The sequence below is a fragment of the Vreelandella populi genome (genome assembly GCF_003989825.1).
Classification (GTDB): domain Bacteria; phylum Pseudomonadota; class Gammaproteobacteria; order Pseudomonadales; family Halomonadaceae; genus Vreelandella; species Vreelandella populi.
Map to the genome: position 1 here is coordinate 115,343 of NZ_RZHE01000012.1, position 113,658 is coordinate 229,000.

The 113,658-nt window shown below is 54.2% G+C and carries 101 protein-coding genes, 2 tRNA genes, 1 other RNA gene and 2 pseudogenes (2 of these 106 only partly in view); 41 read left to right on the plus strand and 65 right to left on the minus strand.

The genetic code is table 11. The features are described 5' to 3' along the window. The 12 genes from fdnG to ELY25_RS12830 form a co-directional block, all read right to left on the minus strand. Positions 1 to 1,566 carry the 5' portion of a formate dehydrogenase-N subunit alpha gene (gene fdnG / locus ELY25_RS12775; protein ID WP_221885503.1) on the minus strand. The gene continues 897 nt to the left of window position 1, outside the view, so 1,566 of the gene's 2,463 nt are visible here — the first part of the coding sequence; its start codon is at positions 1,564 to 1,566; the stop codon falls past the left edge of the window. Between the two features lie 12 nt (positions 1,567 to 1,578). After that, positions 1,579 to 2,172 carry a molybdopterin-dependent oxidoreductase gene (locus ELY25_RS18220; RefSeq protein WP_126951659.1) on the minus strand — a complete coding sequence of 198 codons (594 nt, stop codon included), beginning with the start codon at positions 2,170 to 2,172 and terminating at the stop codon, positions 1,579 to 1,581. A gap of 148 nt (positions 2,173 to 2,320) precedes the next feature. Then, positions 2,321 to 2,722: a hypothetical protein gene (locus ELY25_RS12785; RefSeq protein ID WP_236995734.1), complete on the minus strand. Its 402-nt coding sequence runs from the start codon at positions 2,720 to 2,722 to the stop codon at positions 2,321 to 2,323. Positions 2,723 to 2,927: 205 nt separating this feature from the next. Then, positions 2,928 to 4,838 (minus strand): DNA topoisomerase III, encoded by a 1,911-nt coding sequence (locus ELY25_RS12790; RefSeq protein ID WP_126951660.1) that lies wholly within the window; start codon positions 4,836 to 4,838, stop codon positions 2,928 to 2,930. 84 nt (positions 4,839 to 4,922) lie between these two features. Continuing rightward, a complete protein-coding gene (locus tag ELY25_RS12795; RefSeq protein WP_126951661.1) occupies positions 4,923 to 5,963 on the minus strand; it encodes a porin in 1,041 nt (346 codons plus the stop codon). Between the two features lie 109 nt (positions 5,964 to 6,072). Beyond that, positions 6,073 to 7,479 carry a histidine-type phosphatase gene (locus tag ELY25_RS12800; RefSeq protein WP_126951662.1) on the minus strand — a complete coding sequence of 469 codons (1,407 nt, stop codon included), beginning with the start codon at positions 7,477 to 7,479 and terminating at the stop codon, positions 6,073 to 6,075. A gap of 121 nt (positions 7,480 to 7,600) precedes the next feature. Further along, the gene (locus ELY25_RS12805; protein WP_126951663.1) at positions 7,601 to 8,602 is read right to left on the minus strand and encodes a LacI family DNA-binding transcriptional regulator; all 1,002 of its coding nucleotides are present in this window, start codon (positions 8,600 to 8,602) and stop codon (positions 7,601 to 7,603) included. Then, on the minus strand, positions 8,577 to 9,197 hold the full coding sequence (locus tag ELY25_RS12810; protein ID WP_126951664.1) for a dual specificity protein phosphatase family protein: 621 nt from the start codon (positions 9,195 to 9,197) through the stop codon (positions 8,577 to 8,579). The genes ELY25_RS12805 and ELY25_RS12810 overlap by 26 nt, the downstream gene beginning before the upstream one ends. After that, positions 9,194 to 10,003: an inositol monophosphatase family protein gene (locus ELY25_RS12815; RefSeq protein ID WP_126951665.1), complete on the minus strand. Its 810-nt coding sequence runs from the start codon at positions 10,001 to 10,003 to the stop codon at positions 9,194 to 9,196. The genes ELY25_RS12810 and ELY25_RS12815 overlap by 4 nt, the downstream gene beginning before the upstream one ends. Before the next feature lie 67 nt (positions 10,004 to 10,070). Continuing rightward, on the minus strand, positions 10,071 to 11,174 hold the full coding sequence (locus tag ELY25_RS12820; protein ID WP_126951666.1) for an ABC transporter substrate-binding protein: 1,104 nt from the start codon (positions 11,172 to 11,174) through the stop codon (positions 10,071 to 10,073). A gap of 11 nt (positions 11,175 to 11,185) precedes the next feature. Beyond that, the gene (locus tag ELY25_RS12825) at positions 11,186 to 12,298 is read right to left on the minus strand and encodes an ABC transporter ATP-binding protein (protein ID WP_126951667.1); all 1,113 of its coding nucleotides are present in this window, start codon (positions 12,296 to 12,298) and stop codon (positions 11,186 to 11,188) included. A gap of 2 nt (positions 12,299 to 12,300) precedes the next feature. After that, a complete protein-coding gene (locus tag ELY25_RS12830; protein WP_126951668.1) occupies positions 12,301 to 14,106 on the minus strand; it encodes an ABC transporter permease in 1,806 nt (601 codons plus the stop codon). 324 nt (positions 14,107 to 14,430) lie between these two features. Between ELY25_RS12830 and ELY25_RS12835 the strand changes: the two genes are divergently transcribed. After that, positions 14,431 to 15,675 carry an ABC1 kinase family protein gene (locus ELY25_RS12835; RefSeq protein ID WP_126951669.1) on the plus strand — a complete coding sequence of 415 codons (1,245 nt, stop codon included), beginning with the start codon at positions 14,431 to 14,433 and terminating at the stop codon, positions 15,673 to 15,675. Positions 15,676 to 15,759: 84 nt separating this feature from the next. Beyond that, on the plus strand, positions 15,760 to 17,577 hold the full coding sequence (locus ELY25_RS12840; protein ID WP_126951670.1) for an SEC-C domain-containing protein: 1,818 nt from the start codon (positions 15,760 to 15,762) through the stop codon (positions 17,575 to 17,577). Between the two features lie 28 nt (positions 17,578 to 17,605). On the opposite strand, the gene ELY25_RS12845 is transcribed toward ELY25_RS12840, so the two are convergent. Beyond that, entirely contained in the window at positions 17,606 to 18,967 is a 1,362-nt protein-coding gene (locus ELY25_RS12845; protein ID WP_126951671.1) for an AmpG family muropeptide MFS transporter, read from the minus strand. A 94-nt stretch (positions 18,968 to 19,061) separates the two neighbouring features. Between ELY25_RS12845 and ELY25_RS12850 the strand changes: the two genes are divergently transcribed. Continuing rightward, a complete protein-coding gene (locus ELY25_RS12850) occupies positions 19,062 to 19,580 on the plus strand; it encodes an FKBP-type peptidyl-prolyl cis-trans isomerase (protein WP_126951672.1) in 519 nt (172 codons plus the stop codon). A 603-nt stretch (positions 19,581 to 20,183) separates the two neighbouring features. On the opposite strand, the gene ELY25_RS12855 is transcribed toward ELY25_RS12850, so the two are convergent. Next, entirely contained in the window at positions 20,184 to 21,920 is a 1,737-nt protein-coding gene (locus ELY25_RS12855) for a proline--tRNA ligase (RefSeq protein ID WP_126951673.1), read from the minus strand. 226 nt (positions 21,921 to 22,146) lie between these two features. On the opposite strand from ELY25_RS12855, the gene ELY25_RS12860 reads away from it, so the two are divergent. Further along, the gene (locus ELY25_RS12860) at positions 22,147 to 22,581 is read left to right on the plus strand and encodes a hypothetical protein (protein WP_126951674.1); all 435 of its coding nucleotides are present in this window, start codon (positions 22,147 to 22,149) and stop codon (positions 22,579 to 22,581) included. Between the two features lie 104 nt (positions 22,582 to 22,685). Here ELY25_RS12860 and ELY25_RS12865 read toward each other — a convergent pair whose 3' ends face one another. After that, positions 22,686 to 23,906, minus strand: coding sequence for a benzoate/H(+) symporter BenE family transporter (locus ELY25_RS12865; protein ID WP_126951675.1), 1,221 nt, complete (start codon positions 23,904 to 23,906; stop codon positions 22,686 to 22,688). A gap of 232 nt (positions 23,907 to 24,138) precedes the next feature. Here ELY25_RS12865 and ELY25_RS12870 point away from each other — a divergent pair, with 232 nt between their 5' ends. Further along, positions 24,139 to 24,726, plus strand: coding sequence for a helix-turn-helix domain-containing protein (locus tag ELY25_RS12870; RefSeq protein ID WP_126951676.1), 588 nt, complete (start codon positions 24,139 to 24,141; stop codon positions 24,724 to 24,726). Here the strand turns inward: ELY25_RS12870 and nfo are convergent. Beyond that, positions 24,696 to 25,556: a deoxyribonuclease IV gene (gene nfo, locus ELY25_RS12875; RefSeq protein ID WP_126951677.1), complete on the minus strand. Its 861-nt coding sequence runs from the start codon at positions 25,554 to 25,556 to the stop codon at positions 24,696 to 24,698. The genes ELY25_RS12870 and nfo overlap by 31 nt on opposite strands. Positions 25,557 to 25,564: 8 nt before the next feature. Continuing rightward, positions 25,565 to 26,335 carry a glycerophosphoryl diester phosphodiesterase gene (locus ELY25_RS12880; protein WP_126951678.1) on the minus strand — a complete coding sequence of 257 codons (771 nt, stop codon included), beginning with the start codon at positions 26,333 to 26,335 and terminating at the stop codon, positions 25,565 to 25,567. A gap of 168 nt (positions 26,336 to 26,503) precedes the next feature. On the opposite strand from ELY25_RS12880, the gene ELY25_RS12885 reads away from it, so the two are divergent. The 4 genes from ELY25_RS12885 to ELY25_RS12900 all read left to right on the plus strand — a co-directional run bounded on the left by ELY25_RS12885 (position 26,504) and on the right by ELY25_RS12900 (position 31,226). Then, the gene (locus tag ELY25_RS12885) at positions 26,504 to 27,481 is read left to right on the plus strand and encodes an NADPH:quinone reductase (protein WP_126951679.1); all 978 of its coding nucleotides are present in this window, start codon (positions 26,504 to 26,506) and stop codon (positions 27,479 to 27,481) included. 306 nt (positions 27,482 to 27,787) lie between these two features. Continuing rightward, positions 27,788 to 29,650 (plus strand): SLC13 family permease, encoded by a 1,863-nt coding sequence (locus ELY25_RS12890; RefSeq protein WP_126951680.1) that lies wholly within the window; start codon positions 27,788 to 27,790, stop codon positions 29,648 to 29,650. 102 nt (positions 29,651 to 29,752) lie between these two features. Beyond that, positions 29,753 to 30,511 carry a DeoR/GlpR family transcriptional regulator gene (locus ELY25_RS12895; RefSeq protein WP_126951681.1) on the plus strand — a complete coding sequence of 253 codons (759 nt, stop codon included), beginning with the start codon at positions 29,753 to 29,755 and terminating at the stop codon, positions 30,509 to 30,511. 490 nt (positions 30,512 to 31,001) lie between these two features. Further along, positions 31,002 to 31,226, plus strand: a complete 225-nt coding sequence (locus ELY25_RS12900) for a hypothetical protein (protein ID WP_126951682.1) — start codon at positions 31,002 to 31,004, stop codon at positions 31,224 to 31,226. A gap of 51 nt (positions 31,227 to 31,277) precedes the next feature. Here ELY25_RS12900 and ELY25_RS12905 read toward each other — a convergent pair whose 3' ends face one another. The 11 genes from ELY25_RS12905 to betI all read right to left on the minus strand — a co-directional run bounded on the left by ELY25_RS12905 (position 31,278) and on the right by betI (position 46,159). After that, a complete protein-coding gene (locus ELY25_RS12905; RefSeq protein WP_126951683.1) occupies positions 31,278 to 32,918 on the minus strand; it encodes a glycerol-3-phosphate dehydrogenase/oxidase in 1,641 nt (546 codons plus the stop codon). 235 nt (positions 32,919 to 33,153) lie between these two features. Beyond that, positions 33,154 to 34,905, minus strand: a complete 1,752-nt coding sequence (locus tag ELY25_RS12910) for an ABC transporter substrate-binding protein (protein WP_126951684.1) — start codon at positions 34,903 to 34,905, stop codon at positions 33,154 to 33,156. A 69-nt stretch (positions 34,906 to 34,974) separates the two neighbouring features. After that, entirely contained in the window at positions 34,975 to 35,247 is a 273-nt protein-coding gene (locus ELY25_RS12915; protein ID WP_126951685.1) for a DUF2160 domain-containing protein, read from the minus strand. A gap of 11 nt (positions 35,248 to 35,258) precedes the next feature. After that, positions 35,259 to 36,155, minus strand: a complete 897-nt coding sequence (locus ELY25_RS12920) for a carbohydrate ABC transporter permease (RefSeq protein WP_126951686.1) — start codon at positions 36,153 to 36,155, stop codon at positions 35,259 to 35,261. Position 36,156: 1 nt separating this feature from the next. After that, entirely contained in the window at positions 36,157 to 37,044 is an 888-nt protein-coding gene (locus ELY25_RS12925; protein WP_126951687.1) for a carbohydrate ABC transporter permease, read from the minus strand. Further along, the gene (locus ELY25_RS12930) at positions 37,037 to 38,137 is read right to left on the minus strand and encodes an ABC transporter ATP-binding protein (RefSeq protein WP_126951688.1); all 1,101 of its coding nucleotides are present in this window, start codon (positions 38,135 to 38,137) and stop codon (positions 37,037 to 37,039) included. Before ELY25_RS12930 ends, ELY25_RS12925 begins: the two co-directional genes overlap by 8 nt. Further along, complete coding sequence (locus ELY25_RS12935) at positions 38,130 to 39,227, minus strand: ABC transporter ATP-binding protein (RefSeq protein ID WP_126951689.1); 1,098 nt, start codon at positions 39,225 to 39,227, stop codon at positions 38,130 to 38,132. The genes ELY25_RS12930 and ELY25_RS12935 overlap by 8 nt, the downstream gene beginning before the upstream one ends. Before the next feature lie 242 nt (positions 39,228 to 39,469). Further along, entirely contained in the window at positions 39,470 to 41,959 is a 2,490-nt protein-coding gene (locus tag ELY25_RS12940; protein ID WP_126951690.1) for an acyl-CoA dehydrogenase, read from the minus strand. 318 nt (positions 41,960 to 42,277) lie between these two features. After that, entirely contained in the window at positions 42,278 to 43,966 is a 1,689-nt protein-coding gene (gene betA, locus ELY25_RS12945) for a choline dehydrogenase (RefSeq protein WP_126951691.1), read from the minus strand. Positions 43,967 to 44,061: 95 nt separating this feature from the next. Next, a complete protein-coding gene (gene betB, locus ELY25_RS12950; RefSeq protein WP_126951692.1) occupies positions 44,062 to 45,531 on the minus strand; it encodes a betaine-aldehyde dehydrogenase in 1,470 nt (489 codons plus the stop codon). 13 nt (positions 45,532 to 45,544) lie between these two features. Beyond that, positions 45,545 to 46,159, minus strand: a complete 615-nt coding sequence (gene betI, locus ELY25_RS12955; protein WP_185856257.1) for a transcriptional regulator BetI — start codon at positions 46,157 to 46,159, stop codon at positions 45,545 to 45,547. Positions 46,160 to 46,385: 226 nt separating this feature from the next. Here betI and ELY25_RS12960 point away from each other — a divergent pair, with 226 nt between their 5' ends. From ELY25_RS12960 to ffs, 3 genes are all read left to right on the plus strand, one after another. After that, positions 46,386 to 47,282, plus strand: coding sequence for a choline ABC transporter substrate-binding protein (locus tag ELY25_RS12960; RefSeq protein ID WP_422822384.1), 897 nt, complete (start codon positions 46,386 to 46,388; stop codon positions 47,280 to 47,282). Between the two features lie 91 nt (positions 47,283 to 47,373). Further along, positions 47,374 to 47,450 (plus strand) — tRNA-Met (locus ELY25_RS12965). Between the two features lie 57 nt (positions 47,451 to 47,507). Next, an RNA gene (gene ffs / locus ELY25_RS12970) (signal recognition particle sRNA small type) lies at positions 47,508 to 47,604 on the plus strand. Between the two features lie 215 nt (positions 47,605 to 47,819). Here ffs and ELY25_RS12975 read toward each other — a convergent pair. Together ELY25_RS12975 and ELY25_RS18110 are read right to left on the minus strand one after the other, a co-directional pair. Next, positions 47,820 to 48,608: an SDR family oxidoreductase gene (locus ELY25_RS12975; RefSeq protein WP_126951694.1), complete on the minus strand. Its 789-nt coding sequence runs from the start codon at positions 48,606 to 48,608 to the stop codon at positions 47,820 to 47,822. Positions 48,609 to 48,613: 5 nt separating this feature from the next. Next, positions 48,614 to 48,787: an SDR family oxidoreductase gene (locus tag ELY25_RS18110; RefSeq protein WP_126951812.1), complete on the minus strand. Its 174-nt coding sequence runs from the start codon at positions 48,785 to 48,787 to the stop codon at positions 48,614 to 48,616. 257 nt (positions 48,788 to 49,044) lie between these two features. Here ELY25_RS18110 and ELY25_RS12985 point away from each other — a divergent pair, with 257 nt between their 5' ends. Continuing rightward, the gene (locus ELY25_RS12985) at positions 49,045 to 49,521 is read left to right on the plus strand and encodes a LabA-like NYN domain-containing protein (protein WP_126951695.1); all 477 of its coding nucleotides are present in this window, start codon (positions 49,045 to 49,047) and stop codon (positions 49,519 to 49,521) included. A gap of 167 nt (positions 49,522 to 49,688) precedes the next feature. Here the strand turns inward: ELY25_RS12985 and ELY25_RS12990 are convergent, their stop codons facing one another. Then, a complete protein-coding gene (locus ELY25_RS12990; RefSeq protein WP_126951813.1) occupies positions 49,689 to 50,432 on the minus strand; it encodes a Crp/Fnr family transcriptional regulator in 744 nt (247 codons plus the stop codon). A 229-nt stretch (positions 50,433 to 50,661) separates the two neighbouring features. Continuing rightward, positions 50,662 to 51,108, minus strand: a complete 447-nt coding sequence (locus ELY25_RS12995; protein WP_126951696.1) for an Rrf2 family transcriptional regulator — start codon at positions 51,106 to 51,108, stop codon at positions 50,662 to 50,664. Positions 51,109 to 51,342: 234 nt separating this feature from the next. Here ELY25_RS12995 and ELY25_RS13000 point away from each other — a divergent pair, with 234 nt between their 5' ends. The 12 genes from ELY25_RS13000 to ELY25_RS13055 all read left to right on the plus strand — a co-directional run bounded on the left by ELY25_RS13000 (position 51,343) and on the right by ELY25_RS13055 (position 61,610). Then, positions 51,343 to 51,771: a DUF488 domain-containing protein gene (locus ELY25_RS13000; RefSeq protein ID WP_126951697.1), complete on the plus strand. Its 429-nt coding sequence runs from the start codon at positions 51,343 to 51,345 to the stop codon at positions 51,769 to 51,771. Positions 51,772 to 51,786: 15 nt separating this feature from the next. Then, positions 51,787 to 52,572 carry a DUF3750 domain-containing protein gene (locus ELY25_RS13005; protein WP_185856259.1) on the plus strand — a complete coding sequence of 262 codons (786 nt, stop codon included), beginning with the start codon at positions 51,787 to 51,789 and terminating at the stop codon, positions 52,570 to 52,572. Between the two features lie 117 nt (positions 52,573 to 52,689). Next, positions 52,690 to 53,253: an Lrp/AsnC family transcriptional regulator gene (locus tag ELY25_RS13010; protein WP_312845183.1), complete on the plus strand. Its 564-nt coding sequence runs from the start codon at positions 52,690 to 52,692 to the stop codon at positions 53,251 to 53,253. Beyond that, the gene (locus ELY25_RS13015; RefSeq protein WP_236995735.1) at positions 53,183 to 54,892 is read left to right on the plus strand and encodes an aminotransferase class V-fold PLP-dependent enzyme; all 1,710 of its coding nucleotides are present in this window, start codon (positions 53,183 to 53,185) and stop codon (positions 54,890 to 54,892) included. The genes ELY25_RS13010 and ELY25_RS13015 overlap by 71 nt, the downstream gene beginning before the upstream one ends. Beyond that, positions 54,889 to 56,358, plus strand: a complete 1,470-nt coding sequence (locus ELY25_RS13020) for an NAD(P)-binding domain-containing protein (RefSeq protein ID WP_126951698.1) — start codon at positions 54,889 to 54,891, stop codon at positions 56,356 to 56,358. Before ELY25_RS13015 ends, ELY25_RS13020 begins: the two co-directional genes overlap by 4 nt. A gap of 28 nt (positions 56,359 to 56,386) precedes the next feature. Further along, positions 56,387 to 56,881: a CMD domain-containing protein gene (locus ELY25_RS13025; protein ID WP_126951699.1), complete on the plus strand. Its 495-nt coding sequence runs from the start codon at positions 56,387 to 56,389 to the stop codon at positions 56,879 to 56,881. Continuing rightward, the gene (locus ELY25_RS13030) at positions 56,878 to 57,456 is read left to right on the plus strand and encodes a peroxidase-related enzyme (protein WP_126951700.1); all 579 of its coding nucleotides are present in this window, start codon (positions 56,878 to 56,880) and stop codon (positions 57,454 to 57,456) included. The genes ELY25_RS13025 and ELY25_RS13030 overlap by 4 nt, the downstream gene beginning before the upstream one ends. 57 nt (positions 57,457 to 57,513) lie before the next feature. Next, the gene (locus ELY25_RS13035) at positions 57,514 to 58,500 is read left to right on the plus strand and encodes a TRAP transporter substrate-binding protein (RefSeq protein ID WP_126951701.1); all 987 of its coding nucleotides are present in this window, start codon (positions 57,514 to 57,516) and stop codon (positions 58,498 to 58,500) included. A gap of 83 nt (positions 58,501 to 58,583) precedes the next feature. Continuing rightward, positions 58,584 to 59,090: a TRAP transporter small permease gene (locus tag ELY25_RS13040; protein ID WP_126951702.1), complete on the plus strand. Its 507-nt coding sequence runs from the start codon at positions 58,584 to 58,586 to the stop codon at positions 59,088 to 59,090. Then, entirely contained in the window at positions 59,087 to 60,376 is a 1,290-nt protein-coding gene (locus ELY25_RS13045) for a TRAP transporter large permease (protein WP_126951703.1), read from the plus strand. The genes ELY25_RS13040 and ELY25_RS13045 overlap by 4 nt, the downstream gene beginning before the upstream one ends. Before the next feature lie 146 nt (positions 60,377 to 60,522). Beyond that, on the plus strand, positions 60,523 to 60,921 hold the full coding sequence (locus ELY25_RS13050) for an antitoxin Xre-like helix-turn-helix domain-containing protein (RefSeq protein ID WP_126951704.1): 399 nt from the start codon (positions 60,523 to 60,525) through the stop codon (positions 60,919 to 60,921). Next, positions 60,915 to 61,610: an RES family NAD+ phosphorylase gene (locus tag ELY25_RS13055; RefSeq protein WP_126951705.1), complete on the plus strand. Its 696-nt coding sequence runs from the start codon at positions 60,915 to 60,917 to the stop codon at positions 61,608 to 61,610. The genes ELY25_RS13050 and ELY25_RS13055 overlap by 7 nt, the downstream gene beginning before the upstream one ends. Before the next feature lie 15 nt (positions 61,611 to 61,625). Here the strand turns inward: ELY25_RS13055 and mntR are convergent, their stop codons facing one another. Next, positions 61,626 to 62,111 carry a manganese-binding transcriptional regulator MntR gene (mntR, locus tag ELY25_RS13060; RefSeq protein WP_126951706.1) on the minus strand — a complete coding sequence of 162 codons (486 nt, stop codon included), beginning with the start codon at positions 62,109 to 62,111 and terminating at the stop codon, positions 61,626 to 61,628. A gap of 148 nt (positions 62,112 to 62,259) precedes the next feature. Between mntR and ELY25_RS13065 the strand changes: the two genes are divergently transcribed. From ELY25_RS13065 to ELY25_RS13075, 3 genes are read left to right on the plus strand one after another with little or no spacing between them, the layout of a single operon-like run. Further along, entirely contained in the window at positions 62,260 to 63,177 is a 918-nt protein-coding gene (locus tag ELY25_RS13065; RefSeq protein WP_126951707.1) for a metal ABC transporter substrate-binding protein, read from the plus strand. A 17-nt stretch (positions 63,178 to 63,194) separates the two neighbouring features. After that, positions 63,195 to 64,010, plus strand: coding sequence for a metal ABC transporter ATP-binding protein (locus tag ELY25_RS13070; protein ID WP_236995737.1), 816 nt, complete (start codon positions 63,195 to 63,197; stop codon positions 64,008 to 64,010). Positions 64,011 to 64,027: 17 nt separating this feature from the next. After that, the gene (locus ELY25_RS13075) at positions 64,028 to 64,951 is read left to right on the plus strand and encodes a metal ABC transporter permease (RefSeq protein WP_126951709.1); all 924 of its coding nucleotides are present in this window, start codon (positions 64,028 to 64,030) and stop codon (positions 64,949 to 64,951) included. A gap of 415 nt (positions 64,952 to 65,366) precedes the next feature. Here ELY25_RS13075 and ELY25_RS13085 read toward each other — a convergent pair. Then, positions 65,367 to 66,761, minus strand: a pseudogene (locus tag ELY25_RS13085) (GntP family permease). Between the two features lie 289 nt (positions 66,762 to 67,050). On the opposite strand from ELY25_RS13085, the gene ELY25_RS13090 reads away from it, so the two are divergent. Next, positions 67,051 to 68,397, plus strand: a complete 1,347-nt coding sequence (locus ELY25_RS13090; RefSeq protein WP_126951710.1) for a Na+/H+ antiporter family protein — start codon at positions 67,051 to 67,053, stop codon at positions 68,395 to 68,397. 56 nt (positions 68,398 to 68,453) lie between these two features. On the opposite strand, the gene ELY25_RS13095 is transcribed toward ELY25_RS13090, so the two are convergent. The 4 genes from ELY25_RS13095 to ELY25_RS13110 form a co-directional block, all read right to left on the minus strand. Next, a complete protein-coding gene (locus tag ELY25_RS13095; protein ID WP_126951711.1) occupies positions 68,454 to 69,188 on the minus strand; it encodes an RNA methyltransferase in 735 nt (244 codons plus the stop codon). Between the two features lie 170 nt (positions 69,189 to 69,358). After that, positions 69,359 to 71,002: a chaperonin GroEL gene (gene groL, locus ELY25_RS13100; RefSeq protein WP_126951712.1), complete on the minus strand. Its 1,644-nt coding sequence runs from the start codon at positions 71,000 to 71,002 to the stop codon at positions 69,359 to 69,361. A gap of 58 nt (positions 71,003 to 71,060) precedes the next feature. Continuing rightward, positions 71,061 to 71,354, minus strand: coding sequence for a co-chaperone GroES (locus ELY25_RS13105; RefSeq protein WP_126951713.1), 294 nt, complete (start codon positions 71,352 to 71,354; stop codon positions 71,061 to 71,063). A gap of 235 nt (positions 71,355 to 71,589) precedes the next feature. After that, positions 71,590 to 72,096 carry an FxsA family protein gene (locus ELY25_RS13110; RefSeq protein WP_126951714.1) on the minus strand — a complete coding sequence of 169 codons (507 nt, stop codon included), beginning with the start codon at positions 72,094 to 72,096 and terminating at the stop codon, positions 71,590 to 71,592. 207 nt (positions 72,097 to 72,303) lie between these two features. Between ELY25_RS13110 and ELY25_RS13115 the strand changes: the two genes are divergently transcribed. Beyond that, on the plus strand, positions 72,304 to 73,065 hold the full coding sequence (locus ELY25_RS13115; RefSeq protein WP_126951715.1) for an SDR family NAD(P)-dependent oxidoreductase: 762 nt from the start codon (positions 72,304 to 72,306) through the stop codon (positions 73,063 to 73,065). 122 nt (positions 73,066 to 73,187) lie between these two features. Here ELY25_RS13115 and ELY25_RS13120 read toward each other — a convergent pair whose 3' ends face one another. The 3 genes from ELY25_RS13120 to ELY25_RS13130 all read right to left on the minus strand — a co-directional run bounded on the left by ELY25_RS13120 (position 73,188) and on the right by ELY25_RS13130 (position 75,100). Beyond that, positions 73,188 to 74,183 carry a hypothetical protein gene (locus ELY25_RS13120; protein WP_126951716.1) on the minus strand — a complete coding sequence of 332 codons (996 nt, stop codon included), beginning with the start codon at positions 74,181 to 74,183 and terminating at the stop codon, positions 73,188 to 73,190. Between the two features lie 44 nt (positions 74,184 to 74,227). Then, a complete protein-coding gene (locus tag ELY25_RS13125) occupies positions 74,228 to 74,857 on the minus strand; it encodes a hypothetical protein (RefSeq protein WP_126951717.1) in 630 nt (209 codons plus the stop codon). Positions 74,858 to 75,015: 158 nt separating this feature from the next. Next, a tRNA-Leu gene (locus ELY25_RS13130) sits at positions 75,016 to 75,100 on the minus strand. A gap of 88 nt (positions 75,101 to 75,188) precedes the next feature. Between ELY25_RS13130 and ELY25_RS18115 the strand changes: the two genes are divergently transcribed. The 4 genes from ELY25_RS18115 to ELY25_RS13150 all read left to right on the plus strand — a co-directional run bounded on the left by ELY25_RS18115 (position 75,189) and on the right by ELY25_RS13150 (position 79,278). After that, on the plus strand, positions 75,189 to 75,896 hold the full coding sequence (locus ELY25_RS18115) for a ComF family protein (RefSeq protein ID WP_221885460.1): 708 nt from the start codon (positions 75,189 to 75,191) through the stop codon (positions 75,894 to 75,896). A gap of 33 nt (positions 75,897 to 75,929) precedes the next feature. Then, positions 75,930 to 76,904 carry a serine/threonine protein kinase gene (locus tag ELY25_RS13140; protein WP_126951718.1) on the plus strand — a complete coding sequence of 325 codons (975 nt, stop codon included), beginning with the start codon at positions 75,930 to 75,932 and terminating at the stop codon, positions 76,902 to 76,904. Positions 76,905 to 77,146: 242 nt separating this feature from the next. Then, positions 77,147 to 77,698, plus strand: a complete 552-nt coding sequence (gene folE / locus ELY25_RS13145; RefSeq protein ID WP_126951719.1) for a GTP cyclohydrolase I FolE — start codon at positions 77,147 to 77,149, stop codon at positions 77,696 to 77,698. 122 nt (positions 77,699 to 77,820) lie between these two features. Continuing rightward, positions 77,821 to 79,278 carry an NAD-dependent succinate-semialdehyde dehydrogenase gene (locus ELY25_RS13150; RefSeq protein WP_126951720.1) on the plus strand — a complete coding sequence of 486 codons (1,458 nt, stop codon included), beginning with the start codon at positions 77,821 to 77,823 and terminating at the stop codon, positions 79,276 to 79,278. Between the two features lie 81 nt (positions 79,279 to 79,359). Here ELY25_RS13150 and purH read toward each other — a convergent pair whose 3' ends face one another. The 8 genes from purH to ppa form a co-directional block, all read right to left on the minus strand. Beyond that, positions 79,360 to 80,940, minus strand: a complete 1,581-nt coding sequence (gene purH / locus ELY25_RS13155; RefSeq protein ID WP_126951721.1) for a bifunctional phosphoribosylaminoimidazolecarboxamide formyltransferase/IMP cyclohydrolase — start codon at positions 80,938 to 80,940, stop codon at positions 79,360 to 79,362. A 50-nt stretch (positions 80,941 to 80,990) separates the two neighbouring features. Then, positions 80,991 to 81,314 carry a DNA-binding transcriptional regulator Fis gene (fis, locus tag ELY25_RS13160; RefSeq protein ID WP_126951722.1) on the minus strand — a complete coding sequence of 108 codons (324 nt, stop codon included), beginning with the start codon at positions 81,312 to 81,314 and terminating at the stop codon, positions 80,991 to 80,993. Next, a complete protein-coding gene (gene dusB, locus ELY25_RS13165) occupies positions 81,311 to 82,351 on the minus strand; it encodes a tRNA dihydrouridine synthase DusB (RefSeq protein ID WP_126951723.1) in 1,041 nt (346 codons plus the stop codon). Before dusB ends, fis begins: the two co-directional genes overlap by 4 nt. Positions 82,352 to 82,440: 89 nt before the next feature. Further along, positions 82,441 to 83,352, minus strand: coding sequence for a 50S ribosomal protein L11 methyltransferase (prmA, locus tag ELY25_RS13170; protein WP_126951724.1), 912 nt, complete (start codon positions 83,350 to 83,352; stop codon positions 82,441 to 82,443). A 105-nt stretch (positions 83,353 to 83,457) separates the two neighbouring features. Further along, entirely contained in the window at positions 83,458 to 84,798 is a 1,341-nt protein-coding gene (accC, locus tag ELY25_RS13175; RefSeq protein ID WP_126951725.1) for an acetyl-CoA carboxylase biotin carboxylase subunit, read from the minus strand. A gap of 30 nt (positions 84,799 to 84,828) precedes the next feature. Then, positions 84,829 to 85,293, minus strand: a complete 465-nt coding sequence (gene accB / locus ELY25_RS13180; RefSeq protein ID WP_126951726.1) for an acetyl-CoA carboxylase biotin carboxyl carrier protein — start codon at positions 85,291 to 85,293, stop codon at positions 84,829 to 84,831. A gap of 297 nt (positions 85,294 to 85,590) precedes the next feature. Then, positions 85,591 to 87,441, minus strand: a complete 1,851-nt coding sequence (gene dsbD, locus ELY25_RS13185; protein WP_126951727.1) for a protein-disulfide reductase DsbD — start codon at positions 87,439 to 87,441, stop codon at positions 85,591 to 85,593. 188 nt (positions 87,442 to 87,629) lie between these two features. Beyond that, complete coding sequence (gene ppa / locus ELY25_RS13190; protein WP_009095357.1) at positions 87,630 to 88,160, minus strand: inorganic diphosphatase; 531 nt, start codon at positions 88,158 to 88,160, stop codon at positions 87,630 to 87,632. A gap of 269 nt (positions 88,161 to 88,429) precedes the next feature. Between ppa and ELY25_RS13195 the strand changes: the two genes are divergently transcribed. Further along, positions 88,430 to 90,148, plus strand: a complete 1,719-nt coding sequence (locus ELY25_RS13195) for a bifunctional protein-serine/threonine kinase/phosphatase (RefSeq protein ID WP_126951728.1) — start codon at positions 88,430 to 88,432, stop codon at positions 90,146 to 90,148. 100 nt (positions 90,149 to 90,248) lie between these two features. On the opposite strand, the gene ELY25_RS13200 is transcribed toward ELY25_RS13195, so the two are convergent. Then, positions 90,249 to 91,508 carry a 6-phosphofructokinase gene (locus ELY25_RS13200; protein WP_126951729.1) on the minus strand — a complete coding sequence of 420 codons (1,260 nt, stop codon included), beginning with the start codon at positions 91,506 to 91,508 and terminating at the stop codon, positions 90,249 to 90,251. 127 nt (positions 91,509 to 91,635) lie between these two features. Then, on the minus strand, positions 91,636 to 92,304 hold the full coding sequence (rnt, locus tag ELY25_RS13205) for a ribonuclease T (RefSeq protein WP_126951730.1): 669 nt from the start codon (positions 92,302 to 92,304) through the stop codon (positions 91,636 to 91,638). A 210-nt stretch (positions 92,305 to 92,514) separates the two neighbouring features. Between rnt and ELY25_RS13210 the strand changes: the two genes are divergently transcribed. Further along, the gene (locus ELY25_RS13210) at positions 92,515 to 93,735 is read left to right on the plus strand and encodes an argininosuccinate synthase (protein ID WP_018916025.1); all 1,221 of its coding nucleotides are present in this window, start codon (positions 92,515 to 92,517) and stop codon (positions 93,733 to 93,735) included. A 55-nt stretch (positions 93,736 to 93,790) separates the two neighbouring features. After that, positions 93,791 to 94,105, plus strand: a pseudogene (locus ELY25_RS13215) (HlyU family transcriptional regulator); the annotation flags it as partial. Positions 94,106 to 94,172: 67 nt separating this feature from the next. On the opposite strand, the gene ELY25_RS13220 reads toward ELY25_RS13215, so the two are convergent. The 4 genes from ELY25_RS13220 to ELY25_RS13235 are packed head-to-tail and all read right to left on the minus strand — an operon-like array spanning position 94,173 to position 99,536. Then, positions 94,173 to 96,905, minus strand: coding sequence for a sensor histidine kinase (locus ELY25_RS13220; protein WP_126951818.1), 2,733 nt, complete (start codon positions 96,903 to 96,905; stop codon positions 94,173 to 94,175). Positions 96,906 to 96,907: 2 nt separating this feature from the next. Continuing rightward, positions 96,908 to 97,111, minus strand: a complete 204-nt coding sequence (locus ELY25_RS13225; protein ID WP_126951732.1) for a hypothetical protein — start codon at positions 97,109 to 97,111, stop codon at positions 96,908 to 96,910. Further along, positions 97,108 to 99,165, minus strand: coding sequence for a 3'-5' exonuclease (locus ELY25_RS13230; protein WP_126951733.1), 2,058 nt, complete (start codon positions 99,163 to 99,165; stop codon positions 97,108 to 97,110). The genes ELY25_RS13225 and ELY25_RS13230 overlap by 4 nt, the downstream gene beginning before the upstream one ends. Next, entirely contained in the window at positions 99,162 to 99,536 is a 375-nt protein-coding gene (locus ELY25_RS13235) for a response regulator transcription factor (RefSeq protein WP_126951734.1), read from the minus strand. Before ELY25_RS13235 ends, ELY25_RS13230 begins: the two co-directional genes overlap by 4 nt. Positions 99,537 to 99,796: 260 nt before the next feature. Here ELY25_RS13235 and ELY25_RS13240 point away from each other — a divergent pair, with 260 nt between their 5' ends. Genes ELY25_RS13240 through ELY25_RS13255 form a run of 4 tightly spaced genes read left to right on the plus strand, consistent with a single transcriptional unit; the run spans position 99,797 to position 103,956 of the window. Next, positions 99,797 to 101,473, plus strand: coding sequence for a carbon starvation CstA family protein (locus ELY25_RS13240; RefSeq protein WP_126951735.1), 1,677 nt, complete (start codon positions 99,797 to 99,799; stop codon positions 101,471 to 101,473). 16 nt (positions 101,474 to 101,489) lie between these two features. Then, on the plus strand, positions 101,490 to 101,792 hold the full coding sequence (locus ELY25_RS13245) for a cory-CC-star protein (RefSeq protein ID WP_126951736.1): 303 nt from the start codon (positions 101,490 to 101,492) through the stop codon (positions 101,790 to 101,792). 56 nt (positions 101,793 to 101,848) lie between these two features. After that, positions 101,849 to 102,856, plus strand: a complete 1,008-nt coding sequence (locus ELY25_RS13250; protein ID WP_126951737.1) for an ArsA family ATPase — start codon at positions 101,849 to 101,851, stop codon at positions 102,854 to 102,856. A 26-nt stretch (positions 102,857 to 102,882) separates the two neighbouring features. Continuing rightward, positions 102,883 to 103,956: a tRNA-queuosine alpha-mannosyltransferase domain-containing protein gene (locus ELY25_RS13255; protein WP_126951738.1), complete on the plus strand. Its 1,074-nt coding sequence runs from the start codon at positions 102,883 to 102,885 to the stop codon at positions 103,954 to 103,956. Between the two features lies 1 nt (position 103,957). Here ELY25_RS13255 and ELY25_RS13260 read toward each other — a convergent pair whose 3' ends face one another. From ELY25_RS13260 to metG, 10 genes are all read right to left on the minus strand, one after another. Then, entirely contained in the window at positions 103,958 to 105,034 is a 1,077-nt protein-coding gene (locus ELY25_RS13260) for a carboxysome shell carbonic anhydrase (protein WP_126951739.1), read from the minus strand. 22 nt (positions 105,035 to 105,056) lie between these two features. Continuing rightward, positions 105,057 to 105,695 carry an endonuclease III gene (gene nth / locus ELY25_RS13265; protein ID WP_126951740.1) on the minus strand — a complete coding sequence of 213 codons (639 nt, stop codon included), beginning with the start codon at positions 105,693 to 105,695 and terminating at the stop codon, positions 105,057 to 105,059. A gap of 15 nt (positions 105,696 to 105,710) precedes the next feature. Next, entirely contained in the window at positions 105,711 to 106,412 is a 702-nt protein-coding gene (locus tag ELY25_RS13270; RefSeq protein ID WP_126951741.1) for an electron transport complex subunit E, read from the minus strand. Next, positions 106,409 to 107,044, minus strand: a complete 636-nt coding sequence (gene rsxG, locus ELY25_RS13275; RefSeq protein WP_126951742.1) for an electron transport complex subunit RsxG — start codon at positions 107,042 to 107,044, stop codon at positions 106,409 to 106,411. The genes ELY25_RS13270 and rsxG overlap by 4 nt, the downstream gene beginning before the upstream one ends. After that, on the minus strand, positions 107,041 to 108,084 hold the full coding sequence (locus tag ELY25_RS13280; protein WP_126951743.1) for an RnfABCDGE type electron transport complex subunit D: 1,044 nt from the start codon (positions 108,082 to 108,084) through the stop codon (positions 107,041 to 107,043). Before ELY25_RS13280 ends, rsxG begins: the two co-directional genes overlap by 4 nt. Further along, a complete protein-coding gene (gene rsxC / locus ELY25_RS13285) occupies positions 108,081 to 109,781 on the minus strand; it encodes an electron transport complex subunit RsxC (RefSeq protein WP_126951744.1) in 1,701 nt (566 codons plus the stop codon). The genes ELY25_RS13280 and rsxC overlap by 4 nt, the downstream gene beginning before the upstream one ends. Further along, positions 109,778 to 110,377, minus strand: a complete 600-nt coding sequence (rsxB, locus tag ELY25_RS13290) for an electron transport complex subunit RsxB (protein ID WP_126951745.1) — start codon at positions 110,375 to 110,377, stop codon at positions 109,778 to 109,780. Before rsxB ends, rsxC begins: the two co-directional genes overlap by 4 nt. 9 nt (positions 110,378 to 110,386) lie before the next feature. Then, positions 110,387 to 110,968, minus strand: coding sequence for an electron transport complex subunit RsxA (gene rsxA, locus ELY25_RS13295; protein WP_126951746.1), 582 nt, complete (start codon positions 110,966 to 110,968; stop codon positions 110,387 to 110,389). Further along, entirely contained in the window at positions 110,965 to 112,476 is a 1,512-nt protein-coding gene (locus ELY25_RS13300) for a sensor domain-containing diguanylate cyclase (RefSeq protein ID WP_126951747.1), read from the minus strand. The genes rsxA and ELY25_RS13300 overlap by 4 nt, the downstream gene beginning before the upstream one ends. Positions 112,477 to 112,677: 201 nt before the next feature. Continuing rightward, positions 112,678 to 113,658: the 3' end of a methionine--tRNA ligase gene (metG, locus tag ELY25_RS13305; RefSeq protein ID WP_126951748.1), read on the minus strand. Its footprint extends 1,056 nt past the window's final position; only the last 981 of its 2,037 coding nucleotides appear in the window; its start codon lies off the right edge, out of view — the gene reads right to left on this strand; it ends in the stop codon at positions 112,678 to 112,680.

Sequence of the window (113,658 nt, forward strand, 5' to 3'; positions counted from 1 at the left end):
TTCGACCTGCTCGCCCGCCCGACAGACAATATTGCGCTGCTCATCAACCACGTCCTCAAGTGCCCAACCGTTGTACTCCCGGGCTATTTCGTTGGCGCTTGGCTCTGCCGGGTAACGATAGGGCCAGCTCAGATTGAGCAGTGCATCTGAAAAGGCGCCGCCTTCGTCGCGATACATCTGCTGCATTCGCAAGAAGATGCCAGCCAGAATGGCGGTATCGGGAAGCGCCTCGCCCGGCGGTGGCGCTGCTGCCCAGAACCACTGCAGCCAGCGCGAGCTGTTGACGATCGTGCCGTCTTCCTCGGCGAAGCTGGTGGTGGGCAGCCGGAATACCTCGGTGTCAATCTCGGCAGTGTTCACGTCGTTAAATTCGCCATGGTTCTTCCAGAACTCGGCGGTCTCGGTTCTCAGCGGGTCGATGACTACCAGATACTTCAAGCGGGAAAGCGCCGCACTGGTCTTGGCCTTGTGCGGAAAGGCGGCCAGCGGATTGAACCCTTGGCAAATGTAGCCAGTGATTTCGCCATGGCTCATCCGCTCGAAGGTATGAATCACGTCATACATGCTCTCGCTTAGCTTGGGCAGCCAGTCATAGCACCAGTTGTTCGCTTCGGTGGCCGCATCGGCGAACCATGCCTTCATCAGGCTGACATGAAAACGCTCGTAATAGCGCCAGTAGGAAATTTCACCAGGCAGCAGGTCGGGACGTGAGCGATCAAGAATATAGGCTTCGTAATCCTGCTCATCGGCCTCGGGTAGCGTCATGTACCCAGGTAGCAAGTCCGAGAGCAGTCCAAGGTCGGTCAACCCCTGGATATTGGAGTGGCCGCGTAAGGCATTGATGCCGCCCCCGCGCATGCCCATGTTGCCAAGCAGCAGTTGGAGCATCGCCGCGGTGCGGATGATTTGTGAGCCGATCGAGTGCTGCGTCCACCCCAGTGCGTAGAGAATCGTCATGGTCTTATCGTCCACGACGGTCGCGGCGACCATGTCCCAGACGTGCTGGATCTTGTCACGGGGTGTGCCGCACACCGAGGAGACCACATCAGGGGTATAACGGCTGAAGTGCGCACGCATCAATTGGAACACGCAGCGGGGGTGCTGGAGCGTATCGTCACGCAGGGCATGGCCTTCTTCGTTGTACTCGTACTGCCAGGTTTCTTTGTTGTACTCGCTATTCTCGGCGTCGTAGCCAGTGAACAGGCCATCCTCGAAGTCGAATTCCTCGCGGACAATCAGGCTCGCGTCGGTATAGGCGCGCACATACTCATGATGGATCTGATCGGTTTCAATCAAGTAGCTGATCAGGCCACCCAGAAAAGCGATATCGGTGCCGGTACGAATTTCCGCGTAGTAGTCCGCCACCGCCGCCGTGCGGTTGAAGCGGGGGTCGACCACCACCAGACGGGCATCGTTATGCTCCCTGGCTTCCATCACCCAGCGAAAACCGACGGGGTGCGCCTCAGCGGCGTTGCCACCCATGACGAGAATGAGATCAGCATTGCGGATGTCGACCCAGTGGTTGGTCATGGCACCGCGACCGAATGTTGGGGCAAGACCTGCCACCGTCGGTCCGTGTCAGACGCGTGCCTGGTTGTCGAGTACCACCATGCCAAGGCTACGGGCTATCTTCTGTGTCAGGTAAGCCGTCTCGTTGGTCGAGGCGGACGCCGCCAGCATCCCGGTCGTGGTCCAGTGGTTGACCGTATTGCCTTCAGCGTCCTGGTCGACAAAGTTGGCATCGCGATCATCCTTCATGTGTCGGGCGATACGTGTCAGCGCCTCGTCCCAGCTGATGCGTTTCCACTCATCGGTGCCGGGTTCGCGTACCTGAGGATACTTCAGGCGCGATTCGCTCTGGATGTAGTCGAGCAGTCCCGCCCCTTTGGGACACAGTGAGCCGCGACTGACCGGATGGTCCGGGTCGCCCTCGACATGGTAGATGCTATCAATACTGTTGATCGCCCCATCGCCGCGGCTATAGATCAGTACGCCACAGCCCACCGAGCAGTAGGTACAGTTGCTTCGGGTTATCTTGGCACCGGTAAGCTTGAAGTGGCGGATCGATGCGACCGCAGGCTCAGGGGCAAAGCCCATCATGGCCATACTGGATGTGGCCATGCCGACTGCACCGAGTTTGAAGAACTGTCTTCGCGTAACCTTCAGAGTCATCACGGCCTCCTGTCGATTTGTTCTGAATGTCGTTAGTCCCGGAAAATGACATATCCGTTAAGCATAGTAAGTCTGTTCTTATTTAGCGATGCGTCGCGGTGCCATTTAGTAAATGACAAGGTTGTCATCAGGGTTTGCTGTCAATGGCTTATTCGGGCGAATCAGACGTGCTGGCCTGAGGTTCGCCATCTTCCCGGCGCCCACTGTCGTCGGCACCTAACGGTTCATCCGGCAATAGCGCCTCTTCGCGCTCAGGTGATTCGGTTTCGTAGACGGCCCCAGCATCGGACTGGGAGGCAGGGGTCTGGAACATGGCGTCGCCTCGTGATTGACCACCGCCGGTGGTCTCATCCTCCTGATCCATATCCGCACCGGTAATGCCGCTTGTGGTGCCGGCTGTTCCGGTATCTACATTCGGCGCATCGGGCATTGCGTGGGGAGCCAGTACGCCAGTTTCATTCTGGGGAGCTGCCGGCTCGGCGGCCTGGAGCGTAGTCATGGAGCCAGCGCCTAGCAGGGCAATAAGGAGGGGGAGTGTCCGTCGTGTCATGCTTGAACTCCTCGAATGGGCTAAGTCGAATGGGTTAAGGCCTCTGCGACTGAACACTCCACGTTGGCTGCAACATGCTCAAGCAGTCGCTCCATGCTGACCTCCATGTACGGGCAACTTTGGCGTATCCTACTTTCTGTATAGACAGTAGCGACGCTTGGCGCAAGCTCATGCGTAAAGCGGTATTCATCCCGTCACCGTTATTCTACTTCTTCCTTCCACCGGTACTTTTCCTCTTTGTAAAGCTCTTCCTTGCCTTACTCGTACGCTTGGCTGGGCTACCGGTTTCGCCTTGAGCCGTTTGCAAACTCTGCCTGAGCTTGTTCGCGTCACTCTGGTTGAGCAGGGCGCGAAGGTCATCTAGTAGCGCATGCTGAAAGGCGCTCGGGTCGTCCTGCTGTTCGGAAATGGCGCGCAAGCGCTGTTCCCAAAGGGCCGTGCGTTCCGGCGTACTGACCGCGCGGGGTAGGGCCGCTATCAACGCGCTACCCAGTTTGGTAGCACGCAGGGCCTTTTGCTGGCGTACCAGGTAGCCGCGCTGTACCAGGGTTTCGATGATACCTGCACGGGTTGCTTCGGTGCCCAGGCCATCGGTATCTCGCAGGGTTTTGCGTACGTTCGGGTCATCCACGTAGCGGCCAATGTTCATCATTGCTTTGATTAAACTGGCATCGGTAAACGGCTCAGGCGGGCGAGTTTCCTTCTCCTCTACGCCTACATCCTGAGCTTGGCAGCGCTCATTCTGGGTGAGCGATGGCAGCGGCGGAGCCTCTTCCTTGGTGGTGAAGAGCGGTTTCCAGCCAGGGTCGAGAATGCTTTGGCCTCGGGCACGAAAGGCCTCATTTAGCAGGGTGAACTCGGCTTTGACTTCAAAGGTGCGCAGCGGGCGATAGAACTGGGCCATCACGTTGCGCACCACCAACCGAAACACGTGTCCTTCGGTGGCCGAGAGCTGGCTGAAATCTGCGGGCTTGCCGGTAGGTGCCAATGCATGGTGGGCGCCTACCTGCTTGTCATTCCACGCCTTGGAGCGCAGCGTGAAGTCAGCACCGTTTAGCCACTGCCTGAGCGTATCATCGTTTTGACAGGCGCCGGTTAAGCTGCGCTGGGCAAGCGCCAGATGTTCTTCGGGCAGATAGCGGCAGTCGGAGCGTGGGTAAGTGATGAGCTTGTGCTGCTCATAAAGGCGCTGGCAAATATCCAGCACCATTTGCGCGGAAAGCCCAAAGCGCCGGGCTGCGTCTACCTGAAGTGCGGAAAGCGAGTAGGGCAGCGGCGGCGCCTGACGTTTTTCCTGCTGGTCGAGCTTGGTGAGCTGGCCGGTAGCACCCGGCAATTGGACGGACAGTGCATCGGCAGGCGTGCGGTCGATCAGTCGGCCTTGATCGTCTAGCGGTTGGTTTTCCTTGGGTGCCCACCAGGCGCGTAGCTGGCCTTTTTCAACCCGCAGATCCACCCAGAGCGGGTAGAACGGGTGGGGTTTGAAGTCGCGGATAGCGTTATCGCGGCGCACAATCAGCCCGAGTACCGGCGTTTGCACGCGGCCAACGGAAAGCACGCCGTCAAAGCCTGCCTGGCGGCCAGTCAGCGTCCAGGCGCGGGTCAAGTTAATGCCATACAGCCAGTCAGCGCGCGAACGGGCCTGGGCTGCCTGAAAAAGTGGCTGGAATTCTTGATTGGAGCGCAGCTTGGCAAGTGCGCGGCTGACCGCCGGACGGTTGAGGTCGCTGATCAACAGGCGCGTGACCGGGCCGCGGTACTTCAAGTGCTCGATGACTTCCTGCACCAAAAGCTGGCCTTCGCGATCGGGGTCGCCGGCATGCACCACGCTGGTAGCTTGCTTGATCAGCTTGCGAATAACTGCCAATTGGCCACGCGCCTTGGCGCGCGGGGCCAGTTTCCAGGTGCCGGGTACGATGGGCAGGCGGTCCAACCGCCACTGTTTATCGGCGGGATCGTAGGCCTCAGGTGGGGACTGCTCGAGCAGGTGGCCCAAACACCAGGTCACGGTGGTGTCACCGCACACGATGGCGCCTTCCTGGCGTTTGGGGCTTCCCGGCAGCGCGTCGGCAATGGCCCGGGCAAGGCTAGGTTTTTCGGCAATAATCAAGCGCATGCGAAGCGTGGCCTTAACGTCTGTTCGAGATGCCCTATAGTAGCAGAGGCGCGCAGGGCATCAGAAGTTAGGCCACCCAGGCATTTAGAACTTGACCTCTATCCCCATGCCGTAAAGATCGTCGCGGCGCTGGCCGTCAAGGCGCACGCGGTCGACGTTGTACTCGGCGTATACCTTGGCCCGCGGCATCAGTTGATAGGATACCCCGAAGACGTATTCATCGACCCGAGTGCCCTGATCGGCCAGATCGTCTTCGCCTTTTTCATTGTTGTAACCCACCATGAAAAGCGCTCTGCCCAGTTCGTAGGCGGCGGCCAGTTCATAGAAGTGCGAGGAAAATTCCTGGTCGTCGGCGGCCGTCATGCTCTTGTAGCCGTTGATGGCGCCCACGTAGAACGGATCGAAGCGCCATCCCACGCCGAGCCCCCAGCTGGTCATGTCGCCCAGCGTATCGGTGCTGCCTTGAAAGCTCTGACGCTCGTAGGCGCCCACGAAATCGATCTCCGACTCGGTGGTGTAGCGCGCCGAGAAGCTGTATTGGTAGTCGCGGTCACCTGCGCTGGTTTCCCGCGGGCGGCGCTCATCTTCGAAGACGTAGCTGGCGCGTAGATCCCAGTTGCCAATATCGTAGCCGATGGTCAGCTGGTCGTCCTTCTTGCTGTCGAAGGGCTTGATGCCATTGATCTTGTTGTCGTTGGCGGAGGAGCCAAACAGCTCGAAGATATCGGTGACATCGACCAGCTGACTCGTCGAACTCTTGGTCCGGCCGATAGCCATTTCCAACTGGTCAAGGTAGCGAAACCCCAGCCAGGCGTAGCGCACGTCGAGGCTGTCGGTCTTGGCATCGTTTTCATCTTCGGCATTGAGCTGCCACTCAAGTTTACCCAGCAGGTCGATTTCATCGGTAAAATGGTAGCGAAACTGGGTACCCAGACGTGCTTTGCCGTCACCGCCAAAGTTGAGGCGTTGTGTCGGGCTCTGCTTGTCGTATTTAAACGCGCCCGCTTCATACTGAATCTTGCCGGTCAGGTCTATCCGCACTTCCTCGTTTTTAAACACGGCGGCGGCTTGTGCCGTTTGAAAAGCGGCCATGGAAAGCGCGGTAACAAGCATCAATTTCTTCATTTTTTCGATCCTCAAAATAAGTTCAGGCAGTAGCTGGCCGCTCCTTTAATCGAAGGATTAAAAGAGGGCGTGTTTTCAATGTGTTAAAAGAGTGAAGGGCGTTTACGACCTAGAAATCGTTTTCAAGCGCCTCGATGTCTTGTTCGAGGGTGTTGCTTAACGCAATACCGCTCTCGTTGACCTTGTCGGTGTAGTACGCCTTGACGCTTTCCCAGTCGTAGTAGGGGTATTGCTCGGTCGGGAGAGGAAACGCTATCTCGCGTTCGTTATGCAGCATCTTGACCAGCGTATCGTCGCCGTTGCTGTAGAGAATCCACTGAATGTTGGCGGCCATTGCCGTGATGTCCTTGCCGTTCCAGGTGGCGCTGACCTGGGCGGGGTCGTCCTGGCTCTCATCGGCGCCTTCGATCTCCAGATACGCGGCGAGAGGCATGAGCAATTCCGCATGGCTGAAGTTGAAGATGCCGCTTACGCCATCCTCCTCGAGCGCTTCGTCGGTCGAGATGATCAGTTCCTTGACCATGGGGGCGGCGATTTCCCGGGGCAGGTCGCTGCTCGTAAGCGAAGGGCCCTTGGCGTAGAAGGTCTCCATCAGATCGAGGTCTTCGTACCAGGCCAGCTGCTCTTCGCTGAAGTAGCGGCCGAAATCGAACTCCCCCTCACGCACGATGTTGGGCGAGATGATATAGAGCTGGTAAAGATTGTTGGCAGCATCCGTGGGTGTGGCGAGAGCGACGCGCCCCTTGGCGTCTTCCAATGCCAGCTCGCCGCGCTCGAGCTCGGCGTAGAGTCCATCACCGATGAACTGGGTGACGATATCCCGAGCAAAGGTATCGGTTTTGTTGTGCTGGTCAAGGTAGGCATCAATGACCGCCTGCCACTCGCCGTCGCTCTTGTAGTCACCATAGCGGGTGGCCAGATCATAAGGGCGCAGGTACGGGTCGCCTCCCTTGGCGTACTGGCGGGCGTCGATGGGTGGCGTCGCCTCGCCCAGCGCACTTTGTAAGCCGCTAAGGAAATGGTCGCGGCTTTGGGGTGTGCGGTCCTTATAGGTAGCGTGGGCGATGATCGGCCGGCCGTCCTCGAAGACCTCGGGAAAACGCTCGACCAGTCGTTCGCCGATAGCGTGAAGCTCTTCGCCACCGAGTATTGAAAGCTCGCCGTAGACGTCTTCCTGAATCGCGATCAGCTGCGCTATTTCCTGCTTCAGGGTGTGGCCGGCTTCGGTGAGCTGACCGCGCGACTCGGCGATGCTCAGTAGCTCGAAAAGCGTCTTGTCGTACTTGGCGCTGGAAAGGTGTCGCGAGCCGTGCCGGCCCACGTACTGGACCAGTACAGGGCGATACCCCAGCGGGGCGGGCGTGAACTGGGTGGGGACGTAGCGATAGGGTGTTTTCGTACTGTAGTGCGTATCGTCTGGCGCTACGGCATCGGTGGCAAGGGCCGGCGTGGCGGCTAACCAGCCGGCGGCGGCAAAAGCAGCAGCGCCAAGATAGCGGTTCGTTGTGGCTTGCATCGATGTTCTCCTTGATGTTTGGACCATATCGCGTTTAAAAGGCACAAAGAGGCCCCTTCGCCCGAAATTATGCGAATAAAATCAGTATGTTGCTGTATTAAGTACGTTGTCTGGTGACGTTTCAGCCCGGGCGAATGGTGCTCCGCCATACGGGCTGGGCAGGTAGCTGAATCGTCTGGCTGATATCACTTTCATCTGCCAGCTGTTTAGCGATGCAGGCAGCAATTTCCTCAACCGGGTGATGAAAGGTGGTCAGGTCATAGCTTTGCCAGCTGGCCTGCTCGATATTGTCGAAGCCCATCACGCACAGGTCTTGCGGAATATCGAGCTTGAACGTTTGACGGGCCGTATCTAGAAATCCGCATGCCAGCAGGTCGGTGGTACAGAGCACGGCGTCGGGCCGTTGCGAGCGGGCCAGTAACTGCCGGGCGGCTTCCTGTCCCGTGGCGTAGTGGGTAGGGCCTGCCCGCATGATAGTGATGGGCAGCCCCGCCTCATTGACTGCCTGGCTAAAGGCTTGCTCACGCGCGACGAGGCTTGGGGTGCAGGCAGTGGATGTCACTAGCCCAAAGGAGCGGCACCCCGCTCGATAAAACAGATCGAAGGCTTCCTGCATCGCCGCTTCATGATCAAGCGTGATATGCACCGGGCCCATAAACTCCTGGCCACGGTTGACCAGCACTACGCGAAGCCCGCTTTGAATACAGGTTTGAACCAGGGATTCAGCCGGAGTGCCAGACAGAACCACGATAGCGCTTGCCCGGTACTTCAGTGCCTGATGCAAGGCGCTTTCTACGGCTTCTGCTTCACCCGAAGTGTTAATCAGCATGACCGCACGGCCCAATGCCTGGATATGGCGGCTAACGGCCTCCAGAAGGCTGGATAAAAACGGCGATGACAGGTGATCACCCACCAAGCACACCGGGCGTGAGCTCTCCTGGGAGAGGCCACGGGCCAGGTGGTTGACGTGATAGTTAAGTTCTTTGGCAGCCGCGAGCACCTTTCGTCTCGTTTCCTCGGAAACGCTGGCGCCGTCGGTGAAGGTGCGCGACACGGCGGAACGCGATACCCCGGCTAAACGGGCTACTTCTTCTGCACTAGCAAACTTGCGTGAGCTGCTCATCAGGCGCCTCTTGCAACAGCTGTTTTATTTGTCTCGCCGCAATGCGGGCCGCTTCAAATAGCTCCGGTTTGGGCGTTTCAAACCACTCATCCGGGTGCAGCTGCCGTTCCTTGTGAACATGAGCAACCGCGCTTTCAAGCGTAGGGTAACGGTTAGGCAATTCCAGGTGTAAAAACAGGGATACCAGCGTGACCGAACGACTACGCCCTCCGCGACAGTGAACCAGCACGTTGCCTTTTTCACGAAGCGGGTAGGAAGGCTTATCAGGCATAATCTGATCCAGCGCCGCCCTTAAAATGAAATAGGCGGCCAGCATCTGTTCGTGTGGGTTGCCCGGGCCGTCGATCATGCCGATCTTGTAGTACCGAAACTTGCCCGGACCCTGAATCAACCCGTTGGGCGTAGGGGGAACACTCGTATCCACCAGATTGATATCCAGGTTGACGGCGCAGTTGATCACCGTCGTAATACCGTTTTCTTCAAGTAGCGCCGGGCTGCTGGCGGCCTGACTATCGCCAATATAAAGCGCCACGTTACGCCCCGGCAGGCACGGCTCAATGAGGCTCATTGGAGGGCGCGGATAGTGTTTTGTCATGCGATTTCAAGCTCTTCAAGTTGGCTGTAATGGGTAAGGGCATCCGCGATGTGCGGTGCCGCTGCGAGCACTGCGCCGCCCGTGTTCAGCGTACCGGAAAGTGAAAGATAGGGGCGTGTCACGCCGCCCGCTTCACGCACCAGTAAAAGTCCGGCCAGGCTGTCCCAGGGGTGCATATGATGTTCGAGATACCCGTCGATGCGGCCTTCGGCCACCCAGGCCAGGGCCAGCGCGCCGGATGCCCCGCGGCGAACGTTGGCGCCATGGGATAACAGCGCGGCCTGGGCATTCAGATAGGTCTGAAGCTCGGTTCGAGTGGACCAGCCCATTTCAATGGTAGCGGTGGTGAAGTCGTGGGTGGCGGCTACATGAATGGCCTCGGCGTTTTTATAGGCGCCCTTGCCGCGCTGTGTGAAATAAAGCTCATCAGTGCAAGGGTTGAAAATGGCGCCCAACTGGGTTTTACCGCGGTCGATAAACGCGATGCAGACACAGAAGTGGGGAATGCCTCTGGCGTAGTTGGCAGTGCCATCGATCGGGTCGACGACCCAGATGGCATTACCGTTCACCTGCCCGCCGCTTTCCTCACCCAGGAATGCATCGATGGGGAAGTGCTGCTGGATGGCGTCTTGAATCTCCTGCTCGATAAAGGTATCGGCCTCGGTCAGGAAGTCCTGGTGGCCCTTGAGCGTGTAAAGCCCCGGCTTGCGCGTTTCGAAAAGGTGGCGTGCTTTCAGGCCAGTGCGTTGAATCATGTCCTTCAAGAACTCAGCGCGGACTTCCAGCTCATGGGGCAGAATCGGCATATCTATCCTTATATAATGCAGCGTGAACGCAGGTGTTGTTGTTAACGGCTGTTGTTAGTAGCGATAGTTAACGCCGATAGTTCAGCATCCAAAGATCCTGCCAATCCTGGCGGTTTTCCCAGTCATCGATGGCCGTGCTGGGGGAATAGTCAAATAACTGGGCCTTGAGGGCGCCAATGCCGGAAGGCTCTGTCTCGGGCAGTGAAATATCTGAGCGGGTGGAAATTTTGCCATCCTGAGCTTGAGGCGCGATGCCTTCTTCGGTCAGCAGGTAATACAAGAAGAGCTTGGCAGCATTCGGGCTTTGGGTGCCACTGGCAATAAGGCCAATGGAGGGGTAGGTCCAGCCAAGCCAGGGGTCCAGGTCTTCGCAAATACCCAACTTCATCCCGTCAGCATTATCACGAAATTTGGCGGTGCTGGTTAAGCCGAGAAAACTGTCCTGCTGATCCGGGGAGGCAACGGCTTCGGCTGCATTGGAATCTGAATCGGTCAGCAGCGGTGCGTTAGCAGCAAGTGCTTTTACCCAGGCGGCGGTGGCACTCTCTTCGGTGTCGGGTAATGGGTGGCCGTATCGCGCCTCAAAGGCTGCCGCCATTGCTTCATCCCCATGCTGGGCCATCTGATTAAACCAGTCCACGTAGGAGGGTTTGCCCAGCGGGTCCTGCAGCGCCACCCGGCGCTCCCACTCGGGTTCGGTCAATTCCCAGATATTATCGATAGGGCAGTGATTGTGAAGCGCGGTATTGTAGGTCCAGACATTGGGTGCCATCACAATGGCTAATGGATCGCGGTAGCGCTCATCAACCATGGCGGCTAAATCGGCAGGGAACCAGTTAACCGCAAAGCCCGTGTCCAGCAGCTGGGCAACGGCCGCCGGTGCGTCTGCCAGAATAGCCACGTCCGTCTGAATATTATTGGCTTGCGCTTCGCGGATGATTCTTTCCAGGGTATGGGGCGCTTTTGATTTAACCCCTTCGGCCTGAACGCCATATCTGGCGGAAAAGTTAGCCGCCTGCTCCACAATCTTACCGGTTGAGTCGTACACCGTAATGGCCGGCTCCTGCCGGGCGGCAGCAATTAAATCATCAAGCGCGGTTGATTCGCTGGCCCATGCCAATGGGGTTGAGGCTAGGCTAATGGCAACGGTGATTTTTGATAAAAGACGCATAACAAACCCTTTTAAACGGCGTGCATATAAGTGGTGGTAGAGACGTTGTTACGGATTATTCGCGCCTGGCCATAACGGGTGTTTTCCAGACGATGGCCATCGGTATTAAATAAGTGCAAATGCTCAGGCTGTATCTGGCAAAAAGTGTGCTCGCCCGCTTGTACCTGCGGTCTGATCTGTGTAGAAAGCTGCAAACACTGGCCTTCCGTTTCAAGATCCAGGACCCAGCTGCCACCTGTCGGCATGATGCCTTGCACTTTGGCGGGCAAAGCGTAGGGTGTGGCCGCTTGTGTGAGGTGAATGTCTTCAGGCCGGATGCCCAGCATATGTGTATCAGGCTGGCTATTGAGACGGCTTCCCAGCGTAGAGTCAGCGGCAATCTGGTTGATCGGCGGGTTGCCAATAAACTCGGCGACAAAGCGGTTAGCGGGGCGGGCATAGATATCGTCCGGGCTGCCTACCTGCTGCAACTGCCCTTCGCTCATGACGGCAATTGTGGTGGCCAGTGTCATGGCTTCCCACTGGTCGTGGGTAACGAACAGGATGGTGGTATCGAACGCCTGGTGAAGCCGCTTCAGCTCAGCGCGCATTTCCAGGCGCAGTGAAGCGTCTAAATTGGATAGCGGCTCATCCAGCAGCAGCACTTTGGGCTTTAAGACCATCATGCGGGCAAGTGCCACACGCTGCTGCTGCCCGCCTGATAGCTGAGAAGGGTAGCGCTTGGCATAGCTGGCAATGCCCAGTTTATCCATCACTTCGCCGGTCCGGGTGCGCCGTTCACGTTCAGGTAACTTGCGCAGACGCAATCCAAACTCGATGTTCTGCTCAACCGTCATGTGGGGCCACAGCGCGTAGCTTTGAAACACCAGCCCTAGCCCACGTTTTTCAGGAGACACAAAACAACCGTCTGCCGGTGAGTCCATTAGCTGATCGCCGATAAACAGGCGCCCCTGGCTAAGATGCTCAAGGCCCGCGATCATGCGCAGCATAGTGGTTTTGCCGCACCCCGAGGGGCCCAACAAACACATGAAATCACCACTTTTGATGTGCAGGTCAATATTTTGAACAGCGGTGGCCTGACGGCTGTACTGCTTGGAAATCGCGTCTAATGTGATGGTCGGCATAATTAGCTCTCCAGGCCTTGGGCAAGGCCCGTTTTGGTTAATTTTTGAGTCAGAATCGTGCCGCCCCAGGCGAGCATGGCGATCATGAGTACAACGGCGTTGGCGGCTTGTGTGTAGTTGTAATCAACCAGGCGCAGAGAGTAGGTAGTAAGTACTTCGGTAGCCGGCACCGCCAGAATGATGAACAGGCTTACGCCCTTGATGCCCGAGATAAACGGCAAGACGATACCCACTACCAGCGCGCCTTTCTGAATGGGCACAATGATGCTCCACATGCGCCGTAGCCACGAAGCGCCTGAAATCTGCGCCGCCTCTTCGGGCTCTTTACCCAGCTGCGTCATGGCCGAGATGCCTGCCCGTGACGCAAAGGGCATTTGGTCGGCAATTAGTGCGAGCATCAGAATCATCGACGTGCCATATAGCGCAGGAACAGGGCCACGCTGCACGGCAAAAAGAGAAAGCGTGGCGGCGGCAAAGGCAATTCCAGGCACCAGGTAGGGCATAAACGTGAGCTGGCGCAGCGAGCTTGCCAGCCACCGCCAGGGCGTACGCGTTACCACATAGCCCACTAGTAGGCCTAGCAAACCGGCGCACACAGACGCGGTACCCACAATACGCAGGCTGTTCCAGGTGGCGGACCAGAATTCAGGGGTCAGTAAGATGCCGTTTTTTAAGGCGATCGTATTGAGGTTGGTACCAATCCAGTAATCCAGGGTGAAGTTACTTAAATGAAAACGGCCCGGAATACGCATGATGGTTGAAAGAAAGAGCGTTAAAAGGGGGAGAACGACGCCAATGATAAACAGGGTCGCGGCTAATAAAGTGGCAGGAAGCCGCCAAATGCCGAGTGGGCGACGACGTTCCATGGCGCCTTTGCCGCCTAGGGTGACAAAGCGGCGCGCTTCGCGCATCAGGTAAAGATCAATCGTAAGCGTGATACAGCCCAGCACCATTATGGCCCCCGCCAGTACAGAAGCGACACCCGTCTGGCGCGATGAAATGGCTCTGAAAAGCGAGGTGGAAAGCGTGTCGTACTGCACTGGCAAGCCGAGGATATAGGGCACGGCAAACTCACCTAGCGCATCGGCCAGAATCAACACCATCGCTGACATCAGCGCAGGCCGCATCAGCGGTAAAATGATACGAAAGGCAACGGTTGAGCGGCTGGCGCCCAGAATGCGCGCCGAGTCTTCAAGCTGGGAATCCAGCCGGCGCAAGGCGTTACCGAACAGCAGTATGACGAGGGGAATATAGTGCAGCGCCAGAATAAAGATCATCGGCACTGGGCCATACGCCAGCCAATCGGGCGAGGAGTAGCCCATTGACTCCAGCCAGCCCGGTTGGCCACCCATCGAACGGTTCTTGAATAACGTGGTCCAGGCTAGCGCGAACGTCCACGTAGGGAGCATAAACGGCACTATCAGGGCGGTGGCAAACCAGCCTCGGCCCCACAGATTGGTGCGGCTTAAAAGCCACGCCATGATGCCACCCACCACCATGGCGATACACATTGCGCCGATGGCCACGCTAAGGGTGTTGAGTAATGGCTGCCAGAACAGCCGCTGGGAAATGGGGGAGGTAAACACGCGCTCAAGATAATAGAGCGTAAAGCTGCCCTGTTCTGCGCCAATGCGCGTTGAGTCGCCAAAGTTAACGTTAACCGCATCCATTAAAATGGAAATAACGGGCGCCAGAATCAGGTAGCTGAATGTGGTTAATAAGCCTAAGCCAAGTAACGTCGCTGGGTCTTTGAGACTGAGCTGTAGCCCCCTTTTATTGGGGAGTGCCGTAGTGATCCACCCAACCATTGTTTTTCCTCGTTAGCACTAGATAGCCGAAAGCTCGACTGGATTTCAGGGGTATTCTAGAGAGGAAAGATGACAGAACGTTGACATTTGCACATAAGTGCAAAATGAAATAATAATATTTTTATTATTTATATTAGTAACTTAATTTTAAAATCCATTTTTTAATGAAACTGTAACTAAGTTTTTTTGCACTTAATTACATTCGTTAATTTTTCCTTGCTTTAGTGCTATCAACATTATTGGCAAGCTAAGCCACTGTTACGAGCAATGAATAAGCAGGGAATAGGCTACTTTAAAGATCTATTCATTTTAAAAGGCAGCCATATGCGCGAACGCGGTAGAACTCGGAGGTTAATGGGCTTGGGCGCGCGTACGGGCGGTGCGATGCTTAAAACACGCCTTGGCGGCCAGGCCGACTGGCGCGCGCTGGGCGAGGCGCTGTTTGAAGGACTCTCCGAGCTGAAAGGCCCGGCCATGAAAATGGCGCAGATGATGTCCCAATGGGACGACCTGCTGCCGCCGGATTTAGCCGATGAGCTTGCTCGCCTGCAACGCCAGGCCGAACCCATGCCCTGGCCACGCATACGCGAAGCGCTGGAGTTGCAGTACGGTGATATTCATACGTACTTTACTAAGGTTGAAGAAACGCCATTTGCCAGCGCCTCTATGGGGCAAGTGCATAAAGCGGCGACCCGTGAAGGCGAAACAGTAGTACTGAAAGTTCAGTACCCGGGCCTGGCCGATGTGCTGGAAAGTGACCTAAAACAGTTACGGCGCATTATGAGCCTGGGCCGCTGGTTCAAAGTGCCTCAGGCGCGCCTGGATGCACTGTTTGAGGAACTGGCAGCGGGGCTTCGTGATGAATTGGATTATCAGGCCGAGGCAAACGCTCTGGCACGTTATCGAGAGCGCTATCAGAGTGATCCGCGACTCGTAATACCCGAGCCGCTGTTTGAGCTCTCAGGTAAGCATGTTCTGGCCATGTCTTATGTGCCCGGTACCCCGCTACGTGAGCTGGAAAGTGCTGAAGATGCACTACGCCAGCGGGTAGCCGCAACGCTTGCCGATTGGATTACCCAAGAGCTCTTCACCTTTGGAGAGCTACACGCCGATCCGCACGCGGGCAACTTTGCCGCTGATGAGCAGGGGCGTTTGATTATTTACGATTTTGGCGCCGTAATTCCGGTACCGGAAGGTCGGCTGAGCGCCATGATGCAGTTGCTGGATGCCACCTTGGCCCACGACCCAATGGCCATGGATGAGGCGATGGTCAATATGGGCGGGCGCCAGGGGCAGGGTGCGCCGCTTTCACTGTATCGTGAGGCGGCCGAGTGCATTGCCCCACTATTTGAGCCCGGCGAGCAGGATTTTAGCGATGTGCGAGTGCACCGCCGCCTTCGCGAACTCTCGCCCAAGGTATGGGCGGCAATGGATCGATTGCAGCCACCGGCCGATACGCTACTGCTTTCTCGGGCGCTTAACGGGCACTACTGGAACCTGGTGCGCTTGAAAGCGCGGCTGGATATGCATGAACGCGCCCAGCCCCTTTTAACCTGGGCACGAACGTAACAGATTGCCGCTGTGGGAGCGCCGCGCCGCGTGATAGACTATGGCGCTTTTAAAACGCGCTTTTCAAAGACAGTGGAGACGGCAATGCTAGCGGTATGGGTCGATCAGCTGCTGGGATTTGCCTCCGGGGCACTCTCGGCAATCAGGCAGCAAGAGCACTATCCAGATTTTATGACCTGGGTGCGCGCAGAAGGCGCCAAGTCGTTTAACGGTAATGTCGCCACCGCCCAGGCGCTGGCCCCTATTTTATGGTCACAAACACCCTTGGCGCGCCTGGATTTCGCCAGTGAGCCGCTGGCGACACCGGGGCGTAACGAACCCTGCTGGTGCGATTCTGGCCGCAAGTACAAGCAGTGCTGTTACAAAGTTGATTTCCCGACGGATATCCCTGAGCAGATGATGTGGATGCTGTCACTGCGTGAGTGGAAAGGCGCCACGCTAAAAGCTGCGTTGGACAGCCGTCAGGCGCCACCTCAGGCGCTGCTGGAAGCGGGCCTGATTGCCGCGGAAAGTGGGCAGACCGGGCGTGCCATGCAGATACTGGAATCGCTGTTTGACGGTAGCGACTGGTCGCGCCTGCCTGAGCAGGCCGAGCCTGCGTTTGAAATCCTGCTGGATATCTACCAGGAGCGCGGCTTTACCCGCAAGCGGGCTGATCTGCTGGATGACGTGATGGAGCGTGGGCCGCTCTTTTTACGCGGCGTAGCCCTTGAGCGGCTATGTTTGATGCACTTGGATAATGATGACCTGGACAGCGCGCGGGCCGCTTTTGTCAAAGCCCAGCAGGCGCTGCCTGATTCGCCGACGCTTGCCTATATAGAAGCCATGCTGCTGCTTCATGAAGGCCATGAAGAAGAAGCCAAAGAGCGTGCCAACTTCTGGTATCGGCGTCTGGTCCGCCAGGGCGACCTGGATCAAGAGCAGCTTGATTTTCTGGCAGCCCTTGCCGATAACCCCGGTGCGACCCTGGCCGACCAGCTGCTGAGTGCAGAGGAGGACCTGGCCACGCCGCTGGTGGCCTTGCAGGCATTGCTTGCCGCATTGCCTACTGCGCCAAAGCTCAATATCACCGTTGATTCTGAAAGTGGCCATCTGCTCTATGCCACCACTGCCCGTGAAGAAACGCTGTTTGCCGACTGGCATGAGCAGTTTCAAGTCATGGTCGACGAAGATGTGGCGTTGGGGTTTCGCGATGATCCGTGGGGCAATGCGGTTGAATGGATGTCCGCACTATGCGCAAACCCTGAGTGGTTGGATGCACCCCAAGTTGTTCAGGATCTAACTCTGGCGCTGACCAGCCGCTTTGGCAGCCTGCCGTGGATGGCGCCCAGCCTGCTGGAGCCCTTGGCGCTGCGACTTTCGCGCTGGTTGGAGCAGGCCCGAGCTGCAGGCGAGGGTAGCCTGTGCTGGGACGATGCCGATAATGCCATGCTGCTACGTACCGGCCTTGCACTGGTCGTGGGCATGGAGCGTGGTGCTCGCCAGCACTCCCGCGAGCTTGCCGAAGAGCTACTCGCCATTGACCAGGAAGACAGCCTGGGCCTTAAAGAGCTGGTGCTTGACCAGCTGTTACGTGACGACCGAAATCAGGAGGCGCTCGCGCTTGCTGATCAGCAAAATGATGATGGCTCGCTGGTATTGGGCCTGTTGATGGGGCGCACGCTGGCGCTTTATCGTCTGGGTCGGCAGGAAGACGCCGAAAAAGCACTGGCCGAGGTAATGGCCCATAGCCGTCACGCGCTGGAAATGATTTGTGCCGAGAATCCGCGTCCGGCCATGCCGCATGCCGATGGCCAGGTAGACCCGGGCTCGCGGGCTGAAGCGTGGCAATACCGTACGCTAATGCGTGATCAGTGGCGCACTACGTCGGGTGCGCTTGAATGGTTAAGCCAGCACCGCTAACGGTTTACTGCGTACTTCCCTCAGCCGCTTAACGCGGCTGAGGAGTAGGCACCAGCTGCTTGTCCTTGCTGATCCAGATGGCCAGAAGTATGGCCGGGAGGCCCAGCAGCGTCGCAATCACAAAGAACGTGGCATAGCCCTGTGCCGCGACGACCAGCCCTCCGAAGCCGCTCAAGAGTTTTCCCGGTAACGTCATTAACGAAGAAAACAGCGCATATTGGGTAGCGGTATAGGCCCGCGATGTCAGGCTGGATAAAAAGGCGATAAATACCGCGCTTGCCAGGCCATTGGCGAGATTATCACCGATGATGGTAATGACCAGCATGGGTACCTGGTTGCCAACCATTGCCAGGACTGCAAACAGCAGATTGGTCAGCATGACAAAGCCTGCGCCAAACACCAGCAGTGGCCCTATGCCATAGCGTGCCACTAAAAGCCCGCCTAAAAGCCCGCCCAGAATACTCATGGCGATACCGAAAATATTGGTAACGCTGGCAATGGTGGCCAGAGAAAAGCCCACATCGATATACAGCGGGTTCGCCATGGATGCCATGGTGAGATCGCTGATTCGGAAAACGGCAATGAACACCAGGATGCCTAACGCTTTAACGCCGTAGCGGCTAAAGAAATCGGTAAACGGGCAGACAATCGCTCCGATTGCCCAGGCGCCAAACCGGCGAAGTATTTTGGGTTTGCCTCGGCTTGCCCGAATAAACGCCCGAACTTTAGGCTCATGAATCAATTGAACGCTCAGTGAGGCGCGCTTGGGCTCAGGACGCAGAAGCACGGTGATAACGCCCACACCGACCAGGGCTGCCATGGTCAGGTAAGCCATATCCCAGGAGGCCGCCGCAGCGATGTATAAAGCGCCTGCGCCGGCAGCCAAAAGCCCACCGCGATAGCCAATGATATAGGTGGAGGCCATCGCTGCCTGGACATCATCATCTGCCGATTCGATGCGGTAAGCATCAATGGCAATATCTTGGGTTGCGGCACCAAACGCCACCAGCAGAGCAAAACCGGCAACTAACCCCAGGTTGCCGAGCGGGTCGGCACCAGCCAGCCCCACCAACCCTGCCGCGATCATTGCCTGAGCCAGAAGCATCCAGCCTCGGCGTTGGCCGAATGCGCGCGTAAGAACTGGCAGGGCAAGGCGATCCACTACAGGTGCCCAGAAAAACTTGATCGAGTACAGGATGCCAATCCAGGAAAAAAAGCCGATGGCGGCCACTTCGACGCCGTCGCTGCGTAGCCAGGCAGAAAGCGTGGAGAACACCAGTAGAAAGGGCAAGCCAGCAGAAAACCCCAAAAACAGCATGGTAATAACGGGCGCGCGAAAATAAATCGCCAGCGCGCCAAGCCAGCTGCGCTGGGGCAAAGGGGTGGGCATGTCGTTCAACTCCAAAAGACGTTGGCTTTGGCCAAGTGGTAAACTGCATCAAACGTTTAGGATAAAGCAGATAGCTTACGCAGAGGAGTTTTCCATGTCGATTACGGCGCACCAGGTCGTCACGCTGCACTATGTGTTGAGCGATATTTTAAGTGACAAAAGCGAGCAGATTCTGGATGACTCGCAGGCGCGTAACAAGCCACTTGAGTACCTGCACGGCCACGACAATATTGTACCGGGCCTGGAGCAGGCATTAGCCGGTTTGAGCGTGGGCGATGAGCTGACAGTGACCCTTGCACCGGAGCAAGCTTATGGCCTGCGCAATGAAGCGCTGGTGCAGGAGGTCGGTCGCGGCTCGTTTGGCAATGCCGAGCTTACCCCCGGTAGCCGCTTTCAAACCGAAGGCGAAGCCGGCCCGCAGATTGTCACCGTGATCGAGGTGGCGGGTGATCGCGTAACGGTGGATACCAACCACCCGCTTGCCGGACGTACGCTAAGTTATCAGGTGCGTATTCTTGACGTGCGCGAAGCGACCCGCGCCGAGCTTGCCAAAGGGCATCCACTGCCGCCGGGTACCGAGCACAGCAAGGTTGAAGATCGCAAGGTGCTGTAATGGAGGGCAGTCAGCACTTAACAAAGCGAAGGTTTATTGAAGTACTTGATAGATAACATTGATCCAGGTCAGCTCTTGCCTTTCATGATCGCGTTAGGATGTTTGCATATCGCAAGGGCAGCAAAACACTCGCAATTGGAGGGTTTTGTTAGATGGAGGGCCTTCGTGATGATCGCCTTATAGTGAGTAGGCTGGTTTATCGCCTGCTGGCTTTGATGTCAGGGGAGGGGGCTTGCGTTAATGCAGTAAGCTTCCTTATTGCCGGCCCACTGGGCCGGTTTTTTTTGTCTAAACGCTTTAATGGTCAGTTTCTAGGTTCTGTCTGAAAAGCCGCGAGCGAAGGCAAGACAAGGCAAAAATCGGCGAAGAAACGGACCGGGCTCGCGTGCGAGTTTACTCGTGTAAATGAGCATTTTGATCGGACTCGCGCACGAGCCGATTTTTAACGCCGTATTGCCGAGCGTAGGCACTTTTCAGACAGGACCTAACGCACTACCTTGAGTATCAGGTAAAGGGGAGTGATGAGTTAAAACCTTTGCTCAAGGCGGGTTTTAAATCCACCACCGTGCCTGTTCAGTTGAAGCACGGCGGTGGACTAACAGCTTACTGCGGTGTATGACTCAGGCTGGCTTTCTCAAGCAGAAAATCAACGATCTGCTCGGCGGGCACCATGGTCGCTTCGCTATCACGGCGGCCTTTGTACTCAAGCTCGCCATTATCCAGGCTGCGGTCACCGATCACCAGACGATGGGGAACGCCCATCAGTTCCAGGTCGGCAAACTTGACGCCAGGACGCGTATCACGATCATCCAGCAACACGTCCAGGCCAGCGGCGGTCAGGGCCTGATACAACCGCTCGGATTCTTCACGTACGCGCTGGGACTTGTGCGCATTCATAGGCACAAGCGCTACCTGGAACGGCGCAATCGCGTTAGACCAGATAATACCGGCGTCGTCGTGGTTCTGCTCAATTGCCGCCGCCACCACACGAGTTATACCGATGCCGTAACAGCCCATCCACGGATGGCTGGTTTTGCCGTTATCGCCCAGAACGCTCGCGTTCATGGCCTCGGAGTATTTCTGGCCAAGCTGGAACACATGGCCCACTTCGATACCACGCTTGATGGAGAGCGTGCCTTTACCGTCCGGCGATGGATCACCTTCGACCACCTTGCGCAAATCGGCTATTTCGGGCAGGGCTACATCACGTTCCCAGTTAATACCGAAGTAGTGCTTACCTTCGATGTTGGCACCGGCGCCAAAATCGCTCATCAGGGCAACGCTGCGGTCAGCAATGATGGGCATATCAAGGTTCACCGGGCCAAGAGAGCCAAATCCAGCGCCAGCTGCCGCACGAATTTCCTCTTCGCTACCCATGGTCAGCGGAGCCGCCACCTGAGGTAGGTTTTCCGCTTTAACCTCGTTCAACTCATGATCGCCGCGCACCAGAAGTGCCACAAGGCCGCCTTCGGCGCCTTGTACAATCAGCGTCTTGACCGTTTTCTCGATAGGCAGGTCAAACTGCTCCACCAGCGCGGCAATAGTCTTGGCGTTAGGCGTATCGACCAGATGCATTTCTTGCGTGGGCGCTTCACGCTGAACGTTGCTACCCAGCGGCGCGGGCAGGGCTTCCGCTTTTTCCATATTGGCCGCGTAGTCAGAGGCGTTCGAGAACACAATGTCGTCTTCGCCTGAGCTTGCCAACACGTGAAACTCATGCGACCCAGTGCCACCGATAGAGCCGTTGTCGGCAATAACCGGGCGGAAGTTGAGACCCAGGCGCGTGAAGATACGCGTGTAGGCGTCGTACATGCTCTGATAGGTCTCTTTCAGTGACGCTTCATCCAGATGGAAGGAGTAAGCATCCTTCATGATAAATTCGCGTGAGCGCATCACGCCAAAGCGCGGGCGGATTTCGTCACGGAACTTGGTCTGGATCTGGTAGAAGTTGACCGGCAGCTGCTTGTAGCTGGCAATCTCTTTACGCACAAGGTCAGTAATCACTTCCTCGTGGGTCGGGCCTACGCAGTAGTCGCGCTCATGGCGGTCCTTCACACGTAGAAGCTCAGGGCCATACTGTTCCCAGCGGCCGGACTCCTGCCAAAGCTCGGCGGGTTGAACGGCCGGCATGAGCACTTCCTGGGCGCCCGCGCGGTTCATTTCTTCACGTACAATGGCTTCCACCTTGCGAAGCGTGCGCAGGCCAAGCGGGAGCCAGGTGTATAGGCCAGACGTCAGGCGCCGGATCATCCCTGCACGCAACATTAACTGGTGGCTGATGACTTCGGCATCGGCCGGGGTTTCTTTTAATGTGGCAATTAATAATTGGCTGGCGCGCATGGGCGAAAACATTCCTTGATGGTAAAAAAGCCGCTGGTTTAACGTTGAATGTGGGCATTGTACGACTTAGCGGGTAACGCGGCAAAATCATGCTGTCACCAGAAGGCCTTTGCACGTCGCCATTTGTGCTAGTATGTGCGGGTTTTTGCGAGCGGTAGCAACGCTGACATTACTAACAGAACACCATTGTCCGCTACCGTTTTCCATGTTTTCCGAGGGAACTTTTATGCAGCAAACTGTACGCCGTTGGCTAACGGGGGCCGTAGTCGGCGCTTCCATCGTTGCTTTGAGTGGTTGCGGTACTCTATTTCACCCAGAGCGAAAAGGGCAGCTTAGCGGCCAGATTGACCCGGTAGTTGCCGTAGCCAACGGTGTAGGGCTTCTGTTTTTTATCGTGCCGGGCGTGATTGCCTACGCGGTCGACTTTTCAAATGGCACTATCTACTTGCCAAGCAATAACAGCGCTTCCATTGATGTACTTCATCTGGATGGTGCGCTGGATGTGGCGTCACTTGAAAAGTTGCTGTCTGATAAAGCGGGCCAGCCGGTCAGCCTTGAAAGCGAGCTGGTAAAGATTGAAGAGATGACCAATCTTGAAGAAGCGTTAGCCATGGTGCGCATGTCGGGCGTGCTGGACGAAGAGCGTCTGGCTACCATGTAGCTTTAAGGCTAGCCAGATTGAGCATGACCCCAGGCGGTGCGAACTTGCCTGGGGTCATGTCGTTTTGGGGCATATCGTTTTTAGAAAGTAGGTCTTTACGCAAACTAAACGCCCTGTTTGGCGGCCGTCAGCTTAAGGGTCACCAAGCCTGCCACCAGCCCCCAGAAAGGCCCGCCGATACCCAGCAGCGTAATTCCCGACCCGGTCAGCAGAAAGGTAACAATGGCTGCATCACGGTGCTGGCTTTCCATAAAAGCACTCGCCAAACCGCCTGCAAGCGTACTGAACAAGGCGATTCCCGCCAGAGAAATCACCAATACGTTAGGCAGCGCATTAAATACGCCGGTTACCGTGGCGCCAAAAATTCCCATAATGATGTAGAAGATACCAGCGGCCATGCCCGCAGTATAGCGGCGGCGCGGGTCGGCGTGGGCGTCTGTTCCCATGCAGACAGCCGCGCTAATCGCGGCCATGTTGAGAGCAAAACCACCGAACGGCGCAAGCAGTAGCGTGGCACCGCCGGTCCAGCCGATCAGTGGCGAACTGTTGGGCTGATAGCCCGCAGCACGCAGTACCGCCACGCCGGGCAGGTTTTGAGTGGCCATAGTAATCACAAATAATGGAATACCCACGCCGATTAGCGTGGCCAATGAGAACGAGGGTGTCATGAACACCGGTGTCGTGGGGGCAAGCGGAATGCCCTGTAAAACGATTTGACCCTGAAGGAGCGCCACGCCCAATCCGGTTAACAGCACGCCGGGTACGGCAAGCGTTGGCCATAGGCGTCGGCCAGCTACCCAGGCGGCCAGCATCACAAGCGGCAACAGCCACTGACTTTCCATCACTTCAAACAGCTCCAGCCCGAAACGCAGCAGAATACCGGCCAGCATGGCGGCGGCAATGGCGCTTGGAATATAGCGCATGAGGCGTTCAAAGAGCCCGGTAAGACCGCACAAGGTGATGAGCAGGGCAGAAAAAAGGAACGCGCCAATGGCTTCATCAAGGGGAATGCCCGGAAGGCTGGTGGCAAGAAACACAGCGCCAGGCGTTGACCATGCGGTAAGCAGCGGCATACGGTAGCGCAGCGAAAGCCCAAACGAGGTTACCCCCATGCCGATCCCCAGCGCCCAGAGCCACGAACTGATTTGCGCCGCGGAAGCACCGCTGGCCGCCGCTGCCTGAAAAATGATCGCCGCGGAGCTTGTATAGCCGATGGTAACGGCTACAAACCCAGCTGTGACGGTAGAAAGGCTGACGTCCTTCCAGAACGCCGCCTGTCTGGCAGGTGACTGAACTGGGTTTTCAGTAGAATGATTGACGGCCATACCGCTCTCCTTGGCAGTGCCTGAGTTATCATGTGCGCTATAGCGCACAGATGGCACACTACCATCGTGCGTAATAGCGCACAATAAGTCGTTGAGCGTAGTTTGCTGTAAAGTAGCGTGTTGTAAATCAGTTACTGTTGATTAGTACGGTTCATATTCTGCTGGCAGAAAAGACGCGGCCTGCAGACATTGAAGCTGGATAAAACAGCATGCCAGGTTCCAAGGAGACATTATGCCTGCACAACCGCCGGCCATTGCCGAACACATCGCCAGCACCGTCAGATGCCTGCGCAAAGAAAGGAGCTGGAGCCTTGACCGAGCGGCAGTCGAAACCGGGGTAAGCAAAGCCATGCTGGGCCAGATCGAACGCGGCGAATCAAGCCCCACGGTGTCCACGCTTTGGAAGATTGCCAGCGGTTTTCGGGTGTCGTTTTCCACCCTGTTCGATAGCCAGAAGCCCGAGCTTGGTGAATTGCGTCGCGATAGTTGGGAGTCGGTGTGGGGGGATGACGCCGCGGGTATGCAGGCTCGGCTGCTGTTTCCCTATGACCCGCTGCTGGGTTTTGAAATGTTCATGATTGAGCTGGCGCCTGGCGCGATCAGTGAATCGTCACCCCATGCCGAGGGAGTAGTGGAGCACATTGTGGTGGTTGAGGGCGAGATGGAGCTGCGCATTGATGAGCGTTGGCAGACGCTTAAAGCGGGCGAGGGGCTGCGCTTTTTTGCTGATCGGCCCCACGCCATGCGTAATAACACGACGACACGCTTACGCTTTCACGATGTGATTCACTATTTACCCGGTGCCGCCTCTGACGCCTGAGCGCGCAGCCAACTGATTTCGTCACGCCAGATGTCAGGCTCAACGGTCTCCAGAATCAACGGAATGCCGCTGATCCGCGCATCCTGCATGATGGCGGTAAACGCGGGTAGACCAATATTGCCCTGACCCAAGCTGTGATGGCGATCCACCCGGCTGGCGAAGGCGCTTTTGGCATCGTTTAAATGCATGCCGCGAAGGTACTCAAACCCTACCACGCTACCCAGTTCATCCAGGGTTGCCTGAGTAGCCTCAGTGGTGCGCAAATCATAGCCTGCGGCGAAGGCGTGGCAGGTATCAATGCACACACCTATGCGTGACTTTTCATCAACATGGCGAATGATTTCCGCCAGATGTTCAAAACGCCAGCCAAGGTTAGTGCCCTGGCCTGCAGTATTTTCAATCACTGCGGTAACGCCACGTGTTTGGCTAAGCGCTTCATTAACCGATTCCGCGATACGCTTTAAGCAGTCGCCTTCACTTATTTTGTTGAGATGGCTGCCAGGGTGAAAGTTGAGCAGGGTCAGGCCAAGCTGCTCGCAGCGCTGCATTTCGTCTAAAAAGGCGGCGCGGGATTTCGTAAGCCCTTCCGTTTCAGGGTGACCCAAGTTAATCAGGTAGCTGTCGTGAGGAAGAATCTGTTCTGGCTTGAAGCCATGTTGTCGACAGGCCGCTTTAAAATTTTTAATCGATTTGTCAGTCAGGGGCTTACCCTGCCACTGACGCTGATTCTTGGTAAATAGCGCAAATGCATCCGCGCCAATATCAACCGCTCGCTGCACAGCCTGATCCGCACCGCCAGCGGCACTGACGTGTGCTCCTACATACTTCATTGCAATCCTTAATGGGTGGCCAAACGCTGATTATCCAGGAAGCGTTGAAAAATAGCAGGCTCGTCGGTAATGGCGCTAGCGATACCCCATGCCCAGCGGCTGTTAAAAGCGCCCGGGTCGTTGGCGGTGTAGCAGAGCAGTTGATACCCCGCTTCATGCATGGCATCGGCCTGTGGGCGCTTCAGGCGCGGCCAGTGGGGGTGAATACTGAAGGCATCTACAGCCTCGCACTGAGCGCGCCAGTCTTTTGGCGTACTGCCAAACAGTACGCCAAGCGCCAGCTCTTCTTTGGGGGCAAACGTCCGGCAGCGATGGAGGGCGGCTGGGTCGAAGGAGGAGATAATCAACCGCTCAGCCGGTAGGGCATCCAGTACCTCAGGCATCACGCGGTTAACCAGTGTGATTGAGTCGCGCCCTTTATTGACCTTGATTTCCAGATTGACGCCCATTTCCAGCTCGTTAAGCAGGGCGAGCATGGCTTCCAGGCTAGCCATTTTTTCGCCTGCAAAAACATCGCTAAACCAACTGCCAGCATCCAGTGATTGCACTTGCGCCCAGGTGAGCTTGTCGAGCCCACCGCGGCCGTCTGAGCAGCGTGCTACATCCGCATCATGCCAAATCACCGGCGTACCGTCGCCGAGTAGCTGAACATCCAGTTCAACCCACTGGGCCCCGGCTTCGTGGGCTGCACGAACAGCGGCCAGGGTATTTTCAGGGGCAGCAGCTGAGTAGCCGCGGTGGGCAATCAGGGAAGGCAACGCGATAGCAGGGTGGGTCATGGACAGTCCAGAAAGCTTTCACCAATGAAATTTTCCTGAGTTTAGCATGGGTGTATGACACCGGTGTGGCATAGTGTTCTCCATGTAAAACGAGTAGCTTGATTTCTTTGCCATGAAGCGGTTGGATAGCACGCGTGAAACTCAACTAATAAAGTACAAGGAGTGTGTATGTCTCAGCGTATCCAGTTTGCCCAGACCGGCGGTTCAGAGGTGCTTGAGCTGGTCACCACTACCGCCGATGAACCGGCAGCCGGGGAAGTACGTATTGCCAATAAGGCCGTTGGGCTTAATTTTATTGATATCTATTTCCGCACCGGCCTTTATCCGGCGCCTGCCTTGCCCTCTGGCCTAGGTACGGAAGGTGCGGGCGTGGTCGACGCTGTGGGCGAAAATGTCACCCACCTGAGCGTGGGCGACCGGGTAGCTTACGCCCAGGGCCCCTTGGGTGCTTACGCAGAGCACCACGTCCTGCCTGCTGCCAAAGTGGTCAAGCTGCCCGACTTTATTGATTTTGAAACGGCCGCTGCCAGCATGCTCAAAGGCTTGACCGTGCAGTACCTGCTGCGCCAGACCTATGAGCTCAAAGGCGGCGAAACCATTTTGTTTCATGCCGCGGCGGGTGGGGTTGGATCTATCGCCTGCCAGTGGGCAAAAGCGCTAGGCGTGAAGCTGATTGGCACGGTCAGTTCACAGGAGAAAGCGGACCTTGCAATGCAAAACGGTGCTTGGGCGACGATCAACTATACCGAAGAAGATGTGGCTGAGCGGGTACGCGAACTGACCAACGGCGAAATGTGCGATGTGGTGTACGACTCCGTGGGCAAGGATACCTGGGAGGTATCGTTGAACTGCCTGAAACCGCGCGCGCTCATGGTAAGCTTTGGTAACGCCTCGGGCCCGGTGGACGGCGTGAACATCGGTATTCTTAACCAGAAGGGTTCGCTGTTTGTTACCCGCCCAAGCCTCAACGGCTACGCCGACACGCGAGAGCGGTTGGAAATGATGTGCGAAGAATTTTTTGGCATGATCGAAAGCGGCAAGATCAAGATTGATGTTGCCAACCGCTATCCGCTGGCTGATGCCGGCAAGGCGCAGGACGCTCTACAGAGCCGTAAAACAACGGGGTCGACCGTATTGCTTCCCTGATCCTTAGCGCTTTCAGCCCAAGCCGCCCTGATGTGGCTTGGGCTGTTTTTGTCTAGGGTCTTGTAGTTATCAGCGCTGCGTCTATAACAGGTAACGCTGAGCCTACCTGAACCGAAGCCCGCTCTAAAAAACGTCCAGCGTCTCTGCCTGGATAAATTCAACGTTGGCATCTGCATACCCTATACGTTTGTATAGATATCGTCTAATGTGTGGAGGTTTAATGCACGGTTAATCTGTGGGATTGACCAAGTCGATAGAGCTGCAAGAACATCTGATATGTCAGGTGGCTCAGGGAGTTTATTAAGCATGGAGATGGATACTGTCGGCTTGGCGCCCAGTACATTGATATTTATTGTGCTCGGCCTGACACTACTGGCGTTTATCTGGGGGCGCTTTCGTTATGATCTGGTAGCGTTGACGGCGCTTTTAGCGTCGGTAATGCTTGGCCTGGTACCGGCGGAAGCTGCATTTGCCGGGTTTGGCCACCCGGCCGTCATTACCGTTGCTGCCGTGCTTGTGCTAAGCCGTGGGTTTGAGCGTTCCGGCGTGGTAGATGTCATTGCTAATCAAGTACTCAAGGTGGGGGAGCGTCTGGTCTTACAGCTTCTCGTCCTGGTTGGCACGGTAGTGGTGCTCTCGGGCGTCATGAACAACGTCGGGGCGCTCGCGCTGCTACTACCGGTGGCTATGCGCCTGGCTCGAGAACACAATACTTCACCTTCCTTGCTGTTGATGCCTCTGGCATTTGGGTCATTACTGGGTGGCTTGACTACGCTGATCGGCACGCCACCCAACATCATTATTTCCAGTTACCGGGGTAGCATCACCGGTGAAAATTTTGGCATGTTCAGCTTCTCGCCGGTAGGGGTTGCCGTTGCAGCTGCAGGTCTTGTTTTTATCATATTAATTGGCTGGCGCTTGACGCCCAGGCGTAACAGTCAAGCGTCTACCGAGGGCATGTTTGATACTGCCAATTATCTGGTTGAGTTAAAGGTAACCGAAGACTCTAAAGCCAATGGTCTGACGCTGCCTCAACTGCGCGATGAGCTTGAAGAAGCCATTCCTGTGCTGGCGGTGGTTCGCGATGATAACCGCCGGGCGGGCTACTCGTTTCACGGTATCCTGCAGGAGGGCGATATTCTACTGCTTGAAGCCGGGCCGGATGAGTTGAAACTACTGGAAGACAAGGTGGGGTTGAGCGCTATCGCTGAACCCGAAGCTGACAGAATAGAGAACGAAAACGCTACCTCCGAAAATAACACGGAGGAGAAGCCGGAAGAAGACACGGAAACGCGTCAGCCTATTGATACCGAAGGATTGCAGTTGATTGAAGCTGTCGTGCGTAATGATTCGATGATGAACAATCGCAGCGTCAAGCAACTGCGTCTAAACCAGCAGTTTGGCTTGCATCTGGTAGCGGTGGCCCGGGACGGCAGCCGTCTTAAACAGCGTTTGCGTGATATCCGCTTTCAAACCGGTGATGTTCTGCTTCTGCAGGGGAGTGAGAAAGAGATAAGTGACAGCCTCTCAACATTAGGCTGTCTGCCTCTGGCCAATCGCGAACTGCATCTAGGGAAGCCTCGCAAACTTGTCATGTCCGTCGGGATTTTTGCCTTGGCCATTTTGGCAATGATGTTCGATTTACTGCCAGCGGCGGTCGCAATGAGCACGGCGGCGCTGGTGTCACTGCTGATAGGCGTACTCCCGCTGCGCGACGGTTATCAGGCCATTGATGGTCCTGTCATTGTCCTGCTGGCGGCCATGCTTCCCGTTGGCGAGGCACTGGAAACCAGTGGTGGTGCGGAAATCGTTGCCGATGCACTGCTCACCTTCGGCGCCGAATGGCCTATTTTTATCTCGTTGATCGGCTTGTTCATTCTTACCATGCTGCTATCCAACGTCGTGAATAACGCTGCCGCCGCCTTGTTAATGGCACCCATTGCCGCAAGTCTTGCCCAAGGGTTTAAAGTGTCCTTGGATCCTTTTTTGATGATTGTGGCGGTCAGCGCATCGTGTGCTTTTTTAACCCCTATTGGCCACCAGTCGAATACGCTGGTGCTGGGTCCTGGCGGATACCGTTTTGGTGACTACTGGAAACTGGGCTTGCCGCTTTCCATTGTTGTTTTGGTAGTCGCCTTGCCGGTTATTCTTTTGGTATGGCCGCTATAAGCAAGTGGGTACTGATCAGGTGAAGGCTCGAAACTATCAGATTTCGAAAATCTTGATACCCTGTTACGCTTAGCGACAAACAAAAGTGAACAGGCCGGGCCTATGAATCAACAATACCGTCAGGACGCGATTGTCGAGCTGGTACGCCAGCACGGTTACATGAGTATCGAGCAGCTGACTGAACATTTTGCGGTAACGCCGCAAACCATTCGGCGCGATTTGAATACTCTGGCAGACGAGGGCCGTGTACGGCGAGTGCATGGCGGTGTGGGTATTGAGTCGAGTACGGTCAATACTGCCTATAGCACGCGTAAAACGTTGCACCTGGAAGAAAAGGAGCGCATTGCGCATTGCCTGGCGCAGCACATTCCCAACCACTCCTCGCTGTTTATTAATATTGGTACCAGCAACGAAGTCATCGCCCAGGCGCTACTCGAGCATCAGGGGTTGGAAATCATTACCAATAATCTAAACGTCGCGGCCATTTTGCAGCACAAAGAAGACTTTAACGTGATTATTGCCGGCGGCCAGGTGCGCTCCCGGGACGGTGGTATCATTGGTGAGGCGACCATTGATTTCATTAACCAGTTCAAGGTTGACTACGGCATTATTGGTATTAGCGGGATCGATGAAGACGGTTCGCTGCTGGAGTTTGACTATCAGGAAGTGCGCGTGGCGCAAGCCATTATTGCCAACTCCCGGCGGGTCTATCTAGCTGCGGATTACTCCAAATTTCATCGCAACCCGGTGGTGCGCCAGGGCAACCTTGCCCAGCTTGACGCGCTGTTTACTGACCGTAAGCCCCCTGAGCCTATCCAACAGTTACTCTTGCAGCACGGGGTAGCGCTGCATGTCGCTTGATTATCAGCTAAATCCTAATATTATTTAAGGGATCGAGGGTGGCCAAGGCTTTGCGCGGCCTTTTAATGATTCAAACAGCTCATATTCAGCTATTTAGTCGCCGGCACACCCGCTTATGCGCCTTTCACTATTCCTAGTCAGCTGTAGGCCTTTAACACGTTAAGCCGCCAAGGGCAGGTGATGTAGTCATGCTACAACCTGCCATGCGGCCAATGATGCATTGTGGGTTTTGCTGCGGTGAAGCATAGTCAATTCATGGATCAGCGAGTGGCTTGCTACCCCAGGTTACTTATCTGCTCCCTGCTACACAGCATAGCGCTTCAGTATTACCCATGCGCTAGAGGCGAAGGTCTTGTAACGCTTGTGACCGTTTCGCAGTTACCGAACTGGGCACTTATCCGGCTCAGCATGCGTAGCAACGTCACCATAAGACGCCTGCCGGCAAGCGGGTCATGTCGGTAGCGGATGACCATACCATGAGGTACTGACCATGAACTGCATTGAACTCAGCCAACAGGCCGACCAGATTGCCAGTACGTTCAGCAAGCAAGACCTGGCCAAGCTGGTGTTAGCCCTAAAAAATAACCGGGAGTCGCTTCAACACGCTGTAGAGGTTATCGATACGCTCGACAGCCGCTCAGGCTGTACACTGGAAGAAGCCTGGGATGAAGTCTTGACCGGCGATTCGCAGCTGCAAATCATCAGCGAAGAGTAAAACAATGAGCCCCCTCATTTACCTGAGGGGGCTTCTTTATCAGAGGGCAAATCAAACTTCGGCGGCAGTTTCAGAAAGTCGCGTATTCGTGTGTCGATCAAAATAAGCCGCAAACCGCGCATCAGCCTGGTCACCAAAAAGAACGCGGCATGCCTCCTTCAAACCCTCTGAATGGCGCAGCTGCTCATGGTGCACGACCAGCGATATCTTCGCCCGACGCCGCAAAAAATCCTCAAGCTCGGTGATCATTTCATGATCGCGGGCGTGTTCAAGCTCCACGCGGATATACTCGGTTTCTTCAATCAACAGCTCGGCCTGACGCGAGTCGGCTTCGATCTTCTCCAGCATGGCAAACGCCTTGTCTGCATAGCGTCGCCAGAGGCGAGTGGAAAGCAGCTCGGAAGACGTTTCAGGCGTTAGTGCATCCAGCTTGATGCGCTTTGCCTGGGCCATGAACTGTTGCTTGACGCTCTCTGCGGGTTCGCCGTACCAGTGAAAGTCCACTTTGGGCAGCGTTACGCCCAGCTCAGTCAGCGCATCGGCAATTTCATTGCCCACGTTGACGCAGTCAGTCAGCTTGCCACCAAAGATGCTGATATGCGCAGTGTCACGGTTGGTGTCCACCACGTGCTTACGAGACATCTGAAAAAAGTCGCGGTCGCTGCCCTGGTCTGCTTCTACGGCGAGCGGGCGAACGCCGCAGCGCGTGGAAATGATATCGGCAGGAGTCAGCGGCTTTTCAAGCGTCAGGCGCGCGTTGATGTTGTCCAGCACAAAGCGAATATCCTCATCAGTCACCACGGCGTCCGGGTTATCCATGTGGGTGTCTGTGGTACCAATGCAGGTACGATTGCCCATGGGGATGACGAAAAACAGTCGGCCATCATCGGCAAAAAATGCCAGCACCCGCTTGGATGCCGTCAACTGCGGCACGATCAGGTGAATACCCTTGGAGTAGAGATGCTGATGCGACGTCTGCTCGCCGGTCAAGCTGTTATGTTGATCGACCCACGGTCCTGCTGCATTGATGAGTACCTTGGCGCGTATCTCAAACGTATTGCCATTAGTTGTGTCTCGCGCGTTGGTCACCCATACGCCGTCTTGACGTTCAGCACCCAGGGATTCGACATAGTTGGCGGCAGTGGCGCCGTAATCGAGCGCGTGACGGATAAAATTGAATACGAATCGCGCATCGTTATCGTGCAGGTAGGCGTCCGAATACTCGAACCCGCCCACCGCTTTACTGACATCGATGATCGATTCTTCCTGCTTGATGTTCGTTGGCGAAAGCAGGCGCGGGCGTTTGGTAAATCCGTTGCCCATTAACCAGTAGAGCCATGTACCTGCCCACAGGTAGTGGGGTGAATGCCTAAACCCCTTGGTAATGGTAGTGAGAAAGCGAATTTCCTGAACGGTAGAAGGGTAGCTCTTGATCAGGTGATTTCGACTCTTGCATAGCTTACGCACCAGGCCAAAATCATTGCTCTCCATGTATTTGATGCCACCCCACACCAGGTTGGAGGAGTGCATGCTGGTGCTGCCGGCAAAGTCGCCACGGTCAATCAGGGCGACCTTGGCTCCCTTGCCAGCCAGGGCAGCGGCGCTTGCTGCACCATTGATACCGCCTCCAATCACCAGCGCGTCAAAGGTGGTGCTCGTTAATTGACTCACGTTTTGTTCGCGCAGCGTCATGGTGGCCTCTTCAGATGATCAGGTAAGCGTAACAAGCCGGGCAACATTGATTTTCATTTATGAAAGAATATGTGATCGTTTATGAACTTTCAAGTTTGAAAGTGAACATTTGAGGATCATAAAAGCCAGCTTCATGATGGAACCTGTCAATGAATGTTGTTTTACACTCGACGCTTACTTGTCGATTTGTGGCGGGTGCAGGGCGGTTTGCCCGCCCTGCAAGCGTTGCGTGTGGTTACTCTTGACGTGAGCCGGCTTCCATCCAGGCTTCCATCATTTCTTCGTAAGGAACAGTAGTGCCCTGGGGCATTTCATTGTCCAGCTTGGGTTTCGGGGCGCCTTCACGGTCTAGCCAGACTTGGGGATCTTCCTCCTCGTTGAGTACAGGTGCGTAGCTATCGAAAACATTGGCACGCGCCAGGCGGTTCATGGTGTTGTCCAGTTCCGCTGCCAGCTTGTCCAGGCCTTCCTGGGGTGAGACTTCACCGCTCATTACCGGTGCCAGGTTTTGCCACCAGAGCGGTGCCATGCGCGGATAGTCAGGTACGTTGGTTCCGGTGGGTGTCCAGTTGGACTCGTTGGGGCTGCGGTAGAATTCCACCAGGCCACCCAGCTTGGGTGCCATTTCGCTCATCTGTTCGGAGAAGATGTCAGACTCGCGAATGGGCGTTAAACCGTGCATGAGCTTTTCAAGCGATACTGTTTTTGCCACGGTAAACTGGGCAAAAAGCCAGGCAGCTGTGCGGCGGTCTTCAGGCGTTGAGTCGAAGAAAGTCCATGCCCCGACGTCCTGGTAGCCTACTTTCATGCCCTCTTCCCAGTATGGGCCAGTGGGAGAAGGTGCCATACGCCATAGTGGATTGCCTTCGTCATCGGTCACCGCCACTGCCGGGTCGACCATGTCGGCCGTAAAGGTGGTGTACCAGAATATCTGCTGAGCAATATGCCCCTGCGCGGGTACCGGCCCTGCTTCACCAAAGGTCATGCCCTGAGCTTCGGGTGGGGCGAAATCGCGTAGCCAATCGACCGCTTTTTGCATCGCAAATACCGATGCTGGCGAGTTGGTAGCGCCGCCGCGACTGACGCTGGCGCCTACCGGCTGACTATCTTCATTGACGCGAATACCCCAATCGTCCACCGGGTTGCCTGAAGGTATGCCAGGGCTGCCCATACCTGCCATGGAGAGCCAGGAATCGTGGAAGCGCCAGCCCAGTGACGGGTCGCGGCGGCCGTAGTCCATATGGCCGTATACCTTGACGCCATCGATTTCACCCACGTGTTCTGAGAAAAACTCGGCAATGTCTTCGTAGGCGGTCCAGTTGGTGGGCACTCCCAGGTCGTAGTCGTAAATTTCCCGGAACTGCTCCTGCAGATCCTCGCGCTGGAACCAGTCATGGCGGAACCAGTAGAGGTTGGCGAACTGCTGGGTGGGCAGTTGGAACAAACTGCCGTCCGGCCCGGTGCCATACTGCAAACCAATGAAATCGTCTAAATCCAGCGTGGGCAGAGTGTAATCAGCCCACTCATTCTCCATCGCTTCAGTCAGATTGACCGTAGTGCCATAACGAATGTGCGTACCGATGGAGTCGGTATCGTTCACAAAGCCATCGTAGATGCTGTTACCTGACTGCATCTGGTTTTGCATGGTGTCCACCACATCGCCCTCACCAATGATGTTGTGGGTCACGTTGATACCGGTCAGTTCTTGAAAGACTTCTGCCAGAACCTCACTTTCATATACGTGGGTCGTGAGGCCTTCGGCTACGGTCTGAATATCCATACCCCGGAAAGGCTCTGAGGCGTTGGCAAACCACATCAGCTCCTCGATCTGCTCTTCACGACTTAGCGTTGAGTTTTGAAAGTGCTCATCGACCAGTCGCTCGGCGAGGGCGCGGGCGTCGTTTTCCTGAGCTGACAGCGTGCCCGATGCTAGCAGCAGGCTGGCGGCGAGAGTGGTCAGTCTGAATTTATTGTAATGCTTTTGCATGGTGACCTCGTTTTGTTGTGTTCTTCCCTGATGGCTTGGCCGTCCCTGATACCGATTAAACGCTGGCGGCTAGCCCCAGCGCATTAATATCAACAGCCATATGGCTGATACCGCTAGTGCAATCCAGATGGATAATGAGGTGAAGCCAATCACACCCAGGTGGATAAACGCAGCCGAGAGCAGACCGATGAACAGCCTGTCCCCGCGCGTGGTGGAAATGGGTAAAAACCCTTTGCGCTCAATGGTGGGCGACAGGATTTCCCATATCGTCATCCCTGCCAGCATGGCCGCAATGGATGAAAAGAATATGGCGGTGGGCATGGTCCATACCATCCAGGACATGGCGAGTCTCCTCAGGTACGGCCCAGGGCAAAGCCCTTGGCGATATGGTTACGAACGAAGTAGACGACCAATATGCCGGGGATAATGGTGAGAACCCCGGCGGCGGCCAGGGTGCCCCAGTCAATTCCGGAGGCGGTAGAGGTGCGCGTCATGATCATGCCGATAGGCTGGGCGTTAGTGGCAGTCAGCGTACGGGCCAGCAGAAGCTCCACCCAGGAGAACATGAATAGAAAGAACAGCGTGACGCCGATACCTGAACGAATCATGGGGATGAAAATCTTAATGAAAAAGCGCGGAAAGCTGTAGCCATCAATATATGCCGTTTCATCAATCTCCTTGGGCACGCTACTCATGAAACCCTCAAGAATCCAGATCGCCAGCGGGATATTGAACAGACAGTGGGCCAGTGCCACGGCGATATGGGTATCGAACAGGCCTACCGAGTAGTAAAGCTGGAAGTAGGGCAGCAAAAATACCGCAGGCGGGGCCATCAGGTTGGTCAGCAGCCAGAAAAACAGATGCTTGTCGCCAATAAAGGTGAAGCGGCTGAAGGCGTAAGCAGCCGGCAGGGCCACACAGATGGTGATGAGCATGTTCATCACCACGTAAAGCATCGAGTTGATGTAGCCCATGTACCAACTTGAATTGGTAAAGATGCCGATATAGTTATCGAAGGTCAGGTTTTGTGGCCACAGCGTCATTGAGCCGAGAATTTCGCTATTGGTCTGTAGCGACATATTGATCAGCCAGTAGATGGGCAAAATCATCAATATCAAGTAGAGGCCGAGCAGGAAATTCGCACGCCAGCGCGAGCGAGCAGTTCGGTTACGCCGCTGAGCGGGGGACACCTTGCTGAAAACCGTCTTGTACTTTTCTCCGCGCTGGGTGTTTTCGAGTCGATAGCTCATGCTAGGCACCTCCGTGCGGGGGCTTATCTTTCTGCATATGCATGATGGTGGTATAGAACACCCAGCTCACCAGCAGAATGACTAGAAAATAGATCAGCGAGAACGCCGCCGAAGGGCCTAGGTCCTGCTGCCCGACCGCCATGGTCGTCAGTGATTGGCTCAGAAAGGTAGTAGCGCTGCCCGGCCCGCCGCCGGTCAATACGAAGGGCTCGGCATAGATCATGAACGAGTGCATGAAGCGCAGCAGGACGGCAATCACCAGCACGTTGGTCAGCTTGGGCAGCTGGATATAGCGGAACACGGCCCATTTGGATGCGCGGTCAATGCGCGCAGCCTGGTAGTAGGCTTCAGGAATCGAGCGCAGGCCACTGTAGCAGAGCATCGCGACCAGCGGCGTCCAGTGCCAGACGTCCATCAGAACGATCGTCACCCAGGCATCGCCTGCATTGCGGGTGATGTTGTAGTCAACGCCCAGCTCGCGCAGGCCCCAGCCCATCAGGCCGATATCTCCCCGGGTAAAGATTTGCCAGATACTGCCTACTACGTTCCAGGGGATGAGCAGTGGTAGGGTAATCAAAATCAGTACCGCTGAGGCCTGCCAGCCGCGTTTGGGCATGATCAGCGCAATGCCGATTCCCAATGGAATTTGAATGGCGAGAATAATCAGCGAGAAGGAAATCTGGCGAAGAAATGCTGCCTGCAGAGCATTGTCATTGAGCATGCTTTCAAACCACTCGGTGCCGGTAAAAAATCTCGCGTTGGGGCCAAGTACGTCCTGCACCGAGTAGTTGACCACGGTCATCAGCGGGATGATGGCGGAAAACGCTACCAGTACCAGCATGGGAAGCACCAGAAGCCAAGCTCGGTTATTGGGTACCTTGTTATTCATGGTCCGCCTCCACCAGATATTCATCGATATACAGCGCAACATGGGCATTATCGAAGTGCGCAAACGCCGTTTCACCGACCGGCGGATGGCCTTCAGGCAGGCGTGCCTTGAAAGGCTGTCCGTTGAGCATAAAGGTCAGCAGCGAATGAGTGCCAAGATCCTGCAAGTTGGCCACTTCGATGGGTATGCTTTCGGTCGTCTGGTGAGAGCTGATAGTGATAAATTCGGGGCGGATACCCAACTTGATATTGCTGGCGTTCGCGCTTGCTATAGCGCGCTTGAGCGGCGTGCTAACCGGTAGGGGCTGTGAGCCGAACATTACCTGATCGCCTTGATATTCTACCGCCATGAAGTTCATGCCAGGACTGCCAATAAAGTAGCCTACAAAGGTATGCGTGGGACGTTCAAACAGCTCTCGTGGGGTGCCAAATTGAACCACTTGCCCCTCGTACATCACGGCAATTTTATCCGCGAAAGTAGAGGCTTCGAGCTGGTCGTGGGTCACGTAGATCATGGTGATGTTGAAGCGCTCGTGAATTTCCTTGAGCTTGCGGCGCAGCTTCCACTTCAACTGCGGGTCGATCACGGTCAGCGGCTCATCAAACAGGATGGCTGTAACATCATCGCGTACCAGCCCGCGCCCCATGGAGACCTTCTGCTTCTCATCGGCCGTCAGGTTCTTGGCTTTACGTTTTAACAGCAGGGTAAGATCAAGAATCTCGGCGACTTCGAGCACTTTGGGTGTCACACGGTACTCGGGAGTGTTCATGTTGCGCAGCGGAAAGGCGAGGTTATCGAACACCGTCATGGTGTCGTAGATCACTGGGAACTGGAACACCTGGGCAATATTGCGCTCTTCTGGGGGGAGCTCATTTACCCGCTGGCCATCAAACAGCACCTCACCTTCAGAGGGTTCAAGCAACCCTGAAATGATATTAAGCAGCGTCGACTTGCCACATCCCGATGGCCCCAACAGCGCGTAGGCGCCACCCTGGTGCCATATATGATCCATCTGCCGAATGGCGTAGTCCGCTGCATGGGTAGGCGTTTTTTCATAGGAATGTGCAAGGCCTTTAAGGGTAATTTCAGCCATGGGCAACCCCTCTCTGACGCGCAGGGATATGAACCGTATGACCCTGTTTGTTGAAGGCGTAAAGTTGATGGGTAGGGAAGTAAACTTTCAGTGGCTCATTGACGCTGAACGGGTGGATACCTGCCAGATGCAGTACCAGTGGGAAGCGCTCGTGGTGAACATGCAGAAAGGTTTCGGAACCGCTTATTTCAGCAACGTCCACATGTACATCTAACGTCAGATCATCAGCCCGTTGTGGCACCAAGGTGAGGTGTGACGCGCGCACGCCAAAATCGTAGTCGCCCGGCTCAAGGCGTTTGAGATTATCGTCGCAGGGAAAATGCAGCGTTTGATCAAAGGTAATTTCGGTATCGGTAAGCTGACCGGGCACAATATTGATGGGGGGCTCAGAAAACATCTCGGCACTGAAGCGAGTGTTGGGTTCTCGATAGACCTGCTCGGTAGGGCCGTACTGGAGCAGCCTGCCCTCGTGCAGCACCGCCGTGTTGCCACCCAGCGCCAGCGCCTCGTTGGGTTCGGTTGTGGCGTATACCGCAATGCAGTTGCGCGCCTTGAACAGTTCGCGCAGCTCGTCACGTAGCTCTTCACGAAGCTTGTAGTCGAGATTGACCAGCGGCTCATCGAAAAGGATTAGATCGGCATCCTTGACTAGCGCGCGTCCCATGGCGGTGCGCTGTTGCTGGCCGCCGGAAAGCTCCTGAGGATAGCGGTTAAGCAGGTGCTCGATGTGCAGCATTTCGGCTATTTCGCCCACTCGTTTATCAATTTCGCTTTTAGGATGTTTAGCAAGCCTGAGCGGAGAAGCAATATTGTCGTAAACGGTAAGGCTGGGGTAGTTGATAAACTGCTGATACACCATAGAGACATTGCGCTTGCGCACGGAGACGTGGGTCACGTCTTTGCCATCCAGAATGATTTTGCCTTGAGAAGGGGGCTCGAGCCCCGCCATCAGGCGCATCAGGGTAGTTTTACCTGCGAGCGTACGGCCCAAGAGCACATTGAAGGAGCCCGGCTCAAGAACCAGGTCTATTCCACTGATATGCGCCACATCGTTAACGATGTGATCAATCTTTTGTAAATGTAAGGACATGCCGATCTCGCAAGCGTCATTGTTATTGGAATGATCATTCGATCGTGCGTGCTGTTGAAAATCGATTAAACGACGTTTGTTATAAGGTTTTTAACTTTCGTTTTCGAAAGGCTAGTTGACCGTTTACGAACTCGCAACGCGTTTTTGGTTAATGGAGATACGCTTTTAGGCGTAGATAAAGATTAAAAAAAACCGGCTCCATGATGGAGCCGGTTGATGGCCGTTACTTTAACACTCAATGTTTATTTGGCGCTTTCCGTCAGCTCTTGGTGAACGGGTGAGGCTTGTTTAGCATTATGGTCAATAAGGGTGTCCTTATTGCTGGCAAACGCGTCGTAGGCAAAATCATCCACCGTTAACATCTCAAGCACCCGGGTTTCGAATTCACGCATGAAAACGGTTTCTTCTTCGCTGATCAACCCTTTTTCAAAGGCGGCTTCTACCCGCGCTTCAGGATGAAGGGCGGTTTGTGGCAGCTCACCCTTCGCATAGGCTTTGTTAACCGTGCGATAGATGACCTCTGCGCGGTCGTAATCCACTAAAAGCGCGTTATAGCGGGCAAGCGGATTGGGTTGCTCGCCGTCGTCGGTATCCCAGGTGTTGTAAAGCAGCTTGGTGCGCAGCGCGCTGTGGGTAGACACTCGCTTGGCGATATCCCGCGCCAGGTCATCGTGAGGTTTGTCCCAGCGGCGGCCCGTGGGCATCACTACCGCGTTTAGCACTTTGCCTAGTGCCCGGTTCGGCAGGTTGTCAAAAATTTCCACAAACGCCTGTTCAGCACGGTGCAGCAGGAAGCGACAGCTGTAGTGAAGCAAGGCGTCTTCGCCTTCCACCTTTTCACTCGTCTGCCACTGTTTGAGTACCATGGAGGCCAGGTAAAGGTTGGAAAGCACGTCACCTAGACGGGCGGACAGCATTTCGCGCTTTTTCAGTGCAGAGCCAAGGCTTGCCATGGCGGCATCCGCACACAGGCCAAACCCCGCAGAAAGCCGTGCAATATCCTGCGCGTAGGCGGCAGCCGGGGCGTCAAACGGAACGCTTTCCTTGCCAAAACCCAGGCCCATGGTGAAAGCACGCGCCGCGTTGCCGAAAATAAGCCCGGCATGACTGAAAAATGCCTTATCAAACGCCTTGATATCATTGGCATCTTTCGCGGCCAATTCATCAAGCACATAAGGGTGGCAGCGAATGGCACCCTGACCAAAGATCATCAGGTTGCGGGTCATGATATTGGCACCTTCCACGGTAATTGCCACCGGGTTAGCGCTATAGCCAATGCCCAGATAATTACGTGGGCCAAGCGTCACGGCCTTGCCGCCATGTACATCCATGGCATCGCTTAGCAATACGCGCTGGAACTCAGTCAGCTGGCTTTTCAGGATGGCAGAGGGCACGGCAGGCCTTTCGCCATGATCAATCAGGTTGGCTGTTTGATAGACCGTCGCCTGGGAGATATACGCCAAGGAGGCCATGCGCGCCAGCGGTTCTTGAACACCTTCCATTTCCGCGACCGGCACATTGAACTGGCGACGTACGCGAGTGAAACCACCGCTCCAGCCCAGTGCATAGCGTGCGGTGCCGGTAGCGCCTGACGGTAGGGTAATGCAGCGCCCGATGGAGAGGCACTCCACCAGCATGCGCCAGCCCTGACCAATCATGTCCTGCCCGCCAATAATCGTATCCAGTGGAACAAAGACATCGACCCCTTTAACCGGGCCATTCATGAAGGGGCTGCCGATCGGATGGTGGCGACGGCCAATTTCCATGCCGTCGGTATCGCGGGGAATCAGCGCCAGGGTAATGCCGCGGTCTTCTTCTTCACCAAGGAGCTTGTCCGGGTCGAACAGGCGGAAGGCAAGGCCTACCACTGTGGCAATCGGTGCCAGAGTGATCCAGCGCTTCTCAAAGGTCAGGCGAACGCCAAGTGTTTCCTTGCCACCCATTACCTGCTTGCATACCACGCCGGTATCAGGGAGGGAGGTAGCATCTGAACCAGCGCGGGGGCCCGTCAGACCAAAACAGGGAATTTCACGGCCATCGGCCAAGCGTGGCAGATAGTGATCCTTTTGCTCTTGAGTGCCGTATTTAAGCAGCAGCTCGCCTGGACCCAGCGAGTTGGGTACACCAACGGTTACCATCAGCGTTTCATTGGCCGAAAGTTTTTGCAGTACCATGGATTGCGCTTTTGCTGAGAACCCAAGACCGCCATACTCCTTGGGAATAATCATCCCAAAGAACCCTTCTTTTTTCAGGTAATCCCACAGCTGCTGGGGCAGGTCGGCACGCTCGTAAGTGATATCCCAAGCATTGCACATGCCGGCGGCCTTGGCGCACTGGTTGTCCAGAAAGGCTTGCTCGTCTTCCGTTAGCCCTTCATCTTTATAGTTGAGAAGTTTGTTCCACTGAGGTTTGCCGGAAAACAGCTCGCCATCCCAGGAGACGCTACCGGCTTCAAGTGCGGTGCGCTCTGTTGCAGATACCTTAGGCGCTACTTTCTTGAAGATGTTGAAAATGCGTGGCGTAAGCCACTGGCGACGAAAAGCTGGCAGGCCGGTCACTGCAACGGCAATAGCGGCCAGCAACAATACAAAGCCGATAAACGGGGCATCAAACAGCAGGCCGACCAAGCCTAATACGCCTAGTAAGGTTAAAGCGGATACCGCACCGGCTTCGCGGCGCATGATAATCAGCAGTCCGACCACGGTAAGAACAATCAGTAGTAGGGTGAGCATAGAACGTCTCCATGTATTATTAGGCGCTGTCCGATAACTTTCTGTGTTCAGTCTAGCGTAAAAAACGGTGGCTCTGATGCGTAACGCATTCACCGAGTTAACAACTGGGGGCCCGGTAACGGCAATTGCCGGTTGACCATTCTGCCAGTGAAGCGCCACATTATCAGGGTATTCGAACAGATGTTTGAATAGTGGCAGACCAGCGCTATTCAGCGCAAGCGCCATAACATTTTATATAGGCTGTCAGGTACAAAACGCCACGGCGCTAGGCCGTGGCATTGAGGAAGGGAAAAGCGCTGCCGTTTGGCGCGTTACTGCCTAGGCGGCTCGAATGGCGGCGCGTTTGGCAGGAGTGCCATCCGCCACGTAATAGTCGACCTGGGTGCGAGCTAGTGGCTCAAGGCCACGAATGCGGTCGGCAATCTTTTCGGCCAGCATAATGGTGGGTGCATTAAGGTTGCCGGTAGGAATCAAGGGAAACAATGACGCGTCCACCACGCGCAATCCTTCAAGACCGTGTACGCGGCCCTGGCCATCTGTTACGGCCATTTCATCACTGCCCATGCGGCAGCTGCCGCAGGGGTGGTAGGCGGTTTCAGCATGCTGTTTAACGAAAGCATCCAGTTCGGCATCGGATTGCACGTCAGGCCCTGGGGCTATTTCGCGGCCGCGGTATTTATCAAACGCCGGCTGGGCAATGATCTCGCGGGTCAGCCGGATAGCGTCACGAAACTCCTGCCAGTCCTTATCCTTGGACATATAGTTGAACAAAATGCTGGGAGCTGCGTGCGGGTCTTTGGAGGACAGTTGAATGCGACCTCGGCTTTCTGAGCGCATGGAACCAACGTGGGCCTGAAAACCGTGGGCCTGCACCGCGCTTTTGCCGTTATAACTGATGGCAATGGGCAAGAAGTGATACTGCAGATTGGGCCACGCTTCTTCATCGCGGCTGCGAACAAAGGCGCAAGATTCAAATTGGTTGCTGGCGCCTACTCCGGTGCCCTTGAGCAACCACTCGGCACCGATCTTGGGTTGGTTGTACCACTTGAGCGCAGGGTAGAGCGATATGGGCTCCTTGCACTCATATTGAATGTACATCTCCAGGTGGTCTTGTAGGTTTTCACCGACGCCTGGCAGTGCATGAACAGTCTTGATACCTAGCGGTTCGAGTAGTTCGGGATTGCCTACGCCTGAGCGCTGCAGGATTTGTGGAGAAGCAATGGCACCCCCGCAAAGTAGAACTTCCCGCCGGGCACGGACTCTCTGCGTTTGCCCTTTACGCTCGTAACGCACGCCCACCGCACGTTTATCTTCAAACTCGATGATGTCGGTCACTGCGTGGGTTTCAATGGTCAGATTGTCGCGCTGCCTGGCAGCACCCAGGTAACCGCGTGCGGTTGACGCGCGACGCCCCTTGGGCGTGACGAACCGGTCCATGGGGCCAAAGCCTTCTTGCTGGTAGCCGTTAACATCCTGAGTTTCCGGGTAGCCCGCCTGTTTGCCCGCTTCAATAAAAATGCGGTATAGCGGATTGTTGCTTTCTTTTGGGGTGGTGACGCTGACCGGGCCTCCGCCACCGTGGTAGTCGTTAGGACCAATATCGCGGGTTTCCGACTTTTTAAAGTAGGGCAGGCAGCTTAAATAATCCCAATCTTCCAGGCCGAGCTGCTTGGCCCAGTTGTCGTAATCCAGCGCATTGCCGCGGATGTAGCACATGCCGTTGATCAGAGAGGAACCGCCCAATCCTTTGCCGCGACCACACTCCATACGACGGCCATCCATATAGGGCTCAGGGTCGGTTTCAAACGCCCAATTGTAGCGCTTGCCTTGGAGTGGAAAGGCAAGTGCTGCGGGCATCTGGGTACGAAAATCGAATCGATAGTCCGGGCCACCGGCTTCTAATAACAGGACGCTGACATCGCGGTCCTCGGTCAGGCGAGTAGCCAGCACATTGCCCGCCGAGCCTGCGCCGACAATGATGTAGTCAAATTCGCGTGGTTGAGACATGATTTCACCTTGGCAGAGTCGAATAATGAGCCTGAAGGCATATAAAGAGGCGCGTCACTTCTTTATGCCTACCGGCGAAGTTCCATTACTTCGGCTTAAAACACCGACTCAAAGGGGCCCATCTCGATCTGTACGGACTTGGTCTGGGTATAGTGGTTAAGCGTCTCGATGCCGTTCTCCCGCCCGATGCCTGAGGCTTTATAGCCGCCTACCGGCATTTGCGAAGGTGACTCTCCCCAGGTATTGATCCAGCAAATGCCTGCTTCCAGCTGATGAATCACTCGGTGGGCACGGCTCAGGCTTTCACTGAATACCCCGGCGGCTAGCCCGTAGCTTGTGTCATTGGCGCGACGAATGACCTCCGCTTCATTCTCAAAGGCGAGTACTGACATGACAGGGCCAAAAATTTCGTCCTTCACAATACGCATATCGTCCGTGCAATCGGTAAAGACGGTAGGGGCCGCCCAGGCGCCGTTGGCTCTGTCGCCACGCTTCCAGTCCTCACCGCCAATCAGCACTCGTGCACCTTGCTGTTTACCCAGCGCAATGTAGGAAAGCACTTTCTCCTGGTGCTCGAAGCTTACCAGCGGGCCAAAATTGACGCTGGGATCCATAGGGTCGCCCGCCTTGATACGCTTGACGCGCTCGACCAGCTTGGCTTCAAAGTCGTCTTGAGCGCTGCGTTCAATAAACACGCGGGTGCCGTTGGTGCAAACCTGGCCGCTTGAATAGAAATTGGCCATCATGGCGGCATCAGCGGCGCGATCCAGGTCAGCGTCTGCAAAAATAATCAATGGGGATTTTCCGCCTAGCTCCATCGTGACATCTTTAAGCGTGGAGCTTGCCGCGGTGGCCATCACCTTTTTGCCGGTACCCGCTTCACCCGTAAAGGAGACCTTGGCAATGCCTTCATGCTCAGTCAGCATGGCACCTACCCGGCCATCGCCCTGCACCACGTTAAAAACGCCATTGGGTAGACCCGCTTCGGTAAATATCTCGGCGAGCTTGATTGCGCTCAGCGGCGTGACTTCGCTGGGTTTAAATACAACGGCATTGCCTGCCGCCAAGGCAGGCGCAGCTTTCCAGCAGGCGATTTGAATCGGGTAGTTCCACGCACCAATAGCGCCAATAACGCCTAGCGGCTCGCGTCGGGTATACACAAACGAGCTTTCACGCAGGGGAATCTGACTGCCTTCAATGGCGGGCGCTAAGCCCGCAAAGTACTCCAGGGCATCCGCGCCGGTGACGATATCGACGCTTGCGGTTTCGCTAATCGGTTTGCCGGTATTGCGGGTCTCAAGCTCAGCCAGCTCATCGTTACGTTCGCGAAGCAGGGCAACCGCACGCAGCATGATGCGTGAGCGCTCCATGGCCGTCATGGCAGCCCACTGGCGCTGGCCGTGTTTCGCCGCCTCCACGGCGGCATCGACATCTGACTGGCTTGCCTGACCGACGGTGGCCAGCAGACTGCCATCATACGGGTTGGTGACAGTAAAGGTTTCGCCTGAAGTGGCCTCTACCAGGCGGCCGTTAATATAAAGAGGCTGAATATCTTGAGCGGCCATGCTGGTCTCCTGATCAATGATGGGTAACGGGAAGGGCATGTTCATGATGGGCAAGCAGCTGGTCAAGGTAATGGTGCGCCAGTTGGCGCGCTTCATTGGCATCCAGCGCCTCGGGTGCCAACGCACCACGAAGCCATAATCCATCAATCATGGCGGCCAGCCCACGCGCGGCGTTGCGCGCTTCAGGGCGGGGTAAAATGCGCCGAAACTGATAGCATAAATTGGCATAAAGGCGCCGGTCATTGACGTACTGCAAGCGCTGCAGCGATGGTTTGTGCATGCTGCTGGCCCAAAAAGCGAGCCAGGTCTTGGCGGCAGGGCCTGTTACCTGGCTGCGATCAAAGTTGCCTCCGATGATGGCGCCAATATGGGCGCGTGGTGAATTGTCCTTTAACGCCGAACGGCGCGCTGCGACCGCCTCAGAAAGATCCGACAGGATCTGACGCATAGTGGCCTCCAGCAAGCCATCCTTGCCGCCAAAGTAGTGGCTGATAATGCCTGCCGATACACCTGCATGGCGCGCAATTCGCATTATCGTGGCATCGGCAAGGCCCACTTCATCAATGGCCGCCATCGTGGCATCAATCAATTGCTGGCGGCGCACTGGTTCCATTCCCACCTTCGGCACAGCTTATCTCCCGTGACGTTGAATGCCTGTCTTGAAACGTAGGGTTAGGCGTGATTACCTGTATATGCTGTCATTTTTTTATTGAACGTTCAATTAATAAAGATGCGTCTCTATTGGATCTGATGCTTCAGATTAGGGCGTGGCTATAAATAAGCAGTTCTTTTCAAAATTCAGAAGAAGGGGAGTAGCAATGAAGCGTATCTACGTTGGCAGTTTCACTGTATTGATGGCGAGTGCTCTATTACCGGCAGTCGTATACGCAGATGAGTGCTCAAGCATCCGCTTTGCAGAAGTTGGCTGGACCGATATTACCGCGACCACCGCCCTGGCCAGCGAGGTGCTGGAAGCGCTGGGCTATGAGCCACGGGTGGATACCGTATCGGTACCGATTGCGTACGCGGGCATGCGCAATAACGACTTTGACGTCTTCTTGGGTAACTGGATGCCGTCCATGGCATCCATAAGCGACCCTTACATTGAGCGCGGTGATGTTGAACGGCTGACCGCTAATCTTGAAGGTGCGAAATACACGCTGGCAGTGCCTCGCTATGTGTATGAGGCAGGTGTTACGTCCGTCAATGATTTAGCTGACTATGCTGACCAATTCGAACACCGCGTCCACGGTATCGAAGCGGGCAACGACGGTAATGAGCTTATTCAGCAAATGATTGACGATAATGCCTACGGCCTAGGCGACTGGCAGGTAGTGGATTCCAGTGAGGCGGGTATGCTCTCGGAGCTTACAACGCGTATTCCACATCAGGAATGGATGGTTTTCCTGGGCTGGGAGCCGCATCCTATGAACACTAATTTTGATATGGCCTACTTATCCGGTGCGGATGACTACTTTGGACCTGATTTGGGCGGTGCCACTGTGCACACCAATACGCGTTCAGGCTTTGTTGAAGAGTGCCCTAATGTGGGGGCTTTACTGCGTAACATGACCTTTACGCTGGAAATGGAAAATCAGCTGATGAGTGCAATCATGGATGATGGCCTAGACCCGCGTGATGCAGCCAATGCCTATTTAAAAGCCCATGATGATGTGTTGGCCTCATGGCTTGAAGGCGTTACCACAAAAGAGGGCGAACCGGGGCTGCCTGCCGTTCAGGCTGCGCTTTAAGCAATTGGCTATCAGTTTGAAGGGCAAGCCCGTTTGCGGCTTGCCTTTTGTTTCCGAAATAGGCATACTCTGCACCCGCTGATGACGGAAAGGCTACGTAGCTCAGCTGGTTAGAGCACATCACTCATAATGATGGGGTCCCCTGTTCAAATCAGGGCGTAGCCACCACATCACGCTCAAACACATTCGGGAGACACATTTCCTAGAATGTTGTAATGGTGGCCCCTTAGGTCCTCTCGCAACGCGAAACTGCAAACCCCGCCAGGCCCGGAAGGGAGCAACGGTAGTGGTGGATGCGTGTGCCGGGATGTGGCTTTTGGGGCCGCCTCCATTTCTGTCGTTCCCATCTCAAATTGCCATAAATTGCGCTTTTATATCGCATAACCTGCTTTTGTAGTCATTCTACGAAGAGGTGCGCCGCATATGGCTCTGCAAGCCTAGTCACTCACGTCTCAAAGAAAATCTACACATTTAAATATGTTTCCTAAAGGCTAAACCTAGCTGTCTTAGCACACGTCGTACCACAAACCAAACCGTTTAGAACGTGCCAGGATAGGCTCCGCCGTCGAGCAGAATGTTCTGCCCGGTCAGGTAGCCTGCATGCTCACTACACATGAAGGCGCAAAAGGCGCCGAACTCCTCGGCAGTGCCGAATCGCCGGGCAGGCACCCCTTGTGCACGTTGCTCGCGTACCTGCTCAATATCTTGCTGGGTTTTCTCGGCAACATTTTTGAAGTTACCTCGCAGGCGGTCGGTATCGAAGGAACCGGGTAATAGGTTGTTGATTGTGACGTTGTGCGATGCGAGTTGCGGCTGGCGTGCAATACCCGCGACGAAACCGGTCAGCCCGCTGCGTGCGCCGTTGGACAGCCCAAGAATGTCGATAGGAGCTTTCACCGCGGCCGATGTGATGTTGACCACACGCCCGAAGCCATTAGCGGCCATGCGGTCTACCGTGGCTTTGATCAGCTCTATGGGAGTGATCATGTTGGCGTCCACGGCCTGTATCCACTCCTCACGATGCCAGTCGCGAAAATCGCCGGGCGGCGGGCCGCCGTTGTTGTTGACCAAAATATCGACCTGCGGGCAGGCGGCAATCAACGCCTCGCGAACCTCTTCACGCCCGACGTCTCCGGGCACGGAGCGGACCTCAATGGCCGGGTTCAGTGCCCGTAGCGCCTCGGCCGTCTTCTCGAGCACCTCGGCGTTGCGCGAATTGATGGCCAGGTTGACGCCTTCTTTGGCGAGCGCTTCGGCGCAACCTCTCCCTAACCCCTTGCTCGCTGCGCATACCACCGCCCAGCGGCCCGCAATTCCAAGATCCATAATGTCTACTCCTTCTTATTTGATATCCCGTCTTGGCGTGATGAATAGCCACCATCTACCGGTAATAGTATGCCAGTTATAAAGTTGGCGCTCGGTGAAGCGAGGAACAAAGCCAGGCTGGCGAGTTCTGCTGAGCGTTCGCTGTTCTGGGTGAGTGCTGAGGTAAGCTCGGTGGCGATCCATAGCTAAGCTGTAGGTAGCGTTTTTCGTTGGCTGCTACATGCAGTTAAGATGCATTAAGCATTTTTAAGGGCGTAACTAGTGCCGTCAATTTTATTTTAAGCACTACGTTTTCTTCAATAATCCTCCCATAGCGTGTCTACTTAAATTCGGCCCTTATTTTTATTTTGAGTATTCGGGGCAAGTAAAAGCCTCGGTGTCGGGCCTGGATGCTAAAGTAATCAGCCTGATGACTCTTGTGAAAACGATCCGATTTATGCAAAAAGTAGCAATATTTGTTGATGTGCAAAACGTGTATTACACGGCGCGGCAAGCGTATGGCAAAAATTTTGATTACAACAGGTTCTGGTCACAGGCGACCGCCAATAGGCAAATTGTAAAAGCGTTTGCCTATGCAATAGACCGTGGGGATCAAAAGCAAAAGGAGTTTCAACATATACTCCGGGCGATCGGCTTTGAGGTGAAGTTGAAGCCCTTTATCCAGCGATCAGATGGGTCGGCGAAGGGAGACTGGGATGTAGGCATTACGCTTGATGCCATAGAGTATGCGGAACAGGCCGATGTTATCGTATTGGTGTCCGGCGATGGAGACTTTGACATTCTGGTCAGTAAAATGCGTGCTGTGCATGGTTGCAAGGTTGAAGTTTATGGCGTGCCTCAGTTTACGGCCGCTTCACTGATGAATGAGGCCAGCGAGTTTGTGGCAATCGATCATACGCTGCTATTGCGTTAACCCGATGTGGAAGTGAATAGATATTGGAACGGACATCAGTGCCGTGCGCTGGATTTTGGGCGTGAAAGGCTGGGCAGAAATGCCTATTTTGCAACACTCAATGAAGTGCAAAATAGTCGTCTACTGCCAAACAATTCCCAATGCTACCCAAGCAAGAAAGTAAAATATTAAGACGTCGCTTGTTTCTTGATATGCAGGTAAAGGGGGTCAAACTCGCCTGCCTGCTGTATTTTATTCCAGTCAGGCAAGGTCATTTGGCTTTTCTCCGTGCTTATCAACCCGTCTGCGCGCAGCGCTTGATAGACTCGGTTCACGTGGACCGGCGTCATTCCTGTCGCGTCTGCCATTTCCGCCTGGGTCATTGGCATATGGAATGTTTTTTCCTCTGTTAATCCTACCGCTTTCAGACGCAACAAGATTTCACAAAGAAGGTGCGCAATTCGAGCATAGGCCTCGCGCCGCCCGATATTTAAAAGCCACTCGCGAAAGATGGATGCGTGCACTAGCGTTTCACGCCAGAAAGCAGCGGTTAAACGGGGATACTGCTCACATAGCTGGTGCATATCTGAATGTTTTATAAAACCGAGCTTACAGCGAGTTATCGAGGTAATATTTATATCCAGCACATGCAAGTGCAGGCTCTGCAGATCAGGAATATCGCCGGGAACGTGAAGGGCTATTATTTGACGTTTACCCTCGGCGGAGATCTTGTGTACACATGTAAAACCCTCGACGATTAAACAGCACTGGTTTGGCTGATCGCCGACTCTCGCGATATCTTGATTAGCCTCAAGATCTTTTGTTTGGATGGGCAGGCTTAAAAGTGCCTGCTCCTCTTCACTTGTCAGTGTGAAAATGCTCTGCAACTTGCGAATCATTATTTGATGGGGAGAAAGTGGCGCTTGAGCCATATGGAGCTCCATAGATAGCAGCAATGAAGTCCAATGCAACATCGTCCGCTCATATGCCGGTGATCCTAGTATAGCTTTCAGCAAGCGCTGCATACAGGAAGGCAGGCAGACTTCATTAAGAAGGGTAGTTTATTGTAAAAGCTGGGGGGAGGATATACTACCGTTTATCAATGATTTTTGATGAGCAAATACGCAGCATTCAGAGTACGTGAATACTTATGGGTAAGCGCTAAAGGTTAGCGGCAGGAATTTTCATCAATGAGGCAAGGCGGCTGTGCTGGCCGTCTAATAAATCTGCCAGCGTGTAATTATCCAGAGCGTTTAGGAAAGCGTTTAAGGCGTCGTTAAGGATGGGCTTTAAACGGCACGAAGGGGTGATGATGCAGGCGTTGTCTTCACGAAAGCACTCTACCAGCGCCATTTCCTGTTCGGTGTCTCGAACCAAGGCACCTAGCCGGATATGTTCAGGTGCTCTGTTGAGCCAAAGCCCGCCGTGCTTGCCTCGAATTGCTTTAAGATACTCTTTTTGATGTAATTCCTGGACGATTTTCATCAGGTGATTGCGCGAGATTGAAAATGTCTCGGCAATTTCCGTGATGGTGGCACGCTCTCCACCTTTGGTCGCCAGGTAAAGCAAAACGCGGATAGAGTAATCGGTAAAGCGGGTTAAGTGCATGAGATGCCAAGTGTGGGCCAAAAATGCATTGTACGGCGTTTAAAAGGCCTGGGGAATCATCCGCCCCTACCTATCTAAGTAGTACCATGTGATGGTCCGGAACAACTCTTTGGGCTTTTACGTTTTATTAACCCATGACAGATAAATTGCCTGTCAGAGGGGTTAGGATGCGCTAATGGTGATAGATTTTTTGCGTATATCCAATGTATGGAAAAGCTGTCTCAGGGAGGTCGTATGAGCTATGAAATAGCCCTCAAGCGGGTCTATGCCGCGTTTGAAGAAGACGATGGTTCGCGTATTTTAGTCGACCGCTTATGGCCACGTGGAAAAGAGCGCGCATCGCTTTCATTAACAGAGTGGTATCGGGATGCTGCGCCCTCATCGTCACTGCGGCGCGACTACCATGAACAGAAGATCAGCGAAGCTTCCTTTCAAACTCGCTACCGGTTGGAGCTAAAAGAGTCTAACGAAGTACTGTTGCCGCTGATGCGCTATATTAGGCAAGGCAAGCTCACACTGTTGACGGCCTCGCGCCAGCTTGAACAGTCGCATTTGCCGATTCTACGTGAAGCGCTTTTATGCGCTTTGGAAGAAGAAGACCGCGGTGACCGGGAACTGGCATCTTCTCCTTGCTTGTTAAATAGACACCACTCTGATGTCTGACTATTTGAGCTATTCATGACGCTAAAACGTGGGCTTCTCCGCGTGTTTTTACTGGTGCTGATGACGCTTGCCTTGTTGCTGGTAGGGCCTGTGTGGATGCTTGCCAGCGGCGTGATCGTTACTGATGCACACTGGTCAACGCTCGACCGCTCCTCATCCGGGCTGGCGCCGCCGCCTGAACATTCAGCCGACGCGGTAATACAGGTTTATGCTGCCCATACTTATAACTGGCGCGGCGCCTTTGGTGTGCATCCATGGATTGCTATAAAAGAGGAGGGGGCGTCGCACTACCATATTTATCAAGTGATGAGTTGGCGACGTCCGACCGTTGTGGCGGCTGAGGATATGCCTGATCGTGCCTGGTATGGCAATACGCCCTCACTGTTGGCTGATTATCGTGGTGAGGATGCCGCAGCGCTGATTCCGGTTATTGAAGAGGCGATCACACGCTACCCCAGTGCTGAGCGGTATCAGATATGGCCAGGCCCTAATAGCAATACGTTTGTTGCGTGGGTCGCTCGCGAAGTCGAAGGATTTGATGTCACGTTGCCAGTGACGGCAGTCGGCAAGGATTATTTGTTTGATTCATTGTTTGCCCCGGTACCCAGCGGTACCGGCTATCAGCTTTCATTAGGCGGCATGGTGGGGCTATTGGTCGCGCTTGAAGAAGGCATTGAAATTAATTTGCTAGGGCTAGCAATCGGAATTGACATTAAGCACCCTGCGCTTAAGTTACCCGGAGTGGGGCGTTTAGGCATGCCTGCCAATGTTTTAGGTAATGGCCCTTTCGAAAAACAGTGAATCACTAATAAGGACGACATAACTTTATTTTGAGATAAGCCTTTTGGTTATTAATTTATTATTTATGTGCAGCCTTGATAAGGCTGCACTTTTTTTGTGCGCTTAGAAAGCTTAGTAATGAAAAAGCCATACAGAAAAAATCTTTCTCCTGGCTGGTGTATTTTAGAGCGTTATAGAAATATATTCCTATTTAAGCCTTTTAGGAGAAATAAATTGCTTATTGACCGCTTCGATTTGAAAATTATTGAACAGCTTCAGCGTAATGATAACCTTTCTATTGCCCAGCTTGCAGAAGGCGTAGGGCTTTCGGTAACCCCTTGCTGGCGTCGAATTCAGCGCCTGGAAAAAGAGGGCGTAATCGAAAAAAGAATCGCCGTCCTAAACCCTGAAAAGCTTAATCTTGGCTTGACTGTGTTTGTCATGATTAAAACCGATAAACACAATCAAACCTGGCTGGATGCTTTTAAAGAAGCCGTTCAGTCCTTCCCCGAGGTGATGGAAGTTAATCGGCTAGCGGGAGAGTACGATTATTTGCTTAAGGTCATTACGCGCGATAACCAATCGTTTGATGCCTTTTATAAAAGGCTTATCGCTAAAATAGAGCTCAGTAATGTCACATCATGCTTCTCAATGGAACAGGTCAAAAAAACTACCGAGCTGCCACTCGGCGACATCATCTGAGTGGATTGACTATATTCGTGATGACGTGATTGGCGAGGGCGAGGTTATCCCTGGGCCATTTGGACCTCGGCCTCTTCTATACGCTGACTACACGGCATCGGGCCGGGCGCTGGGTATGGTTGAAGAAGCCATGCGACATCAGGTGTTACCGTTTTACGCCAATACCCACACCGAAACCTCCTATACCGGTAAAACCACCACTCAGCTTCGTGAAGCGGCCCGCCAAGCAATAAAGGATTCGGTAGGCGCTGATGCCGACTACGCCGTTATTTTTGCCGGGGCAGGGGCAACTGCTGCGATTAATCGCTGTAGCCATATTCTTGGTCTTCAAACCCCGTCTGAATCCTCATCGAATTCCAGGCCCGTGGTCTTTATTGGGCCTTTTGAACACCACTCCAATGACCTTGTATGGCGCGAGTGTGATGTAGACCTGGTACGTATCCCGCTAACCGAAAGCGGCACGCCCTGCCTTGAGACATTAGCGCTACGTCTTGACGAGTACGCTGACCGCGAGACAAAGGTGGCTGCGTTTTCAGCCGCTTCCAATGTCACTGGTATTAAAACAGACGTTGTCGCATTGGCACGCCTGGTTCACCAGCATGAAGGCATTGTGCTGCTCGATTATGCCGCAAGTGGCCCCTATGTGAGCATCAACGTGGCGGGCACGAGCGAGGGCGATCATATCGATGGAATTTTCTTGTCGCCGCATAAATTCGTTGGTGGGCCTGGGAGTTCCGGCATTCTGGTGATCCGCAAAGCGCTATGCCGTAATCCCATACCTTCCGTGGCGGGTGGTGGGACGGTGTCTTACGTAACGGCTCAGCATCACCGCTATGTGACCAACGTTCAGCGGCGGGAAGAGGCCGGTACACCCGGCATCTTGGGCGATATTCGAGCGGGCTTTGCGTTTCGTATTAAAGACTTGGTTGGCGCTGAAAATATCGAAGCGCGTGAAAGTGAGCTGGTTGAGATGGCAATGGCGCGCTGGCAAACCGTCAGCAATATCCACCTTTTAGGCTCTTTAACCGCCTCTCGCCTGGCCATCTTTTCATTCAACATTAGTGCGGGCGGTCGTGATATTCACCATAACCTGATTGTTGCCATGTTAAATGACCTGTTTGGTATCCAGGCGCGGGGCGGCTGCTCCTGTGCTGGCCCTTATGGTCATGAGCTGCTTTCAATAGACGAAAAAACCGCAGCTGAGCATGAGGATTTAGTCCAAAAAGGTAGAAGCTTATATCGTCCAGGTTGGGTAAGACTAGGTTTTAATTTCTTTTTTAGCAATGAGACCGCTAACTATGTAATATCGGCAGTCGAATTTATTGCCCGCTATGCACCTGTACTGATGAAGCTGTATTCCGTGGATGAAACCAATGGCGTTTGGCTTGCTCGCCATCAAAGCGTCACTCAAGCGCCGACGAATCTCTTGAATACACTTCTGTCGCAAGATACTAGTCAAGAGCCAGCCATAATGGCAGGAAAAGACGATTGCTTTGCACAAGCTCAGCAGCTCGTTGAGCAGGCCAAAGCGCTGCCGTTAGAGGAGAATGCTCAGTTTACAGATGTACCTGTTCGTTGGTTCTGGTGGCCTCATGAAGCGGAGCAGGCTATTCAGGCACAAATCGAGATGACGCAATGACCATGACTCCCTCACTGGCGGGCGCTGGCTTAGAAGCGCTTAATGCCCGCGTTCAATACGACTTGGCATGTCTGAATATTCCACCCGCTAACTGGGTACCTCCCCAGGCGATGGAAGACGGGCAGCCTGTGCATGATGTGGTGATTATTGGCGGCGGGCAGTGCGGCATGGTGGCAGCCTTTGCGCTGCTATCCGGTGGCATCAGCAATATCCGTATTTTCGATCGTAATCCGGCTGGGCTGGAAGGCCCTTGGCTGAACTACGCTCGTATGGAAACCTTGCGTTCTCCCAAAACCTTGCCTGGCCCCAGTTATGGATTTGCATCACTCACCTTCAGGGCCTGGTATGAAGCGCAGTTCGGTAACCCGGCATGGGAAGCGCTGGATAAAATCCCGCGCCCCACCTGGATGGCCTATTTAAGCTGGTACCGCGACGTATTAAAGCTCCCCGTTGAGAATGACGTTAAGGTCGAGCACGTTACGCCCGAAGGTGATTTGTTAAGACTTGAGCTTTCAGGCGCCGGGGCTCCCAGTAAAACCGTGCTTACCCGCAAACTTGTAATGGCGACCGGCCGTGAAGGCACTGGCGCACCTAAAATTCCGGCGTTCGTTAATAACCTGCCCGGCAACGCCTGGTCGCATTCGGCGGATGAGATCGACTTTGCGCGTTTAAAAGACAAGCGTGTGGTGGTGATTGGGGTCGGGGCTTCTGCAGTCGATAATGCAGCAGAGGCGTTAGAGCATGGTGCTCAGGAAGTACGCTTTTTAATTCGTCGCCCTCAGATGCCCACTATCAATAAAATGATGGGCATCGGATCCTTTGGCTTTACCCATGGCTACGCCACGTTACCCGATGAGTGGCGCTGGCAAATTATGCACTATTCGTTTGCCACCCAAACTCCGCCACCCCGCGGCTCCACCTTGCGCGTCAGCCGTCATGACAATGCTCATTTCCACTTTGGCTGTGGTGTAAAAGCCATGCAGATGGAGGGCGATGAGATTGTTATTGAAACCCAGCAGGGCACCGTGCGCTGTGATTATCTGATCCTGGGCACTGGTTTTGAAATCGACCCCCTGGCGCGCACAGAGCTTGCCGGTTACGCCGACCGTATTCTGCTATGGCGCGATTGCTACCAGCCACCCGTCGAGCTTAAGAACGACGAGTTAGGTAACTTCCCTTACGTACAGCGTGACTTTGCGTTCCAGGAGCGTGAGCCGGGAACAGCGCCCTGGTTGCGCAATATTCACTGCTTTAACTATGGCGCGACCGTGAGTTTAGGCAAGGTCAGTGGCGATATTCCGGGGATCAGTGAGGGAGCAAGTTGGTTGGCTGGTGCGATTGCTGCCAATCTTTACCGGGAAGACGTAGAGCGCCACTGGCAACGGCTTGAGCAGTACGACTCGCCTGAATTATTAGGCGATGAGTGGCAAGCAACGCCTTTACCTAATGCGACTGCTAACGCTTAAGTGGCGTATTGAAAAGCAAGGAATAACCATGACTCATGTATTAGAACAAGCGGCTAATGTGCCCACTACTGGTCCGTTGGCAGATGCGCTGGCTGTGCGCCACAAGTTGATGGATTTGACCCAGGCTTCCTACGAAGCGGCTTTATTGCCAGGTGATGCTGGCCAAGTGCCTATCGCTATCAGAGCGGCACTGGCATGCCGTATGGCGCGTATTTGCCAACAGGCGGGCTTGGCCCAGCACTATGCTGATTTATTAGCGGGCTATGGCAGCGATGCGGACCCTTACCAGCTTGCCGAGCCTGGCAACCAGCCACCCGCATCCGAAAAGTGCCTGTCTGCCATGGTGACTTATGTCGACTTAGTCACTCAACGCCCCCGCGATGCCACGAAGGAAGATATCCAAGCACTTAGTGAGGCGGGTATAGAAGAGAGCGATATCGTCCGGCTGGCGGGCCTGGTGGCATTTGTTAACTACCAGCTGCGCGTTGCGGCGGTACTAAGTGTGATGGGAGAAGCTAAATGAGCCGTGTTATTCATAAGTTTACGTCGCGAATCCCCACCTGGCGCCCCTATATCACGCCTATCGATTTTGATAACGCCACGCCTGCCCAGCGTGAAGCGCTTAAAGAAACGCCCTCCAATACTAAAATCTCTGATTATGTGCTGGTGCTGGCGCACGATCCTGAGTCGCTGCGTATTCGTACCTCGCTGTTTAACGGCATTATGTACGATAAAGGCGGACTATCGCGGGATGAGCGGGAGTTAGGCGCGGTGGCTGCCTCCGTCGTCAATCGCTGCATTTACTGCGCGGCCGTTCATGCCCATCGTTATAACAATATCGTGGGCGATGAAAAGGTAATGCAAGATATCTTCTTGCGCGGCAAAGAGGCGGATCTGGAACCCCGCATCAGAGCTATTTTGAAGTTCGCGATGCGCCTGTCCGAGTGTCCACCTAACGTGACCGATAATGACATTCAAAGCCTGCGCGATGTGGGTCTTGAAGATCAGGAAATTGTTGATTTAACGCTATCGACCACGCTGTTTGGCTGGGCAAACCGGTTAATGCATACCCTTGGCGAACCTGTTTCTAACCTCTGATTTTTAAGCCCCGACACTGAAAATTAAAAAAACGTTGGCACACTCTAAGGACTTCCCATGATTAAACATACGCTCCCCCGTCTGGCATTGGTAAGCGCTGTATCCTTGTTGATGGCATCCCCGGCACTGGCGGAAACTCTGCGCCTGGGTACCGTGGTGAGTGCGCCACACCCCTGGATTGACGCTGCAGAAGCCTTCAAGGCAGAAGTCGAAGAAGCCACGGATAACCGGATTACGGTTCAAATCTTCCCGGGCGGTCAGTTAGGCAACGACCAGACCATGGTGGATGAAATCCGCATTGGCACCACGGATATGATCATTGGTGGAGTGATGAATGTGGCTCCCTATGTGCCGGATTTCGAAATTTTCAGCCTTAACTATCTGTTCCAGGACATGGATGAGTTCCGTGCAGCAACCGCTCCTGAGTCAGCGGTTTATAGCTATTTTGATCAGGCCATGACCGATGCCGGCGTTGGGCTGAAGCTTTTGAGTTTGACCGGCGGCGGAACGCGTAACCTGAGTACCAATACCGGCCCGGTCGAAGAGCCGTCTGATTTGGAAGGCGTTAAAATGCGCGTTACTGGTTCGCGCCTTGATGCTGAAACGTGGCAAATTGCGGGTGCATTAACCACGTCGCTTCCCTGGACAGAAATTTATACCGGCCTGCAGACCGGTGTTGTCGGTGCGTTTGAGAGTACTATCAGCGGCTATCTTTCAAGCCGCTTATACGAAGTAGCACCGTTTCATGCCAAAACTGAACACCAGATCATGATGAGCCACATCTCGATCAGCGAAAACCGTTTCAATCGGTTCTCTGAAGAAGATCAGGCCATTATTCAGCAAGCGGCTCAGCGCGCCGGTGAATATGGCACTGAGAAAGGGATCGAGTACGACGCTGAGTTTATCCAGGAGTTTGAAGATCTTGGGGTTACGGTAACCGAGGTCGATAAACAGGCGTTTATCGATCAAGTGGTGCCTCTGCACGATGAATTTGCTGAAGAGCGCGGTTTAACCGACCTGCTCGAGACTATCCGCAGCCTATAACGACTTTGGCCAGCATGCCGCTTTCCTTGAACCGCTGAAAAGTGGGGTGGGGAAGCGGCACGTGCCAATAAAAGGACAGACTAATGCGGAAAATCAATGATGTAGTGGAAAAAATTTTGCTGTGTCTAGCGGGTTCTCTGTTTGCCGCTTTTATCCTGACCGTTCTCTATCAAGTGGTTGCGCGCAATTACTTAAAAATCTCTGTTTCCTGGACAGATGAAGTAGCAATGGCTTGTTTCATTTGGGCGGTATTTATTGGCGCGGCGGTTGCCGTGCGTAAGCGCAAGCACTATGTGATCGATATTTTCCCCCCACAGTTTGTCATTACCCAGCGCGTGCTACGGCTATTCGGCAGCCTGGCCTGCCTGCCGCTGATTTATGTGCTGGTGGTGCATGGCAATATTTTGGTGGATATGGGGTGGAATCGTCGATCGGTGGCGCTGGGAACGCCGATGGCCTATGTATTTGCTGCCTTGCCTGTTGCCGGTATCGCTATGTTTTTATTTTCCATTGAAGTCATTTACGACGATATAGTGGCGCTCCGCAATGGCGGCAAGGTCAAGCGAATGAACGAGGTGGAAGGCTCATGAGCCCGCTAATTATATTAATCGGCAGCTTTTTACTGCTGATCGCGCTAAGCGTGCCGATTGCATTTGCTATTGGCTTGGCGTCTATTTTTACTATTTTGGAAATGGGGCTGTCGCTGACGTCGGTTGCCAACCAGATGTTTGCCAGCATTAACTCGTTTCCGCTTTTAGCCGTCCCGTTTTTTCTGTTGCTGGGCCGCCTGATGAATGATGGTGGGATCACGGATCGCCTGCTCAAATTTGCTGATAGTTCAGTCGGACATGTGCGCGGTGGGCTTGGGCATATTAATGTCATGGTCTCCATGATGTTTGCCAGCCTTTCCGGCTCGGCCGCAGCCGATACGGCAAGCGTTGGCGCCGTGCTGATTCCGGCGATGAAAAAATCGGGCTATCCCGCTCCTTTTGCCGTTGCTTTAACTGCTGCCTCATCGGTATTAGGCGGCATTATTCCGCCCTCGATACTGATGGTTATTTACGGTGCATTTGGCAATGTGTCCGTCGGAGCACTTTTTCTAGGCGGCGTCCTTCCGGGAGTTCTGGTGGGGCTTATGCAAATGGGCTACGTCTACTACATCGCCAAGCGAGAAAATATTAAAGCGACAGGCAAGTTTTCGTTTAAGCAAATGGGGCGCACTGCGGTTGTCGCGGCTCCGCCGATGGCCTTGCCTCTAGTGGTGCTTGGCGGTATTACCACCGGTGTCTTTACCGCGACAGAAGCCGCATCGGTGGCGGTATTGGTTGGCGTGATTCTAGCAGTTGTGTTTTATCGCGCGATTCGTTTTAAGCAATTGCCGTCTATTCTGGCAGAGTCAGCAATCTCTTTTTCGCTGCCTATGTTTGCGGTTGCCTCGGCGGGCATTATGGGTTGGTTAATTTCTTATCTGGGCATTGCCCAGGATGTCGCCAACTTCATTTTATCGGTGACTGACCACCGTATTGGCATCATGCTGATGGTGATGCTTTTTATGCTGGTGATCGGGACGGTATTAAGCCCCGTAACGGCCGTTATTATTTTCCTGCCGATTATTCAGAGTATTTGTATCGCCGCGGATATTAATCAAATCCACATGGCATTAGTGGTTATCTTGTCGTTAACCTTGGGCTTGATAACGCCGCCCTATGGCATCTGCTTATTAATCGCCACCCAAATTGGTGAAGTTTCCATGCCGCGTGCTTTTATGGCGGTACTACCTTTAGTTGGATTAATCATGGCGGTCATATTGGCAGTTATTCTGCTGCCCAGCGTATTCTTGTTCCTGCCTCAAACGATGTTCCCTAAAGCGTTTTAAGCTTATTAGTTAGGCCCCATGTCGGAAAAAACGGCATGGGGTTTTTTTATGTCTAGAAAAACTGTTTTTAGTAACAAAAACCTCTCTATATTTGCAGATACTTTTTTTATACTCTAGTATTTGCAGATAGATTAAAGGGAGCTGTTATGCAAACAGCCAATAATATTGCTCAGAATAAAGTTGCCGCTGCCTCGGGTTTAAAAGCCGCCGTACGCATTTTGGATAAATGGCGGGCAAATGGAGAGCAGGGCGAAGCCATACTGCGGGTATCCCATAGCACTTATGCACGGGCACGTCGTGGCGATATTGGCGAAATAAAGCTGGATAGCGACCAGCTGACGCGCATTAGTTACCTACTGAATATTCACGCGGCGCTGCGCATGCTGTTTGAAAATCCGGACAACCTGTATGGGTTTGTCTCGATGGAAAACCATAACCCCTACTTTAATGGCCGCACTCCACTTGAAGTCATGAGTAGCGGTGACTTCGCCGCGCTTTATGAAACGTTCAAACGCATTGATAGTTTGCGGGGCGCCCAATGGTAGAACTAAAAACGCTACCAAAGCTTTCGGCGCGCTCAGTTACAGGCTACCGGCTGATTAACAGCAAGTTTCCACCGATTGATCTGTTTGATGATGTGGCCGATGAAGACGAATTTGCCGCATTACATGCGCTGCAAGCGTTAACCAACCCACGTCTGCAAAATGAGATAGGCAACCTAGCGCTATTGCCAGCCGGGGAAATTCCCTTTGGCATTCGTGGTTGTTCATACGCGGTAGCGCCATTTACCCATGTCAATCCGGATGGGTCGCGTTTCAGTGATGGTAGCTTTGGCGTGTTGTACGTAGCGGATGCCATGACCACGGCTATTGCCGAAGTAAAGTACCATCAGCAGGCGTATTGGCAGAACGTGCCGGGGCTACATTTTGAGCGCTTTGTTTTCCGAGGTCTAAAGTGCTTGTTTGACGAGCGTAGCTGCCGGGATGCCACGGTACTAAAGCGTTCACATCCTATTTATGCGCCGGATGATTACCGCCACGGCAGGGCGCTTGGCTGGTCGGTCAGGAAAGCACATTCACCCGGGCTGCGCTATCATTCTGTGCGCGAACCCCAGGCTACGTGCTGGGCGCTAATGACTCCCATGCAAGTGCGGGATGTGGTTCAGACGACTCATCTGGAAATGATCTGGAACGGTAGCGTGACCCAAGTCAACCGGCTTAGCGCATGTGGTTAAAGACAAGCCTGGCCGTTAACGCTGGGTTTGCTGGTCGATAAAGCGCTGCATGATGGAGAGGGTTTCATTGCTGACATGGTGCTCCATACCTTCGGCATCAATTCGTGCTGTATGATCATTTACACCCAGCGCGCGTAAAAAGTGCAGCACGATATCATGGCGAGTCCGTGAAACTTCCGCCATTTTCTGCCCATCTTCGGTTAAAAACAGGGAGCGGTAGGGCTTGCTGGTAACTAGCCCCAGTTCGTTTAAACGGCGAATCATCTTGGAAACCGTTGCCTGGCTTACCCCCATGCGGCTAGCGATATCAGCCGCTCGCGCTTCACCTCGGTGCTGGATCAAGTCACCAATCAGCTCAACATAGTCTTCGATCAGCTCGGTTTCATGAGCATTTCGCACGGTTTCGTATTGGCGGGCATGCTCGCCAATCGGCGGCAACGCATCGCCGCTGTTGCTAGCGCCACTAACGGTATGAGGTAAGGACTGGTCGCGATCACTCATTAGCAAACTATATCAAGGTGAATGGAAACCCTAATTGGGATGGTAGCGCATTTATCCGCATAATTGTTAGCCAAGGCTAAACTATTTGCACAATGCTTTTTTGTTGAGCTAGAGTTATGTCTAAAGCGACCCTTTATGGAGTACGGTCATGAGCCATCGAAAGGCATGGTTGAAGAGAGGCTTACTGATTGCTGCCATGGGCAGTGTTTCTGCCGCACATGCTGAACCTTTGTCGCCGCCGATTAATGTGGTGGTTACCTTTTCTGTATTAGGCGATCTGGTGGCGCGTGTGGCGGGTGATGATGCCTATGTTTCTGTTTTAACGCCGGTAAATGCAGAGGTTCATGAGTGGGAGCTGACGCCTGAGAATTTTGCTGATCTCGAAAATGCCAACATCGTGTTTTATAACGGCTACCAACTAGAGCAGTGGATGCGCCAAGTGGATGCGACTACCCAGGACAACGTAGCTCTGGTGCCCGTTGCGGAAGCTTCTGAATATCCAACTCAGCATATTGCCATTGGTGAGCTGCAGGGTGACGTGGACCCACATCTATGGACAGACCCACGAGCGGCCATTGCCTACGTACAGGTAATCGCCAGTGAGCTTGTAACACTGTTGCCGGAACAGACAGACGGCATCCAAGCCAGAGCTGCCAGTGTTGAGGCGGAGCTTGAAGCGCTTCACGCAGAGCTACAGGAAATCCTGGGCGATATTCCCAAGGAGCGCCGTTTGCTGCTTTCCAGCGAGGCGGCATTTCTCTATTTTTCTGATGCCTATGATTTTGAGCATGACGGTATCTGGGGAAACAACGCTGAAACCGAGGGCTCACCGCGCCAGTTGATGCGTATCATTGATATGATCAATGAGCGCCAGCCGGCAGCTCTTTTCTGGGAAAGCACAATCTCAGACCGCTCTGTGGCAAGCCTTGCCAAAGATACCGGTATCCCGGTGGCGGGGCCGTTATATGTCGATTCACTAAGCGAACCTGACGGCGAAGCGGGCGACTATTTTGCGATGCAAAGACATAACGCGGAGCTGTTGCGCCGCGCCCTGATAGCCGAGTAGTCACCATGAACACAGACATGTCCCATCCAGTAGCGGCTATTGAAGTGCAAGGGCTTTACGCCGCCTACCAGCGTCAAATCGTGTTGGAAAACATTCACCTGACATTTCCCGCAGGAAAATGGACGGCTATCGTGGGTCCGAACGGTGCCGGAAAATCGACACTGTTTCATGTGCTAACCGGTAGCATGAAGGCGCTCCAAGGCAGCGTAAACGCGTTTGGCGAGCCCATCGTCAAGCACCGGCGGGCAGGGCAGATTGCCTATATGGCCCAGCGCGAAGCTATCGAATGGGATTTTCCCGTATCGGTGTGGGACACCGTCATGGGGGGGCGCTACGGGCATATGCGTGACGATGTGTTGTGGCGTCGATTGTTGCCTGCTCGCTGGCACCATGCCCGTCATACTGAAGCAGTAGAGAAGGCGTTGATCGCAGTAGATATGCTCGTCCATGCAGAGCGGCCTATCGGTGCTCTTTCCGGCGGGCAGAAAAAGCGTGTATTGCTTGCGCGGGCGCTCGCTCAACAAGCCAGTATCCTATTACTTGATGAGCCGTTAGCAGGCGTGGATCCGCCAAGTGAAAAGCTGATTCTGGCGGTACTTCGCCGCGAGCGTGAGGCGGGTAAAACCGTGATTATGGTTACTCATGACATGCCGGGGGCGCGCCGCTACGTTGATCATGTGGTATTGATCAACCGCTTTGTCCGTGGTACAGGCACACCGGAAGACATGTTAAGTGAAACAAAACTGGCCGAGCTTGCCGTCAGTTCGATTGAACAGACGACAACGGATCGCCAAACAGTGCCGGCGGCTTCTTTTAGCCCTGAGCAGGGGTAACCAACGTGGTTGATAGTATGTTGATAATAGAATCATTCAGCGACGCATTGATAAGCGGATTGATTGCAGCGTTGATGACCGTGGTTAACCTGCTGCCGAGCAGCGTTTCAGAAGCCTTTCAGTACGCTTTCATGCAGCGTGCACTGCTTACCTCGGTGTTGGTCGGCGCTATCTGTGGCATGCTTTCCTGCTATGTCGTATTGAAGCGCTGGTCGCTGTTAGGGGATGCCATTTCTCACGCTGTATTGCCCGGCGTGGCGATTGCTTATCTGCTGGGCTGGCCGTTTTTTGTGGGCGCATTTATTACCGGGGCGCTGACATCGGTAGGTATCGGGGCGATCGAAAGAAACACGCGTATTAAATCTGACGCCGCTATGGGGCTGATGTTTACCGCCTCCTTTGCCCTTGGCGTGGTGATTATCAGCAAGCTGGCTTCAAGCACGCACTTGATGCATATTCTGTTTGGTAACGTGTTGGGCGTTAGACACTCTGCGTTAATGCTTACTTTCGTTGCCAGCATTATTGCCATTTTAGCGGTGTGGCTCGCCTATCGACCGTTACTGTTATACGCCTTTGACCCGCAGCAGGCGCAGGCACTGGGTTTTAATACCCAGGTGATTCATTACGGCCTTATTCTTTTACTTACCCTGACCATTGTGGCTAGCCTGGAAACCGTCGGTATTATTCTGGTGGTAGCCATGCTGATCACGCCAGGGGCAACGGCTCATCTGCTTACGGATCGCTTTAAGACAATGCTTTTAATTTCGGTCTCGATTGGCATATGTTCGGCGGTCATCGGGTTGTGGCTATCGGTAGTGTTTAACGTGGCCTCGGGTGGCGCTATTGTGCTGGTCGCGTTTGGTTTCTTTATCATGGCGCTGCTTTTTTCGCCCAAGCAGGGGCTTGTACTGCAGCAGTGGCGTCGCAGAAAAATGGGATGACGACTAGGTTCTGTCTGAAAAGTCGGCGAGCGAAGGCAAGACAAGGCAAAAATCGGCGAAGAAACGGAGTTTACATGTCGTAAATGAGTATTCTGAGTCGATTTTTAACGCCGTATTGCCGAGCGTAGACACTTTTCAGACAGGACCTAGTCAGGCCGGGAGCTGCTTGTCAGCGATTCGATCTGGTGCTTGACGCCCACGGCGTCCTCGACATCAAGCTGAAAGGCGATTCCCGTGCATGGCGTTTCATCAAATTAGCCTACACGGGCGAGTGCCTCCAGGATATGGCGACTGATATGTTAGGCTATTTCCATGCGTTGTTCGCCCAAGGTAGCGCCCTTTTAGGGGCGGGGGCTAAGCGTACTCATTAAGTCCCATATAAAACTTGATCTAGCGCAGGATTTTCTAATTGGCTTCAGAAACTACCAAACAGGGTGCCTAAGGTAATTACGCTGATCAGTGCACCAATGGGCAGTACAATTGTCACCATGGCCACGTTTGCATAGGACTGGCGGTGGGTAAGACCGCAAATGGCCAATAGGGTGATAACCGCGCCGGAATGGGGAAGGGTATCCATCCCGCCTGCAGCGAGTGACGCTACCCGGTGCATAAGCTCAGGATCGATGCCCGCTTCCTGAGCCATGGCCAGATACTCGCTGCCCAAGGTTTGCAGCGCGATGGAAAGCCCGCCTGAGGAGGAGCCGGTAATGCCCGATAAGACGCTCATGGCGAGCGCCTCGGAAATTAAGGGGTTGTTGGGTGAAACGTTGAGTACCGCATCACGGATAATGACAAACCCGGCAAGGCTTGCGATCACGGCGCCATAGCCTACCTCTGATGCGGTATTAAAAATCGGCAATAGCGAGCCCATTACACCTTTGTTGACAGTGTCTTTTAAATCTAGCCAATATTTCCAGCGAGTGATGATCAGCCAAGCCGATGCGCTTAAAAGCGCAATAAGAATCGCCCAGAGCCCGGTTTGAGCGTCTGGAGATACATTTTCGAAGGCCTCATTAATAAAACTTAAATCCAGCGACGGAAAGACACCGTAGGTAAACAAGGCATTAAGGCCAATAACCATTATCAGAGGAATCAGCGCGAGTGCAAGAGGCATCGTGGTGGGCGTGGCGTCGGCGGTGTCTGGGCTGGCCTCACGCTCTTTATGAGTGCCTTATCCTTCATTGTTGGCAGCCGCTTTCGTGACACGAGATTGTAAGTAGGTAGTACCCAATCCCAGCATAATCAGACCTGCGATAATCCCCAGGCCCGGGGCGGCAAAACTATTGGTTTCAAAAAACGGGATGGGGATCGCATTTTGAATGGCAGGCGTGCCGGGTAAGGCTGTCATGGTAAAGGTAAATGAACCCAAGGCAATGCTGGCCGGTATAAGACGCTTGGGTACGTCTGCCCGGTGAAATAGCTCGCGGCTTATGGGATAGATCGCAAATGCCACCACGAACAGGGATACGCCACCATAGGTCAGTACGCCACAGGCGAGCACCACAGTTAATACCACATGGTGGGTGCCTAGTTTGTCGACGATACCATTGGCAATGGACTGCGCCGCACCGGAGTCAGCCATAAGCTGGCCAAACAAAGCGCCGAGTAAGAATAGCGGAAAAAATTGGATAACGTAGTTTCCCAACGCCTGCATAAAGGAGTCGGTATAAATGGGCAGTAAAAATGCGCCATCGCCAGATAACAGTACGGCAAGTGAAGCCATGAGAGGGGCGAGTAAAAGTACCGAGATGCCTCGGTAAGCCAGAAACATCAGTAATAGCAGGGAAATAATAATCGCTAATGTGCCCATGCCAGCTCCCGGGTAGTGAATAAATTGGCATTATTAGAAATAGACCGCTTTTGATACTAGGCAGTATGCTGCATGGCAGCTATAGCGGCGTGACTAAAGTAGCAGCATGGCATTCAAAGTTGATACGTAGAAATGACTCTACAGGCGCTTTTTATAAGCAGTATCTGCTAAAATTTGCCCCCTTCGATATTAGGTATGTATGAAAAAAGCGGGCGTTTTTACGCGCCGCAGGGAATTCGGCTGCTTTTTCTACACATGCTAATCACCTTTAACCGCTCTGGAATTGTTCATGAATGCAGTCATTCTTGCAGTGCTCGTCATGGTAGTGCTGTCACTTTTACGCGTTTCGGTTGTATTTGCGCTGGTCGCGGGTGCGCTGGTAGGTGGCTTGGTCGGTGGGCTGTCCCTGGATCAAACGTTGGAGGCCTTCAATAACGGGGTAGGCGGGGGCGCTCAGGTAGCGCTAGCGTATGCCACACTGGGGGCTTTCGCCGTAGCAATTTCCCGCTCTGGATTGCCGGACATGTTGGCAAATCGTCTAATCACCATGCTGGGAAAAGAGGCAACCCAGACACATCAAACGCGGGTTAAAATGCTGTTACTTGGCGCTGTATTGCTGGTGGCCATTTCCTCGCAAAACGCCATTCCCGTGCATATTGCGTTTATACCCGTGTTGATTCCCCCGCTATTGATTGTGATGAATCGGCTACAGCTGGACCGTCGGGCAGTAGCTTGCGCGCTGACCTTCGGTTTGACAGCCCCCTATATGCTATTGCCTGTAGGCTTTGGAGCAATTTTTCTTAACGATATCCTGCTGGCTAATTTGAATAGCGCAGGCCAGCCGCTGGGCCTGGAAATTACGCGTAACATGGTGCCCATGGCCATGGGCATTCCGGTAGGCGGTATGGCAATCGGCCTTGTCGTGGCCCTGCTGTTCAGCTATCGCGGGCGGCGCGAGTATGCCAGTAAGGATCTGGTTACAAGCCACGCCCAGCATACGCATACACCTGCCCAGCCGCATATGCTCGGGCTTGTCATGTCGGGCGTGGCGATTGTGGCAGCACTGGGATTGCAGCTCTACAGCGGTTCGATGATCCTGGGTGGTCTGGTCGGGATCGGTTTGCTCTCGATGGGCGGTATCTTTAAATGGCGTGAAGCCGATGACCTGTTTACCAGCGGCATGCGGATGATGGCGTTGATCGGCTTTATCATGATTTCAGCCGCGGGGTTTGCTGAAGTCATGAAAGCGACGGGTGATATTGACGCGCTGGTAACGGGTGCCTTTGAGGTGTTCGGCGATAACCGCGGTGTTGCTGCGCTGGTCATGCTGTTGGTGGGGCTGTTTATTACCTTGGGTATCGGCTCTTCGTTTTCGACTATTCCGATTATTGCTGCCATCTTCGTACCGCTGGCGGTACAGTTTGGCTTTTCGCCCATGGCGACGGTAGTTCTGGTAGGTACGGCGGCTGCTCTGGGAGATGCAGGCTCGCCGGCGTCTGACTCGACGCTTGGGCCAACCGCTGGCCTTAACGTGGATGGGCAGCACGACCATATCTGGGACAGCGTAGTGCCTACTTTCCTGCACTATAACCTTCCGCTGATCGCCTTTGGCTGGTTAGCCGCAATGATGCTTTAACTTAAACGCTTCTAGTACTAAAAGGGCAGCCATTGGCTGCCCTTTTTATGTTTGTATCATTGGGGAGGCAAGTGAGCCTCAAAAGCACTTAGTAACCCACGCAGTAGGGAAAGCTCTTTACGGCTTGGCTGGGCGCGGGCAAAAAGGGCTTGGAGCTGCTCTTCGGTGCGGGCATGAGGCTGGGTCAGAAAGCCACTTTGTTGCATCAGACGGCTTAAATGATCCTGAAAGTGTATGAACTGCTCGCGAGTGGGTGGGGCAGCTTCCTGAGGGCGTTGGTAGGTAAAGTCGTTTTCATCGCGCTGGCGCCAGGCTCTATGGGTTTCATAAGCCAGGATCTGAACCGCTTGGGAAAGATTCAGAATACCGTATTCAGGATTGGCCGGAATGCTTACCTGATGCGTGCAGCAGCGAATTTCATCGTTGGTCAAGCCTGAGCGCTCGCGGCCAAAGACAAGCGCAACCGGTGCATCTGTCGCATTTAAAATGACCTGCTGGGCCATTTCATCCGGCTCATCGAAATGGGGCAACGGCAGGCTACGCAATCTGGCACTTGCACCGACTACCTGCACGCAGTCCTGAACGGCGTCTTCAAGTGAGCTAACCACGCGTGCGTTTTCCAGAACATCGGTGGCTCCGGCTGCCAATCGAGTGGCCTCTTCATCGGGAAAGCAGCGAGGGTTAACTAGTACTAGGTTGGTTAACCCCATGGTTTTCATGGCACGTGCGGCCGCACCAATGTTGCCAGGATGAAAGGTTTGCACGAGCACGATACGAATATTGGAAAGCACGGTAATGATGACCTAAAAGCGGCTTATTCAGGGCGTGAATGGTAGCACGCTTCACGGCTGAAGGCGTGAATGACACGCTATTCGAAAGCAGGCCTTAAACGACAAAGACCCCGCACAAGGCGGGGTCTTTGAAGACGTTAAACATCAGAGCGATAGGCTCAAGGGGCTTATTACATCATGCCGCCCATACCACCCATTCCGCCCATGCCACCCATATCCGGGCCAGCTTCTTTCTCTTCCGGGTCGTCTGCGATCATGCACTCGGTGGTGATCATCAGACCAGCAACGGAACCCGCAGACTGCAGGGCAGTACGAGTTACTTTTGCCGGGTCCAGAACACCCATTTCGAACAGGTCGCCGTACTCACCAGTCTGTGCGTTATAACCGAAGTTGCCTTCACCGTCTTTAACGCGGTTGATAACTACGGCCGCTTCTTCACCAGCGTTGGTAACGATCTGACGCAGCGGTGACTGCATAGCGCGCAGCGCCATGTTGATACCGTGGTTCTGATCTTCGTTATCGCCAGTCAGGCCTTGTACTTTGGCCATTACGCGAACCAGAGCGGTACCGCCGCCAGGTACAACGCCTTCTTCAACTGCTGCGCGAGTAGAGTGCAGCGCGTCTTCAACGCGTGCTTTCTTCTCTTTCATCTCTACTTCGGTAGCAGCACCGACGCGGATTACGGCAACACCGCCTGCCAGTTTGGCAACGCGCTCTTGCAGCTTCTCTTTGTCGTAATCAGAAGAAGTTTCTTCGATTTGCGCGCGGATCTGGTTAACGCGTGCTTCGATATCGTTTTCTACACCGGCGCCATCAATGATGGTGGTGTTTTCTTTCGACATGGTCATGCGCTTGGCGGTACCCAGGTGATCCAGGTTCGCTTGCTCAAGCGTCAGGCCAACTTCTTCAGAGATAACGGTGCCGTTGGTCAGGATAGCGATATCCTGCAGCATCGCTTTACGACGGTCTCCAAAGCCAGGCGCTTTTGCAGCGGCTACTTTAACAATACCGCGCATGTTGTTAACGACCAGAGTCGCCAGCGCTTCGCCTTCGATGTCTTCAGCGATGATGGCCAGCGGTTTGCCTTGCTTGGCAACGGCTTCGAGTACCGGCAGCAGTTCGCGAATGTTGGAGATCTTTTTATCCACGAGCAGGATGTAAGGATCTTCAAGTTCAACTGCCATGGTGTCCTGGTTGGTCACGAAGTAAGGAGAGAGGTAGCCACGGTCAAACTGCATACCTTCAACGACTTCCAGCTCGTCTTCGAAGCCACGGCCTTCGTCGACAGTGATAACACCTTCTTTACCGACTTTTTCCATCGCTTCAGCGATGATCTCGCCGATGCGCTTGTCACCGTTGGCAGAGATGGTACCTACCTGGGCGATAGACTTGGTGTCGGTGCAGGGCACGGACATTGCCTGGATTTCTTTAACCGCTGCACTAACTGCTTGGTCGATGCCGCGCTTAAGATCCATCGGGTTCATGCCTGCAGTAACACCTTTCAGGCCTTCTGCAACAATGGCTTGAGCCAATACGGTAGCGGTGGTAGTACCGTCGCCTGCAGCGTCAGAAGTTTTAGAAGCAACTTCTTTCACCATTTGTGCGCCCATGTTCTCGAACTTGTCTTTCAGTTCGATCTCTTTGGCAACCGACACACCGTCTTTAGTAACGGTCGGCGCACCAAAGGATTTGTCGAGCACTACGTTACGGCCTTTCGGGCCCAGGGTAACTTTTACTGCGTTGGCCAGAACGTCGACGCCACGCGCCATACGTTTACGGGCATCATCAGAAAACTTAACTTGTTTAGCTGCCATGTTCGTTACTTCCTAAAATCGAATTGTAAAAGGTGAAAGTAAGTAGTCGAGGCGATGATTAGCCTTCAACGACCGCCAGGATGTCGGCTTCGCTCATGATCAAGACTTCTTCGCCGTCGATTTTTTGCTTCTCAACGCCAAAGCCATCTTTGAAAATGACGTTATCGCCAACTTTAACGTCTAGCGGACGTACTTCGCCGTTATCGAGAATGCGACCGTTGCCTACTGCAAGAACTTCGCCACGTGTGGGCTTTTCTTGTGCATTGCCTGGAAGCACGATGCCACCAGCAGTTTTCTGTTCTTCTTCCACGCGACGAATTACGACGCGATCGTGCAAAGGACGGATTTTCATGCTCACGTTCTCCTGAGTATCGTCAAGGCCCATAAAAGGGCTGATAGCTAAAACAAGGTTCTCGAGGGCATTGCCGCGAGAAATGAAGGCTCATTACCTTCGTTGTTAATGGTGGCAACCTAACGGCTGCCACCGAGCCTGTATGCTGGTTCAAAAAGTGGGGGCTTTATAAACCCTTTCAAGGGGGTGGACGTGAAAAAATGTTTTTTTGTTCGGTTTTTCAGGCTGGCCAGCATCAGTGACGCCTCGGGGTCTCATCCCGACTGATAAAATCACCTTCAATGGCTCCATCATCGGTATGAGAGCCTGGTTTGGCCTTATTGCTTTGTTGGTAGCGAGTACCTTGCTGATAACGGGTATTTTCATGCATGCCTGGCTGCGCATTGGCACCGGTTTTCAAGCCAAGCCAAATCAACGCTTTGTAGAGAAGCTGGCGTGCACTTGGCAACAAGCAGGCAATGCCTAACAGGTCGGAGAGAAACCCTGGTGCCATGAGTAGGGCGCCACCAAAGATAAGTGCCGCCCCGGTTAGCAGTTCCTGAGAGGGGATTTCACCTTCTTTCATGCGTTGACGGGCACGGGCGAAAGTGGAGACACCTTCCTTACGGATAAGGTGTAGCCCAATCACACCGGTAGCTAGTACGAGTAGCAGCGTAGTGAGTAAGCCTATTTGACTTCCTATTGAAAAAAGCAGTATGAAGTCGAGTAAGGTAAATAAAGAAATGAATATCAGAATAGGCATGACAGGCTCCATAACAGGCGTAATGGCTCATTATTGTGTCAAACGGGCAAAAAACAAGCGGCTGTCATTGTTGACTCATGAGTTTGGCGGCATATCAGAGGCTTGAGTTCGCATGATTACATAAAAGGCGATGTTCGATATGACCGTTGTGGAAAACGCAGGCGCATACAAAAAAGTGGCCGAGACCTAGCACAAAAGGAAATGGGGATGCAGTTAGCTGAGAAGGTTATTGCGATAACGGGCGCCGCCCGGGGTTTGGGCTACGCTGTGGCCCAGCAGCTGGGCCATCAGGGTGCGTCGCTTGCGCTGTTGGACATGAGTGCAGAGGCGTTGGATCAGGCGGTGTCATCGCTTGCAGCAGAAGGTGTTCGTGCGCAGGCCTTTGTGGTGGATGTGGCTGATGAGGTATCAGTGATAACGGCGTTTAACGATATTGCTACGCGGATGGGCCCTGTCAGCGGCTGCGTTAACAATGCAGGTATTACAGACGACGCCTTGTTGGTAAAGGTCAATGATGGAAAAGTAGAAAAACGCATGTCGTTTGAGGCGTGGCAGAAGGTCATAAACGTCAATTTGAGCGGCGTCTTTTTATGTGGGCGGGAAGCCGCAACCCAGATGATAGAAGCAGGGCTTGAGGGCGTTATTGTCAATATCTCAAGTATTTCACGAGCCGGTAATATGGGGCAAAGCAACTATGCTGCTGCCAAAGCCGGGGTGCATGCGCTTACCGTGACCTGGGGGAAGGAGCTTGCCCGTTACGGCATTCGTACCGGTACGGTAGCACCTGGTTTTGTGGCTACCGATATGACGGCCTCCATGCGTCCGGATATGCTGGAACGAATCGCAGCAAGCGTACCGCTAAAGCGCTTGGGGGAGCCTGAAAATATTGCCAAGAGCGTCGCATTTATTTTCGATAACGATTATTTCAGTGCGCGCATGATCGAATGCGATGGCGGCTTGAGGTTATAAAGGAGACTGCAGGACGGTTCAATATAGCGAGCCAGGTTAAAACGCTGGCTCGCATCTACTGTATTTTAAAAGCCAAAGTTGTGCTTAAAAACTAAAGCTGTCTTTAAAAGCTGAAGCTGTTCTTAGAAACCGAAGTAATCGCGATTGATTTCACGTTGGAAATACATCTCCAAGCGTAGCGTCATTGCCCAGCGCGGGTCGTAGCTGACCTCGCGTTGAAAGTGAAGTTCGGGAATGACATCAGCAAATAGAATGCCTTTGTGAACATCACGACGATAGCGTGTCTGAAGATAGTAATTCGTCATGCGCGGGTTGGATACGCTTTCGCCAAGAGCAATAATCGAATAACGCAGCGCGCTACGCTTATTAAGGCGTTGGTTAAGTTCAGCAATTTCGCTGTACTCAAGTGTATCTTCTTCTTCCCGCCACTGAACGGTACTGATAAAGCGCAAGTGCCGGTTTTCAGAAAGCGGACGGCCAATGTCCCATTCGGTACGCGCTGAGTAGCCTTCATTGTTGAACCAGGAGAGTCGGTTGAATGATTCGAGCTGCCATGGGCCATCGCCAAGATCCCATAAGCGCTCGCTGGTAAAGCGCACATAAGGGTCCAGCGGCAGACGCAAACGAACACCCGCGCCAATGCGGTTGCTCCAGTTTTCACGCTTGTCACGGCTTTCGAGCCAGTCCAGGCCAAAAGTGGAGTTACGGCGGTCGCGCTGATCGTTATACAGGCGTCCAGAGCCTTGATCAGCGAGAGTGCCCTGAGACTCTTCCGGGTCGCTTTCAATCACTAAACGCAGGCGTTCTTCGGTAGTCGGCAGATCAATTCGGTAACGGACACTAACGTCGCCTCCTATACCGTCGCCTTCCATCCAGTCGATTTCCTGCCCCAGGCGCAGGTAAGACTCATTGTTTACTGAGTTGTCGTAATGCTCGCCACCAAAGAATGAATCAATATTACGTGAGGTGTTGTCTACCCAGTTGCCAACATTTGCACGAAATGGCTCAACCTGTTCTTCAGCCCAATCGGGCAGGTCGCTATCTTCTTCTTCGGCGTGAGCTTGAGCTGCGCCTAATGCCAGTGTTCCCAGACAGGCCAGCGCAAAGAGCTGTCTCATATCTTTATCCCAAGTATAAATTATTAAAATTATGCGAAGCTAGGTTAGTGAGCTTTATGTATTTCAATATTTTTTGCCCACTTTAACACGCGCTTACGATCACGTCGGCTGTTCATGCGATGGGTATCTGCACGAACGGGACTTAATTGGCGCATGGGTTCGGCTTGATAATTCATATAAAAACTGCGTGTAGCACCGGTAGGCATATCTTCTGAGCCATAAATGGCAATCACGCGTATTTCCAACTGAAGATCCGGTTGTTTGATCTCGTCATCCTTGATATCCCAATGCTCCCTCAGTCGTTTCAGAATCGAAGCGAAAGATTGAATATGGATGTAATCACCTGAGCCAAGCGGTCCTTGATGTGTACGATAAGCAACCTCGTCTTCTTCATCGCCTTGCTGCTGATATTCCACTATATCGAGCTCATAGCCTCGCTTTGGGGTATGAAGTACGGCAACAAGGTGCTGAATGTAGATGGCTTCGTTGCTCATGTTGCTGATCAGGCAAAGCGCGTCCAGGCCGACACCTTTGCCTCGATTGATAATAATTCGTGGCCGTCGCTGGCGTGCATAACCGTTATAAAGCAGTTGGGCGTAGAACACCCATACAAAAAGGGTGAGGATACTGCCCACGGCAGAAATTGCTTGTGCGTACTCGTTTAGCCATTCCATGGGTGAGATCCTTCTCAAGGAAAAGTGGCAAATGATAAATAGCTAACGTAGCTTAAAGACTGGGAAAAGTCAGCTATTTGAAACAGCTGGTGAATTGCAGGCATAAAAAAATCGGTAAGCATATGCTGACCGATTGATATGAAGATAAAACTTAAAATTGGTGCGGATGGGGAGACTCGAACTCCCACACCTTACGGCACTAGAACCTAAATCTAGCGTGTCTACCAATTCCACCACATCCGCAGAAGACGAGGCGTATATTATCAACTTATTGGTAAATGTCAATGGCTTTGTGCAACATGCTAATAAAATCCGTTTACGGGGGAGGCGCATGCGGGGACTACTTGGTTGGCAACAAGCTCATCATCAGTTACGTAAGGCGCTGCCAGGGTATTGCGCATTCTGTTTGGCGCCTGCCCAGATTGGGCAGGGTTGGTGCAGCACCTGTTTCACTGAATTGCCCTGGAACACTCGCTGTTGTGAACAGTGTGCTGAACCGATAAGCCAGAAAGCCCAACGTTTATGCGGGCGCTGCTTAAGCGAAGCGCCCCAGATAACATGCACCCAAACTGGTTTTCTTTATCAGTCACCCATCAAAGAGCTGGTGCACGACTTTAAATTCAATGCGTCATCCCGGGCTGGAACGCTGCTGGCTGAGTTAATGCTGACCAAGAGGCCTTCCCAGCTTGGTGCTGCATTATTAGCGGTTCCTATGCACTCGAAGCGAGCGCGTGAGCGGGGATTTAATCAGGCCCAGTGGTTGGCAGAACAATTATCCCAGCGCACCGGCCTGCCACTTATCCATGCCAAATGCCATAAGCTGGTCGTTTCGCAACGTACCTTGAATCGGCGTGAGCGTGCCGCCAATTTGCGTGGCGCTTTTAGCCTGGCTGGCCCACTTCCAAAGCATGTAACCCTCATTGATGATGTCGTCACGACAGGAGCAACCGGCAATGCGCTGGCAGCTGTTGCCCGGCAAGCGGGTGCTGAGCGTGTTGACATGTGGGCCGTGGCGAGAACGCCTTTGGGGAATAGTTGATAAGATAGGCGTTTGGTTATCAAGGAGCGGTTAATGTCCCATCTTTTCAGTGCGCTTTCACCCGATATGGTCATGTCGGCTGCCGAGTCTGTTGATATCTGGCCGGCTGGTGAGCCTTTTGCCCTTAATAGTTATGAAAATCGCGTGCTGATGTTTCGTGATGATGATGCGCGCCGCTGGGTGATCAAGTTCTATCGCCCAGAGCGCTGGTCAAATGCTGCCATTCAGGAAGAGCACGATTTTTTGCATGAGCTTGATCAGGCGGGCGTACCGGTGGTGCCGCCCTGGCGCAATGGAGAAGGGGAGTCGTTGCATCATTATCAGGCGTTTCGGTTTGCGCTGTTTCCTCAGTATGTAGGACAGGCGCCAGAGCTGGATAATCTCGGGCACCTGTATGTGCTTGGCGAAGCGCTGGGACGGCTGCATAAGGTTTCGCGCCGTAAAACGTTTGAGCATCGTGCGAGTCTGGAGCTTGCCAGCGGTATTGAAAACGCCGAGCAACGTGTGCTGGAAAGTCAGTGGTTGAATAAATTTCAGCGTCGCGCCTATACATCAGTGATTCAGAAGCTACAGCGCCTGCTGTCCTCTAAAGCGCTGAACAAAGCATCGTTGATTCGCTGCCACGGCGATTGTCATCTGGGTAACGTTCTGGGGCGGGATGAGCAGTTTTCGTTGGTTGACTTTGATGACTGCCTGATGGCCCCGGCCATCCAGGATATCTGGATGCTGCTACCTACCGATGAGCTAAACGGCTGGCGAGCGCAGCTAAGTGAAATCATCGAAGGGTATGAAGAATCGCTTACTTTTCCTCACGAGCAGATGTCCTTGATTGAGCCGTTACGCGCCTATCGGTTGATTCGCCATAGCGCCTGGTTGGTCTCTCGCTGGGACGACCCGGCCTTTCCTCGGGCTTTCCCCTGGATGGCGGAGAGCGGTTATTGGGACCAGCATATTCGCCAGCTGGAACAGCAGTGTTTACAGTTGGAACAGCCTATCTGGCTTGCTTGATAACTCAATGTTTGAAAAGGGTTCGTAACGCTGCCACGAAGCCTTAAGGTGCGATAAAATGCGCTTATCCATCGCTTTTAAAGCACGCCCTAACTTTATATAAGTTTTTGTTGGCTGATTTATGTCATGTGTGCAATAAAGGCTTAGGCACTATTTATCAGGTTGTTCAACTTGTACGTCCGGGTTGCTGCAAAGAGGCAATAGCCTGTGTTCACGTTGTCACCGTTTTGATGAGGCTTACTATGACCGACGACATCGCCCAGCACTATCGCCAGATTATTACTGCTCTTGGCGAAAATCCGGACCGTGAGGGTCTGCGGGATACACCCAAGCGTGCCGCCAAGGCTATGCAGTTTCTAAACGCAGGCTATCAGACGTCGCTTGAAGAAATTGTTAACGGCGCAATTTTTGAGTCGCAAACCGATGAGATGGTGCTGGTAAAGAACATTGAGCTTTACTCCATGTGTGAGCATCACCTGCTACCTTTTATCGGTAAGTGTCACATTGCTTACCTGCCTGACGGCAAGGTGCTTGGGCTTTCAAAGTTTGCGCGTATTGTTGATATGTATGCTCGCCGAATGCAAATTCAGGAAAACCTCACGCGTGAAATTGCCGATGCCGTTCAACAGGTAACCGGAGGCAAAGGGGTAGCGGTTGTAATTGAGGCGCGCCACCTGTGTATGATGATGCGTGGTGTGGAGAAGCAGAACTCAAGCATGACATCTTCCGTCATGCTGGGTGGTTTCCGCGAGAATCCGGCAACGCGCCAGGAGTTTTTAACGCTGATCAATTAATCTCGCTGCTCTGCCTTCATGGCAATGTCATTGGCTAAACACTTGGTTAAATGCGTCGTTTCGTCTTAGCATGAAAGCGTAAATATGAGCCCACAGGGCCATCATTTGGCCAGGAGTCTGTCATGGAAGCGCTAAAAGAGACACAGCTGTATTGCCCGTTTGCCTATATAGACGGCAGTTGGGTGGCAGCTGACAGCGGAGAGCAGATTAACGTTATTAACCCCGCCACGGGCAAGCCGGTGGGGGATATGCCAAGGCTTGGCAAGGCTGAAACCGAGCGTGCCATTGACGCCGCAGATGCCGCTTTGCCTGCGTGGCGCGCGCTTACCGCACAAGAGCGCGCCGACATGCTGCTCAAGTGGCACGATCTGATGCTTGAGCATCAGCATGATCTAGCCCTGCTGATGACGTTTGAGCAGGGCAAGCCGGTTAAGGAAGCCGAGGGCGAGATCGCCTACGCGGCAAGTTTTTTACGCTGGTTTGCCGAAGAGGCACGGCGTGTATACGGTGAAACCATACCTGCGGCCAAGACAAACCAGCGCATTTTGGTAACCAAGCAGCCGGTAGGCGTTGTGGGGGCGATTACTCCCTGGAATTTTCCAGCGGCAATGATTACCCGCAAGGCCGGCGCTGCCCTAGCGGCGGGCTGTACTATCGTTGTTAAACCTGCCAGCCAAACGCCTTTTTCGGCCACGGCGCTTGCGCTTCTGGCCGAGCGCGCGGGTATACCGCGGGGTGTATTCAACGTGGTGCCAGGCAGTGCCTCTGATATTGCCGAAGCCTTAACCCAGTCGCCCAAGGTACGTAAGATTACCTTTACGGGCTCCACGGAAGTGGGGCGTACGCTGATGGCGAAAGCCTCAGAGCATGTTCAGAAAATATCCCTGGAGCTGGGCGGCAACGCGCCGTTTATCGTCTTTGAAGATGCCGACCTGGATGCCGCTGTTGAAGGCGCCATGGCAGCCAAGTTCCGCAATGCCGGTCAGACCTGCATCTGTACTAATCGCTTTCTTGTTCAATCCAGTGTGATCAACGCTTTCTGTGAAAAGCTTGCCGTTGCCATGAACAGCGAGCTTCATGTAGGCGATGGTACGCAGCCCAACAACAATATTGGCCCGCTTATTGATGAGAATGGGGTTAAAAAGGTAAGCGAGCATGTTCAGGATGCCCTCGATAAAGGGGCCGAACTGCTACTGGGGGGCCACCCGCATCCTCTAGGCGGCAATTTCTTTACGCCGACGCTGATCAGCTTTGCCACGGAAGACATGAAAGTGGCGCAGGAAGAGACGTTTGGGCCTTTGGCGGCCGTCTTCCCCTTCGATGACGAAGAAACCGCGATTGAGATGGCCAACGATACCCAGTATGGGCTGGCATCCTACTTTTACTCACGAGACCTTTCACGTGTGTGGCGCGTTGCTGAAGCGCTTGAATATGGCATGGTAGGCATCAATACCGGTGCTATTTCCAATGCCACTGCGCCGTTTGGCGGCGTAAAAGCTTCCGGTTTAGGTCGCGAGGGCGGCCATCAGGGCCTGGAAGAGTATTTGGAAACCAAGTATCTGTGTATTGATCTTGGCTAGTAACAAGGCAGTCTTTGTAAACCGTGAATAAAAATGCCTCGCAAGCATTGCTTGCGAGGCATTTATGCATCCGCAAAAGCGTTAGTGGCGGAAATGGCGCATGCCGGTAAAGACCATGGCAATACCTGCTTCGTTGGCCGCGTCGATCACCTCCTGATCGCGCATTGAACCGCCAGGCTGAATCACGGCGGTAATACCTGCAGCGGCGGCAGCATCGATGCCATCACGGAACGGAAAAAAGGCGTCAGACGCCATTACTGAACCGGGCACAGAGAGGTTCTCATCTGCTGCTTTAATACCTGCAATTTTAGCAGAGTACACGCGGCTCATTTGGCCTGCGCCCACGCCAATGGTCTGGCCCGCTTTGGCATAAACGATGGCGTTTGATTTAACGAACTTGGCGACCCGCCAGGCAAAGGCTAAATCATTAAGTTCCTGTTCAGTCGGTGCGCGTTCGCTTACCACGGTAAGCTCTTCACGAGTCACCATGCCTTGGTCACACTCTTGTACCAGCAGGCCGCCGTTCACCCGTTTGAAATCAAAGGCGGGCAGGGCCTCACCTGGCCAGTGGGCGCTGACGTCCAGCAGGCGAACATTCTGCTTTTCAGCAACGATTGCTGCAGCCTCTTCGCTGACACCGGGGGCGATAATCACCTCAACGAACTGGCGATCAATAACCGCACGCGCGGTATCGGCATCAAGTGGCGTGTTAAAGGCGATGATGCCGCCAAATGCGCTGGTGGGATCGGTGGCAAACGCCTTGTCATAGGCTTCAAGCGCCGTTTCGCCCACAGCGACACCACATGGATTGGCGTGCTTGACGATCACGCAAGCCGTTTCACCAAAGGCTTTCACGCACTCAAAAGCAGCATCGGTATCAGCAACGTTATTGAAGGAGAGCGGCTTGCCCTGAAGCATCGTTGCCGTGGCAACGCTAGGCTCAGAGGCGGAAGGGTCAACGTAGAATGCTGCCTGTTGATGGGGGTTTTCGCCGTAGCGCATGTCCTGCTTTTTATGCAACTGCAGGTTGAAGGTACGCGCGAAGTTGGCGTCGCTCTCCTTAACCTTGCGGCCCAGGTATTCGGCGATGGCGCCATCGTAGCCTGCAGTGTGCTCAAACGCCTTTACGGCCAGCTCAAAGCGTGTAGCGTTGCTTACTTGGCCATCGTTAGTTGCCAGCTCTTCAAGTACCCGGTCATAGTCTTCGGCATTGACCACAATTGTGGTGAATGCGTGGTTTTTGGCACAGGCGCGGACCATGGTGGGGCCACCGATATCAATATTCTCGATGGCGTCTTCCAGCGTGCAGTCTGGTTTGGCAACGGTGGCCGCAAACGGGTAGAGATTGACGATGACCATATCAATCGGAGTAATGTCGTTTTCAGCCATGACGGCGTCATCCTGCCCACGGCGAGCGAGAATGCCGCCGTGAATTTTGGGATGCAGCGTTTTTACCCGGCCGTCCATGATTTCCGGAAAGCCCGTATGCTCGGACACTTCGGTAACCGGAATGGCATTTTCCTGTAGTAAGCGGAAAGTACCGCCCGTGGACAGCAGCTCGATACCGCGCTCGGACAGGCCGCGGGCAAACTCGACGATGCCGGTTTTATCAGAAACGCTTAACAGCGCGCGGCGAACAGGGGTGGCAGTACTATCGACCATGGATAAGCTCGTGTGCAGAGTTTGAAAATAAAAACAACAACGCCCCATTGTTATGGGGCGTCACCTTCGATAAGACCGTAAATCTTGAGTTTCTTGCGCAGTGTGCCGCGATTCAATCCCAGTACATCAGCGGCTCGCGTCTGGTTGCCATCGGTATGCTCCAGCACGCAAGCAAGCAGAGGCGCTTCTACTTCGGCCATCACCATGGCGTACAGGTCGGTGGCCTGGCTGCCATCGAGATGCTCGAAGTAGCGGCGCATAGCAGATTCCACGGCCTCTCTTAACGGCTGAGGAGGAGCGCTTGCAGCCGGGTCGGCGAGCGTGCCCGCCAGTCGCGAGGATAACTCGCTAGACAGAAGATCGCGTTCGTTCATGCAGCATGGCTTCCTTTGGGTAAAAGACGCTGGTCAGCGTCAAACGCCATTGCGTCATTAATCCAATCAAATTGTGTTTCAGGTGACGCCAACGCATTGAATTGCTGTTTCAGCTTACGGCGCTTTGCATCGCAAAATCGCTGATCACTTTCGAGATACCAGCCAATATGCTTGCGTGCAATGCGTACACCCATCGTCTCACCATAAAAGGCATGCAGTGCCGCTACATGCTCAATCAGCACGTGAAGGCGCTCATCAAGGCTTGGCAGGGCCAGTTGTTCGCCGTACTGCAGATAATGGGTTATTTGCTTGAAAATCCAAGGATTGCCTTGGGCGCCACGTCCAATCATTACCGCATTCGCGCCGGTATAGCGTAGGACATCAGCTGCTTTTTCAGGACTTGTAATATCACCATTGGCAATCACAGGGATGGACAGACGCGATTTGATCTCCGCAATCGTGTCGTATTCCGCACAACCAGTATAGCGCTGTTCGCGATGTCGGCCATGAACAGCTAATGCCTGGATGCCGGCATCTTCTGCGAGTCTGGCTATTTTTACGCCATTGTTGGATTCAGCACACCAGCCGGTACGAATTTTCAGCGTAACCGGTACATCCACGGCCTTGACCACAGCCTCCAGAATGTCGGCAACCAGCGCTTCATCGCGCAAAAGCGCCGAACCCGCAGCCTTGTTACAGACTTTTTTAGCCGGGCAGCCCATGTTGATATCGATGATTTGGGCGCCAAGTTCGACATTAAGACGTGCTGCCTGGGCGAGCATTTCAACATCGCCACCGGCAATTTGCACAACCCGTGGGTCGGGCTCGCCCTGGTGGTCCATACGCAGTTGCGACTTGCGCGTATGCCAAAGGCTAGGGTCTGCAGTAACCATTTCACCTACCACCCAGCCAGCGCCAAGCCTGCGGCATAGCTGGCGAAATGGACGGTCGGTAACACCTGCCATGGGTGCCAGTATAACCTGGTTGGGCAGGGTATACGGGCCAATGGCAGTGGTTGGTTGAGTGATCAGGGTCATAGTAATGTGCAGTTAGCCAAACGAGTAGGTCGTTTCAAGGGGGCGTATGATACGCCTACTCGACGGCGGGGTGAAGGCCGTATGCCGGATTAACCTGGGCGATGGCCAGTAAGGCGTACCCAGCCTTCGCGAAGTACCGGTTCATCCATTACCAGACCTTCTGCTTCATAGGCCTTGAGAACATCGTCTGCCTGGTTGGCAAGAATGCCTGACAAAGCAAGAAGTCCGCCGGGTGCTACATGGCCGGCAATGGTAGGGGCCAGCTCCACCAACGGACCTGCCAGAATATTGGCCGTTACAATGGGGTAGGGCCCACCCGTTAACTGCTCGGGATAGTAAAGCGCGAAATCCTGTTCGGCGATCTGGTTGCGCTCGGCGTTATCGCGGCTGGCCTGAAGCGCCTGGGGGTCGATGTCGGTGCCATCGGCATGCTGCGCACCAAGCTTGAGTGCAGCAATAGCCAGAATGCCCGAGCCACAGCCTATATCCAGTACGTGCTTACCATCCAGCTTGCCGTCAACGGCTAACTGATCAAGCCATTCAAGGCAAAGGGCGGTGGTGGGGTGTGTGCCGGTACCAAAGGCAAGGCCGGGATCCAGAATCAGGTTGACTGCATTTGCTTCAGGCGGCGTATGCCAGCTGGGAACGATCCATAGCCGTTGGCCCATTTGGAGTGGCGTAAAGTCGTCCATCCACTCGCGCTCCCAGTCTCGGTCGGCTAACAGCTCGTACTCGATAGTGGGGCACGCCTCCCCCGGCATCTGCTCGGCCCAAGCGCTTTCAATACGCGCCAGCATGCTCTCTACGCCTTCAAGGTCATCGTAGAGGCCGGTTAAAATGGTATCCTGCCAAAGCGGCGTGGTGCCGCGCTCGGGCTCGAACACTGGATCATCGTGGGCGTCCTGAAGACCAATAGCGGTAGCTCCCTCTTCAAGCAGCAGCTCTTCCAGAAGTTCAGCCTGCTCAGGCGCTACGTGGGCTTTTAGTTGAAGCCAGGGCATGGGGAGTCTCCGCGGTAGGGATAAAACGATAACGGGGTGGGCTTAGCCACCCCGTTGGGTATCACTTTACAATTCTGTTAGACGCTTGCTCTGCTCAATGTAAGCTTAGCTGGCCAGCTTCTTTTCCAGATAGTGAATATTGACGCCGCCCTGGCGGAAGTTGCTATCGCGTACCAGGTCTTTCTGCAAATCGATATTGGTCTTGATGCCTTCAACCAGCAGTTCATCCAGCGCATTACGCATGCGTGTCAAGGCGATTTCACGATCCGCGCCCCAGGTAATCAATTTACCAATCAGCGAATCATAGTGGGGCGGAACGGTATATCCCGTGTACAGGTGAGAGTCCATGCGCACACCTAAACCGCCCGGAGCATGAAACAGTGTCACTTTACCCGGTGAAGGCATGAACGTGCGGGAGTCTTCAGCATTGATCCGGCATTCGAACGCGTGGCCGTTAAGCTTGACGTCATCCTGACGAATCGACAGGGGCAGGCCAGAGGCAATGCGTAGCTGCTCTTTGACGATATCGACGCCGGTAACCATTTCGGTAACCGGATGCTCTACCTGTACGCGAGTATTCATCTCGATAAAGAAGAACTTGCCATCTTCGTACAAGAACTCAAACGTCCCGGCACCGCGGTAGTTGATTTCCAGACAAGCCTGGCGACAGGCTTCGAGTACGTCAGCTCGTGCCTTGGGGTCGATGCCGGGCGCCGGGGCTTCTTCCAGCACTTTCTGATGACGGCGCTGCAATGAGCAATCGCGGTCATACAGGTGAATGGCATTACCCTGGCCGTCAGCCAGTACTTGCACTTCCACGTGACGCGGTTTCTCAAGGAATTTTTCCATGTAAACCGTGCCATCGCCAAACGCGGCTTGGGCTTCAGTGCGTGTAATGCTGATCGAAGACAACAGATGAGCTTCTGAATGCACAACCCGCATACCCCGGCCGCCACCGCCAGCGGCGGCTTTGATAATTACCGGGTAGCCAATGCGCTTGCCGGTTGCCAGAGTAGCGGCGTCATCATCACCCAGCGGGCCATCGGAGCCTGGAACGGTAGGCACGCCAGCTTTCTTCATGGCTTCAATGGCACTGACTTTATCGCCCATCAAACGAATAGTTTCGGCGCGTGGGCCAATGAAGGCAAACCCTGAGCGTTCAACCTGTTCGGCAAAGTTGGCGTTCTCGGATAAGAAGCCATAGCCAGGATGAATTGCACTTGAGTCGGTGACTTCAGCGGCGCTGATCAGCGCGGGAATATTCAAATAGGATTGGGCCGATGAGGCCGGGCCAATACAGACTGCTTCATCCGCCAGGCGGACATGCATCAGTTCGCGGTCAGCCTTGGAGTGGACCGCCACGGTCTTGATGCCCAGTTCTTTACAGGCCCGTAGAATACGTAGGGCTATCTCGCCGCGGTTCGCGATAAGTACCTTGTCCAGCATGAGAGCATCCACCCGTGTTGATAAGAAAGATTAAGCGATGACGATCATTGGCTGATCGAATTCCACCGGCTCACCATCTTCCACCAGGATGGCTTCAACCACACCGTCACGGTCGGCTTCAATTTGGTTCATCATTTTCATCGCTTCCACGATGCACACAGTGTCACCCTGTTTAACGGTATCGCCAACTTCCACAAAGGATTTCGCGCCAGGCGCCGGGCTGCGATAGAACGTACCTACCATAGGTGAATTGACGGCCTCGCCACGGAAGCTTGCACCGGCGGGTTCTACATCAACACCTGGTGCAGGTGTGGCGGCGGCAGGCGCAGGCGCTGCATAAGGTTGTGCGTATTGGGGCATCGGCTGGGGCTGCCAGGCCGCGCCATTCGGATGGCGGCTGATACGTACTGATTCTTCGCCTTCCTGAATTTCAATCTCGCTAATATTAGATTCTTCGAGCAGCTCAATCAGTTTTTTAACTTTGCGAATATCCATGGTGTCGCCCCTTTAATGTGTGAATGTTGTTGCCTGGCACGCGTGACATGTACCGAGAAAGCAATGGTTGAGTATGCAGTAAACCATTTTAAAAAAAGAAGAGAACGCTGCAAGATAGCGAACGTTACCCCTCTTACAGCTCAAAATTGATGATTTAACTAATTGGAAGCGGAGTTTGCCGAAAAAGTAGGAGCATGTCCAGTCTGTGACGCGTACACAACTAATGCTAAACCCAAGGTTCGCAAAGCCTGCAAGTTATAACGTCTTAATAGTTCCTGCGGCGCGGCCAACACGCTGTTAGCTCGACAGCCACTGTTTTAGCGATGTTAGATGCTCAGCGAGCTCATTGGCCGTAGCCTCTCCTTGAATGCGTGCTTCACGAATTTCTTGGCCCTGATCAAAAAAAAGCAGGCTGGGTGGGCCGAAGAGTTGAAATTGACCAAGCAGCGCTCGACTTTCTTCAGTGGTGTCGGTGACATCCACTGAAATAAGCGTAAAGCCCTCTAGCGCTGCTGCTACGCGCGGGTCCGGGTAGACATCGCGCTCCATGATCTTGCACGAAATACACCAGTCAGCTGTGATATGAACAAAAGCGGGCTGGTTGGCACTTTTGGCCTGATCAAGCGCTACAGAAAGCTCGTTCAGGCTATCTACGCTGACAAATTCAGAGACAGCGTTTGACGCCTGCTGAACGTTGCCTGAAAAGCTTAAGGGTCGCAGGGGGGTGTTGTTACCCTGAGCGGCGCCCAGGACTAGTGCAATCCCCCAGGCCAGCAACATAAGCCCTAGTGTTTGTCGGGCGCGTGACCAACCCAGCGGATAGTTGAAGTTCAGAGCGCCTAGAGAAAGTGCACTGCCAATCGCCAGACCGGCCCAAAGCAGTAGGCCGACAGGCCCGGCTACCAGGCGCTCGACCATCCAGATAGCAACGCCCAGTAACAACAGCCCAAACGCGGTCTTGACCCCGCTCATCCATGCACCAGTGCGGGGGAGTAACGTAACGCCTAAGGTGCCCACCAGCAGTAGCGGTAGGCCCATACCCAGGCCTAATGCAAACAGCACGGCACCGCCGATTAGTGCATCACCCGTTGAAGAAATAAACACCAAGGCCCCCGCCAATGGAGCCGTCACGCAGGGCGATACCACTAACACGGAAAGCGCACCTGCCAGGGCAAGCCCGCCAGGGCCGCTTTTTTGGGCACGTGCCTGCCAGGCATCAATACGGTTAGTCAGTCGCGGTGAAAAGCGCAACTCGAAGGCGCCAAACATGGCCAGTGCAAACAGCGTGAATAAAAGAGCAAAAGTGATCAACACCGGTGCCGACTGAAGGCGAGCCTGCAAGTTGAGGCCGGCTCCAAATAGCCCCATCAAAACGCCAACCAGTGCATAGGTAATTGCCATGCCCAGCACATAACTTGCCGAGAGAACGAAGGCGCGCGGCCGGGTAGGGTTCTGGCCGACGATAATCGAGGAAAGAATTGGCAGCATGGGCAAGACGCAGGGGGTAAACGTAAGCCCGAGCCCGGCAATGAAAAAGAGTCCTAATGCTAAGGGCAGGCTTGTTTCGCTCAATAAGCTGCTAAAACGGCTATCGGCACTTTGTGGCGTGTTTAATGATGAGTGCGCTATCGAGCTGTTATCAGGCACCTTGTCAATATTGGGCTCTGCATTTTCATCAAGCCATGCGGCGTACTGAGCCGGCGGCTCTGATTCAGCGGCTTGCAGGGTTACGCGTTCGGGAGGGTAGCAAAGTCCGGCATCGGCGCAGCCCTGGAAGGTGAGTTCCACATCAATTGGGCCTGAGTAGGCATCATCAAGTGGGGTCCCAAACACCAGCCGATCACGAAAGGTATATACATCGCCCAGAAATTCATCCGTGATAAACGTGCCTTCCGGAAGAACTGGTTCACCTAGGCTTACGGAAAGCGTTTGGCTTTCAACCGCGAACTGGTGGCGGTAAAGGTAGTAGCCCTCGGCGCTATCCACACCAATATAAAGCGTTTCACCGTCATGCCAGGCATTAGCCTGAAAGGCCTCCATGACTGGCAGAAACTGATCGTTTTGACTGGAGGAAAACCATTGCGCGTGGGCCAGTAGCGGTAACCAGCAAAGCAGCAGAAATAAACCGAGGCGTTTCATGGATAACACGAAATATCCTTAACGGCGATGTAATAGAAAAGTAGCCATAACAAGGCGGCGTATGAGGAGACGAGTATTTTAATCGTCCCGCTTCAAGGGCGGTCAAGTAGCTAAGCCGCGCACCCTCTGCCGCATATATAAGAAGGCCGCCTAAAAGGCGGCCTTCTTAAGAAACAAACAGCGGCGTTTAGTTCACTTTACGCTTTGTGGTAAGCCGCAGCTGCTTTTTCGATAGCCTTGCGAGCGGCTTCAACACCTTCCCAGGACTCAACTTTTACCCACTTGCCTTTCTCAAGATCCTTATAGTTCTCGAAGAAATGCGCAATTTGCTGACGCAGCAGCTCAGGCAGGTCGGTAACTTCCTGGACGTCATCATACAACGTGCTGAGTTTGGGGTGCGGTACGCATACCAGCTTGGCATCTTCACCGGCTTCATCGGTCATGTTCAGAATGCCGATGGGACGTGCACGGATAATGCTACCCGGCGCTACCGGATGCGGAGTGACAACCAATGCATCTAACGCATCGCCATCATCAGCTAGCGTATGAGGAATAAAGCCGTAGTTGGCGGGGTAGAACATCGGGGTTGCCATGAAACGGTCGACCAGCAGCGCGCCCATGTCTTTATCAATTTCGTACTTGATAGGAGCGTGGTTCGCAGGAATCTCGATCGCCACATAAATATCGTTCGGCAAATCCTTTCCAGCAGGGATGTTATCGAAGTTCATCGTTGAGTCCTTAAGGGTCCTTGGTGTTGCAGTGGCTAAGCAATTGATGCGTTGCACGAATATTCAGGAATTATACGAAGATGGCTGTGCGATTACCAATGCAACAGATTACCAATGCAATATAGGCGCAGGGTCGCGTTGCAGATCAAGGGTAGCGCTAATTTGCTTTTATCGCAGGGATAGCGACGTTTGGTGGGCATCCTAAGTGCGCTGTTGCGTGTATCATAACGGCTTTGAACGTCTTTAGAGCGGTTAGCCAAGGAGGATGAGTGGGGCATGCCCAGTTGCTAATCAGTTATGGTCAGGCGTTTGTTGCTCCCGACAGGCGTTTGCATCGCAGCTCCATGTCGGTGCGCTTTCCTGATGCACCGCTGTTGAAAGTAAAAGGAGGCTGTGCGGTTATCAGCGACTCCGTTTCACGCAATACGCTGGCCAAGCAGGCAGGCGACTTGAGCGTGCGCGGCTTTTTGGCAGACTATTTTTCCACGCCCGACCATTGGGATACCAAGACATCGGCCACCCGGGTACTGCGCGCGCTTAATAGCTGGTGCTATAGCCAGAGTCAGCACGTCAAAGAGGGTGGGTTCGTTTCTTCGATGTCGGTTATCGTGTTTCGTAAGCGCGAAGCCCATCTATTTCATATGGGCGATACGCTGGTATTTCGCCTGCGCGGGGCTGAATTCGAGCAGCTAACCCGTGATCACATAACGGACATAGGCGGCTACCATTACCCTTCCCGGGCGCTGGGGATGGATGGCAGTGTGGATATTGACTACACCCACCTGGGACTCAAGCAGGGCGATATTTTCCTGTTCACCACTCGAGGGGTGCGCGGCACGCTGCTGCCTTCGGATTACGTGCGCCTGATTCGTCAGGACGTCAGCGATCTGGATGCCGCCTGCGAACGCCTGGCAAGCGAGGCCAAGCAGCGCGCCCAGGAGAGGGGTTACGGTGGCGATCAGTTCTGTTTTCAACTGGTGCGTATTGATGAGCTTCCTGAGGAGTCCCCGGACGACCCTGGCCTGATTTACGGTGACCTGCCGATTCCGCCTGAGTTGGCGCCTGGCGAGCGTCTGGATGGCCTGGAAGTCATCGAGGTGTTGTCGCGCAACGCCCAGTCCCGGGTATATCGCGTGCGGGATGTGTATACCGAACGCGAGATGGTCATGAAGGCACCAAGCCCTGAGCTTTCCTTGCGTAACGCCTACCTTGAACACTTTTTACTTCAGCAGTGGGTGGTGGAACGGGTCAATTCGCCCTTCGTTGTGAAGGTGGTGAAGCCCGCAAGGCCGCGCCGCTATCTTTACTACCTGATGCAGCATGTGGAAGGCGAGACGCTTCGCCAATGGGCCGAACGGCACCCGCAGGCAAGCCTGATTCAGCGGCTGGATATCGCCAACCAGCTCGGCAAGGCCGTGCAGGCGCTCCACCATCGGGATATTATTCATCAGCAGATTACCCCGGATAATATTTTGATTGATATCCACGGCCAGCTGATATTGAACGATTTTAGCGCCTGCCACATGCGCGAGGTGGATGGCCACCGACACTCGGGCGAGCTGCTGCGACAAATTGGTTTTAATGAACATACCGCACCAGAGTACGCCTTGGGTGACAGTACCGGGCGCCGCAGCGATCAGTACTCCTTGGCCTCGACAGTGTACTGGCTGCTAACCGGAGCGCTGCCTTATCAGTTGACCCCGAACAAGCTACGCAGCCATACAGACCTTGAAGAGCTTAGCTATCGAAGTTCGCGCAGTCTTAATCCGGAAATATCGCCTGAGCTGGATGATGCCCTGCGACGCGCGCTGGACCCGCAGCGAGCACTGCGTTTCAGGCGTTTATCAGAGTTTTTACATGCCTTGCGGCGGCCGCTAGGCCGCCCAGTCCTACATGAAGCCAGCCGCCAGGAGCCTCGGCGTCATTTCTGGCAGGGCGTCGCGGGCGTTTTACTACTCTTGCTGGTGCTTTCCTGGCTGCTGCGCTGAGGCGCATGCCAAAGGCAGATAAATACAAAATGGGCGATGAGATAACTCATCGCCCATTTCTAATTACCGCTACACCTTGGCCTAAACGGCCGGCGTGATGTTACAGCGTGAACGTAGGAAGTTTTTGCTCAACCTTGGCAAGTTTGAGCTTAGCCACTTTTGGCAAACCATTCTCAAACGGAGGGAAGTCTTCGCCTTGAATCAGCGGTGATAGGTACTCGCGGCAGGCTTGAGTAATCGCAAAGCCGCTTTCGCTGATAAAGTCCCGTGGCATGAATTTTTCCTGGTTGGCGATTTGCGATAATGGCGCGGAAATCACATCCCACTGGTAGGGCGACTGGGAAACACGCCGAATTGCCGGCATCATCGAGTTTTTGCCTGCCAGCGCCAGCGTCACGGCTTCACGGCCCACCGCGTAAGCCTGTTCAACATCGGTTTTGGAAGCCAAGTGACGGGCCGCACGCTGCAGGTAGTCGGCCACCGCCCAGTGGTACTTATAGCCCAGGTCCTGCTTGATCATGCCCGCAAGCGTCGGCGCGACACCGCCTAGCTGGCGATGTCCAAAGGCATCGGTATTGCCCGCGTCGGCCAGGAACGTGCCATCTTCATAGCGTGCCCCTTCGGATACGACAATCACGCAGTAGCCGTACTGTTTAACGCTTTCCTCAACACGTGCCATCACCGCTTTGCGGTTGAAGGCAATCTCCGGGAAAATAATTAAATGAGGCGGCTCACCTTCACCTTCTCCGGCAAGCCCGCCCGCTGCAGCAATCCAACCCGCATGGCGTCCCATCACTTCAAGAACAAATACCTTGGTGGATGTTGCACACATCGAGGCGATATCCAGCGAGGCTTCGAGGGTAGAGGTAGCGATATATTTGGCAACGCTACCAAAGCCCGGGCTGTTATCGGTAATCGGCAGGTCGTTATCCACGGTTTTAGGCACGTGGATAGCGGTCAGTGGATAGCCGAGCTTTTCAGAAAGCTGAGAAATTTTCAGGCAAGTGTCAGCGCTGTCGCCGCCACCGTTATAGAAGAAGTAACGGATATCGTGAGCTTTGAATACTTCAATCAAGCGTTCGTACTGGGCACGATGCGTGTCGATATCTTTCAGCTTGTAGCGGCAAGAACCGAACGCGCCACCCGGCGTATGGCGTAACGCAGCGATCGATTCGTCACTTTCCTGGCTTACATCAATAAGATCTTCAGTCAACGCGCCAATGATGCCGTTATGACCGGCATACACTTTACCAATCTGCTCGGGCGCCTGACGGCAAGCTTCGATAACGCCACAGGCACTGGCGTTAATAACGGCGGTAACGCCGCCTGACTGGGCGTAAAAAGCATTATGCTGAGCCATTGAAACGTCTCATCTCTTGAAAAGCGAAAAAGTGGAGCACACAGAAAGTGTTGAATACGTTCACTACCGGTGCCTCAAAGTGGCGAAGTTTAGCGTAAAGCCATAATGGCTGCATCCAACGAACGGCTTATTCGCTCTCGTCCAGATCTTGTTCACGTTGGGCTAAACGCCAGCCGCCTAGATCCTTGTAACGGTTAACCATTGCGCAAAAAAGCTCCGCGGTACGCTCTGTATCATAACGTGCAGAATGGGCCGCTTTATTATCAAACTCGATGCCCGCCGCGCGGCAGGCCCGGGCCAGCACCGTCTGACCGTAAACCAGACCGGCAAGGGTTGCGGTATCAAAGCTTGAAAAGGGATGGAACGGGTTGCGTTTAACGTTACAGCGGTTGGCGGCCGCATTGAGAAAGCCCTGATCGAAGGCAGCGTTGTGGCCAACCAGGATGGCCCTTGAGCAGCCATGGGCTTTTATCGATTTGCGTATCGGGCGAAAAAGTTCGCCCAGTGCCTCGGATTCGCTTAGCGCTACCTGACGACGCAGTGGGTCATCAAGATTGATGCCGGTAAAATCAAGCGCGGACTGCTCAACATTGGCGCCTTCAAAAGGCTGAATGTGATAGGCATAGGTCGCGTCAGGCAGCAGATTTCCTTCAGGGTCCATGGTGAGCGTGACGGCTGCAATCTCAAGCACGGCATCACTTTGGGCATTGAAGCCACCCGTTTCTAAATCAATGACAACCGGCAGATAACTGCGAAAACGTTGGGCCATTAATTCGCGGGCAATTGCCTCGCTCATGCAGCTCTCCTTAGTAAAGCGAGTAATCGGTCAAAAATGGGCGGCAAGCCGCCTCTTCGATGGTGTGATTCTAGCAGCTTTCTTCTTAAGGCGTCGTTGACGGTATTCGCTGAGCATAGAGAACGCTATACTCGGGGTTTATTTCGCATGCGGCGCGATGGCTGGCGCTGCATTTTCTGGTGAAATTGCTTTTATAAAAAGGAGCAAAGAATGTCCGATGTCAAAAAGGTTGTGCTGGCATATTCAGGCGGCCTGGACACATCTGTAATCGTTAAGTGGTTGCAAGAGACTTACAACTGCGAGGTGGTGACCTTTACTGCCGACATCGGTCAAGGCGAAGAAGTCGAGCCGGCACGCGCGAAGGCACAGGCGCTGGGTGTTAAAGAAATTTACATTGAAGATCTGCGTGAAGAGTTTGTTCGCGATTACGTCTTCCCGATGTTCCGTGCCAACACGATTTATGAAGGCGAGTACCTGCTGGGTACTTCGATTGCGCGCCCGCTGATCGCCAAGCGCTTGATCGAAATCGCCAACGAAACCGGCGCGGATGCCATTTCGCACGGTGCCACCGGTAAAGGTAACGATCAGGTACGCTTTGAACTAGGCGGCTATGCTCTCAAACCCGGCGTTAAAGTCATTGCGCCGTGGCGTGAATGGGATCTGACTTCGCGTGAAAAGCTGATGGCTTATTGCGAAGAGCACAATATCCCGGTGGATTTTTCCAACAAAAAGAAAAAATCTCCTTATTCAATGGATGCCAACCTGCTGCATATCTCTTATGAAGGCGGCATTCTGGAAGACCCGTGGGCCGAAGCCGAAGACGATATGTGGCGCTGGAGCGTTTCTCCAGAAGCTGCACCCGATCAGCCTACTTACGTCGAGCTGACGTTTGAGAAAGGCGATATCGTGGCGATCGACGGCGAAGCTCTCAAAGCTCATGAAGTGCTTGAGAAGCTCAACAAGGTGGGCGGCGACAACGGCATTGGTCGCTTGGACATCGTTGAAAACCGCTATGTAGGCATGAAGTCTCGTGGTTGCTACGAAACTCCAGGGGGCACCATCATGCTGCGCGCTCACCGGGCAATCGAATCGCTGACGCTTGACCGCGAAGAAGCTCACCTGAAAGATCAGCTAATGCCGAAATACGCAGAAGTGATCTACAACGGTTACTGGTGGAGCCCTGAGCGTCGCATGCTGCAGGCGGCCATTGATGAAACCCAGAAAAACGTCTCGGGCGTTGTGCGTATGAAGCTCTATAAGGGCAATGCCACCGTCGTAGGACGCAAGTCCGAGCAATCACTCTTCGATGAGTCTATTGCCACGTTTGAAGACGATGCGGGTGCTTACAACCAGAAAGACGCGGAAGGCTTTATCAAGCTTAATGCCTTACGCCTGCGCATTGCTGCAGGTAAAGGTCGCCAGCAGAGCTGATCCCGATAAAAGCGGCAGGGTTTCCCTGCCGCTTTTTAACACGGCAGGAACCGGTATGTTAAAAAAGCTGTTATCAGGACTTTTTGGTGGGGAACGTGAAAAAACTCCCAAGGCCAACATGAAAGCCGCTGAGCCGGTTGAATATAAAGGCTTTCTGATCGTGTCACAGCCTGATCAACAAAGCGGCCAATACCGTGTCAGTGGCTACATCAGCCAGGCAAATGCGAGCGGTGAACCCCGCGAACATCGGTTTGAACGCTCGGATATGCTGCCAGCCCGCGAGGCTTGTGATGCGATGATGGTTACCAAAGCGCAGCGCTATATTGATGAAGTGGGCGAGGCCATGTTTGAGCCCGACCCTCGTCAGGCAGGTGGGGAACCGTCGCCAGTAAGACATTCAATAGCGCTAGACGTTAACGCACGCCCATCAAGCTTTCCTATTCAGTCGAGGCTTCTTCAGGAAGCTCTAGCACAAAACAGGCCCCACTGAGTACTTGCGGATCCTCCACCCAAAGCTTGCCGCCAAGGTGTGTGGCAATTGCCCGGCTGATGGGTAACCCCAACCCGCTACCTTTGGGGCGTTGGCTGGTTAATTGATTATCTGCTTGTAACTGGTGGAATCTCTCGAAAACCAGTTCGCGAGCGCTCTCTGCTATACCTACTCCATTATCTTCAATGCACAGGTAAACATGCTGCTGCTTTTTATAAAGCCGCAGAAGAATTCGTGGGTCTGCGGGGTTAGCAAACTTACTGGCGTTATCTAGCAGGTTGAGAATGATTTGCTCTAGACGGTCGGCGTCGCCCACTACCTGGGCCGGGCGTTCGTCGATGGTAACGTCAAGACGAATATTGCGATCCTCATGAAGTCTGGCTACTGTCTCCACGCTATGATCCGCCAGTGCCGCTAGATCCAGAGGCATCGCATGCAGTGGCATACGACCACTTTCCAGTTGGGCCAGGTCCAGTATTTCATCGATCAGTCTTGAAAGGCGTTGGCTTTCAAGCACCATAACGTTCAGGAAATGCTGTCGTTTTGGCTCGGCAATGGCGGGTTGGCTTGCCAGAATTTCTGCAAACGCGCGGATGGACGTTAGCGGCGTACGCAGCTCATGGCTCACCATGGCCACAAACTCGTCCTTTAAACGATCAAGTTCGCGCAGACGGTCGTTAGCACGTTGCAAGTCATTGCCAATGCGCGCCAGCTCATCGGATTTCTGTTTTAACCTTCGGTTGTACTCCAGGGTTTGGGTAGTGGTATCCAGCATGCTCAATAAGGATTCTATATCCAGGGCTTCTCCTCGAACCACCGAGTTGATAAGTATGCGAGCAGAGGCGTTGCCTAGTGAACCCGCCAGGGCCTGTTCAGCGCGCATGATCAAGTCATCAGACGCTGGCTGATCCTGCTGGACTAACTCAAAACGATTCGAGTGCTTTTTAAAAACCCGTTGGGCTGCCTTAAGTCCCAGATAGCGAATCAGCAACTCGTGCAGCGCGCCTTGGGTTGTCTGCCCGCGTTGAAGTGCTGTAGTCGGCAAGTTAGGGTGCAGCGCTTCAGTAAATAGCGCCGCCTGAGTCTGTTCAAGGGGCGAGGGGTGTGTAAACAGTGAAATACCTACCAGCAGGCTTACATTGATGAGCATGCTCCAGAGCAGTGAGTGGCTATAGATATCCCAGCCATCAAGTCCAAATAGCGCGTAGGGAGTAAGCCAACTAACACCCCAGGGGCCATCTGCCAGCAGGGCCGTATCCAGCCAGCCGGATTGGGCAAAGCCAGGTAGCAGCAGGGTATAGCTCCAGGTAAGGAATCCGGCGATCAAGCCCATCATGGCGCCGCGCCGCGTGGCACCCCGCCAGTAAAGGCCAATAAGCAGCGCTGGCGCAAACTGGGCCGCGCCTACAAACGATACCAATCCAATAGTCACCAGGCTGTAGGTGTCACCAATAAGGGCATGGTAGAGATAACCCAGCAGCAGGATGAGCAAGATCGCCACGCGGCGTATTCGCAATAGCCAGTGGGCAAGCTCACCGGTGCTTCCCGCATGAAGCTTTTTGAAGCGCAACAATAGCGGCATGACCAGCTGATTACTGACCATGGTGGAAAGCGCGATGGTTTCGACAATCACCATGCCGGTGGCAGCGGAAAGCCCTCCAATAAAAACCAGTAAAGGCAGGCCTTCAAGTCCTGCAGAAAGCGGTAGGGTAAGTACAAAGCTATCCGGGTCCCCTGCATCCAGTAGCAAGCCCGCCAGTGCAATGGGAATGACAAACAGGTTGATTAACAGCAGGTAGAGCGGAAACAGCCAGCTGGCACGGGCCAAATGCTGTTCATCGACATTTTCAACCACCAACACTTGAAACTGGCGGGGTAGGGTTAAAAAAGCCAAAAAGGCAAGAATGAGCATTCCTACCCAACCGGTAACGCCGCCTGGCACGCTCTCAAGGTGCATTAGTCCATTTAATGCTGGCGTGTTTGCGACTTGAGCAAACAGTGCGCTTGGACCTTCAAACAGACTGAAGACGATAAAGATGCCCACGGCCAGGAACGCGATCAGTTTGACCAATGATTCAAGGGCAATGGCTGCGACCATTCCTTCATGACGTTCGCTGGCATCCAAATGACGCGTGCCGAATAAAATGATAAATACGGCCAGTACCAGCGCGACCCAGAGTGAACGGTCCATCCAGAAACGTTCGTTGTATAGGATTGACTCAGCGCTTTGGGGGTAACTGATAAGTACCGCGTGGCTTACGGTAATGGCTTTTAGTTGCAGCGCAATATACGGCGTAATGGTAATCAGTGAAATCAATGCGACCAGCGCACCAAGGCCGGTGCTTTTGCCATAGCGAGCGCTTATGAAATCGGCTATGGAGGTGATGCGCTGACGTGCGGCAATACGTACCATCTTGCGAATGATAAATGGCGACAGCAGCATCGCAAGCGTTGGTCCCAGGTAGATAAGCAAAAAACTGGGGCCAAACTGAGCCGCTCGGCCCACGCTGCCATAGAAAGTCCAGGCCGTGCAGTAAACGGCAATGGACAGCGCGTAAACCGTTGGCGAGCCAATAATGGAACGGCCTTGCTCGGCCCGCCGGTCGCCCCAGGCGGCAACCAGAAATAGCAGGCCCAGGTAGCCAAACACTGCACAGAGTAGCAGCACATCGGTTCGCATGGTCATCGTCTTTTAGGGTGTTCCATGAGCCAAGCCGTCAGGCCGATGATCACGGCCCATGCGCCAAAAAGATATCCTGGCAACCAGCCAATACTGGAAGAAGGCAGACGATCAATGATCAGCAGCACCGGCGGGCAGAAAAGTACTAGCGCCAGAATTACCAGCGCCAGTAGCCTTTCACGATAGCGTGGGTTTAAAGGCGTCATGAGGCGCTGGCATCCTCACGGTCAAAAGCGTTGGCCTGAAAGCTCAACAGCTGTTCAAGGGTATTAACACCGCGCGCTTCAAGACGTGGCAGTAGTGCCAACCACAGCTCAGCGGTAACGCGGGCGTCCCCGAGTGCGGTATGCCGCATTCCAGAGGGAAGGTTCAGGGAGTAGCGCTCCACCAGGCTATCGAGGTCGTGGCCATCAAGCGCTTCGTCAAGCGCCCTGGATATCAGCAGGGTATCTAGAATGGGCATGTCGAATGTAATGCCTTTCTGGCTGATCGCGAGCATATCAAAGGCGGCATTATGAGCGAGTAAAATGGCGTCCCCAACATACTCGCGAAAGCTCTCCAGTACCGCTTTCAGGGCGGGAGCGTCAACGACATCGTTATCGGTAATGCCATGAATGGCCGTACTGGCAGGGGATATGGGTTTATGTGGATTGACGTACTGATCGAAGACATCGCTTGCCAATAGGCGGGCGTTGACGATGCGGCAAGCGCCAATACTGATGACGCTATCGCCTTTACGTAGTTCCAGGCCCGTCGTTTCCGTATCAAAAATCACCAGCTCAAGGCTACGTAATGGGCAGTTAGCCAACGCTGTGTCCGGTGAGGGCAGATCCGCTATGCCGAAATCATGGAATTCAGGCCGTGGCGCGACTGTTCGGGGCGCATCAAACTGCTCAGCAAAAGGCAGGGGTAAACGCAGGCGAGCGTGCTGATCGTCAGCATCCTGAATGCTCCAAACGTCGCTGGCGTGCTGGCGCAGCACGTCTGCAACGCTTGGGCTTAGCGGTAACGTGGTCAGCGACTGATGACGCCAGACAGCAAGCTCGCGCTCGGGTATCGGTTTGCCTTTCCAAATCAAATCAAGATAGACATGCTTATGGCCAAGGGAGGCTTCGCCTTCAAAGAAGCTGCCTGCCATATAGTGGCTCAGCTGTTGAACCAGCGAGCTAAACAGGGCCATCAGCGCTGGAGCGTCGCCCTTGAACCAGACAGGCATTCCAATTGGGGTAATCAGACGATGGGCCGGGTCTAGGTGATCGTCCAGCGTATGCCAAAAATCATTGGACCAGATAGAAGTAAGCCGCTCGCCTTGCTGCTGTACCGTTTCAATTAGCTCGCCAATCCTGGCCACTGCCTCGCTCAGCGCGATACTTTCTTCATGGGCTACCTGTTCCAAACGATGGCCTAGCGAGCCACTTTCGTAATCGTGTTGGCGCAACTTTCCCAATGCATCCGTGGCAGTTACCAAGCTTGCCGTATGCTGGCGCAGCGGGGTGAGCATTTGAGCCAGCTCTGCGCGAACGCCCCTTTCGTTTGACCAGGCGGCTGTTGCATCGCTACAGGTAATCAGCGTTTCGTCATGACTTTCAGGCACACGGCGGATAATGACTTTTAACCAACGATTATCACAAGGTATCAATAGCTCACGATGGGTGCCATCAGCGGGTAGCTGGCTAAGGGGTTGCTGCAAGCTCGCAAGCGGAAACAGGGCGTCCAGTCGCTTACCCAGTCCCAGGCTCGGTGTGCCCGAAAAAAACTGCTCAGCCGCCTGATTAAAGAGCATTAAACGGCGGTGTTTATCGTAGAGCAGTAGCGGTACTTCAAGTACTTGAAGCAGTGCTTCAAGCTCTCGCCGAATCCGCGTTGCACTTCGGGCGCCGTCGGCATGTGCTTTATGCAAACGGCAGCGATCAGTTCGCCAGCTCTCTTCAACACGGCGTAAATCCGGACCTAAGCCTTTAAGCCAGCCTTGCGGAGGTAAGGTGTTCTCCGCTTCCGGGTTAGCCACCAGCCTGGCAAGCTGCGCCTGTAGCTGGCGCAGGGGGGTGAACAACATGCGCTCAAACAGCAGGCCCATGCAAAACAGTGTAACGCCCCCTGAAAAGCAACCCAGCCAAAGCAGTGCCCGGTAGCCGCCGGCTATGGCAAGCTGGCTCTCAAGCCATGCAGCAAACAAGGCTCCGCCTAAAAGGCTTACGCCGCTCAACAGCAGCCAAGCACCGATCAGGCGCTGGCGCTTGGGCAGCCCTTTAGGGATCATGAGGCTTTTTCACCCAAAAGAGCGTGCACCTGATCGACAAGCGCCTGGGTGGAAAACGGCTTGGTAATATAGGCATCTGCACCGAGGGCCGTGCCTTTTTCGCGCTCAACCTCTCGACCATGGGCGGTCAGCATGATGACAGGCAAATGCGCCGTCGAAGGGCGGCTACGCAGAGCTTCCAGCACGTCAAATCCGCTTATGCCGGGTAGGCTGATATCTAGTAACAGGATATCGGGCGCATGGGCTGCCACACTCTCAAGTGCCTGTTCGCCGTTGGCAGCGCTAGTGACGTTAAAGCCCGCCTGCTCCATCAAAAACTCGATCGATAGCACAATATTCGGTTCATCATCGACCACCAGCACGTTTGCCATCGAGTCCACCTAATTGGTTGTTATTTAAAAAAGCCTGCCTCTATACGAGTGTAGATAGCCAAGCCGAGCGGGCCAAGGCGACCTTGGCCGAATAGAAAATGAATGTGGATGTCAGCTTACGACTTTTGGGTAAAGGGGAGGGTTCAAAGGGATTTAGACATAGACGTAAGGGCGAACCCGTACCAACATATACACAGAAACACCTATACGTGCCTTGGTTTTAATAAACAACAACAATCATTACCAAAGGAGCCGCGCATATGAGTGCTGTTATTCTGTTATTAATCGGACTTGGGGCAATGGCTTTAGGATACTTTCTGTATTCCAAATTTATTGCTCAAAAGATCTACCAGTTAGACCCCAACTTCAAAACCCCTGCTCATGAATTTGAAGACGGCATCGACTATGTGCCGACTAACCGCTTTGTGCTCTGGGGGCACCACTTTACCTCGGTGGCTGGGGCGGCACCCATAGTAGGGCCTGCTATAGCAGTGATATGGGGCTGGGCACCGGCGTTTTTATGGGTTGTATTTGGCACCATCTTTTTTGCCGGTGTACACGATTTTGGCGCTATTTGGGCAAGCGTACGCAATAAAGCCAAATCGGTAGGCGCGTTAACGGGCGATGTGGTGGGTAAGCGGGCACGCAGCATTTTCATGATCGTGATCTTCTTAGTGCTGCTTATGGTTAATGCCGTGTTTGCCGTCGTGATTGCCGGGTTGATGATGAATTTCCCCAGTGCGGTGGTACCGGTGTGGGGAGCCATTATTGTGGCGCTCATCATTGGCCAGATGATTTATCGGCGGAAAATGAGCCTAGCGGTAGTGTCTGTATTAGGCGTCATCGCTCTTTATGCGCTTATTGGTATTGGCCCTATGGTGCCTGTCCAAATGCCTGCCGAAGTTGCCGGGATGTCGGGTAACGCGATCTGGATCCTGATTCTATTTGGCTACGCGGCCATTGCTTCACTTTTACCAGTATGGATGCTGCTGCAGCCACGAGACTACATCAACGGTTTGCAGCTATTTATTGGCCTGCTGATTCTTTATGGAGCGCTTGTGCTGCTTAACCCAATACTGGTCGCGCCTGCCTTTAATGACAATGTGCCTGCCGGTACGCCTTCGATGATTCCGCTGCTTTTTGTAACGATTGCCTGCGGGGCAATATCAGGCTTCCACGGGCTGGTCTCTTCAGGTACCACTTCCAAGCAGCTCAATAAAGAAACTGACGCTCGGTTTGTGGGCTACTTTGGTGCGGTAGGCGAAGGCATGCTGGCGCTAGCGGCTATTTTGGCTGCCACGGCAGGGTTTGCGACATTTGGTGATTGGCAGACCATGTACAGCGCCTTTGGCCAGGGCGGAGTTAACGCGTTTGTGCAAGGTGGGGCATTTATTATTCATAACGGACTTGGCTTGCCCGAAGCCACTGCGGCCACGCTTCTAACCGTAATGGCCGCGCTGTTTGCGGGCACTACCATGGATACCGGGCTTCGTTTACAGCGCTATATCTTCCAGGAGTGGGGAGATATCTATAACCAGCAATGGATGAAAAAACCCTCGCTGGCAACCGCGCTTGCCGTTGGCACCTGCCTTTTACTGGCATTTGGCGCCGGCGGTGCGAATGGCTCCGGTGGTTTGATTATCTGGCCGCTGTTTGGCACCACTAACCAGTTGCTGGCCGGGTTAACGCTGCTGATCATCACCGTTATGTTGGTACGCCTGAGACGCCCCATGTGGTACACCCTGGCGCCTCTGTGCTTTTTGCTGGTAATGACTATTCTGGCACTGCTCATACAGCTGCGTACCTTCTGGGAGCAAGGCAACATGTTCCTGTTAGTGATGGATATTGTGGTGCTGATGGCGGCCATTTTGGTTGCGATGGAGTGTGCCGCAGCCCTTAAGCGCTCGCGTGCTGAAATAGCAGCTCAAGGCGATTAAATAAGAGGGCATCATAATGCGCGATGACTCGGATAAAGAGCCGTCATCCAAGCGTGATACGTTGCGGGCCTGGCTAGGGCAGGCCCGTTTTTTTACCGAAGAGGTCTACAGCGCGCGCTACCGTGGAGCCATTGCACGGGCGCGCCGTGATGAAGACGACCTGTTCATGCTGCTGGTCTTTTCAGAAATGATGGGGATGCCTAACCCCGCAGCCTACTACACGCTGGAACTTCAGCCCCTACTGCTTGAGCGTTTTCACGATTGGCATACGCGAATGGGCATGGAGCATTCGCCACTGGACCATTTTCGCTGCTGCTAACGCATCATTTCTAGGTTAATAGATCCTGGATGAATGAACTTATAGATAGGTAACCTATGCAATCAGTTCTCAACCGCCGCTTACTATGGGTAGGCGGTAAAGGTGGCGTGGGTAAAACAACCGTTGCAGCTTCTTTGGCGGTTCTTGCGGCCAGGCGCAACAAGCGCGTGCTGGTGGTTTCAACCGACCCTGCGCACAGCCTGGGCGATGTGTTTGACCGCACTCTGGGGGATGTGCCACGCCGCTTGCTGCCGAACCTGGATGCCATGGAGATTGATCCCGATAAGGAGGTCGAAGCTCATTTAAACCGGGTTACCCAGCAAATGCGCCGCTTCGCCGCGCCTGAAATGATGCAGGAGCTAGAGCGGCAAATGCGTCTGACGCGTCAATCACCCGGCACTCAGGAAGCGGCACTGCTCGAGCGGCTGGCTCGGCTGATTCTGGATGACGAGGCACCTTATGACTTGGTGATTATCGATACGGCACCTACCGGACATACGCTGCGTCTTTTAACCCTGCCCGAAGCCATGGCGGCCTGGACCGATGGCCTGCTCGCACATAATCGCAAATCGGCTGAATTGAGCGGTGTGCTTAAGCATCTCACTCCATCACGTGGGCAGGATGTGGCCACTCCCTTTGATAACCCCACGGAAGATGCGCTTTCCGGTCTGGATGAGCGTACCCGCGAGATAGCAGAAACGCTGATCAACCGTCGGCGGCTGTTTCACCAAGCACGGCGCCGTATTGAGGATGCCAAGGCGTGCAGCTTTTTATTCGTCATGACCCCGGAGAGATTGCCCATACTCGAGACACAGCGAGCCGTCAGCGCCTTGGAAGAGGTTAAGATTAACGTGGCGGGCGTGCTGGTTAACCGGGTGATACCTGTGGAGGCGGATGGTGCCTTCATGCAGGCGAGGCGTGAGCAGGAGGCTACCTATCTTGTGCGTATTGATCAGCTGTTTGAGCATCTCTCCCGGCCCACGCTGCCCTGGCTGGCAACCGATGTGCAAGGGATCGACGTGCTAGAATCGCTGGCTGATAAGCTGGAACACCAGGGTTTTTAATGCAAGGTTTTAAGACAAGGGTTTTAATGCGCGTTTTATTACTTTCAGCGTATGAAGCGGTTAGCCACCGTTACTGGGCAGATAGCCTGATGACCAATATGCAAGGGGTAAGCTGGCAGACGTTAAGCCTGCCGCCGCGCCATTTCGCCTGGCGAGTACGCGGTAACCCGCTGAGCTGGTGGCTAAAAGAACATGAGACGCTCAGCCAGCCCTATGACGTGGTGCTGGCAACCTCCATGGTGGATATGGCAACGCTGGTGGGGCTTTTTCCGCACCTGGGTCGGGCAAAAAAGATCGTCTATTTTCATGAAAACCAGTTTGCCTACCCGGAATCCAGCGATCAGATGCCTCAGGTAGAGGCCAAGATGGTCAATATATACGCGGCACTTGCCGCCGATACCCTGGTCTTTAACACTGCTTATAACCGCGACTCGTTTTTTAACGGGGTACGGACATTCCTGAAAAAGATGCCCGAGAACTTGCCGGCAGCAAAACCGCTTGAAGCGTTGCGCGCGCGAGCCCATGTATTGCCGGTACCGCTCGGCCCTTTAAATAGTGCGTTCGTTAGCCGACCCAACCCGCGGCGTATTGTATGGAACCATCGCTGGGAGTATGACAAAAACCCGGAAGACTTCTTTAATGTCTTGATCGCTTTGAGCGAGCAGGGCGTGGAGTTTGAGCTGGCCGTCCTCGGACAGCGTTTTCGCAAGATACCGGCCATTTTTGAGACGGCCCAGGAGAAGCTGGCCGCGCATATCGTTGCTTGGGGGCCACAACCGGAAACTGAGTATCGTGAACTGCTGGCCACCGCCGGTATCGTGGTATCGACTACTTGGCACGAATTTCAAGGTCTGGCGATCATGGAAGCCGCTCAGCGGGGCGCCTTGCCATTGGTGCCGGATAGACTTTGCTTTCCGGAGCTTTATCCAGCTGAATACCGCTTTAACGGCACCCCGGAAGGGCTTTATCAACGTTTATATGCATGGCTGAATGCCCCTGAATCACGCCCAAACCGGCTGGATACGGCCGATTGGGAGTGGCCCGCTTGGCGGACAGCCTATCAAGGTCTTTTGACCTACAATCAAGCCGTGGCAGGTTAACTCAGCGTGGAGAAATGGCGTCCAGGCGCCGAGTAGGCCAGTGCACTACGGCCGTGTGGCAACGCATTTTTTGCGCTAATGCCGGGTGCTCACGTTGTATGACGCCTTCGGCAAATTCAGATAAGAATCGCGACTTCAGCATCGCTCGCGCCCGGTCAACGCCGCTGTGATGGTAAGGCGTAGAGGCGAGCAGCATAAAGCCATCATCAGGTATGCGCTCGGCCTGCATATTAGCCTCGATGATTGCCGCGGCGGTCCCGATAGGCTCGGCTAGATCAGGGCCGTAGGGGCCGATAATCAGTGCAGTATTGGGTACGTGAAGAAAGTCGAATCCTCGACCAATACAGATCGCCCACTCGCGATGCTCGATATCCAGTGTTCGTTTGATGCCCTGTAATTCGCTCACGTGCGCCAGATTGCCTTCCAGCAAGGGAAGCAAGTCGCGACGCATATCTGCGGGCATGTCGGAGCAGATGGTTTGTAATTGCGCGCTCAGCGAGTCCGCGGGCTTTCCTACCCATTGGCGTATATCCAATAACGCGCTGTTCTGGCCATGAAGTATTAGCGCATCGCTGTCTGTTTCAAAACCGCAGACCAGCGGATATACCTGCTGATGGTCTTCGCCAAATAGCTCGCCGGCCTGCTGGGCAATGGCATGGGCATGCGCCTTGGCAGCCTGGGTATCACAGGCGAAGCCGGCACACCCCCGCGCCGGGTCGCCCTGGGAGAAGTGATAGGTAATCAGCAGTAACGTGCCCCGCCCGGCATTCGTGGCGCTCATCACCGTGTCAGTTAATAGTTCTCCCAGATACGGCCAGCCCAAATCGAAAATCCCGCCCAGGTTACGAAACGGCGTGATAATGCCCAAAGGTGTGCGGGTAGCGTGGGGGATATGGATACGCCCATCCATGCACTTCATGACCACAATGGACGTTGGGTGCTGCGCCAGATAACGCTGGCGCGAAAGCCAGGCGCCGGGGCTGCAAAAGTGTTCAGCGTGCTGGCGTGAGAGCGCCAGCAGCGCATCGATGCGCTGCTCGATGGGCTGGTTATGCAGCAGGGTGGCAGGCATCGGCATAAGGGCCTCCTAATTGAGAAGACTACGCGAGTTCGGTTTTATCCGGGAACTCACACAGATCTTCGATTATGCAGCTTCCGCAACGGGGCTTGCGCGCAATACAGGTATACCGGCCGTGAAGTATCAACCAGTGATGGGCGTCCTGCCTGAAGCCCTTGGGCACATGGCGTATCAGCTTCTGCTCAACCTCAACGACATTCTTACCCTTGGCAATACCGGTACGGTTTGAAACGCGAAAGATATGCGTATCTACCGCAATGGTTGGCTGACCAAACGCCGTATTAAGAATCACGTTGGCGGTTTTACGCCCCACGCCCGGTAAAGCTTCTAACGCGCTACGCGTTTTCGGAACCTCACCTGCATGTTGATTAACCAGAATATGGCAGGTCTTCATTAGATTTTCAGCCTTGGTGTTATAAAGGCCGATCGTCTTGATATGCGCTTTAAGCCCATCGATACCCAGATCGATGATAGCCTGGGGCGTATTGGCAACGGGGTAGAGCCGCGCGGTAGCCTTGTTGACACCTACATCGGTTGCTTGCGCGGAGAGCAAAACCGCGGCCAGCAGTTCGAAAGGCGTGGTCCAGTTGAGTTCAGTGGTAGGGTGAGGATCCGCTGCCTGCAGGCGAGCAAAAATTTCATGGCGCTTTTGGGCATTCATGGCGTGTCTCTACGGTTACTTGATTATGCCGGTGACTCGGACGCGACGTTCTGCGCGCGGTGAGGCCGCCGCAGGTAGGGTGCGCGTGGCGCTGTGCTGGTCCAGCACGTTTTTCAGCGCAATCAGCATGCCGGCAACGAAAAAAGCCCCGGGCGGCAGAACAAAAAACAGAAACTGATAATCCTCTACCAGGGTAAGCTGCCAATTGGCCGCAATAGGGCCAAGCAGCAGCGCCATATCGCTGAGCAGCGTGCCTTGTCCAAGCAGTTCACGCAGCCCGCCAAGGACGACTAGCACGCTACCAAAGCCAATACCCATCATCAGGCCATCGAGTGCGGCAAGACCTACCGGCTGGCGAGAAGCAAACGCATCGGCACGGCCTAGAATGGCGCAGTTGGTCACGATTAGCGGAATAAAAATGCCCAGCAGCTGATAAAGCGGGTAAGCATAGGCGGCCATCAACAGCTCTGCACATGTTACAAAGGCGGCGATGATCATGACAAAGGCAGGCAGCCGTATGGCGCTGGGAACCTGATTGCGTACCAGTGATACGGCAGTGCTTGAGCCAACCATGACAAACAACGTGGCAATGGCAAGGCCCAGGGAGTTCACGACGGTGGTACTCACCGCGAGCAGGGGGCACAGCCCCAGCAGCTGCACCAGCGCTGGGTTGCTGGTCCACAGGCCTTGTCGGGTTAGCGTATGCCACTGACTCATGGGGATGGTTCCTCTATGTTGAAAAGAAGCGGAGTATGCGCTGCGTACTGCAAGGCGTCATGAACGGCATTAATAACCGCGCGTGGGGTAATCGTGGCGCCGGTAAAACCGTCAAACTGGCCGCCATCCTTCTTGACGCCCCAGGCGTCGGGTGGCAGCTCCTCTAGATGCAATCCATTAAAACGGGTAATCCAGTCGCTGCGCCGGGCCTCAATCTTGTCACCCAACCCTGGAGTTTCCTGATGATAGGTAACGCGTACGCCGCTAATGCGCTGCTGCTCATCAATGCCGACGAGTAAATCTATCTCACCGCTGTAGCCCTGGTGGGTAATGACCGGCAGGATGACGGCACGATGCCCGTTGCTGCTAATGCGCCAGCCGATGGCGTTTCCACGATGGCCGAGGGCGGCCGACTCGGGTAGCTCAAAGGTGCTATCCAGCAATTGGGAAGTAGGGATGTTAGCCAATGTGGGCGGCAGCACCGCCTGCAGCTGACGATGCTGGTAAGCTTCGCGGTGCTCGTTAATACGCTCTGCGGTAAACGCGCGGGTTAGCGCGACACTGCCCGCCGTTATCAAAGCAAAGATTCCCAGGGTTATCGCCCCGTGCCGCATGGCGCTCATGGCTGTCATCGCGGCGCTCCCAATATGCGTTTGGGGTGGCCCATGGGGTTGGGCACCGTATACAGGTCAATGAGCGGCACACACAGATTCATCAGCAGTACGGCAAAAGCTACGGCGTCCGGATACCCGCCCAGGTTGCGAATCACGATGATCAAAAAACCAATGCCTGCCCCGTAAAGCAGTTTGCCGCGCCGGCTGGTTGCGGCGGATACTGGGTCGGTGGCAATGAAGAAAGCCCCAAACAGCGTAGCGCCGGTTAATAGATGAAAAACGGGCGATGCAAACCCATCGGCGTCGGCCATGTAAAACAGCGTGGCCATTATCAGCAGGCTTCCCAGCATCGCTGTTGGGATATGCCAGCTGACAATACGTTTACATAGAAGCAGAACACCCCCCGCTAGCCAGGCCAAGCTGATAAGGCGCCAGGCTTCAAGTGTGCCATCAGGTAGCGGGTCGCTTGCCCAGAACTGGAAGGCAGGCATGCCCTGCGCTTTTTGTTTAAAGGCATCCAACGGTGTTGCCCCGCTCAGTGCATCGATATTCGCTATAGGCAAGGTGCCCATTATTTGCGCCCAGAGCGTATCGCTTATCAAAGGCTGAGGAGGTGCCCAAAGCGTCATGTAGGTGGGAAACGAGACGAGTAAAAGAGCATAGCCCACCATGGCGGGATTAAAGGGGTTATGCCCCAGGCCGCCATAAAGCTGCTTGGCAACTACCACGGCGGCAATCATTCCCACGCCGATTAGCCACCAGGGGCTCGCCGGCGGCAACGAGACGCCCAGTAGCACGCCGGTGAGCAGGGCGCTTGAGTCATTCAAGGCAGGCGCTATGGGGCGCTTTCGAAGATAAAGCACACCGCTTTCAAACAACACTCCAAGCGCGGCTGCCAGGACAATATTGCTCAGCACGCCCAGGCCAAAGCAGTAGGTCATGGCGATTATGCCGGGCAACGTAGCTATTATTACCCAGCGCATTAACGAAGCGGTGGGTGGTGCAGTAGTGCCAGCCGAAGAGGCGTCGTTGGCATGTGAGGCATGCAGCATGCTCATGGGGACTCCTCGGTTGATGCCTGTGTATTTTCACGCGCCTGCGCCAACTGCAAATCGGCAACTTTAAGGTTTTCCCGGGCGGTCGCCAGCTGCGTTTCCAGGTCTTCATGAGACTCATGGGGCGCCTGCTGAGCCTCGCGAGCGAGCACTTTTTCCGCTTTTCTAACGGCTGCCTTGGCCGCCGATTGCGCAATACGCAGGCTGCGCAGATCAGTTTGGGGAGCGGCTGACGGCATTGCGGTTGATGCTGGTTGAGCCGTGGCGTCCGCACGGTTATTGGATGTGGGCGATTTAGTCTGGGCGAGTCTGGCATGGCGACGCGCCTGCTTTTCCGCCTCTTCTCTGGCCAAGCGCGCCTGACGAAACTCAAAGCGGTGTTTGGCGTGTTCTGCCTTGGCCGTCTCTATTTGTTGGTGGCGCAGGCGGCTTTTGGCTTCACGGTAATCCTCGACCAGCGGGATATGACTTGGACAAACGTAGCTGCAGGCACCGCACTCAATACAATCAAAAAGATGATAGCGCGCGAGCTTATCGTCGTCCTGAGCGCGGGCATACCAGTGCAACTGCTGTGGAAGTAGTTGCACAGGACAAACGCTTTCACACGCGCCGCAGCGAATGCAGGGCGACTCTTGCGGGCCGGGCGGAAGCTCTGCCTGGGTCGCGGCGATCAGGCAGTTGGTGGTTTTAACAACCGGCCTTTGCAGCGTATCCAGCGTCTCGCCCATCATTGGGCCACCTTGAACAACGCCGCTTAGCCTGTCGGTATCAAGTCCTACCTGAGCCAGAAGCGTTTCCATGGACGTTCCCAGGCGCACCCAGTAGTTGCCAGGGCGCGCAATGGCATCACCTGTTAACGTCACTATCCGCTCAACCAACGGCTGCCCGGCCCGCACGGCATTCAACGCTGCCAATAGCGTACCTGGGTTATGGCACAGTACGCCTATATCTGCCGGCAGCCCTTGGCTTGGCACCGTTCGGTTTAAAAGCGTTTTAATCAGCAGTTTTTCGCTGCCGCTTGGATAGCGGGTAGGGATGACGGTAAGCGTCACGCTAGCCAGTTGGCTTCTGGTAATGGCTTGCTCAAGCGCCGCAATTGCCTCGGGTTTGTTGTCCTCGATGCCAATGATGATCTGTTTGGCGCCGCACAAAGAGGCAATCAGTTGAGCGCCTTCGAGAACGTCATCTGGGTAGCGTTGTAGAGTGATATCGTCAGCGGTGATATAGGGTTCGCATTCGGCGGCATTGACGATAAGAGTATCAATAGCGTGGCGCACGATAACGCGTGTTTTAACCTGCGTGGGAAAACCAGCTCCGCCCAGACCAACAACGCCGCTTTCATCCAGGCGTGCCAGGAGGGTACGCGCATCCGTATCGCGCCAGCTAAGCGGGGCAAGCGTGTCCCAGGTGTCCTGCCCGTCGCTTTCAATCTGGATATCATGGCCGCTTACATGCGTAACGGTGCCGCTGATACTGGCATGGATGTTAGCGGATATGAGCCCATCACGTTTGGCAATCAGACTACCCACCTGAACGCTATCACCTGGGTTGACGCAAGCGACGGCCGGGCGCCCGCTATGTTGGCGTAAGGGCAGGCTTACCTGCTCTGGTAACGTCGCTCGCTGCAAAGGCGCCTGGCTTGAGCGTACTTTTCGCTCTGGTGGATAAATACCGCCTGGAAAATCAAAAGAGAGTGTCATTCAGCCCCTCGGACAGCTAGTGTGCGGTCACTGGCAAACACGCCGGCCGCAGGCGATATTACCGGCTGCCAGTGGGTAAGCGGGGTACTTCTGGGTAACATATCAATACAGTCCACTGGGCAGGGCTCAACGCATAGATCACAGCCCGTACATTCATCTTCAATAACGGTATGCATCTGCTTGGCGGCGCCAATAATGGCATCAACAGGGCATGCCTGAATGCATTTGGTACAGCCAATACACTCAGCCTCACGAATAAAGGCAACCTGGAGTTCTTCTGGCGCTTCGCCATCAAGTGGGGCAGGTTCGCGGCCTAGTAAATCGGCTAGCGCTTGTATGGTTGCTTCACCACCAGGCGGGCACTTGTTGAGTGCATCCCCTTCATTTATCGCCTCGGCATAGGGGCGACAGCCCGGGTAGCCGCATTGGCCGCACTGGGTTTGCGGAAGCAGCGCGTCAATCTGTTCAACCAGCGGGTGATCATCACCTTTGAACCGCTCACTCACCGCGCCTAACAGGGCACCAAAACCAACGCCCAATCCGGTAAGAATACCAATGGCACTGGCAATGCCCCAGAGAGAAACAGCATCACTCATGGTATTAAATTACCCCTGGGTTAAGCCGGAAAAACCGAGAAAAGCGAGCGACATCAAACTGGCCGTTACCATGGCGATGGCGGCACCCTTGAAGGGCTTAGGCACATCGGCACCGTCCAGGCGCTCACGCATGGCGGCAAAGAGGACCAGAATCAGTGAAAACCCCAAGGCGGCTCCCAGGCCATAAAGTGTGGTATGAAAAAAGCTCAGCTCGCGGTTAAGTGAGAGTAGCGCAACCCCTAGCACTGCACAGTTAGTAGTAATCAAGGGCAGGAAAATACCCAGTACCTGATGCAAAAGCGGGCTTAAATGGCGCACCATAATTTCTGTAAACTGGACGACCGCCGCAATCACGACAATAAAGCTGATGGTACGCAGGTAGGTGACGTCCAGCGGAACCAGCAGGCCGTAATACACCACGTAGCTTGCCGCTGACGCGAGGGTAAGCACGAAAGTAGTCGCCAGTGACATGCCCATGGCCGATTCCAGCTTATTGGATACCCCCATAAAAGGGCACAGGCCTAAAAACTGTACTAATACAAAGTTATTGACCAATGCTGTGCTGATCAAAATGATAAATAATTCACTCATAGCGGTGCATCGGGTGTATGAACTGAAGTACGGGCGATGGAGGGTTTAAATACGATTACCTGATGTCGCCCCGCCGCCTTGGCGCTATACAGAGCCTGGTCGGCATTACTCATCAAGGCCGAAGGCGAAATATCAATGCTTTCATCAAGCGATCCGATACCTACGCTAATAGTAACATGGGGCGCAACAGGTGACGCCTTATGAGCAAGTTTCAAGTTGGCCACCGTATGATGCAATAGGTAGCCTATCTGCTCAGCCCTCTGGGCTGAGGTATTAGGAAGCAGAGCGCTGAACTCTTCGCCGCCGGTACGGGCAATCAAAAAATCATGGTCAGTGGCGATACGCTGCAGCGCCTTGGCTACTTGCTGCAGGCATTCATCACCTTTTTGATGACCGTAATGGTCGTTGAACAGCTTGAAATGGTCAATATCCAGCATCATCGCCGCCAGTGGTTGATGCAGGGCCTGGGTCTCATGAATGTCGGCCTTGAGCTGCTGATCAAAAAGACGTCGGTTAGGTAGCCCGGTTAATGAATCATGGGTAGACAGATTGAGAAGCTCGGCATTGAGTTCCCGCTGGCGGGTTAGCTGCTGATCAAAGCTGCGCGCCAACATGCCGATCTCATCGTTACGCTGGCAGAGTAGGGCCGAATCAAGTTGGCTATTCTCGCCCGAGGTTTGTCTTGCAAAAATCGACAGCGATTTAAGCGGTTTCAGGATGATCCGTTCCATCAGCCAGAGTACAAAGCCAATCACAAATAACATGAGACAGGCGGTCCAGATCAACACGTAGCGAATGGTATCGAGGCTTGCCAAGTAATGGGTGCGGTTAAGCTGTGTACCTACGGTAATACTGATAGCAGGCACATTTGTAGGTAGTAAGTGCTGAGCATAAATAGTGTCGCCTTTGATAGTGGTCGACGGTGTGGCTTGAGCAGTAAGCTGTCGGTCAATGGTGATCGGAAGGCCGGTCACATTTTCCATCTGCTTAATCCATTTGCCATCCATTAAGCGCACCTTTGCCAACCATCCAGTACTTGGGCCGCTGCTATCAGTGCGCAGAATCGGCGTGATCGCTACCATTGCTGGCGAGTTGATACCAGGGAAAAGAAAATCCTGCTGGTCAGGATTGTTTTCTATCGATAACTGGATACTGTCAATAAAAGGTGCCATCCAGGCACAAGCATCAACAACATGCGTACAGGTCGCAAAATGATTGTCGTCAGGCGCTAAGCCTGAAAGGTAGTAGACCTCGCCATCGGCGTTGAAAAACGCTATCAGTTGATAGCGCATCTCCGTCATCATTTCAGGGCTGAAATTAACCTCAGCGTAGCGTGGGTAATTATCTTGAACAAATTCATAAGTATCGTCCCAGTTTGCCCAGTCGCGTGCCTGAGCCAACAGCTCTTGCTGGGCCAAGAAGAAGCTGCGTTCTACACGTTTCAGTTCCTGGCCAATAATTCCACGCTCTTCTTTATGCAGTGCGGGTAAAATAAACCATTTGCTCATAGCACCCAACGAACATAGGGCGAGGAATAACACGCCACTTAACGCTACTAAAAATTGAAAACGCAGTGATCGAGTGAAGTGCCGGAGCATAAGCGAGCCTGAACGGGGTAGTCTTTAGAGGGGGCGTTTTGCTTGGAAAAGCATAGAAAAAGGGGGTAGAGCTTGAGCAACTCTACCCCCTAGCCATGCTGAAAGCGCTGGCTACATTACACGTTGACCAGGTTCTGCACCAGCATCGGGTGAAAGAAGGTAAATGCCGTCCTTGTTGGCGGAGGCGAGTACCATGCCTTCTGAGAGGCCAAAGCGCATTTTACGCGGGGCGAGGTTAGCAACCATGACCGTAAGGCGTCCTTCCAGTGCCTCAGGTGCATAGGAGCTGCGAATGCCAGAGAAGACGTTGCGTGTTTCGCCGCCGATATCCAGCGTCAGCTGGAGCAGCTTATCGGCACCTTCCACGTACTGTGCCTTGGTAATACGAGCAATACGCAGGTCTACCTTGGCGAAATCATCAAAGCTAATTTCATCGGCAATGGGTTCTTCCACCAATGGGCCTTTAGCTACTTCTTTCAGCTTCTGCTCTTCCACCAGGTCTTCCTTTGACGCTTCGATCATGGCATCGATCTTGTCGCGCTCGACACGGGTCATCAGTGGTTTGAATTTTTCAACTCCGTGATTGACCAGCACGTTATGGCGACTTTCCCAGTCAAGCGAGTCCAGATTCAGGAAGATCCGTGCCTGTTCTGCCATGGTGGGAACCACCGGCGCCAGATAGACCATCAGCTGACGGAAAAGGTTAATACCCACCGAGCAGATCTCAAGTACCTCTTCGTCGCGCCCGTCCTGTTTGGCGAGAGCCCAGGGTTCCTTGTCAGCGATATAGGTGTTTGCTTCGTCAGCCAGCTCCATAATTTTGCGCATGGCTCGGCTAAACTCACGGGCTTCGAAGTCTTCGGCAATATCGTCGCCAGCGGCGATAAACCGAGCAACCATCTGCGGCTCGGTGCAGTGGGTGGAAAGCGTGCCGCCACCCAGTTTTTTAACAAACCCGGCACAGCGGCTGGCAATGTTGACCACCTTGCCGACCAGATCGGAATTAACCCGTGCAGCAAAGTCGTCCAGGTTGAGGTCCAGATCATCTACTTTGGAGGTGAGCTTGGCAGCAAAGTAGTAACGCAGATATTC

What these genes read in the sequence shown, in the direction of transcription:
- ELY25_RS12975 (WP_126951694.1), bottom strand. Translation starts at nt 48,608, where the DNA reads ATGGATCTTGGAATTGCGGGCCGCTGGGCGGTGGTATGCGCAGCGAGC.
- fis (WP_126951722.1), bottom strand. Translation starts at nt 81,314, where the DNA reads ATGAACGAACGCGATCTTCTGTCTAGCGAGTTATCCTCGCGACTGGCG.
- ELY25_RS12850 (WP_126951672.1), top strand. Translation starts at nt 19,062, where the DNA reads ATGTCGATTACGGCGCACCAGGTCGTCACGCTGCACTATGTGTTGAGC.
- ELY25_RS12865 (WP_126951675.1), bottom strand. Translation starts at nt 23,906, where the DNA reads ATGGCCGTCAATCATTCTACTGAAAACCCAGTTCAGTCACCTGCCAGA.
- ELY25_RS13150 (WP_126951720.1), top strand. Translation starts at nt 77,821, where the DNA reads ATGGAAGCGCTAAAAGAGACACAGCTGTATTGCCCGTTTGCCTATATA.
- ELY25_RS12890 (WP_126951680.1), top strand. Translation starts at nt 27,788, where the DNA reads ATGGAGATGGATACTGTCGGCTTGGCGCCCAGTACATTGATATTTATT.
- ELY25_RS12810 (WP_126951664.1), bottom strand. Translation starts at nt 9,197, where the DNA reads ATGACAAAACACTATCCGCGCCCTCCAATGAGCCTCATTGAGCCGTGC.
- ELY25_RS13260 (WP_126951739.1), bottom strand. Translation starts at nt 105,034, where the DNA reads ATGCCGATGCCTGCCACCCTGCTGCATAACCAGCCCATCGAGCAGCGC.
- ELY25_RS12795 (WP_126951661.1), bottom strand. Translation starts at nt 5,963, where the DNA reads ATGAAGAAATTGATGCTTGTTACCGCGCTTTCCATGGCCGCTTTTCAA.
- accB (WP_126951726.1), bottom strand. Translation starts at nt 85,293, where the DNA reads ATGGATATTCGCAAAGTTAAAAAACTGATTGAGCTGCTCGAAGAATCT.
- mntR (WP_126951706.1), bottom strand. Translation starts at nt 62,111, where the DNA reads ATGAGTGATCGCGACCAGTCCTTACCTCATACCGTTAGTGGCGCTAGC.
- accC (WP_126951725.1), bottom strand. Translation starts at nt 84,798, where the DNA reads ATGCTGGACAAGGTACTTATCGCGAACCGCGGCGAGATAGCCCTACGT.
- nfo (WP_126951677.1), bottom strand. Translation starts at nt 25,556, where the DNA reads ATGAAGTATGTAGGAGCACACGTCAGTGCCGCTGGCGGTGCGGATCAG.
- ELY25_RS13050 (WP_126951704.1), top strand. Translation starts at nt 60,523, where the DNA reads ATGCAAACAGCCAATAATATTGCTCAGAATAAAGTTGCCGCTGCCTCG.
- ELY25_RS13115 (WP_126951715.1), top strand. Translation starts at nt 72,304, where the DNA reads ATGCAGTTAGCTGAGAAGGTTATTGCGATAACGGGCGCCGCCCGGGGT.
- ELY25_RS12855 (WP_126951673.1), bottom strand. Translation starts at nt 21,920, where the DNA reads ATGCGCGCCAGCCAATTATTAATTGCCACATTAAAAGAAACCCCGGCC.
- ELY25_RS13055 (WP_126951705.1), top strand. Translation starts at nt 60,915, where the DNA reads ATGGTAGAACTAAAAACGCTACCAAAGCTTTCGGCGCGCTCAGTTACA.
- ELY25_RS12985 (WP_126951695.1), top strand. Translation starts at nt 49,045, where the DNA reads ATGCAAAAAGTAGCAATATTTGTTGATGTGCAAAACGTGTATTACACG.
- ELY25_RS12925 (WP_126951687.1), bottom strand. Translation starts at nt 37,044, where the DNA reads ATGAATAACAAGGTACCCAATAACCGAGCTTGGCTTCTGGTGCTTCCC.
- prmA (WP_126951724.1), bottom strand. Translation starts at nt 83,352, where the DNA reads ATGCCCTGGCTTCAACTAAAAGCCCACGTAGCGCCTGAGCAGGCTGAA.
- ELY25_RS12995 (WP_126951696.1), bottom strand. Translation starts at nt 51,108, where the DNA reads ATGCACTTAACCCGCTTTACCGATTACTCTATCCGCGTTTTGCTTTAC.
- ELY25_RS12910 (WP_126951684.1), bottom strand. Translation starts at nt 34,905, where the DNA reads ATGCAAAAGCATTACAATAAATTCAGACTGACCACTCTCGCCGCCAGC.
- ELY25_RS13075 (WP_126951709.1), top strand. Translation starts at nt 64,028, where the DNA reads ATGTTGATAATAGAATCATTCAGCGACGCATTGATAAGCGGATTGATT.
- ELY25_RS12835 (WP_126951669.1), top strand. Translation starts at nt 14,431, where the DNA reads ATGCGCGAACGCGGTAGAACTCGGAGGTTAATGGGCTTGGGCGCGCGT.
- ELY25_RS13210 (WP_018916025.1), top strand. Translation starts at nt 92,515, where the DNA reads ATGTCCGATGTCAAAAAGGTTGTGCTGGCATATTCAGGCGGCCTGGAC.
- ELY25_RS13030 (WP_126951700.1), top strand. Translation starts at nt 56,878, where the DNA reads ATGAGCCGTGTTATTCATAAGTTTACGTCGCGAATCCCCACCTGGCGC.
- ELY25_RS12900 (WP_126951682.1), top strand. Translation starts at nt 31,002, where the DNA reads ATGAACTGCATTGAACTCAGCCAACAGGCCGACCAGATTGCCAGTACG.
- rnt (WP_126951730.1), bottom strand. Translation starts at nt 92,304, where the DNA reads ATGAGCGAGGCAATTGCCCGCGAATTAATGGCCCAACGTTTTCGCAGT.
- dusB (WP_126951723.1), bottom strand. Translation starts at nt 82,351, where the DNA reads ATGACCCTGATCACTCAACCAACCACTGCCATTGGCCCGTATACCCTG.
- ELY25_RS12880 (WP_126951678.1), bottom strand. Translation starts at nt 26,335, where the DNA reads ATGACCCACCCTGCTATCGCGTTGCCTTCCCTGATTGCCCACCGCGGC.
- betB (WP_126951692.1), bottom strand. Translation starts at nt 45,531, where the DNA reads ATGGCCGCTCAAGATATTCAGCCTCTTTATATTAACGGCCGCCTGGTA.
- ELY25_RS13010 (WP_312845183.1), top strand. Translation starts at nt 52,690, where the DNA reads ATGAAAAAGCCATACAGAAAAAATCTTTCTCCTGGCTGGTGTATTTTA.
- ELY25_RS13035 (WP_126951701.1), top strand. Translation starts at nt 57,514, where the DNA reads ATGATTAAACATACGCTCCCCCGTCTGGCATTGGTAAGCGCTGTATCC.
- ELY25_RS12990 (WP_126951813.1), bottom strand. Translation starts at nt 50,432, where the DNA reads ATGGCTCAAGCGCCACTTTCTCCCCATCAAATAATGATTCGCAAGTTG.
- ELY25_RS18220 (WP_126951659.1), bottom strand. Translation starts at nt 2,172, where the DNA reads ATGACTCTGAAGGTTACGCGAAGACAGTTCTTCAAACTCGGTGCAGTC.
- ELY25_RS12815 (WP_126951665.1), bottom strand. Translation starts at nt 10,003, where the DNA reads ATGCCGATTCTGCCCCATGAGCTGGAAGTCCGCGCTGAGTTCTTGAAG.
- ELY25_RS13225 (WP_126951732.1), bottom strand. Translation starts at nt 97,111, where the DNA reads ATGACGCCTTTAAACCCACGCTATCGTGAAAGGCTACTGGCGCTGGTA.
- ELY25_RS13230 (WP_126951733.1), bottom strand. Translation starts at nt 99,165, where the DNA reads ATGATCCCTAAAGGGCTGCCCAAGCGCCAGCGCCTGATCGGTGCTTGG.
- ELY25_RS13200 (WP_126951729.1), bottom strand. Translation starts at nt 91,508, where the DNA reads ATGGCTCAGCATAATGCTTTTTACGCCCAGTCAGGCGGCGTTACCGCC.
- ELY25_RS12805 (WP_126951663.1), bottom strand. Translation starts at nt 8,602, where the DNA reads ATGAGCAGCTCACGCAAGTTTGCTAGTGCAGAAGAAGTAGCCCGTTTA.
- ELY25_RS18115 (WP_221885460.1), top strand. Translation starts at nt 75,189, where the DNA reads ATGCGGGGACTACTTGGTTGGCAACAAGCTCATCATCAGTTACGTAAG.
- purH (WP_126951721.1), bottom strand. Translation starts at nt 80,940, where the DNA reads ATGGTCGATAGTACTGCCACCCCTGTTCGCCGCGCGCTGTTAAGCGTT.
- ELY25_RS12915 (WP_126951685.1), bottom strand. Translation starts at nt 35,247, where the DNA reads ATGTCCTGGATGGTATGGACCATGCCCACCGCCATATTCTTTTCATCC.
- ELY25_RS13070 (WP_236995737.1), top strand. Translation starts at nt 63,195, where the DNA reads ATGTCCCATCCAGTAGCGGCTATTGAAGTGCAAGGGCTTTACGCCGCC.
- ELY25_RS12870 (WP_126951676.1), top strand. Translation starts at nt 24,139, where the DNA reads ATGCCTGCACAACCGCCGGCCATTGCCGAACACATCGCCAGCACCGTC.
- ELY25_RS13235 (WP_126951734.1), bottom strand. Translation starts at nt 99,536, where the DNA reads ATGGCAAACGTGCTGGTGGTCGATGATGAACCGAATATTGTGCTATCG.
- rsxG (WP_126951742.1), bottom strand. Translation starts at nt 107,044, where the DNA reads ATGACAGCCATGAGCGCCATGCGGCACGGGGCGATAACCCTGGGAATC.
- ELY25_RS12940 (WP_126951690.1), bottom strand. Translation starts at nt 41,959, where the DNA reads ATGCTCACCCTACTACTGATTGTTCTTACCGTGGTCGGACTGCTGATT.
- ELY25_RS13065 (WP_126951707.1), top strand. Translation starts at nt 62,260, where the DNA reads ATGAGCCATCGAAAGGCATGGTTGAAGAGAGGCTTACTGATTGCTGCC.
- ELY25_RS13280 (WP_126951743.1), bottom strand. Translation starts at nt 108,084, where the DNA reads ATGAGCATGCTGCATGCCTCACATGCCAACGACGCCTCTTCGGCTGGC.
- ELY25_RS12800 (WP_126951662.1), bottom strand. Translation starts at nt 7,479, where the DNA reads ATGCAAGCCACAACGAACCGCTATCTTGGCGCTGCTGCTTTTGCCGCC.
- ELY25_RS13015 (WP_236995735.1), top strand. Translation starts at nt 53,183, where the DNA reads ATGTCACATCATGCTTCTCAATGGAACAGGTCAAAAAAACTACCGAGC.
- ppa (WP_009095357.1), bottom strand. Translation starts at nt 88,160, where the DNA reads ATGAACTTCGATAACATCCCTGCTGGAAAGGATTTGCCGAACGATATT.
- ELY25_RS13110 (WP_126951714.1), bottom strand. Translation starts at nt 72,096, where the DNA reads ATGCCTATTCTGATATTCATTTCTTTATTTACCTTACTCGACTTCATA.
- ELY25_RS13270 (WP_126951741.1), bottom strand. Translation starts at nt 106,412, where the DNA reads ATGAGTCAGTGGCATACGCTAACCCGACAAGGCCTGTGGACCAGCAAC.
- groL (WP_126951712.1), bottom strand. Translation starts at nt 71,002, where the DNA reads ATGGCAGCTAAACAAGTTAAGTTTTCTGATGATGCCCGTAAACGTATG.
- ELY25_RS12935 (WP_126951689.1), bottom strand. Translation starts at nt 39,227, where the DNA reads ATGTCCTTACATTTACAAAAGATTGATCACATCGTTAACGATGTGGCG.
- ELY25_RS13250 (WP_126951737.1), top strand. Translation starts at nt 101,849, where the DNA reads ATGCAATCAGTTCTCAACCGCCGCTTACTATGGGTAGGCGGTAAAGGT.
- ELY25_RS13140 (WP_126951718.1), top strand. Translation starts at nt 75,930, where the DNA reads ATGTCCCATCTTTTCAGTGCGCTTTCACCCGATATGGTCATGTCGGCT.
- ELY25_RS13220 (WP_126951818.1), bottom strand. Translation starts at nt 96,905, where the DNA reads ATGCGAACCGATGTGCTGCTACTCTGTGCAGTGTTTGGCTACCTGGGC.
- ELY25_RS13090 (WP_126951710.1), top strand. Translation starts at nt 67,051, where the DNA reads ATGAATGCAGTCATTCTTGCAGTGCTCGTCATGGTAGTGCTGTCACTT.
- ELY25_RS13005 (WP_185856259.1), top strand. Translation starts at nt 51,787, where the DNA reads ATGACGCTAAAACGTGGGCTTCTCCGCGTGTTTTTACTGGTGCTGATG.
- ELY25_RS13045 (WP_126951703.1), top strand. Translation starts at nt 59,087, where the DNA reads ATGAGCCCGCTAATTATATTAATCGGCAGCTTTTTACTGCTGATCGCG.
- rsxC (WP_126951744.1), bottom strand. Translation starts at nt 109,781, where the DNA reads ATGACACTCTCTTTTGATTTTCCAGGCGGTATTTATCCACCAGAGCGA.
- ELY25_RS13120 (WP_126951716.1), bottom strand. Translation starts at nt 74,183, where the DNA reads ATGAGACAGCTCTTTGCGCTGGCCTGTCTGGGAACACTGGCATTAGGC.
- ELY25_RS13240 (WP_126951735.1), top strand. Translation starts at nt 99,797, where the DNA reads ATGAGTGCTGTTATTCTGTTATTAATCGGACTTGGGGCAATGGCTTTA.
- ELY25_RS12885 (WP_126951679.1), top strand. Translation starts at nt 26,504, where the DNA reads ATGTCTCAGCGTATCCAGTTTGCCCAGACCGGCGGTTCAGAGGTGCTT.
- ELY25_RS13245 (WP_126951736.1), top strand. Translation starts at nt 101,490, where the DNA reads ATGCGCGATGACTCGGATAAAGAGCCGTCATCCAAGCGTGATACGTTG.
- ELY25_RS12840 (WP_126951670.1), top strand. Translation starts at nt 15,760, where the DNA reads ATGCTAGCGGTATGGGTCGATCAGCTGCTGGGATTTGCCTCCGGGGCA.
- rsxB (WP_126951745.1), bottom strand. Translation starts at nt 110,377, where the DNA reads ATGAGTGATGCTGTTTCTCTCTGGGGCATTGCCAGTGCCATTGGTATT.
- ELY25_RS13105 (WP_126951713.1), bottom strand. Translation starts at nt 71,354, where the DNA reads ATGAAAATCCGTCCTTTGCACGATCGCGTCGTAATTCGTCGCGTGGAA.
- ELY25_RS13040 (WP_126951702.1), top strand. Translation starts at nt 58,584, where the DNA reads ATGCGGAAAATCAATGATGTAGTGGAAAAAATTTTGCTGTGTCTAGCG.
- ELY25_RS12820 (WP_126951666.1), bottom strand. Translation starts at nt 11,174, where the DNA reads ATGCGTCTTTTATCAAAAATCACCGTTGCCATTAGCCTAGCCTCAACC.
- ELY25_RS12960 (WP_422822384.1), top strand. Translation starts at nt 46,386, where the DNA reads ATGGCGAGTGCTCTATTACCGGCAGTCGTATACGCAGATGAGTGCTCA.
- ELY25_RS13025 (WP_126951699.1), top strand. Translation starts at nt 56,387, where the DNA reads ATGACTCATGTATTAGAACAAGCGGCTAATGTGCCCACTACTGGTCCG.
- ELY25_RS12830 (WP_126951668.1), bottom strand. Translation starts at nt 14,106, where the DNA reads ATGGTTGGGTGGATCACTACGGCACTCCCCAATAAAAGGGGGCTACAG.
- folE (WP_126951719.1), top strand. Translation starts at nt 77,147, where the DNA reads ATGACCGACGACATCGCCCAGCACTATCGCCAGATTATTACTGCTCTT.
- ELY25_RS13255 (WP_126951738.1), top strand. Translation starts at nt 102,883, where the DNA reads ATGCGCGTTTTATTACTTTCAGCGTATGAAGCGGTTAGCCACCGTTAC.
- ELY25_RS12920 (WP_126951686.1), bottom strand. Translation starts at nt 36,155, where the DNA reads ATGAGCTATCGACTCGAAAACACCCAGCGCGGAGAAAAGTACAAGACG.
- ELY25_RS13300 (WP_126951747.1), bottom strand. Translation starts at nt 112,476, where the DNA reads ATGAGCAAATGGTTTATTTTACCCGCACTGCATAAAGAAGAGCGTGGA.
- ELY25_RS12905 (WP_126951683.1), bottom strand. Translation starts at nt 32,918, where the DNA reads ATGACGCTGCGCGAACAAAACGTGAGTCAATTAACGAGCACCACCTTT.
- ELY25_RS12895 (WP_126951681.1), top strand. Translation starts at nt 29,753, where the DNA reads ATGAATCAACAATACCGTCAGGACGCGATTGTCGAGCTGGTACGCCAG.
- rsxA (WP_126951746.1), bottom strand. Translation starts at nt 110,968, where the DNA reads ATGAGTGAATTATTTATCATTTTGATCAGCACAGCATTGGTCAATAAC.
- ELY25_RS12860 (WP_126951674.1), top strand. Translation starts at nt 22,147, where the DNA reads ATGCAGCAAACTGTACGCCGTTGGCTAACGGGGGCCGTAGTCGGCGCT.
- nth (WP_126951740.1), bottom strand. Translation starts at nt 105,695, where the DNA reads ATGAATGCCCAAAAGCGCCATGAAATTTTTGCTCGCCTGCAGGCAGCG.
- ELY25_RS13125 (WP_126951717.1), bottom strand. Translation starts at nt 74,857, where the DNA reads ATGGAATGGCTAAACGAGTACGCACAAGCAATTTCTGCCGTGGGCAGT.
- ELY25_RS13020 (WP_126951698.1), top strand. Translation starts at nt 54,889, where the DNA reads ATGACCATGACTCCCTCACTGGCGGGCGCTGGCTTAGAAGCGCTTAAT.
- ELY25_RS12825 (WP_126951667.1), bottom strand. Translation starts at nt 12,298, where the DNA reads ATGCCGACCATCACATTAGACGCGATTTCCAAGCAGTACAGCCGTCAG.
- ELY25_RS12930 (WP_126951688.1), bottom strand. Translation starts at nt 38,137, where the DNA reads ATGGCTGAAATTACCCTTAAAGGCCTTGCACATTCCTATGAAAAAACG.
- ELY25_RS12790 (WP_126951660.1), bottom strand. Translation starts at nt 4,838, where the DNA reads ATGCGCTTGATTATTGCCGAAAAACCTAGCCTTGCCCGGGCCATTGCC.
- ELY25_RS12845 (WP_126951671.1), bottom strand. Translation starts at nt 18,967, where the DNA reads ATGCCCACCCCTTTGCCCCAGCGCAGCTGGCTTGGCGCGCTGGCGATT.
- betA (WP_126951691.1), bottom strand. Translation starts at nt 43,966, where the DNA reads ATGTCTCAACCACGCGAATTTGACTACATCATTGTCGGCGCAGGCTCG.
- ELY25_RS13000 (WP_126951697.1), top strand. Translation starts at nt 51,343, where the DNA reads ATGAGCTATGAAATAGCCCTCAAGCGGGTCTATGCCGCGTTTGAAGAA.
- ELY25_RS12785 (WP_236995734.1), bottom strand. Translation starts at nt 2,722, where the DNA reads ATGACACGACGGACACTCCCCCTCCTTATTGCCCTGCTAGGCGCTGGC.